Raw genomic sequence first — 115,343 nt, forward strand, 5'->3', positions numbered from 1 at the left:
AGCAACTGCTGGATGTCCTTGAATTATGCAAGGAAAATACTTCCGTAGGAAATGTTGAAAAAGCCTATGTGATGGGCTTTTTGGATGCCGTGATGGAGTTTAGTCAGGGTGAGTTTGATGACCTGACCGCCTTTTTGGAGTGGTGGGATGAGCGCGGTGTTACCAAGGCAATCCGTATTCCTGATACCCTCGATGCGATGCAAATCATGACGGTTCACAAATCCAAGGGGCTGGAATTTCGCGTGGTGGTGGTGCCTTTCTGCGATTGGGAAATGGATCATTCACCTTACAAGGCGCCAACACTTTGGGCACAATCGGAACTTGCTCCGCTGAATGCCCTGACCCGTGTGCCGATAAAATACTCTTCGAGTCTGCAATTATCGCCTTTCAGTCAGGAATATTTTGCCGAAAAGATGAAAATCAATTTTGATAATCTCAACATTCTTTATGTGGCCACCACGCGTGCAGAAGAAGGCTTGCTGACTTTTAGTCCGCTGGATGGTCTGGATAAGAAGCCCAAGAAAGGAGAAATTCCAAGAACAGAAAAGGTCGTTCATGCGGGAGATTTACTGAGACTTTCTCTTCAGGCACAAAATGATGCGCAGGCCTGGGAAGTGATTGAAAAAGATAGTGTGATTTACCGTAGTGGTGAACCTCAGTTCGAAAAACATGATGAAGCAGTTGGCAAAGATGAGGCCGATATTGAACGGATGAAATTTTTCGATTGGCGACAAAATCGCTTGAAAATTAGCCGTCAGTCAGAAATATTGAATTTGGACTTTTTAGAGACGGAAGAGAAGGTCAATTATGGGGTGCTTGTGCATGATATTCTGTCGAGAATAAAAACGACTGATCAGGTGGATAAGGCGCTTTCGATGGCACGGGTTGAAGGGGAGATTGATCAGCAGGAAGAAATAATGCTGAAAACACAGATTGACAATTTGCTCAAAGATCCTTTGGTCGCTTCTTGGTTTACAGAGCATGTTATCGTGAAAACAGAGGTGCCTGTTTTACCCAAAGATGGCAAAATGATTCGCCTTGACCGTGTAGTGCTTGATGGCGATCAAGCGACGATTATTGATTATAAAACGGGCATTCAAAAAGGACAGGATGTTAGGCAAGTGCAAAATTATATGCAGATGATGGTCGATATGGGATACCAGCAGGTAAAAGGATATTTACTTTATTTGCATGATGGAAAAACGAAAGAGGTATTCATTAAGAGCGCATCAGATTCCAAGCAATTGCCGCTATTTTGATCCAAAAGGTCCGGATATTTCTTGTTTTGACCTGTTTTTGATTGATGACCTTCAAATAATGTACGCTTTTTAATACATTATTTGAAGGTCATGGTTTTTTAGGGGTAGGGATAATAATTTGATTGGGACAAATAATTTGATCCAAAGGCTCATCGAATGGGTTTATATCTTCAATATTTTCCACAGGAAGGAAAAGGGATAATCCTATTTTCATGATGTTGGGGTTGCACTCGTTAAGGAAGCGATCATAAAAGCCTTTTCCATATCCCACACGGTAACCCTGTTGGTCAAAAGCAAGCAGTGGAACAATCACGATATCCAGTTCCTTCGGCTGAATTTCCCGTGCCTCTTCAGTAGGCTCCAATATTCCCCATTCATTTTCCTTAAGCTGCTCTTGCTTCAGTAGGAAGTGCCGCATACTGCAATTGCTAAAATCACTTTTCGGGATGACCACCGCTATCCCTTGCGCTTGCAGGTATTCAATAATTGGCCAGGTATCAATTTCCCGATGGCGAATGATGGGAAGGTAACAGTGTGCCTTTTTTACTTTTTCAAGATTGATCGTCGCTTTAAACTGCGCCGTTAAACGGGTGTTGGCAATAGTGAACTCTTCTTCTGTCAGTGCTTTCCGCTTGTTTTTATAGACCGCACGCAAATTTTTTTTCAACATTTTTTTGAAGCTTTAAAAGCATTCAAAAAGCCTATTTTTGGGCTTTTTTCCTACTTTTTTTGCCGGATTCCCCCCATTTTTTTTTTTAGTGACTCAATCATTAAACTAAATAATTAGTTGTAAAACTAATTATTTAGTTATATGTTTGTGTTGTTCATTAATGATTAATTATGAAAGAGTTAACGAAAGCCGAAGAGCAAATAATGCAGGTGCTTTGGGAGAAGAAGGAAGCCTTTATCAAAGATATCGTTGCAGAACTTCCTGAACCGAAGCCCGCTTACAACACCGTTTCAACCATTGTTCGAATCCTGGAAAAAAAGGAAGTGGTAGGGCACCGTTCGTTTGGTCGCTCACATCAGTATTTCCCATTGTTCAGCAAAGATGAATACCGTAAGTACAGCCTGAAAAACCTGTTGAATGGGTATTTCGGAGGTTCACTGAAAGGCTTGGTGTCGTTTTTTGCTAAGGAAAAGGATGTTGATATCAGTGAATATGAAGCCCTGCTAAAGGAGCTTGATGATGAACGCAAAGATTAATCGACCAAAAACTTAACCGTTATGCACACCTTGTTATCCATACATTTAACCTCCCAGTTGTTTTTATTTCTGGGTTTTACAGTCTTTTATTTTTTCATGAAAGGCCGAAAGGCAGGCCAATGGAATCGGTTGTTTTTGTTAGGTACGGCACTCGGCGCTTTGCTTTTACCATGGCTTTCCCAATTGAATTTATTCCCGAGCTCTTCGGCGCTCGAGGGCGCCTCCGCCATTATGCTTTCCCCTATCGAAATCAATACTTCCTACACGAAGGTTGTTCATCAATTTAATTTTTTGGAAAGTGCTTATATGATCGGCGCTTTGGTGCTGATGATGTTTTTTGCTTTTCGACTGGTGTATTTCATCGTGAAGCTCTCCAAAGCCAAATGGGAAAAGCGTCAGGGCATTATTTGGGTAGAAGGCGTTCGTAACCTGTCGGTTTGCTCTTATTTTAATCTTTTGATCTGGTCTGATGACCTGAAACTTTCGGATCAGGATCGGGCAAGAATTATAGAACACGAATACGGCCATATTCGGCAATGGCATTCACTCGATCGGCTGTTGATGGATGTTTTGTGCGTATTGTGGTGGTTTAACCCCGCTGTTTGGCTGATAAAAAATGCCCTCGAAGAGGAGCATGAATACCTCGCCGACGCTTATAGCTTAAGAAATTTTCCGGATCATACCGCCTATGCACAATTGTTAGCGCGCAAAACATTGGAGCAATTGGGTTGGAGCATAGGGCACTCTTTTTTCAATTCAAAAACATTAAAAAGAATTTCAATGATGAAAAATCCTAAAAAATTATCCCGCCTTGGACTGATGTTTTCCCTGTCCCTTGTGGCGATGTTCAGCCTTTGGGCTTGTCAGTCCAATGAAGAGGCACAACTACCAAACACTGTTACCGATGCGAAAGGAATTACTCAAAACCCTGATTTATCGGGGGAAATCTACACGATTGTAGAAGAGCAGCCGATGTTTAACGGGGGAATGCCCGCTTTTTATAATTACATTGGAGAACACTTGAAGTACCCTGAAGAAGCCCAAAAAGTAGGCTTGGAAGGAAGGGTTTTCGTTCAGTTTGTGGTAACGAAATCAGGTGAAGTCACAGGCGTGAAGATTATCAAAGGCGTTGATCCAAAGAAGGCACTTTCAGTTAAAACGGAATTAAGCAAGATTGACCCTAATGATATTGCCTCGATGTCGGTAAATAAAACCGATGGGAAGTCGGTGGTTCACTTGACCATGAAAGACGGATCAACGAAAACAGTTGAGGGTTCTTCTTTAAAAGCGGGCAACTGGACTGATACCGACCTGCAAAAAGCGAGTGACGCTTTGAGTCTGGAGGCTAAAAAGGTCATTCAATCATCGCCAAACTGGTCGCCTGGCGTGGATAAAGGAGAGCCACAAAATGTACGGATGATCTTACCGATTAGTTTTAAGTTGGGAGAGGAAACGAAATAAGCTTGTTTATTTTTCCATGGAATGAATTCCATGTCTTTTACAAAAAGCCCTTTCAGGACTTGTGTGCCGAAGGTACATATTGCAATAGCTTCGGGTTTTAACCCGATGTAAGTATTGCAAAATTAACAGAAACCAAAAAGAACCACAAACTGACCTTTTAGTCAATATGTGGTTCTTTATTTATAAGCACCCAATAAAGTATTCAAGAGGGTTTTGTTGCCCGCAGATTACAGATTATTTTTTTGATGTAACAGATGCTCTTCAATAAAGGCGGTTCTGAGAAAAATAAAAATCATGGTAATCCTTTTAATCAAGGTAATCATGGTCTAAAACACCTCTATCATAAAGTGATTACTCCTCAATCATCGCCTCTTCAAACTCCAACACCACGCGCTCAATGATGTCGCAACACTCATTAATTTGCTCTTCGGTGATAACCAACGGAGGCGTAAAACGAATGATATTACCGTGGGTTGGCTTGGCAATCAATCCGTTTTCTTTCAGTGCCACACAAATATCCCAAGCCGTAGAACTGTCTTCGGTATCGTTGATCACCAAAGCGTTCATCAATCCACGACCGCGCACTAATTTCGCCAATTTCGATTTGCCTACCAGTTCGTTCATGCGCTGACGGAAGACCTCACCCATCGCACGGGAATTCTCTACAAGATTTTCGTCCTTGATTACCTGAAGTGCCTCAACCGTTACCACACAGGCCATCGGGTTACCGCCATAAGTTGAACCATGTTCACCTGGGTGAATCACATCCATAATGTCATCATTACAAAGCACCAAGGAAACAGGGATCGTTCCGCCCGAGATCGCTTTACCTAAAATCAACATGTCAGGATGAACGCCTTCGTGATCGGAAGCCAGCATCGCTCCTGTACGCGCCACGCCCGTCTGGATTTCATCCATCATCAAAATCACATTGTGCTTCTTACACAAAGCCTGCGCTTCTTTCAAATAACCTTCCTGCGGTAAATAAACCCCCGCTTCTCCCTGAATCGGCTCAATCCAAAGCCCTGCAACATTCGGATTTGACAAAGCTTCTTCCAGGGCTTTAAGGTCATCGTAAGCAATCACCTGGAAACCTGGCATGAAAGGACCAAAGTTCTTGGTAGCCACCTCATCCGTCGAAGCAGAAATAATGGTGGTCGTTCGGCCGTGGAAGTTGCGCTCAACAGCCACAATTACGGCTTCGTTGTCTGGAATATTCTTTTTCAAATAACCCCATTTTCTGACGATCTTGATCGCCGATTCATTGGCTTCGGCACCCGAATTCATGAACAAGGCTTTATCATAGCCGAAAAATTCACATACATATTTCTCCGCAACGCCAAGCTGGTCGTTATAGAATGCTCGGGAGGTTAGGGTCAGCTTCTGCGCCTGGTCTGTCATTGCCTTGACAATCCTTGGGTGGCAGTGCCCCTGGTTTACTGCAGAATACGCAGAAAGAAAATCATAGTAGCGCTCCCCTTCGCAATCATATACAAAGACACCTTCACCACGTGAAAGAACCACTGGCAGTGGGTGGTAGTTATGGCATCCATATTTATTTTCAAGCTCCATCGCCGCTTGGCTACTGATCTGGTGGCTCATATTGTTATCGTTTTAAGTTGTAAAAATTGTTGGGACGGTTTGATGGTTTTTGAGCAAAATGTCCCTTCTTTCCTCAAAAACGATATAATATAGTGATTTATTTAATGGAATGGAAAAAACAATTTTCCGCAGACCGTTAAATTCATAACAAGACGGCGGCTAACTGAATGGCCTTATATAAGGGGGGTGATCGTCGATTGACTTCCCCAACTTTTTTCTGCCAACCGTGCTGAACAATAGGGTATAATTAAAATCATTACAGCGGACCTAAAATGGTCAGCATCTATTGGTTGGTGCTTTCTTTGAGTCTTCATTTTTTTAGCCGATGCGCAAATTACCGCAGTTTTATGGCTGATATTACAACGATGCGTTTAGCTTGATCCTCTGAAACATGGCTCAAATTGGGGATTTGAAGTGTTTTTTGCTCAAATGTCAGCAAATTTGAAAAAAAAGTGAACAATATAGGGCTTCGCTAAAAGGAAAATTGTAATTTTGCGCATCAATCAAAAGTGCCTCCTAAAATTATTGTCCCTGAAATAGGTATTCAGGCATAATTATCGTTAGGGGTATTATGTTGATTGTCAGCAAATAAAAAATGGGTGTAATACCGATGAATTGTGTTCAACGCGTTTTCATCACTTACAACTATTTTGTAACTTTGCGGTCCTGCAAAATCGGATCAAGGGTTTAGGCGCCAAGCTTCCTGGTGCTTTGAGAAAAAATATCCATGCCTTTTCTCCTCTAAATTTTTGATCTTTTGGAAATTAATTCCGAATTTTGCCAACCGTTTGGTAATTAGAAATAAATTTTCGAGAGAGAATAAAATTATATCATGGCCAGAGTTTGTCAAATCACAGGTAAAAGACCTCAAGTAGGAAATAACGTTTCCCACTCAAACAGAAAGACGAAACGTAAGTTTCTTCCTAACCTAATGAAGAAGAGATTTTTCATTCCAGAAACAGGAGAATGGATCACGTTGAAAGTGTCTGCATCTGCAATCCGTACTATTAATAAAAATGGTATCACTGCAGTATTGAAAAAAGCAAGAGCTAACGGTAACGTGCTCGTATAATCAACACTCTATCTTCATAGAAGAGTAATTATTAACAATTAAAAATTATTAGAACATGGCTAAGAAAGGCAATAGAGTTCAAGTAATTTTGGAGTGTACTGAGCACAAAGAATCAGGCATGCCTGGCACTTCAAGATATATTACAACTAAGAATCGTAAGAACACTCCAGAGCGTATCGAGTTGAAAAAATACAACCCGATTCTTAAGAAATACACTGTCCACAAAGAAATTAAATAATCATGGCTAAGAAAGTAGTAGCAACTTTGAAGCAAAAAGGTGGTGTAAAATACGCTAAAGTCGTTAAAACTGTAAAATCAGAAAAGACTGGAGCTTACACATTCCGTGAAGAAATCGTTACTGAGGACCTCGTTAAAGAGCGTTTGAAGTAATTGATTTATCAAAATATTTCAATACAATGAAAGTCCCGTATTTAATATGGGACTTTTTTGTTTTATATTGCAGTAAAATACCTAAATGGGATACCGTGGGTGCATAGGGCATTGGCGTAAACCATTTGGTGTACCTCGGTAATTTAGATAATACTATTTTTATGGGAATCTTCGGTTTCTTCTCAAAAGACAAAAAAGAAAAGCTCGATAAAGGGCTTGAGAAAAGTAAGGACAGCTTACTGGACAAAATCTCTAAAGCAGTTGTGGGTAAATCCACCGTGGATGAGGATGTCCTGGATGAGCTTGAAGAGATCTTGATCACTTCTGATGTAGGCGTAGGAACGACGATTAAGGTCATTCGCCGTATTGAAGAACGAGTTGCTCGTGATAAATACGTGGGCACAGATGAATTGGACAAAATCTTGAGAGAGGAAGTTGCAGGCTTATTGGCTGAAAACCAGACGGAAGAGATGTCTGATTTTGAGATTCCTAAAGGGGCAAGTAAGCCTTATGTGATGCTGATTGTTGGGGTGAATGGCGTTGGAAAGACGACCACGATCGGTAAACTTTCGGCACAGTTCAAGAAAAAAGGATATAAAGTACTGTTAGGTGCGGCGGATACCTTCCGTGCAGCAGCAGTAGACCAGATTAAACTTTGGGGCGAGCGAACAGGCGTGCCAGTGGTTTCTCATGGGATGAATACCGACCCTTCGGCAGTGGCCTTTGATGCGGCGAAAAAAGCGGCAGAAGAGGGGTACGATATCGTGATGATTGATACCGCAGGACGTTTGCACAACAAGGTGAATTTGATGAATGAGCTGACAAAAATCAAGCGCGTGATTCAGAAGTTTATTCCTGAAGCACCACATGATATTATGTTGGTACTCGATGGCTCGACAGGTCAGAATGCGGTAATGCAGGCCAGAGAGTTCACCAAAGCTACACAGGTAAGTTCGTTGGCGATCACCAAATTGGATGGTACAGCCAAAGGCGGTGTGGTAGTTGGTATTTCCGATGAATTCAAAATCCCTGTGCGCTACATTGGAGTAGGCGAGCAGGTAGATGATTTACAGGTGTTCAATAAAGAGGAATTTGTAGATTCTTTATTTAAGAAATAACAATCCTTCAGAAGATATTCAAGCCCTTTGAGCGATTATGCTGAAAGGGCTTTTTTTCTGCGAAAACTTGCCGTGCGTGGGCGCAAACCATAAAAACAAATGTTCGAAAGCAAGGCACAGCCGAACATCATCTCGTAAGTGGAATTGAGTACGCCTTGCCCCATCCAGTGAATCAACGAACCGATGATGCCTGCAATAGAAAAGCGCACCAGCCCATAGGATGCATTGGCGGTGCCCGTCGCGCCAGGGTAACAACTCAGGATACAACCGTTGATGTGGCCGAAGATAAAACCAAGGGCACTGACAAAAATAACATTGAAGCTCAGCAGCAGCCATAAGTTCGGCCGCTTGTATTCCACCATTGCAAACAGGATGAAGCCACTCAGCAGGCAAATGGTAATCCCCCACTGAACCATTTGTTTGGATTCAAAATTCTTTAACAGATACTGACTCCATCGGCTGATGATGATCATCCCCAGAACACATACTGTAAACAGCCAAGGGAACAGCTGAGCAGAAACATGGTAGGTATCCACAAAGATAGATGTCGCCTTGGACATAAAAGCGTAAAGTCCGCACAGGGCGAAGGTGCCTGTCAGAATGTAGCAAATCCCCCATTGGTTGGCGACAATTTTTTTGTATCGTCCAAAGGACGACCAGACTGATTTGTTGGTTTCTTTGGGCATAGAGCGAAGGGGGATTTTTCGATAAACTCCCGTTAGAATGGAGATGCAGTAAATCAGCAGGAACAGAAATACCGCCTGCCAATGGCCCGTTTTAGCAAAGATGCTCCCGAGCAGGGGAGCGATCATTGGGGCGCACATTCGAACACTTGCGATCTTGGACAGCATTCGGGCGCTTTCTTTTTCATTGTATAAATCCTTGACAAAAGCGGCGACATTAACAGAGGTGAATCCGCCACCGAAACCCTGCATTACCCTCAGCATGTCAAGAAAATGAAGATTGGTAGTGAGAATAATACAGCTTGTGGCAAAAACATAAATGCTCAGCCCCAGCAGCATCACCTTCTTTCTCCCAAAATGATCTGACAGTGGTCCACCGCAAAACTGTCCCAGGGCAAAGCCTATAAAAAAGAGGGAAATGGTCAGTTCAACAGTTGAAATATTGGAGGTGAAACTTTGTGCCATTTCAGGAATAGAGGGCAAGTACATATCTATTGAAAAGGCAGTCATGGCAACTACGGCCCCCAAAAGGAGGATGAGTTGCCGCTTTTTGAGCGCAGGCGCTTGATTTATCATAAAGGAGTCGTTATGATGAATGGACATCACAAATTAAGCCAAGAAAAGTGAAATTTTAGCAAGCGATAATAATTGTTATCAACTCCTGTCATTTGTTATTGATAATTGAAAGGCAATCCACCAATTTCATAATTAAAGATTAGCTTGCCGCAGGCTGGGGTTGCTGAAATGCGAGCAGATAATAAAAGCCATTGGATAATATTGCGCAAAGAAACATCATCTGATAGGTTGGCAGCAGGATGTCTGAACTGATGAAATGAATCAGCCCTCCGATGGTGCCTGCCATGGAAAAACGGATCAGTCCGTAGGTGGCATTGGCCGTGGCAGTGCGTCCAGGGTAGCATTGCAGGAAGCAGGCGTTTACGTGGCCAAACACAAAACCCAGTGCACCGATAAACAGGAAACCCAGCAACATCAGCACCCATAAGCTTGGCTGTGGTGTAAACTGAACATAGAGCCAAAGTAAAGCGCCAGCAGAAAAATTCATCAGGTAGCCTATGCGCACAATGCTTTCGGGCGACCGTTTTCTGAGCAGGCGTTTACTGTACCTACTGAGTCCGAGCATCAGGATGGTATTCAGTGCAAAAAGCCAGGGGAAAATGGTTTCAGCAATATGAAAATGACTGACATATATGGAGGTGGCACGGGAAATAAAGGCGTAGAGCCCGCAAAGCGTAAAGGCACCACTGAGGATAAAGCCCATGCCCTGTCGGTTTGAAAATATATGGCCATAATTTTGAAGCATCGGCTTGATGCGGATTCCCCCCTGCTTATTGCTCGGCAACTGTTCAATTTTTTTGCTGACCATCAGCAGGGCGCCCAATGCATACAGGAATAAAACAACAAAGGAGGTTTGCCAATAACCGAGTTTGGCGAGCAGCCCTCCGATAATTGGCGCAATAATCGGTACCGCCATCCGGACCCCCGCAATGGTGGAGAGAATTTTGGCGCTTTCCTGATGATTGAACCGGTCTTTGACCAATGGGGCGCAGTTTACTGTTGTGAATCCGCCACCGAAACCCTGTAAAATTCGGAACCCATAAAGAACGGGCAAGCTGGGGGAAAATACCATCCCGATAGATGCCACGGTAAAGATGCTCAGGCCGATCATCATCATAGGTTTTCTTCCATAATGGTCACTGAATGGCCCTCCCGTGAACTGCCCAAAAGCAAAACCGACCAAAAACATGGAGATGGTCAGTTCTATTTTGGGGATGCTCGTGGCAAAATGTGTAGCCACCTCAGGGATGGATGGCAGGTACATGTCGATCGCCAAAGCCCCCATCGCAACCAGTGTCGCCAGCATGTAGATCAGTGATGAATATTGATTTTTTGAGGGGGAATGATTCATGTTTTTGTACTTGTTGTATTCACTTTGTGCTGCACGGAATTTACCGTACATTTTTTGTGTCTGCTGCTATTAGTGCACCGACGAAAGTGGGGCATAAAAATGCAATCGTACAAAGCTAAACAATCAATAGCATGAGCAATATAGGTTGGAAGAAAAAGATGATCATTCCCATGTATATTTTTTTATTTCTTATGGCGGTAATGGCCTTGAATGTTGGTATGGGAAGGCAGGGATTTCAGCATTGGTTTGCCAGTGGCAGCTGCTTCCTGCTATTTTTTGGCGGTTGGTGGGCCCTCGTTGGTCGGACTGATGTTCGTCGTTGGCTGTTGGGACTTACTTATGTGGTGACGTTTGGCTTGGCGAACCAGTCCGCTATTGTGCACCAACCATGGCTGATGGGCCTTTTTACGTTGCTATTTTTAGGGATGTCGGTTTGGCTCAGGTATAAAAAAGCGGCTAAAGTTGATGTTAACCTTAGCCGCTTGGCAAATATCATTTTTATGATGTTTTGGTTGGGAGCGTTGATCTGAACTTTTGGTAATGCTATCGCGAGCGCCTTTCTCCTGACAGCCCTCTTCTTCCTGTTACGAGAGGGGTTATTTGGCCCAAGCGGGACGCTTGAAACAAATCATTACCCAGCATATTCACTCAACTCCAGCCAGCGCATCTCTTTTTCTTCGAGGGTATCGTTGATCTCCTCAATCTCTTTTGCCCAGTTGGCCAAATCTTCATGGCTTCCTGTACCAGCATTCATCAGGGCTACAATTTCCTCTTTCTGAGTTTCAAGTTGCTCAATGTCGGTTTCAAGTTGCTCGTATTCTTTTTGCTCCTTAAAAGAGAGTTTCTTTTTCGGCTGATCATTTTTTTGCTCAGTTTTCCAGTCGGTTTTCTCTTTCTCTACTGATTTAGCGGCTTCTACACGTGCTTTTTCCTTCTCCTCCACCTCTACACGGTAGTCGGAATAATTACCAGGGAAATCACGGATCACGCCCTGCCCTTCAAACACAAAAGTATGGTCCACCAGTCGATCCATAAAGTAACGGTCGTGAGAAACAAGCATCAAACAGCCCCCAAATTTCGATAGAAAATCTTCGAGGACATTCAGCGTGATCAAGTCCAAATCGTTGGTGGGCTCATCAAGAATCAAGAAGTTGGGATTCTTAATCAATACCCTCAGCAACTGCAATCGGCGACGTTCACCACCAGACAGCTTGGCCACCACATTGTATTGCATTTTTGGAGGAAACAGGAACAGGTTCAAGAAGGCCGAAGCACTCAAAGTCGAACCGTCGGCGAGTTCTACCACCTCAGCTACATCCTTCACCACGTCAATCACACGAGCGTTTTCATCGAAAATAGCCTCTTCCTGATGGTAATACCCCACATGCGTATTTACACCTAAATCAATCTCGCCACTATCGGCTTCCAGTGTGCCCGTCAGGATGTTCAGGAAAGTAGATTTCCCCACTCCGTTTGGTCCAATAATTCCGATACGGTCTTTTTTCTGAAAGATATAAGAGAAATCTTTAACAAAAGGCTGACCATCGAAAGATTTATTGATCTTGTCAAGTTCCAGCACTTTTCCGCCGAGGCGTCTTTGCTGAACACTCAGGGCAAGCTCATCTTTTTTCAGGTTTTTATGTGCCGCTTTCTTTACATCGTCAAAGGCATCTACACGGTATTTGGCTTTTGTTCCTCGTGCTTTTGGCTGTCGGCGGATCCAGTCGAGCTCCTTTTTATACAGGTTTTTCGCCTTTTCCACTTCACTTGCTTCAATGGCTTCGCGTTCCGCTTTTTTCTCCAAAAAGTAGCCGTAGTTACCGTAATACTGAAAGATTTGCCCCCCATCCAGCTCAATGATGTGGTTGGTAACTTTCTCCAGAAAATAACGGTCGTGCGTTACCAAAAGCAAAGCCATATTGGCGGAGGACAAGTACTGTTCCAGCCACTCAATGGTTTCCAGATCGAGGTGGTTGGTAGGCTCATCGAGAATCAAAAAGTCAGGCTTTTCGATCAATGCCCTTGCCAAAGAGATGCGCTTTCGTTGTCCACCCGATAACTGCCCAACTTTCTGCTCCAAATCATGTAAGCCCAACTGGCCCAGAATGGTCTTTACCTGTGACTCATAATCCCAGGCATTCGCACTGTCGATGTCAGCAATCAATTCCTGAAGTTTTTCTGCAGATTTTTCATCTGTCGCCGAACGCTCCAAATGGTATTCGTAATCGCGGATCAACGAAAGTGTACTGTTGTCGGCATCAAATACAGAGGTGCGGATGCTGTCTTCAGGGTTAAAGCTTGGCGACTGCGGAACAAAAGCCATGCGTATTCCTTCACGGAAGGCCACATGTCCCTTGTCAGCTTCTTCGCGTCCAGCAATAATTTTCATCAGCGTGGATTTCCCACAGCCGTTCACACCCACCAGCGCAATTTTCTGCCCCTGGGCAATGCCAAAATTCACGCCATCCAGCAGGCTGCGCTCATCAAAGCTTTTATGTAGTTCTTCTATCGAGAGGTAATTCACAAGCTATATTTTATAATGCGCCACAAAACCAGCGCACGGTAGATCATTCAATTTTAGCGAAGATACAAAAAGCAGTGGAATTTTTTGGGGGACAAACCGATACCTTTCGGGTATATGACTGATATACCTCCTTTGTGCCCTGCGTGAGCGACTCAATAGGCAATTCCTTTGGCTTGAACCAAATTGGCACGCAATCAATTACGCATATATAGCATGTGCAACCCAGCTAATGAATTATTCCAACAAAACGCGAACTGAATTAATCTACTATGTTGTTTGTGTTTGTTGGATTGATAATGCTAAATATTGATGAAATAACGATGTTATTTGCGTCTTGTAGCTAACTGATAATCAGTGTGTTTCCTTTTTGGATTTTGATTGTGTTTCGGTTGGTTATCGGGATACTTCAACCTTTTTAAATCAAAATATATAAGGTCTTGATAAGGCTTTGCCGAATGCCGAAAACACTTGATTTTAGTGGATACTTTGGCTTATGAGTTCAAGCCGATGGAAGGATCTCCTGTTTTGGATCAAGGGGTTGATTTAGCTTTTAAAATCAAGAAGGATTTTCTGAGAAAGGCACGTGTCAAAGGTTCGGCGATAGATATTGGAGCAATTGAGGGTGAGGAGTATATTACGGCTTTCAATGATCTGAGCAATAGCAATACACAATGGTTTATTTCTCCTCAAAGTGAAATTTCATGGCTGAGCACTGCGGGCAGTTTTTCGGTAATGATCTTTGATCAGCAGGGAAATGAGGTGTTTGCTTCTTCGGCTTTGGAGGGTCAGACCCATGCGTCTGGCCTAAACAATTTTTTGTAGGGTGATTACGGTCGAACACGTGGGTTTGTCCGCAATGTCATTAAGTTAAGGATTTTGGGCTGACTCAGGTGTAAATTTGAAATGCATGTAAAGGCATAATTCATTATGTCTCACGTAACCATTTGAATTAATCCAAGAGAAATCAGCGTTGTGTTAGACGTTAAAAATAACGTCTCTACGGGGTAAGGCGCTTAACTTAATGACTTTGGGTTGGCCCGTACCTAACAGATTAGAATTTCGCATATCATTATTTAACTGGGGGTTGTTCAACATCCGTACAGCATTGCTTAATGCTAAAATCCTATCACGAGAGACGCTCGCGATAGGATTTTTTTATGGAATTATTAAAACTGCTCCTTACCAAACTGTCCTTTGGTATTCTTAACTTTTTTGGATTTTCCTGATTGGAAGCGGTAGGTTACGCCCAACTCAAGGATAGGACCGTAGCGGAAATATTCGGTATCCTGAAAGAAGATTTGAGTACCTTCGGCATTGTATCCTGCAGTGTTGAGCCCTTTGATGTTGGAGGCGAAAACGTCCTCTACACGGAAGGCGAACTGGAATTGATCCAATTTATTAGGAGTGTAGTTTAGCGCTACATTCGATAGATAGAATAACTCATTCTCCCCCTGAGCGGTAACGGTGGCTGACTTTACTTGCATGTCCCAAGCGAATTTCAGCCCTTTATAAATGGTGGCATTCAGGTTGGTATTCACCGTCCAGTTGGTGGATTTGGTATCCACGGTATAATCGAAAATATCCCCTTTGATTGCATATGAATACAATGAACCACCCAAGAAGAACTTGACATTTTTACCCAATCTCCAATTGGTATTCAGCTCCAAACCAAGCGCCTGATCGTTTCCTGCATTGGTGTAGGAACGCAACAAAACATTCTGATCGGTATCGACGGTATTGACTCTAAAGATAGCATTTTCTGTACCACGGTAGAAGGTGGTTACGGTGAAATCCATCCATGAAGTATGCTGAGTGAAAGAGGCTTCAACATTGTTAATGTACTCTGGCTGAAGGGTAGGGTCTCCGATTTCAAATACCTCAAAATGACGTCTCCAAAGGAATGGGGCCATGTTTTTTGTCGGTGGTCGGTTGATTCTTCTTGATCCCGAAAGGATCAGCTTTTGCTCTTCCGACAGCTGGTAATCCAAATGCAAGGAAGGGAAGAGATTCGGTTGCTTGACATTGTACTGCGACTGATTCTCACGTTCAGGGTCGAAGATATTCTGATATTCAGGGTTCTCAATCGTCAGTTCTTGATCGGTATATTCAAAACGCAAACCTGCCATCATGCTCAGCTTGTCAAACTTCGCACTGTAGTTCACATAACCTGCATAAATGCCACGGTTCAAGCGAACAAAATTCTGGTAGGCACTGCCGAACTTTTGAGTGTTCAGGTCAAGGGTGTCATAATTGAAGTCGCCCGACTGTACCAACCATTGAGGCTGGAATCCTGTTTCCAATTTCTGATTTTCAGCCAAAGGAATGGTCAAGTCGATATTCAGGCGGTAACCTTCTAACGGGTTGTTGTCATCCTGCATATAATGCAATTGCAGTTCCCCGACTTCACCATCAGTATTTGAGGCGTAGTTCTTGTTGTCCAAATCTCCCCAAAGACGAGAGTTTTCATACAAACCAGCAACACTCAAAGCCGTACCATTGTCCCACGACTTCTGGTAATCCAAAGCATAGGATTGGAATTTTCCTTGTTTCTCGTGGGTGTTTGGGTTGAAAATATAAGCATTACGAGGATCATCAGTACGGTTAGCGTTGATGTCTCCGTAGAAGTTGTCATAGAAATAATCGGCGGTACGCTTTTGGTTTTTGTAACCATAATAATAGGAGGCGTTGATCTTTCCTGCCGATCCAAAATCATAGGATAATCCTGCGTTAGCCGTCGCATTGATGTGCCATTCAGGTCGGTCGCCCGAAGCCTGCATGTGATAATAGCTACCGTCTTGTTGCAACAGGCGGGCATTTCCCGTTCGGCTACCACGCACATCACGGTCATTATAGCTCAGTCCTCCATAAAGCGACAGCTTGTCTTTGCTATGGGTGATGTTCATTGATCCCGAATAACGTCGTGGATCCATGCCTTCATGCCAAGGCGTTCCCCCGCCCATCAGGTCAGCGGTGATGCTGGTGCCCTGCATCACATTGCCCAAAGTGGTAATGTTGATGATCCCCGCATTTCCCTGCGCTTCATATCGTGCCGAAGGAACGGTGATGATTTCAATGTTTTTGATGGATGAAGCAGGGATTTGTTGCAACAAAACCGACGGTTCAATCTGCGTAGGCTTGCCGTCAATATAAACCAAAAATCCTGAGGTTCCCCTCAAACTCACATCGCCATCGGGGCTGATGCTTACCGAAGGAATGTTGCGCAAAAGGTCGGTGGCATTCCCCGAACGGGCGGTGGCAAAGTCCTCGGCGCTGAAACTCTGGCGGTCAATCTTACGGACGGTGGTTGCTTTTTGGGCTTTTACTTCTACCGCTTCCAATTCGGTGGCGTCAATACCCAAACCAATGTTCCCCAACTTGAGGTGTTGTCCATTGCTCAGACTGATCGCTTGTTTTTGACTCTGATAGCCCACAAAACTGAGCTGAAGCGTGTAGTCCCCCGCTTTGATTTTCTTGATTTCAAACCGACCATCTTGTTCGGTCATCGCTCCAGTGATGAGTTTGTCGTCTTGAAACAAGGCAACCTGTGCAAATGACAGCGGGCTGTTGGCTTGTTGGTCAATAGCGGTTCCAGAAATGCGTGCTTGTGCCCATAGCATTTGGGGCAACAGCAATAAGGTGATGATTAATAGTCTTTTCATTGATTATGTTGATGTTTTTTGTTTAGCCACAGATGACACAGATTACCGCAGATTTTTTTGTTTTGATCTGTATTGTACTGTAAGAAAAATAGACATTCTGAATATTTTTTGAAGATTTCAGTGGTTGAAAAAATAAAGACAAAGATAGGAGATCTTAAAGGGATAAGAGAAGGAGTCAGACCGTTATCTTTTTAAGGGAATGTGATTTTTTTGTTATGGCTATTTGGGGCTGTTTTACGAAATTCTATTTCGCCACTGTATGGGCCGATCTATTTGTCTGCCCGATTCATTAGAGAAATTGTTTGGTTTGGAAACAGACAGGGGTGCATTCTTACAGCTGATAAAATAATCTATGGACAATACGCCCAACAGTTTCAGGATTTTTGACTCTCCATTAAAAACCCTTTGGCCTAATCCGTTAAATCTTATTTGTTTTCAATACTTTTGCAGGATGTGGATTTATTGGGGGTTGTTGGCGGCTGTATTCTTGGGCCTCCACAACATTACGAAGAAGATCAGTGTGCGGGAAAATGCAGTTTTTCCCGTTTTGTTTTTTACCACACTGAGTAGTTTGGGCGTTTTAGTTCCTTTGTTTATTGGTTCAGTTTGTTTTCCGGAGGTTTTGCAATCGTGGGGGATATTTATCCCTTCATTACCGTGGGAACAGCATTTTTACATTTTCATCAAGTCGGCGATCATGTGTGGTTCGTGGATCTTGGGCTATTCAGCGATGAAGCACTTGCCGATCACGATTGTGAGTCCGATTCGTTCGGCGGGACCATTCTTCACCCTTTTGGGGGCTTTGAGTATTTATGGTGAACGCCCGAATACCTGGCAGTGGTTGGGTTTTGCGCTGATCATCGGCGGGATGCTTTGGTATTCGAGAGTGGGCAAAAAGGAGGGTATCGACTTCAAAAGGGATAAGTGGATCTTTGCCATTATCGGGGCGACTTTCCTCGGCTCAGGCAGTGGATTGTACGATAAGTTTTTGGTGCATTATCAGCATTTGAATGCACAGACGGTGCAGTTTTGGTTTTGCTTTTATATCGTTGCTCTGATGGCCCTCGTATGCTTATTTTATCGATGGAAAAGCCCGGAAAAGGTTACGGGCTTCGACTGGCGATGGAGTATTTTGGCTACAGGCATTGGGATTGTTATTGCTGATTTTTGCTATTTCCGTGGCTTGGAGGATCCTTCAGCGATGATCATGCTATTGTCAGCCATTAAGCGCAGTCAGATTTTTATCAGCGTGTTTGTTGGTGGATGGATCTTCAAAGAGCGAAACAAGCGCAAGAAGATGTTGCCCTTGTTTGCAGTGCTGTTGGGTGTTGGGTTGATTTTGTATGCTTCTTGATGGTGTGGTGGATAAATTCCCGCCACGTAGGATTTGATGAACATCGGACTTTATATTATCTTTGATAAGGCTAATTTCCTCCGATCATGAAAGAAGTATATATCAATCCGTTCACCGATTTTGGTTTCAAAAAACTCTTTGGCGAAGAGCAAAACAAGGAGATGCTGATTGATTTTTTGAATCAGTTATTGCCTCCCGAAGATCAGATCCAATCGCTGACTTTTCATAAGAATGAGCATTATGCCCGAACAGATGCTGAACGAAAGGCGATTTTTGACTTGTTTTGTGAGAATGAAAAAGGGGAAAAGTTCATTATTGAGCTTCAGAGAGCAAAGCAGAAGAACTTCATGGAGCGCACAATTTACTATGCGACTTTTCCTTTGCAGGAACAAGCGGAACCTGGCAAAGAGTGGGCATTCGACCTGAAAGGGGTGTACTCGATCGGTATCCTTAATTTTGAGTTGGATACGGGACTTTTTCCAAAGGAGGATTTACTGCATACGGCGAAGCTGATGAATGTGAAGACGGGTGATGTGCTCTATGATAAACTGACCTTTATTTATTTGGAGACGCCCAAATTCACCAAGACTTTGGATCAGCTGGAAAGTCGTTTTGACAAGTGGTTGTTCTTATTAAGGAACCTTCATTTGTTGGAAAACCGCCCACAACAATTACAGGAACGTGTATTTGAAAACTTTTTTGAAATCGCTCAAATCTCAAAATTAGATAAAATGGAAGCAGATCAGTATCAGGAATCATTGAAAAGCATGCGGGATTATTATAATACGATCAAGTATAGTCGGGAGCAGGGGGAAGAAGAAGGGGTGCTTAAGGTTGCAATGAATATGTTAAAATTGGGTGTTGATATTGATATTATAGTCAAAAGCACTAATCTATCTTTTCATGAAATAGAGGAACTGAAGAACAATAATGATAAAGCGAATTGATCCGATGTGTGATTATTATAACACGATCAAGTATAGTCGGGAGCAGGGGATTGAGGAAGGAGTCGAGATTGGTGTTGAGATGGGAGTCGAGAAACATCAAATTGAAGTAGTGAAAAACATGCATGATCTTGGGTTTGGTGTTGAATTGATCGCAAAGAGTGTGAAGATTTCGGTGGAGGCTGTTCGAGAGATTTTGAAATCAAAGTAGGGACGTTGCATGCAACGTCCGTACGGATAGGTACAAAATAATAGACAGTCTAACCGTCAAAAACCAAAAAATCCCCACAGTAAGCACTGCGGGGATTTTACAAATTTTCATCATGGCGATGATTAACTAAGTATGGTAAATCGGAAGTCGAAAGCGGTAAATGCCTCTTTGACCTCTTCGATAAATTGATCGTTGTTCAGGTAGAAATTCAGGAAGTTCTCGTGGCGTTCCTGCAATCCACCATTAGGGAAGAGCTTGTCCAAAACCGCCTCAATTTGCTTGAGTCCCGTTTCATGCTTGCGCTCTTCGGATTTTTTCAATCGCTTTTCAATATTGCCGATGCTCTTGAGCGTCTTGGCTTCCTCCGCACCGATAAATCCTTGCAGACTTTGATCAATGCTTTCGGCTTGTACAGCGATTTGAGCAAATGTAGCTTTAATTGCCTCCATTTCCTTTTCGAGCGACACTTCATTTTCAGAATTTCGCTGAATATAATTGGCTTTTAATGTTTGCAGGTCTTCGAAGATGTTTTCGGTCTTTGCGCCGGTCTTTTCCCACTTGTTTTGCAGGTTTTTATTGAAGACCATTCCAAAATGGCGAGGCAACAATATCGGGAAAGGTACCTTGAAATGCTCAAACATATCCTTCAGCTGTAGCCAATAGGCCAACTCACCAGGTCCTCCACAATACGCCAAATTCGGCAAAATCCACTCTTGATACAGCGGGCGCATGGCCACATTCGGACTGAAACGCTCAGGGTTACGCTCAATAAGTCGGTCGAGCTCCTCTTTGGTCATCGTCCAATTTCTGTTCAGTACATCGTAGTCGCCATTGTCGTTGCGGACCAGTCGCTCGCGGGTGTTTTCAAAAAGATAAAAGAAATTGATCTCCCGAGGGTGAACCTGTGCTTTGTAGCCAGCATTCACCAGTCGCTCGGAAGTCGCTTCGATGATCGGAGCCGACTCATTGTCGAAAATCTCCCGACGGATAACAGGCCTGAAAAGGGCTTTCAGGTTTTTATCGTCGGCATCAATCACCACCAAACCGTCCTTGCCAAAAAGGGTATTCACATAATGCGCCACCGCTTCGGCCAAGGTTTTTTTCTGCAAATAAGCCTCCTCAAACAATGGCACCGCCTCAGGCAACTGCTCAATAATCGCCTTCAGCTCCTGCGGATTCATGCGCCCCACAGCACCCGTTTGCTCCGTTTCCCACTCGTATTTCTTTCCGAACAAATGGAAATAGGCAATCTCGGCAAAATCATGATCCTCCGACGCCATCCAATACACCGGCACAAAGGTACAGTCCGGATAAGCCTCCTTCAATGCCTTGCAGGTATTAATCACCGATACAATCTTAAAAATAAAATATAGCGGCCCAGTGAAGATGTTCAGTTGATGTCCCGTGGTTACTGTGAAAGTCTTGCGGTCTTTCATCAACAGGCGGATGTTCTCCTTTGTCTCCGGAAAACGTTCCAATTTAGCGTACTGATTTCTCAACACCTGCGACATGATCATGCGATGAGCAGGCACATAAGCTTTGGACTTTTCCTCGATCTGAGCTTTAAAGTTCTCAATGTTCGGAAAACGATGATAGAAAGGCTTGAGTGCCTCGTGCTGATCGAGGTAATCCATGAATATCGAAGAAAAACGGTGCGTATCTTTCAGTGCAATCTTGGTTGTCGTCATACTGCTAAATTATGCTTTATATCTTTAGGGCAAATATGGGCATATTGTTTTAGGAATGAAATAGAGGGAGTGGGTTTTGGGAGGGAGTGGAGGTCGGGTGGGGTACATTTGGGAGGGTTTGAATGTTGGTGGAGCTTCTCTTTTATAGGACTTTAAGTTTAATTATTTGATAATATCAAGCTATCTTGTCGAGGTCAGATTTATTCAACCGAATTTTTTACAGAGCAATGAGTATTCTTATGCGTGTTTACATTTTTATTCTATTGTCGTTATGCGTTACTTCTTGTTCATATAGGGGTTTAGAGTACGATAAATGGCGAGCAAGTTTGCCTGAGGTAGTACAAGATGTTTACCCTGAACTATTGGATTCAAGAGGTTATTCTAGGGGGACAAACTACTTTCCCGACAGCCCTTATAAGCCCAAAACGAAATATAGATATACTTACTGGGAGGTTACTTTCCCGCAAGTAAATGATGAAGAGTTTTATCGTTTGAAAAAGGATTTTAAACTCAAAGCTAAATCAATAAAGAAACCTACTGATGGGATTTTTTGTCCTTTTGGATTTTATGATTCTTCAAGTACAATTGAGTTTAAGCCGTGGGACAGATATGTTGATAAATTTGTGACTGATTATGAAAATACGGACGAGCTACCTATTCCTAAGGCAGTAGACATGTATCGCGAAAGGGCAGGTACAAAAAATGGCTACCCAGAATCGTCAACCATTTATGTTATTGATGCTAAGCCAGGGAAATATATGCGAGAGGAAGATCTACAGGATGGAGATTTTATGCCTGATGGTTGGAAGCATGGATTTAGCAAAGGAGCTATATTCAATGATGCTGATCGAGAAATTACCTTTTATGGTATGATTTGGTAGTTTAAATTGAAAAGAAAAGTCATCAACTGACTAACATTACCTCTTATTTTTTCACCTACTCCAAGGCATCATCCTTCGGAGAATATTTTTAGAGCACTAACGATATGAACAAAAAAATATGCTTCATCACAGGGGCGAATTCGGGTATAGGAAAGGCGACTGCTGTTCAGTTGGCTGAGCGTGGTTATGTAGTTTTGATTGGGGCAAGGAACGAAAGCCGAGGATTGCAAGCGGTCGCTGATGTGAAGGAAATGTCTAGTTCGGAGACGGTCGAGTTGGTTCAGATTGATTTGTCTTTGAAGGCTTCGATCAGCCATGCAGTCAAGGAGATCAAGAGTAAGTTCGATCATTTGGATGTGTTGATTCATAATGCGGCTGATTTTGATGTTTCTCGAAAAGCGCCTGTTTTGACGGCTGAAGGTGTAGAGTCGATTTGGGCGACAAATCATATTGGACCTGTATTGCTGACTAATGGACTGTTGGATTTGCTTAAAAACAGCAAGCAAGGGCGTATCATTATGGTGGCATCACAGGGGCTGATGTTACATCCGAGGATGAAGGTTGATTTGAATGATCCCGAATATCAGCATCGAAAATTCAGCGTAGCAAAGGCTTATTATCAGTCCAAACTGGCGCAGGTGATGTATACTTATTGGTTGGCGAAAAAGCTGTCGGATACGGCGGTAACGGTGAACTGTATTCGGGTAACAAATGTAAAAATTGACCTGAACAGATACCCCGATTTATCGGCACTGATGAAGTTTCTTTATTCCATAAAAAGTAAATTCTCGATCTCTCCCGAGCAAATGGCGGAGACTTACACTTACCTTGCCGATGATCCCGCAGTAAGCAAGACCACTGGGAAATATTTCAATGAGAAAAATGAGATGGTGGATTCTTCAGCTTACAGTAAGGAGGAAAAGCACTGGGAGGAGTTGATGGAATTGACGAAAGGGTATGTTGCGGAAGGGTTTTCGGTAAAGCCATCACGAGAGGGACTCTCGCGATAGCTTGTATAGCCTTTTGATTATTTCCACTCAAATATGATTTCTACTGACGTAGGGACGTTGCATGCAACGTCCGTACCGTGAGGTACAAAATATTCAACAGACTACGCTTGAACTAAAAGAAGAAAAGCCAATGTCCTTCCCGAACATTGGCTTTTTTAATATATCAAAAACGGATTCCTTAAACCGGCTTACCGAACAAATCAAATTCTGAGGCGTCTTCGATTTCGATATTGGCGAAATCACCCAAACGCAACAAATGCTTGTCCGCAGGGATCAACACTTCATTGTCTACTTCTGGAGAGTCGAATTCTGTACGTCCGATCCAGTAACCACCTTCTTTGCGGTCGATCATGGTTTTGAAAGTACGTCCAACTTTGGCTTGATTCAACTCGAAAGAAATACCTTCCTGCAATTGCATCACCTCGTCGGCACGGCGTTGTTTTTCTTCCTGAGAAAGTAAATCTTCCATTCCGAAGGCATGGGTGTTGTCTTCGTGAGAGTAGGTGAAAATTCCCAAACGCTCAAAACGCATTTTCTCAACAAAACGCAACATTTCCTGATGGTCGGCTTCGGTTTCTCCAGGGTGTCCAGCGATCATGGTGGTACGGATAGCGATATCTGGCACACGCTCACGGATGTCGGTGATCAGGCGCTCCGTTTTCTCGCGGTCAATACCACGACGCATTGCTTTCAGGACATTTGAAGAACCGTGCTGAAGTGGAATATCCAGATAATTACAGATATTATCACGCTCAGCCATTACGTCGATTACGTCCATTGGGAAACCTGCAGGGTAGGCATAATGAAGGCGAATCCAATCGATGCCATTGACATCCGACAGGCGTTTCAGTAAATCTGAAAGGTTACGTTTTTTATAAATATCCAGGCCGTAATACGTCAGGTCCTGGGCAATCAATAACAATTCTTTGGTGCCGTTTTTGGCCAGATTTTCCGCTTCAGTAACCAGCTTTTCAATGGGCTGCGAGACGTGTTTTCCACGGATCAATGGGATGGCACAGAAAGAACATGGGCGGTCACAACCTTCAGCAATTTTCAAATAAGAATAATGATTTGAAGTCGTGGTGATACGGTCGCCTAATAGGTCAGACTTGTAATCCGCCTTGAAGCGTTGCAAAAGTGCAGGCACTTCGTTGGTTCCGAAGAAGGCATCCACCTGTGGGATTTCCGCAGTAAGTTCTTCTTTATAGCGCTGAGACAGGCAACCTGTCACAAAAAGCTTATCGATATTACCTGCTTCTTTCTCTTCTCCAAAACGAAGGATCATATCGATGGACTCCTGTTTGGCATTGGCGATGAATCCGCAAGTATTGATAATCACGATGTTAGCGTCGTTTTTCTGCGACTCATGCTCCACATCAATATCGTTTCCTTTTAGTTGGGTGATCATCACTTCGGTATCGACCAAGTTTTTGGAGCAACCCAAAGTGATCACGTTTACCTTATCTTTTTTTAGACCTTTGGCTTTCAAATTATTATCGTATTTATTTGACTTGCAAAGGTAAACAAAGTCCTTGGGATCAAAAAAGATGTCTATGATTAAGTTCAAAAGCTAATGGAATAATGAAACAATTCATCAAATAATCAACGGTATGGTGGAATTTCAAGCCCAAAGGTTGAACGAAGGCGGTGGTTGAAGAACCCAAACAATTTTATTGGGGTTGATCTAAGAGTGAATCAAGCAAATAACAACATCATGACCTACCTGAAATCTATTGCCAAACATGCCATGGACGCCCGCTTCTTCTGGAAGTCTGTACCCAAACGCCTATTATTTGAGCATGTACCCAAGTGTGGTGGAACAACGGTGGTAAAGTACCTGAGTGATCAGTACCCTTTCAGTAAGACATACCAACTGGATAATCACCAGCCGATGGTCTCTATTCAGCGCTTCAAAAATATGCCCCAGAAGGAACGTTACAGTTATCATTTTGTGGTCGGGCATATGGCACATTTACTGAAAGATGATGTTCATCCTGAAATGCTCAAGGCGACAATATTGCGTGACCCGATCGATCGGATGGTTTCCCATTATTACTATGTGTTGCGTCGGCCGACCCATTATTTATATGAACAGGTGAAAAGGGAGGGCGTGAGCCTGAAGGATTATGTTACCCTTGAACTGAGTCGGGAATTGCGTAATAATTATGTGCATAGGTTCAGTCAGATTGAAGAAAAACAAATGCTATCGCATCCGAGGGAAGCCCTGGAAAAGGCGATTGAAGTACTGACGGAGGAATATCAGTTTGTAGGCTTTTTGGAATCGCTGGAGGCAGATTTACTGCGCCTGAAGCACCTGATGGGCTTTTCGGAAAGTTATGTTCCCATGAAGGCGAACGCTACCGCAGGCAGAAAGAAGGTGGAGGAGCTTGATCCGCAGACCCTCAAAGAGGTGGAGGCGATGAACTTGCTGGATGTTGCTTTATATCAGAAAATCTGCGATCAGCGGGTGATTGGCGGATAGGCTTTGGGTTCAAGTGCAGCGCTTGACTTGAAAGGTATGATAAGCTATCACGAGAGGGATTCTCGCGATAGCATTATTATGGACCATGACTACCTTGATTTAAAGGATTACCATGATTTTTTATTTTAAATATTGATTTGTGAGTAACATCTGTATTGACCTCATCAAAAAAATCTGTGGACAAATTAATATCCTCTTAAATTATTTATTCGGTGCTTAAAGGTTAGACATACTCTGTTACATGCTTCACCTTTACAAAACCCGTCGGAGCCTGATCGGTGGTGATGCGCAAGCGGATGCCATCGGCTTCAATCTCATATTGATCAGTAGGACCTAAAAACTGCGAACTGACCACTTCCACAGGGATACCCTCTTGACTCCATTGCAGGTCTTCAAAGCGGATGCAGCACGCCTGCCCATCATTGATGTCGAGCTTTTGTGCATCCTGGGCAGAGAGTAAATTGGCATTTCCGAAAAACCGTGCAACATACGGGCAGTTGGGCTGTCGGTAAAGTTCCTCAGCACTTCCAGACTGAATGATTTTCCCATCACGCATCACAGCGATTCTATCAGAAAGGCGGAGGGCTTCTTCCATCCAGTGGGTTACCATAATGGCCGTAATATTCGCCTTTCGGAGCATTACTTTCATGTCGGCAATCAGCTGAATTTTTGTGGGTGTATCGAGGTTGCTGAAGGGTTCATCCATCAGCAGAATTTCAGGTTCTTTGGCCAAAGCCTGCGCAATAGCAACACGTTGTTGTTGTCCGCCAGAAAGTTCTCGTGGCAATTTTTTGTCCATTCCATTGAGCCCCACCAAATCAATCAGGTAGGTGAGTCTCTTCGCTCTTTCTTCAGGAACATAACCCCGAATATGCTCGCCAATGTTCCCTGCCACATCATAGAAAGGTTTCAGGTCAAGCCCCTGCTGAATGTAACGCACATTGGCATGTCCACGGATCAGCTTCAGCTTTACGGCTTCGGTTTCTTTGCCGTGGAAATACGTTTTTCCAAGTTCAGGGTCTTCAAATCCTCCAATAATTTTCAGCAGAGTGGTTTTTCCACAGCCACTCTCACCAACTAATGAAAGGATTTCTCCTTGAGCGACATCAAGGTTGATGCAGTCAAGGGCGGGTTTTTTTTCATTCTCGTAGGTCATAGAGACCTCTTCTACCAAAATGTGGCGCATCTGAATCAGGTTTGATTGTTCGGACAAATAAGGGGAAAAATGAAGTAGTTCGCAAATAGAGATTTTTAATATGTATATAATTAGGCGGATGAAGTGAGCGTTCCTGTCTTTTTGGAAAGGGAAGATGTAGGTGCTCAGGTGCGGTCAGATTTAGGCGCAATACTGACAGGGTGGGCAAGGAATTTATTGATAAAATCATGGTACAGGTCGTGAAAATTGAATTGATAATGTACCTTTGAAAGAATTATAAGTTTAATGAAGCATTGGCTTAACGATACGATGAATAATTGCTTTAGAAAAATAAAAAATATTCAGTGGCTTCCTGTGGTACTCATGCTGTTTGTGATCAGTGTACTGAGTGCCTGCAAGGATAATCAGGAGTGTTTTGATGAAAATAATGATTACGTTGTCGGGAATTTTTTTGCCAGGAATGAAGATGGAACATTGCAGGAACAACCCGTTGCTGTACCGATAGATTCCATGATTGCCATTACTGAAAGCGGACAACAGAAGGTTATTACACAGGATGATGAAGGAAACAGTCAACCTATTACTTTAGGTACTGAATTTCGATTGAATCTGAGTCCCCATGATCGTACGATTACTTATTATCTCGAACAGGCGGGTTTTGGCGATACTATTCAGTTTACTTACAGTGTTCTTCCGAGGTTTATTTCTGAAGCCTGTGGGGTGGGTTTCGTTTATAAAGACCTGACGATGGCCATCTCGGATCAGGGAAAGCAAGTTTTTCCTGAAGGGGAAGTGTTACAGACCGATCTGAAGAGCGGACTACCCAATATTCAGTTTGTTTTGGAGTGCCACCCAGAATACAATGATTATGTGAAGGTGGATTTTCAGAATTTGGCAGGCGAACCAGAGCTTTATCAGTTTGATTCCATTTATACCGTATTCCCTGATAATACTTATATCAATATTCTGAAGGGATTACAGCGAACAAGCGTGGACTTACCGATTGCCCTGGGGCTGACTTCGCAAGACTACTACCTGGTACGCGAAGGCATCACAAGCAAACTGAACGTACAGGTGAATGCTCGGCGATACCTGACAGGCAGCGGTTGTGGGCCAGGTGTGGTTTATACGCAGCTGAAAGTACAAGGCGCTCCAGATGCGAGCATCAACAAAATAGAAACTGTTCAAACAGAAATTTTATCTGATGATAATACGAATGTTAAAATACTTTTTAACCCTCTTACTGGTAATTAATGGCCTGTCTGCCTTTGCGCAGTATGTTGACCCTGCCACAAGGAACGACGGGATTATGGATAAGGACATCTCGCTGGATTCTGCTGATATGGCCAATATGTCTGAGCGGCCGCCCCGAGAAAAATTGGGGAAAGAATATAAATACCGTGCCGTGGAGGGGTGGTTTATTCCTTCAACATTGCGGGTAGGCGTGGATTTATGGTCTTTGGGAGAAACAGCCTTTACCAAAGGGAATTCAGACCTGAGGATTCATGCTGATACCGATATTGGGCGATGGCATTTATCTGCCGAGTTTGGCCGTCAGGTTTATACTGCTCGGCGGGATTCTATTTTTGCTGCTGATAATTCGTGGATTAAGAGCTCCCCTATTTATAATTATGAGTCCAAAGGGCAGTATATCAAGTATGGCGTGGATTTGAACTTATCGCCTCGTAGTTGGGATCGTTCAATGGTTTTCTTCGGAGTGCGTCGGGCAGATTCTTTTTACAGTGAGCGCTTCAGTTATTTGCTTACCAATGATTTTGGAGATTCAAATCAATCACTGAGCCTGTCGGGTTCGCATACAAGTTGGTATGAATTGCTGTTTGGCTACCGGGCGAATATCGGAGAAGGCTTTGGCGTTGGCTGGACTGGCGGGCTGCAATTTGGAACCTCAACAGCCGATCAGGGAACTGCTGTAGCTATGATGCCGTCATTTGCTCCGGGCTATGGTTTATTACGACGAAAATCAAGGTATTTCTTTGAGCTGAACCTTTATTATACCATTCGATTCTGGGATAAGGGTATTCCGAAAGCAAAGCCGAAATAGAAGGAGTAGAAAATGAAAAAGCCTGTATAGATCATGTATCGATACAGGCTTTTTTTATGGCTTATTTTTCGCCTTCATCAATCTTAAGTTGAAGCGCCTTAACCTCTTCAATGGTGAGGTTGGAGCTTTTTGCAACAAATTCAATATCCGCACCTAATCTTAGCATGTTTATAGCAACGGCGGTAACACCTTCTTCTCGGCCTACCTCCCTGCCTTCTTCTCTACCTTCCTCCCTGCTATACTTAATGGTATTATAGTAATCTCTCATGCTTTTGAGTGATTCTTGATATTGATGAGCTTCCATTTTGTCTAATTTTGAGATCTGAGCAATTTCAAAAAAGTTTTCAAATACACGTTCCTGCAGTTGTTGAGGACGATTTTCCAACATGTGCAGGTTCCTGAGCAAAAATAACCATTTATCAAATCGATTTTCAAGTTGATCCAAGGTTTTTGTGAATTTGGGTGTTTCCAAATAAATGAAAGTTAATTTATCGTAAAGGACTTCACCCGTTTTTACATTCATTAATTTGGCGGTATGTAAAAGATCTTCTTTTGGAAATAATGCTGAGCCCAAAATGAAGTTCAGGATGCCGATGGAATAAACCCCTTTCAGGTCAAAATCCCATTCCTTTCCTGGTTCAGCTTGTTCTTGCAAGGGAAAAGTGGCATAATAAATCGTTCGTTCCATGAAGTTTTTCTGCTTGGCGCGCTGCAGTTCAATGATAAACTTCTCTCCCTTTTCATTCTCACAAAATAAATCAAAAATGGCCTTGCGTTCAGCTTCGGTGCGTGCGTAATGCTCATTTTTATGAAACGTAAGGGTTTTGATCTGGTCTTCGGGCGGCAAAAGTTGATTCAGAAAATCAATCAACATCTCTTTGCTTTGCTCTTCACCAAAAAGTTTTTTGAAACCAAAATCAGTAAATGGATTTATATATACTTCCTTCATTCGCTAAGGGCTTAGTATTTAACCTAATATAATCTAAATCTTTCCGACCTACAAATGAATGTTAAGCCAACCCAAAGATGCAAGGGCGTGCCCCTGCACCTGCGATCATCACTTTACCCACTTCAGGCAGACTGGCGTAGGGATTTCGAACACCTCCGAAGAAACCTTGAGCCCATTTTCCCCCAACTGAACCACAGTTACATTGCTGCTGTCCTGATTGGCGATCAAAAGGAATTTCCCATCAGGGGATAAAAGCATGTCCCGAGGGGTTGTGCCCTGTGCAGAAATATATCCCTTTTTAGTTAGTAAGCCACTTACCGGGTCAATGCTGAATACAGCGACATCATTATGCGGAATGCGATTGGAGGCATATAAATGTTTGCCATCAGCACTGATGATGATCGCCCCGCCTGTGGCAGGAAGCGACGGATCTTTGCGTGTTTCGGCTAATTGCATGATTTGATCATTGCCATCCAAGACAGCCACTTTACCGCTTAATTCTGTGATTACATATTTATAATCGGAAACAGGGCTAAATGCCATATGCCGAGGGCCACTGCCTGCAGGCAATTGAATGACCTTCGGTTCGCTTAGTTGCTCCCCTTCGATTTTATATTTATACAAAGCATCTGTTCCCAAATCGACAGCGTAAAGATTCCCTGTCTTGGGATTGAAGGTGGACATATGCGCATGAGGCCCTTCTTGTCGGTTGGTGTCGGGACCTACGCCTTCGTGTCGATCCGTATTGACTTTTCCTGAGAAATGACCTTCTTTATCCAAAGCCAAAACGGCAATATTTCCTGTGCCATAATTCGCCACGGCTACATTTTTCCCGTCAGGCGCAACTTCAACATAACAAGGGTAAGCCCCATACGTACCATTTTTACTGATTTCTTTCAATGATTTTTTTGCTACATCAAAAGCATAAGCAACGAACGGCGCACCTTTGTCGGTGGTGTTTTCAGGTACCTCGCTGCAGGCGTAAAGCACTTTTCCGTTGGGGTGGATATTCAGGTAGGAGGGATTGGTAATTCCTTTGGCAGTGAATTGGTGACTCAGTTGCCCGTTTTCGGAATTAAAATCATACAAATACAGTCCTTCAGCTTTGCCGTCTACATGCCCCTCTTTTTGGGTGTAAGTACCAATGGCTAAGGTGAAATGTGCTGTTGTTTTGGTGTCGTCATTCATATTTTCTACCTCTTTAGTTTCGTTTGTGCAGGCCAAAGCTCCGAGGAACATTGCTGTGAATAAAAGTCGGTGGATGTTGTGGTATATCATTAGTGTGAGTAATTGGGTAAGTGTCGTTCATGATACCCGTGTGCAGGGCTCTAAAAACGGGAAGTTAGCAGGATTTGCTTCTTTAAGGAAAAAAGAGGAGAAATTTTATTGTCAATATCGCCGAATGGAACACCATGCAGGCTGCAGTTGCCACAGAATTAGATTGTTTGAATTATTGGCACTTGCTTTGCAAAATATCTATTATCTTTGTAAAGGTGAGCGATTGCTCGTCGGCAAAACAGAATGTTAGATGATGGATAAGGTTTCTGAAAAGCAGGACATAAGAAGACTGAGCCTGGCGCAGTTGAAAGAAAAATTCACGGAAATGGGCGAGAAGGCGTTCCGTGCGAAGCAAGTTTATGAATGGTTGTGGAAAAAGTCTGCAACAAGCTTCGAAGAGATGACAAATTTGAGCAAATCACTTCGTGAGAACCTGAATGCTAATTTTGTAATTAACAGTATTGCTGTCGATGAGGCACAAATCTCGGCAGACCGCACGATAAAATCGGCTTTTCAGCTATACGATCGACATTTGGTGGAGGGCGTGCTGATCCCTGCCGATGATCGAATGACCGCCTGTGTGTCATCACAAGTAGGGTGTTCGCTCTCGTGTTCGTTTTGTGCAACAGGGTATATGGATCGTAAGCGAAACCTTGACGCGGGTGAGATTTACGATCAGGTGGTAACCATTGCCAAACAGGCGGAGGAGAATTACGGGCAGCCATTGACCAACATTGTGTATATGGGCATGGGGGAACCGTTGCTGAATTATAAAAACGTGTGGGAGTCGATAGAGAAAATCACTTCTGAAGAAGGTTTGAATATGTCGCCTCGCCGTATCACGGTATCAACCGCTGGTGTTGCTAAAATGATCACCAAGCTTGCCGACGACGGTGCTAAGTTCCGTTTGGCGCTCTCTTTGCATGCGCCAACTGATGAAAAGCGAAATCGTATTATGCCGATCAATGAAACCAATAATTTGGCAGTATTGATCGATGCCATGAAATACTGGTATAAGGTTACTAAAAGCAGAATCACTTTTGAGTACATTGTTTTCAATGACTTCAATGATACTATAGAAGATGCGCGGAACTTGCTGAAAATTTGCCGTAAAGTACCGAGCAAAGTGAATATCATCGAGTATAACCCAATTAAAGAGGCTGACTTTATTAATGCCGATGGGGATAAGATTGACAAGTTTGCCAACTTTCTGGAGAAAAATGATATTACTGTAATGGTTCGCCGAAGCCGAGGAAAAGATATAGATGCTGCCTGTGGGCAATTAGCGAATAGAAAAAATTAAAATCATCGCTCCTGTAATCAGCTAAAAAAAGCTATCAGACTTAATTCTGATAGCTTTTTTTTATTTCATAATTTTCTGTTTCCCAGCTTTTGGTATAGATGTCAATGGTTTTATCTACGCCGAAGGTATAGATGATGTCCTTGAAGCGCATGATTTCTTCAATTTCGCACATGGACATCGGCCTTTCATATTCACGATTCAACAGGGACAATAACGGGTACAGTCCTTTTTCTGATAAACAGAGGACTTTCTCGCGAAAATTGTGTCTGAAAAGTTCTTGTATTGTTCTCATCGTAAACGTTTGAAATCAAGGTACAATAAAAATGACTTTAATTAAAATATCAAGTGATTTTATTGAATTATTTTAGTTATTATGGCGGGTGCTCCCGTTTTCCTGATGTGCTTTTTGATCTGAATTAAATCATCGAAAAGAGGCTTAAGTAGCACAGCTGATCTGGTTTTAATTCAACAAAAGCGGTCTTTGAAATCAATATAATAGGTCTGATATAACTATTTGGGTTAATTAAATGAATTTAACTGTTATGTGAATGTTGCGTGTGGCCTATTTTACGTTTAAATATGATTATTGAGTGTAAAATAACGAAGGTAGTTCGGATTATACAAATAGTTACGTGTGATAAATTCGACTAAAAATCAGCTTAATCTAAATGCTGAAAGGTAATATATTGACAGATAATAAATTAGATCTTCGATTTAATGTTTTTTTAATATAAATATAATTACCATAAACGGTTGATAGTTATTGTCTTGTCGAAATTGTCAAATCCGAAACTTGTAATAAGATGTTGAGTTTCTAAATGCTTTCCGCTTCGTTGAGATTTTTAAGGTGGGCAGCTGGTTTTGCAACACGGACATTGGTGTATGAATAGGTAAATCCTTTAGATATAATTGAATGAGTGAATTATTTGAGGGTTTTTACTTGATTTTTGTACGACATTTTATTTGCTATTTTTTTATGATCGATATATATAATCGTGATTTTTAATTTGCATTTTATTTGCGTTAAATTTTCGTGAATAAATTATTGTAAAAATTTTGTTTAAACCTCACCTTCTTTATGTATTTGCAATATTTTTTAGCCTTGTCATATATAATAATTCAAGTATTTAGATAAGTATAAATATCGATTCGGTAATTATTAAGAATTGCTCTATTGTTAATGAAAGTGGTGTTTGATGACGTTAAATGCAATTTTTTAGTAGTTTTTATATCGATGTGATAAAATGTTGGAACTTGATCTAAAGTTTGTTATCCGTATTTTGTACTGCGGTAGGTCTTTTGAATAGAATATTCTATTGTGTAGTTTTGTTTATCAGAAATAAAAAATATACTCAATCTATATTTAATCATTGACTGCTGTTTTTATGAAAAAATTAATGCTTTTTGTATTGGTGTTTGTTGCTTCCTTGAACGTTTTTGCTCAAGAGAGGATCATCACTGGTACGGTAACCTCGGAGGATGGGAATGAAGCTATTCCTGGTGTAAATGTCCTGCTAAAAGGAAAGGCTACAGGAACAATTACTGATATTAATGGTCAGTATTCCATTAATGCCGCCTCACCAAAAGACGTACTGGTGTTTTCTTTTATCGGTTTAGCGACTGAAGAAGTGAAAGTGGGTTCACAAACGACCATCAATATGACCATGACTGCCGATATTCAGCAGCTGGAAGAGGTGATGGTAGTGGCTTACGGTACGGCGAAGAAAAGCCAGTTTACTGGTTCAGCCAAAGCGATCAAAGCGGAGGCTATTATCGCTCGTCAGTCTTCGGATGTAACAAACTCCCTTGCTGGTCAGTTGTCTGGTGTTCAGATTCAGAGCAGTAACGGGCAGCCAGGTGAGTCTGCGAAAATTCGTATTCGTGGGGTAGGATCCATGGCCTCCAGTAACGAGCCTTTAATTGTATTGGATGGTATTCCTTATGATGGAGATTTGTCGAGTATTAACCCGCAGGATATTGCCTCTTTAACGGTGTTGAAAGATGCAGCATCCAATGCATTGTACGGTGCGCGTGGTGCCAATGGAGTGATCATGATCACGACTAAAAAAGGGAAGAATGGCAAGGCGCAAATTATGGTGGACGCAAAAATAGGGGTGAACAACCGTGCGGTTCCAAATTACGATGTCATGACTGATCCGGCGCAGTACTACGAGACTTTTTATAAAACACTATATAATGCACAAATTAGTGGTGGGGCAACGCCAGCCGAGGCGCACCAGAGCGCAAGTGCAAATTTGTTTGATGATACCGATGGTGGTTTGGGTTATCAGGTGTATACCGTACCCAACGGCGAAGATTTCATCGGAATGGATGGGAAACTGAACCCACATGCGACTTTGGGGTATTCAGACGGAAATAATTACTTCCAGCCAGACAGTTGGGAAAAAGAGGGTTTCAGATCCAATGCTGTACGTCGCGAGTACAATATGAGTATTGCTGGTGCTGCCAAAGATCAGATGAACTTTTATTTGTCTTTGGGATATTTGAATGATGAAGGGATTGCTCCCGGTTCAGGATTTGAGCGTTATACTGGTCGTATCAAAGCGGATTACCAAGCCAAAAAATGGGTGAAGTTTAGTGCCAATATTGGCTTGACACACTACGATAAAGCATCTCCAAGCTCGCAAACAGACAATAGCAGTTCGGGTAACTTGTTTTATGTGGCCAATATGATGGCACCGATTTATCCATTATATGTGAGAAACACCGACCAGTCGATTGCTAAAGATAAATACGGTTATACGGTTTATGATTTCGGTGATGGAAGTGCGGTGAATGCCAAACGTCCATTCATGAGTATGTCGAATCCAGCTTCTATGATGGAGCTTGATGACAGGCGCTTTGTCGGAGACGGAATTAACGCCCGTGGTTCTGCGCAGTTCACCATTACTGAAGACTTGAATTTCTCTGCCAATTTTGGTGCGGATGTCAATAATGAGCGCAGCCACTACCTATATAATGCTTTTTATGGCCAGTATGCAGAGCAAGGTGGCTTGGTAACGGTATCGAACCGTCGCCGATTTGGGGTTACTCAGCAATACCTATTGAATTACTCAAAATCTTTCGGTTTGCACAACCTGGAGTTTTTGGCAGGTTATGAGCAGTACGCTTATAAATACCAATACTTGAATGGTTCTAAAACGCGTCTTTTTGATCCTCATGTTCCTGAATTGGATAATGGAATTTTGGAGCCACAATCTTATTCGAATACCGATACTTATGCTACCGCAGGTTACCTGTCGCGTATACAGTACGATTACGATGGTAAATATTTTGCCTCAGTTTCCTACCGCCGTGATGCTTCCTCTCGTTTTGCTCCTAAAAATAGATGGGGTAATTTTTACAGCGCAGGTATGGGTTGGTTGTTGACCAAAGAGGATTTTATGGCCAACCTTCCTTGGGTGGATATGCTGAAATTCAAAGCCAGCTATGGGCAGCAGGGGAATGATAAACTTTTGGATCGACAAGGGTACAACAACTACTATCCGTTCGAGGATCAGTATCAGGTGATTGACAACGGTGGTGATTTTGCTACCACATTGACCTATAAAGGAAATCCAGATATTACCTGGGAGACTTCGCACAGTTTCAATACAGGTTTTGATTTTGACCTTTTCGATGGCAAGCTTGGTGGTACATTTGAGTACTTCTCGCGGATTACTTCTGATATGCTGTATTATCAGCCTGTTTCTCCTTCTTTGGGTTATTCTTTCTATCCCGTTAACATTGGGTCGATGCAAAATCACGGTTTGGAACTTGACCTGACGGCATCAATTTTGAAAACCAGTAAAGTTGACTGGGATTTCAACTTCAACGCAACACACCTTCAGAACAAAATCCTGAAGCTGGAAGAAAGCCTTGGCGGCTCTTATATCGATGGAAGTTATATTTACGAAGAGGGCAGGTCGCAGTACAGAATGTACATTCGTGAATATGCTGGTGTTGATCACGAAACGGGAAAAGCACTTTGGTACAAAGATGAGCAAGCCGCTGATGGGAGTATAGCACGTACAACTACTGATGTTTGGTCTTCTGCAACGCAATACGGAACGGAAGACATGTTGCCAAAAGTATATGGTGGTTTCGGAACAACCGTTCGCGCCTTTAACTTCGACTTCACGGCTGGTTTTGCTTATCAGTTAGGAGGTAAAATTTACGACTCGAGTTACCGTGCTTTAATGCATGTTGGGCGTTCAAACAATGCTGGAACAAACTTCCATAAAGATATCCTTAATGCATGGACACCAGAAAATAAATCCTCGAATATCCCGCGTCTGAATAATTCAGATTTGGATGTCAATAGTAGTTCTACACGATTCCTTGTAAGCTCAGATTACCTGAGTGTCGCCAACCTTTCGTTGGGTTACACTTTCCCTAAAAAAATCACGGATAAGATGGGCTTGACTTTCTTGCGCGCCTATGTGGTGGCGGATAATGTAGCGATGTGGACAGCTCGCAAAGGGCTTGATCCCCGTCAGAGCTTTACTTCTTCAGGGTCATTTAGATATTCTCCGATCCGTTCTGTATCAGGTGGTGTAACCGTTAAATTTTAATTGAAAATGAAAAAATCTGTTTTAATAGCATTACTGGGATTGGCCACCGCTTCTTGTGTGGATTTGGATGTAAAACCTCAGGGAGGAATTGTAACGGCTGAAAGAAAAGAGGAGCTTATTCAGGCGAACCCAGAACTGCTAAAGTCAAGTATTGCGGGTTTGGCAGCGAACCTGATTAACTATAACACGCTTGACCTTTCAAGCAGCCGACATTACGATTATGGGTATGCGGCCATTTGCCAGATGTCCGATCAGTCAGGGCAGGATATGGTAACAGACAATAACGGTTACAACTGGTTTAGTGGAAATGCCGATTTTACCAACAGAGAGTTTACCTCTTATGAGAATGAGTTGATCTGGAAGCTGTTTTATAACCATATTAAAATGGCCAATGATATCATTGAACTGATTGATCCCGCCACCGAGGATGAAGTATTCAAAGGGTATTTGGGGCAAGCCAAGTCGGCAAGAGCTTTTGCTTACCTGAATTTGGTGCAATTTTTCCAGTTGAGCTATGACGGTCACCAGGATGCGCCAGCAGTGCCAATTGTAAGCGAGCAAACCACCTTTGAAGAAGCGAAGAATAATCCTCGGGCAACGGTTAAAGAAGTGTATGAGTTCATTAAAAGTGATCTGGATCAGGCGATCGTGTTGTTGGAGGATTTTACAACTGAGGATAAATCTGCCATGAGCCTCAATGCCACCTATGGCTTGCGCGCCCGTACCAACCTGCTGATGCATAATTACCCGCAGGCGGCTACTGATGCCGAAAAAGCGATGGAGGGAACGAGCCCATATACCCGTGAGGATTTATTGGTGGCTGCAGCTAATTTTGTTGATGCAGCGGATAAAAATGTTATTTTGGCCAACGTGATTACGCTTACAAACCGTGTGGTAACCAGTGGGATTATCAACTGGCCATCTCACCTGAGTTCCATGACAGGCTATGGTTATACCACGGCGGTGCAGAACTTCAGAAGGGTCAATAAGGCGTTTTTTGATCAAATACCGACGACTGATGTCCGTAAAGGGTGGTGGGTTGATGAAAACCTGCAATCGCCGATTACCGACGGTGTAATGGTGGGCGGAGAGCCGATCGCTGAGGCTTTTGCTTATGTGCCTTATACTAATGTAAAGTTTGGAGCATATACTAAAGTGCCAGGAAATAAAACCAATGCATCGGACTGGATTGTGATGCGGACAGAAGAGATGATCTTGATTCGTGCGGAAGCATTGGCCATGGAAGGTAAGGTGAGTGTTGCAAAGCAGGTTTTGGAAGATTTTATACAGACTTACCGCGATAGCACTTTCACTTCCAAAGCAACGGATGCCACTCAGTTGGTAGATGAAATTTATTTTCAGCGCCGTTTAGAATTGTGGGGTGAAGGTTTTGGGCTGAAGGATATTCTTCGATTGAAAAAGCCAGTAGTACGTGTAGATGAGGCGACCAAGGAGAGTAGCTACCCTACCGCATTTAGAATTAACCTGGAAAAAGAAGATCCGATATTGTTGTTCCGTGTTCCTCAGGCTGAGATTAACGCGAATAATGGTATTTCTGAGTCAGAGAATAACACACCTGTTCCAGCACCTTCGCCAATGTTGGCGGAATAAAAGTAAAATTACAAATACAATATTTGCGTAATATCAAACAATATTTCAGTAGTTAAGAATATTTTATTTTTAGCGATTGAATTGATTGACTGATATAACTGTATGGCTACCTGCAATAAAGCGGGTAGCCATTTTTTTGGGCTGATTATTTTCGTGGATTTATATGTTTTTTTGGTTTGGTAATAAACAGTGGTGCTCTTGAATTTTTGTCTTTAAAGTAATTTTGGTCATCAAAATGTTATAACTGACCAAATGATCGAATTGTATTTTAGTTGCTTTATTTATGCTTTTTGTAATTTTGGCCAATAATGGAAAGTGTTCAATATTGACATCTTCTTTAATTGGTTTTTAATGTAGACGGCGTATTTGGTCGCGTTTTTAAAAGCTATTTAATGATATTCGATTAGAGGTATGTTGGCTTTTGTGTCTTTTTTTTACATCTATCTTGTGTTATTTTAATTTTTGTGGAAAAAGTTTAAACTTTTATTTATTGTGATTTTTCTAATAAAACATGGGAGTCAGTGCCATAATTTAATTCACTCATTTGATTTGATATTTTCATTCTGCCCCTTTTTGAGCCGCTTAAATTTTACAAATATTCAAAAATTGGTAGTAAATTCTGTTTTTTCGACTGAAATCAGAATGATTTGGAGGTAATTTTCATCTTTTTGTTTATCCAATAATATGTCGATCTGATGGTCGGGTTATAATTTGTTAAGTCTAATTGATCAATTGCGTAAGAATAAAATATTGTATTTATTTGTGTGGTATTCGGATATTTAATGCACTATAAAAAATACATTCTTTAATCTTATATTAATCAATCTATGAAGAGAGCAATACTTCTCTCCTTGATGCTACTTTTTACAGCCTTTACTGTATTTGCACAAGGGAAAGTGGTTTCTGGAACAGTAACCGCTGAAGAGTCAGGGGAGCCAATCCCTGGCGTAAACGTTTTGATCAAGGGTACCGCTTCTGGTACGATCACGGACATCGACGGAAATTACAGCATCAATGCATCCGGCAATGATGTGATCATTTTTACCTTTATCGGTTTAGCGACTGAAGAAGTAAAAGTTGGAACACAAACCAATATCAATATGACCATGACTGCTGATATTAAGCAGTTGGAGGATGTAGTGATCGTTGGTTATACCAAAGTCGATCAGGCAACAACAGTACCTGTAATCGCAAATGTGAAAGAAATTGTAACACCTAACGTCGCACAAGCCTTAACAGGTAAGTCAACTGGTGTCGCTATTCAGGCTTCAACAGGTCAGCCAGGTGCGAAAACCAACGTTCGTATCCGTGGTATTGGATCGATCACGGGTAATTCTAACCCATTGTATGTTATCGATGGTATCATCATGGACTCTGACGAGGTAATCACAGCAAATCAGCAAGCTGAGCGTGATCCATTGGCGAACATCAACCCTACTGATATTGAGGATATCCGTATCCTGAAAGATGCCGCAGCTACAGCACTTTATGGTGCGCGTGCATCAAATGGTGTAATTGTAATTACAACTAAAAAAGGTAAAGCAGGAAAAACAAACTTCACTGCTTCGATTTCTGAAGGTGCGACTTCTCGCTACCAGGGGAATTTCAAAATGATGGATAGCCCAACATTCTCTAAGTTCCACGGTGAGGATTTTGACCCAGCAACAGGTGTAAACACTAACTGGGGTGACTTGGCTTTCCAAACAGGTCGTACTTCAGATTACCAAGTTTCTGCTTCAGGTGGAAATGAAAAAACACGCTACTATGCTTCTGGTGGTTACTTCAACCAGGAAGGTATTTTGGTAGGTTCAAACTTTGAGCGTTATTCAGGTCGTTTGTCTGTAGACAACCAGGTTTCTGATCGCATGAAAGTTTCTTTCGGTGTTGATTTGTCGAAATCTATTCAGTCAGATGCATCAGATGGTAACTTGTATTCTTCTCCACTATTAGGATCTTACCTTCAGGCGCCATTAATCGATCCTTATGATGCAGATGGTAACGCTTACGATGTATTGCCTACAGGTCCTTGGACAGCAATCCGTGCCAACTTCATCAGTGATGTTGATAAAAACTACCGTAAAACAGAGTCTTTGTGGGGTGGTGTTTCTGGTAAATTGGATTACCAACTGATGGAAGGATTGTCTTTCCGTTCAACAAACGCTTATCGTTTTGAGAACATGAGAAAAGATAATTTCTCTTCTCCTACTTCTTATGACGGAGCGGATGCAGTTGCACCAGGTAATTTGGCAATCTATCAAGGTTACAGTGGAACATTCACAACAACTAACCTTTTCAACTACGAAACAACCATCGACAAACATAACATTACTGCTTTGGCAGGTACAGAGTACCAGCAATCAAATCAGGACTGGAATTATATGTATGGTGCTGGTTTTCCTGAGCCTATTAACAATATCGGTTCTGCAACACAGCAGTTCTCTTTGGATGGCCGTGGAACAGCTTACCGTTTCTTCTCTTTCCTTTCTCAGGTAACTTATAACTTCGATGATCGCTATTTTGCTTCGGTATCTTACCGTCGTGATGGTTCATCTCGTTTCGGTTCTTCAAATCAGTTTGGTGATTTCTACTCTATTGGTGGTAGCTGGAAAGTGTCTAACGAATCATTCTGGAATTCAAATGTTTTTGAAGACTTGAAACTACGTGCTTCTTATGGTACAACAGGTAACGCCGGTATCGGTAACTTCAACTCAATCGGTATGTACCGATATGCAATTTACAATGGTCGCCCTGCGGCTTACCACTCACAAATCGCAAACCCAGATTTGACTTGGGAGGTAAAACATAAATCCAATATTGGTTTTGATGTTCGTGTAGCAAAACGTGTAACGGTGAACTTCGATGCTTACCATGAAAACTCTACAGACCTATTGTTGGATGTGCCATTGGCAGGTGAGACAGGTTTCAACTCTGTAACCATGAACGCTGGTTCGATGGTCAACAAAGGGGTTGAATTGAATATCTCTTCGGATAATATCGATCAGGGAGACTTCACTTGGTCTACTGACTTTAACATCTCTTTCAACCACAACGAAGTAACATCAATGAATGGTATTGAGCCAATCCGTTCTTCATTTAACACGATCGAAGAAGGAAAAGCGATGTACACTTTCTATATGCCAGAGTGGATGGGTGCAGAGCCTAATTCTGGTGCAGCAGCTTGGTATGTAAACAAAGATGTTGCAGATGCTGACAGAACAGAGAATATGTTCGAAGCTGCTAACGGTAAGTTGGCAACAACAAATTACAGTGAAGCTGCTCGTATAGATGGCGGAAGCGCATTGCCAGTATGGGTAGGTGGTTTGACTAACCGCTTTACTTACAGAGGATTTGATGCTTCATTCTTGTTCACCTTCTCTGGAGGAAACTACATCTACAACGGTACACGCCGATTCATCGATTCTGATGGTATTTATCCTTACAACCAAATGGCTGCAGCGACGGAAGATCGTTGGGAAGCTCCTGGCGACAACGCAAGCCGTCCAGCTTACGGATCATTGGGTAACCAGCACTCTACACGTTATGTGGAGAAAGGTGATTACATCCAATTGAGAAACATCACTTTGGGGTACACACTTCCAAACGAATTTGTATCACAAATCGGTCTTTCAAAAGTTCGTGTATTTGTTTCTGGTCAGAACTTGTGGATGGGAACAAATTACTCAGGCTACACTCCTACAACAGTTGATTACGACGGTTACAACTTCTTCGAATATCCAGAAGGCCGTGTGTTCACTGGAGGTTTGACAGTTAGCTTTTAATTCTGCTTGATTAAATTTAGGAAACAATGAATTTTAATAAATTAATGATCGGAGGCCTTTTAGTGGCTTCCGTATTCGGAACAGGATGTAGTTTGGAGGTAAAGCCAGATTACGCTTTAGGAATCGAGGATGCAAACGCTTTTCCTCAGGATCAGCTTAATGGTGCGATGAACCGTATGTACCGGGTTGCATACTACGGTCGTAACGCTTATATCTTCGGAGATATCGGTACTGACAACATCGTGGAGGGAGCCAACAACTCAGGGCGATTTATCTTTGAGTCGCAGATGGCAAAGTTTGAAGCTATGAGTAACTCAGTAGGTTCAGATGAAACAAACCTTTACGATCACATCTACGAGGTGGTTAATAACGCCAACCGTGTAATTATCAATGACAAGGCGACAGCAGATCAGATCGGTCAAGCTTACTTCTTGCGTGCATTGGCGACTTTTGATGCCGTGAAGTTCTTTGATAAAGTGCCATTGGTTTTGAGCCCAGTAATGAGTATCACCGATGCGGTAAACTTCAAGCCAGAGAATGATGAGGTAACTAAAATCTATGCTCAGGTATTGATGGACCTTAAAATGGCGCAGGAGTCAATCACTAATACGAGTGTGAATGCACCAACAGCAAATGCCGCTTATGCGTTGGCATCTCGTGTGTTGTTGTATATCGCTACTGAGGTAGATGATTTTTCTAAAATTGAAGGCGTAAGCTCACAAAAAGAAGCATATGAAATGGCGATTGCTGCCGCTGATGCAGTATCTGGCGTTGAGTTATTGACTGCAAAAGATTATGCTGATTACTTCTACACACAAGGAAAATCTTCTTTGGAGACTATTTTCGAGATTGCTGTAGTAGAATCTCAGAGCCGTGGGTCTGATAACTTCGGTAACATTTACTACTTGGATAAAACAGGAGCCGGTTATGGTGCTTACACTGCAAACCCTGAGTTTGTAAAAATGCATTCCGATGAGGATGTTCGTAAATCGATGTTCGTAACGGTAGAAGAAGAAAAGCCAGGCTTTCAGTATGTGTACAAGTTTGCACAGAGTGACGGTGTAACAGGTTTGCATGCTCCGAAAATTTTGCGTTACTCAGAAGTGTTATTGAACAAGGCGGAAGCCTTGGCCGCTTTGGGACGTGGAAACGATGCAGCGAGCATTATCGACCAGATTCGTGCAGCTCGTTATACTTCTAATGCACCAGCAGTAGATGTAGCCAACATCGTTGAAGAAGTATTCATGGAGCGTCGTAAGGAATTGGCTTACGAAGGACATTATATGTTCGACTTGCGTCGTCATAATAAAGGTGTACAGTTGGTGCGCTTAGCAGACAACAAGGGAGGAAGCGATGAGGTCGAAGACTTCAATGAGTTTGTTCCAGCGGGAGATATCCAGTTCTGGTTCCCAATCCCTCAGCGTTCAATGCAAGCCAATACTTCTTTGCTTCAGCCAAAATACCCTAATCAATAATTAGGATTCAATATCAAGAATTTAAAGCCACTCCATTCCGGAGTGGCTTTTTTGCGTTCTATCCGTTTTGTTCGCTGCCGGCCAAAATGGACGGTTAATACCGACATGTACCTAATCTGATTTGTTTAAAAGAATAGGCACAGGGGAAGAAAAAGCAGAATGACTGTAATGTGGTGGAAATAACCATCAATTGATCATTGCGATATTTTTAAAAAATAGGGGGTTTTAGGTGTGAGTATTGCATCTGTTTTAATGCGGTTTGGCATATATTGATCCTATTTCGTCATTTTTTTGAAGTGTTTAATTTTTTTTAAATCTGCTTTAAATTAGAATAGTACAAAATCAAATCATGATTATTACTGATAATTGTCATAAGGCTTATTTTGTTAATGTAGTGTTAATGTGGGAAATAGTGAAAATCAGTAATATTTTTATCTATTTGATTTTCAGTCTATTGTGGTTGGGTTGTTGGGGGCGTGAACCATATTTTTACTGTTGGTAGAGGTGAGTTTGTAATTTGATTGTTTGTGCTTAAATCAAGTGAAATGCTGAAAAAAAGTCAATTTATGTAATGAAAACGGGTTAAGGTATAATAAAATTTTGTTTAAGGTAGTTGTGGTAAAATAAAATATTGTCTTAAATTTGAATGAAACAAAATTTAAAATCTACTCAGAAACTCACTGAGTAGAGAAGTAATTTTACCCAATCTTAACCATTATTATGAAAAGAGCTTTACTGATGGCTTTTGCTCTTCTGTTGACAGTTTCAACAGTTTTTGCACAAGGCCGAGTAGTAACCGGAACGGTTACTGCTGAAGAGAATGGAGATCCAGTACCAGGTGTAAACGTCCTGATCAAAGGGCAAGGTACAGGTACCGTAACTGATATTGACGGTAAGTATTCCATTAATGTAGATCAACCAAAGGCAGTACTTGTATTTACTTTTATTGGTTTGGCTACAGAAGAAATTGTCGTAGGAAGCCAATCTACGATTAACATGACCATGACGGCGGATATCAAGCAGTTGACTGAAGTTGTTGTAACAGCACTTGGTATTACCAGAGAGAAAGCATCTCTTGGTTATGCAGTTCAGGAAGTAGGGTCAAAAGATTTGACTGCAGGACAATCAGTAAACGCTATGGCAGGTTTGTCTGGTAAGGTTGCTGGTGTTCAGATTTCTGGCGGTACAGGTAACATGGGTGGTTCGCAGCGTGTATTGATTCGTGGTGCTAACTCCGTTACAGGTAACAACCAACCATTGTATGTGATTGATGGTGTGCCGATTGATAACTCTGACTTTAACTCTACGAATGCAGCGCGTGGTGCAGGTGGATATGACTACGGTGGGATGGCGAATGATATCAACCCTGAGGATATCGAGTCGATGAACGTATTGAAAGGCCCATCGGCAGCGGCACTTTACGGTTCTCGTGCAGCCAATGGTGTAATCATGATTACAACTAAAAAAGGAACAAGAAAGCAAGGTATCGGTGTATCGGTAAATTCTTCTGTAACTTTTGAGAAAGTAAACAGAATCCAAAAATTACAGCGTTCATACGGTGGTGGTCTTGGAGACTTTACAGAGCAGGACGGTAACTTGATTCCTCTTTATAGAATGGATGAGTCTTGGGGACCAAAATACGATGGCCAAATGAATGTTGTTCATTGGGATGGTATTGATGATGCAAATGGTTATAAAGTCATTGAAACTCGTGAGTGGAAAGCTCCAGACAATGATGTAGTTGACTTCTTTGAAACAGGTGTGGCATTGTCTAACAGTGTAGCATTGAACGGTGCGAATGATAAAGGTCGTTTCCGTTTGTCGTACACCAACTTGACATCTAACGGTTATATGCCAAATTCTGAATTGAAGAAAAATTCATTCAACTTTTCAGGAGATTACAAATTGCATAAGCGATTGACTGCTAATTCAAATGTTTCTTTCGTTCGTACTGAAGCTTTGGGACGTCCAGGTACAGGTTACGATGGCGGAAACGTAATGCAGCAGTTCGGTCAGTGGGGTCAGCGTCAGTTGGATATGAAGCGTTTGTCAAACTATAAAAATGCTGATGGTAGCCAAAGAACTTGGAACCGTATTGCATTTGATAACCCTAACCCTCAGTATTCTGATAACCCTTACTGGACTCGTTACGAGAACTACCAGAATGATGAGCGTGACCGTTTGTTCGGTAACTTCGGATTGAACTATGAAGTAATTGACGGATTGAACGTAAGTGGTAAAGTTTATTATGACGGTTATACTTTCCGTGCATATGAGCGTACTGCAGTAGGTTCACAAGCGCAATCATACTTTGGTGAAACTGTTCGTGTTCGTTCAGAAATGAACTTTGAAGGTATGGCGAACTACACGAAGCAAATCAACGATGATTTCAACCTTAGCGCAATGTTAGGTGTAAATAAGCGTGTTGAGAATTACCGTCGTAATACAATGGAGACTTCAGGTGGTTTGGTATTGCCAGGCTTGTATTCTGTAGATAACTCTGTAGACGCTCCTGTTGTATCTGCTTTCTCTTCTAACAAGATTGTTACTTCCGTATTTGGTAATGTTTCTTTGGGCTACAAAAGCATGTTGTATTTGGATGCAACGGCTCGTAACGACTGGTCTTCAACACTTCCTGAAGCGAATAACTCTTACTTCTACCCATCTGTAACGGGGTCGTTTGTTGTTTCTGAATTGCCATCAATCCAAGATATCTCAGGAATCAACTTCTTGAAAGCACGTGTTGGTTGGGCGAAAGTAGGTAACGATACTGATCCTTACCAATTGAGAGAAGTTTATACCAACATCGATAACTCTGGTCCTGACTACTCTATCCCTAATACTTACCTTGAGCCAAACTTGAAGCCTGAGTCTACTTACTCTTGGGAAGTTGGTTTGGAAGGTAGCTTCCTTGATAATCGCTTGACTTTCGATGTTACTTATTATGACATGAAAACAGTTGATCAGATTGTATCAGCAGCAGTATCAGGTTCAACAGGTTACTACTACCAAAAGATGAATGCTGGTGAGATGACCAACAAAGGTATTGAGTTTGTTTTAGGTGGTGATATCGTTCGTTCTGATAATGGATTTAACTGGAATGCTTCTGTAAACTTCGCAAGAAACAGAAACAAATTGGTGAAATTGGATGACGAAGAAAAGTTGAAAAACTACCGTATTGCAAATGCACCATTCTTGGTATCTGTAAACGCAAAAGTAGGTGAGGCTTACGGAGCAATCATGGGTACTGATTTCATCTATGACGATCAAGGACGTAAAGTAGTAGATGCTACAGGTCGTTACTTGCAAACTCGCGAAGCTCAAGTTTTGGGTACTGTTATGCCAGATTTCAACTTAGGTTTCAGAAATGCTTTCTCTTACAAAGGATTTGATGCTTCGGTATTGATCGATGTTCAGCAAGGTGGTAGCTACTGGTCAACTTCAAACATGTGGGGTATGTACTCAGGTATGATTGAAGCAACTACTGTTAACGGTATGCGTGAGGATGGCCTTGTATTGCCTAACACCGTAACGGGTACAGTAACTTATGATGAAGAAGGTAACTACACTGTTACTGACGTGAAAGAAAATGAGACGAACATCTCAGCTTACAGATATGGTACTGACCATTACTCAAGAGCAGATGCACAAAACATCTTTGACGCTTCTTACATGAAGTTGAGAGAGGTAACCATCGGTTACTCTTTGCCAAAATCATTGATCGGTCCTTTCCAGAAAGTTCGTGTAGGTGCATTCGGTCGTAACCTTGCGATCTGGGGATTGGATAATGAAAACTTCGATCCAGAAACTGCAGTAACTTCTTCTGGTAATATTCAAGGTATTGAAGGTGGTGCTTTGCCATCAACTGCAACCTTCGGATTCAATGTTTCTGCAAACTTCTAATTCTTAAAGTGACTCCAAATGAAATTATTTAATAAAATAGTATTAGGCGTAGGTGTCTTAGGCACCTTGGCCACAGGTTGTACTCAAGGATTTGAGGAAGCCAACACTAATAATAACGCCCCTGAGGTTGTACCAACTTATTCATTGATGTACGGTGGAACACGTGCGATTGTAGATGAGTTGCGTGATGAGTGGATGTTCTCTGGTAGAGGTGTAAACTCTTGGGTACAATATTGGGCACAGCGTAACTATACGGAAGAAGATCGTTTCCAGTACAGAGAGAACAATAACAACAGTTCATGGAAGCGTATTTATACTTCTTTGAATGACATTCAGCGTGTGATTGAGATTGCTCAAGATCCAGAATTGTCAGGAAGTTATGCGCTTGCTTATGGTGATCCTGATAACCAGGCAGCTGCAGCCATGATCCTTAAAGCTTGGACTTTCCAAATTTTGGCGGATTCTTACGGTGCGGTTCCTTACCATACTACAGGTGCTGAAAATGCCGATTTTCAGGCGTTGAACATTGCAATGTACCCTGCTCCAAAATATGTTTCAGCTGAAGAAATCTACCCAGATTTACTGAATGAGTTGAAAGCGGCAGCAGAGATGATCGATACTTCTAAGCCAGTATTTACTGAAAGAGATTACATCTTCGGTGGTAATGCAGAAGCTTGGAAACGTTTCGCAAACTCTTTGCGTGTTCGTGTAGCTGTTCGTATGAGAGCGAAAGATCAAACATTAGCTGATAAGCATATTACAGAAGCGGTTGCTTCTGGTGTGATGGAAAGTAATGATCACACTGCTGCTTATACTTATGACGCTTTTGCGTTGAAAGGTGCTCCAAAATACGGTGCCTTCTTCGTATCTAACCGTACTGACTTTGCGGTAGCAAATTCATTTGTTGATTTGTTGAAAGGATTGGATGTTAAGCCTGATGGCACAACACCAATGAACAACCCATTTGCAGGTCTTGTAGATCCTCGCCTTCAGAAATTTGCTTCTCCTGTAGGAACAACTACTGAAGCGATCAAAGCAGGTATCGTTCCTGAGCTTGACGATTTGTCTAAGTATGTAGGTCAGCCTTACGGTTTGGATAACGGTATCGCATCAGAAGTAAGCCCATTTACCTCTTTGCCAAGCCAAGGAGTATTGAAAGTTGATTTTTCTGAGGTGCTTATGGAGTATGCTGAACTTTGTTTCTTACTTTCTGAAGTAAACAACTGGGATCAGATGTACTACGAAAAAGGTGTACGCGCTTCGATGGAACGTTGGGGTGTTGAGGAAACTAAAATTGATGCATATGTGGCAGCATTGCCTGCAGCAAGCATGGAAACAGTATTGACTCAAAAGTATATCGCATTGTACCTTCAGCCAGCAGAAGCTTGGGCTGAATACCGCAGAACAGGTTACCCAATGACAATCATTATGCCTGGTGATGTAACATACGTAAATGAGGATGGCGAATCATTTGAGTTTGAGCCTCTTGTGCCAGATTTAACTGAAATGCCTGCACGTTTGAACTTCTCTCAAGAAGAATTCTTGTTGAACGAAGACGGATACAAAGCGGGTGTTAGTGTATTGGGTGGTAACAGCCTTGATACTAAAGTTTGGTGGATGCCTTGATAATCAAAGTGCATATTACCATTAAATAAATCATTGAAAGCCATCGCATAAATTGCGATGGCTTTTCTTTTTGGTGCACGTCCGTAGTGGGGAGGAGTAGTGCCAACCACATAATAGAAAGCAATACTGTAGATGGTGCAGGTAGGTGGGGAAGTTAATCGTCTTACCGAGGAAGGTGCACTTGTGAAGGAGATTCTCTTTCACTAGCCATCAACTCGATTGCTTTCAATTGATACATGTGCATTGTATGAATTCAAATATACACTTAGGTTAAAATGGGTTTATTGAAAATAATTTAAATCTTATTTTTATATTCAATTATCACTCAACCTTAACCACTATGAATAAAGTTTTATGCCTTGCCGTGGCGATATTTTTTGCGGTGTCTACTGTTTTTGCTCAAAAGCAAGAGGTATCAGGAATAGTTACCTCTAAAGAAAATGGTGATCCGTTGGCAGGTGTGAATGTCTTGCTCAAAAACCAATCGCTTTCTACCATTACAGATATCGATGGCCGTTTTTCAATGCATATTTCTGAGCCAAATGCTATTCTTGTCTTTTCTTTCGAGGGCTTCTTTACTGAGGAAGTGACTGTAGGAAGTCAATCTGAGGTTAATGTAAATATGACTGCTGATCTTATACAGTTAAAAAGTGAGGTAAGCACTGCTTTAGATATTACAAGGGAAAAATCCTCTTTGGGGTATGCGACTCAGGAAATCTCATCGAGTGATTTAACCATTGCTCAATCAACGAATGTATTGGCCGCTGTTTCTGGGAAAGTTGCAGGAGTACAGGTCTCAGGCTCGACGGGAAATATGGCAGGTTCTTATCGACTTTTGGTACGTGGGGTCAACTCCATTTTGGGTAATAATCAGCCACTATTTGTAGTGGATGGCGTGCCGCTAAACAATAATTCCTATAATGCGGAGGATATCAGCCGTGGAGGCGGTGGTTATGATTATGGAAATATGGCACAGGACATTAATCCCGAGGATGTTGAGTCGCTGAATGTGTTGAAAGGACCAGCTGCAACCGCCCTTTATGGGGTTCGAGGAGCAAATGGGGTGATAATCATTTCAACAAAATCAGGCAAGAGAGATAAAAAAGGTATCGGTGTTTCGGTCAATTCTTCAGTGATATTTGAAAAGGTGAATATGATGCCCAAGCTTCAACGACTGTATGGTGGAGGGAATGGATTCACGGCTACAAATATTGGAGGAACTGATTACTTGATGCCTGATTATGACTATGGTTGGTCTTGGGGACCTGCTTATGATGGGCAACAGGTTGTTTTGTGGAACAATATTGAGGACTCACCCATCAGGGGTTCCAAGATTACGGGGACGTCAGAATGGAAAGCTCCTGAGAATGATGTCTCCTCTTTTTTTGAAACAGGGGTAACGTTCAACAATACAGTGGCTTTCTTTTGGTTATACTTTACCCAACTCAGTCATTGGGCCTTTTGAGCGTATCCGATTAGGCTTTTTTGGTCGTAACCTCGGCATTTGGGGGGTGGATAAAGATGGTTTTGACCCTGAGACGGTAGTTACTGACATTGGAAATATTCAGGGATTGGGAGGTGGTGCACTGCCTTCTGTGGCTACTTTCGGATTCAATGTGAAGGCTAACCTGTAGCAGGTGGTCTTAATCCCCAAACCTATCCCTCCTCTTCATTTCTTACATTCATAATTTTCAGCCTGTTGCTTAGGGGTAAACTAAAGCTTGAATACACCTCATCAATAGCGTGGTTTAAACTACTTATTTTGAAAGGTAACCCCCTTGGCAATCTAATTTTTGATAAAAAAAACTCAAAACTTCACATCTGATATTCCGTAAAATCATCCATACGTAAAAAGTATGAATTGGCTGTGTAAAGGAAAGGTGTTGAAGAGCCAAAACCAATTGAGTGGCCTGCCACTCAAAATAATTGCCCAACACTTAACCTATATACATGAAGCGAATTCTTCTCTTTCTTTTCCTGTGCAGTATTTTTTCCCTGAATGCACAAGCGCAACAGCTTGTCAAAGGTAAAATTACGGCCTCCGACAATGGCGAACCCCTCCCAGGGGTGAATGTGGTCATCAAAGGAACCTCGGTGGGTTCTGTAACTGATGCCAACGGTAACTACAGCCTTTCAGTGCCCAATTTAGATGCCACGCTGGTATTTTCATTTATAGGGCTGATCGCCCAGGAGATTCCTTTGGCTGGTCGGTCTGAGCTTGATCTTGAGATGGAGGCGGACTTCAAAGAGCTCGAGGAAGTGGTTGTTACGGGCTATACGGAGATCAATAAAAAACGCCTTTCAGGTTCTATTTCCACCATGGAGGCCTCCGATATTGAAGGGGTTCCTGTTCCTTCTTTTGATCAGGTATTGCAGGGGAAAGCCGCCGGTTTGTATGTCAATGCGAGTTCCGGGCAGCCGGGGTCCTCGGCGACGGTGCGTATCCGTGGTAATGGTTCGATTCTGGGTGGAAACACCCCGCTTTTTATCCTCGATGGGGTACCGATCGAGGCGAACGAGTTTGCAGCCCTGAATGCCAATGATTTTGAGTCGGTGAGTGTTTTGAAAGACGCTTCCTCCACCTCCCTTTATGGTTCTCGTGGGGCCAATGGGGTGATTGTCATTACTTCCAAGAAAGGTAAAGTAGGCAAGACGAAGTTCAATTATTCTGGTCAGTTTGGGGTGTCCCGAATTGGAGACTGGAAATATGAAATGATGAATACAGATCAGCGGCTTGAATATGAGCGGTTGATTCAGAATGGCCCTGGCTGGGATTATGCCGCAGAAAACCCAGAGCGTCCTGCTGGGGCACAGGCTTCCCTCGACAGCCTTCGTCAGTATAATACCAACTGGCTGGATGTGGTAACGCGTCAGGGATTTACCCAACAGCATCAGTTGAGTGCGCAGGGCGGAAAAGGGCAGACAAGGTTTTTTATCTCTGGTGGTTATCTCGAGCAGCAAGGGGTCGGTATTGGCTCTTCTCTGGAGCGGATTACCGGACGGATGAACCTTTCGCATGAGGCTTCGGAAAAGCTGCGTTTCAATGTGGTTACTTCAGTGGGGTATGGGATGTCGAACACCCTGCCTTCGGAGTCTTTGAGCGTGGCCAACCCCTTTGCCTCTACCCTGAATATGCCTTATCAGCCACCATTGGATGCGGACGGCAACTATACTTATGGTCCACTGGATGCCAACCCGCTGGAGTGGCAGGAAAAAGCCAACTTTGAAGATGGACAGCTGAAGACCAACCTGACCTTCGATGTCGCTTATGATTTTTATCCGGGTTTTTCTTTTCAATCCAAAATTGGTATTGACTACCGCACCACAAAATCAACATCTTTTATAGATCCCAATTCCCGCCCTGGTGAGAGTTCCCGAGGTGGTGAGGGGTCTTATGGGGTATCGGAAAGCAAATATTTCAAATACATCTGGGGAAATAATGTGACTTATGCCAAGACGATAGACCGTCATGATTTTTCCGTAGGGCTTTATTCTGAATTTATTTCCAAGAAACAAAATTCATTCGGTTATACGGGCTATGGGCTGAATCCCAACTTACCCAACACTCCCGCTGCCATTACTCCCGGCAATGGCGGAAACGGCTTCATCCCTTCCGTAGGTGGGGGGATGACAGAAAATGCTTTGCTGTCCTATTTTATGATCGGAAATTATACCTATAATAACCGTTACAATTTCATTGCAAGTATCCGTCGGGATGGTTCCTCCAAATTTGGGGAAAATAACCGCTGGGCAACCTTGTGGTCGGTCGGCTCCTCATGGAATATTTCCGAAGAGGCGTTTTATGGCCTGACGGTGATCAATGACCTGAAGTTAAAAGCCTCCTACGGCTCATCGGGTAACCAGGATGATACCGATGCTTCCGTGGGGGATTTTCAGCGGGCACAGACCTTCTCGGCGGCAAGTTCCTATGGGGGCGTCAGTGGTATTTACCCTTCGGCCATCGGAAACCGCGATTTAAAATGGGAAATTTCAAGGCAGCTGAATGTGGGTTTTGATTTTGGGATGTTTAAAGACCGACTGAGTGGCTCTCTGGAATTTTACAACAACGTAACCTCAGACCTTTTCCTGGATCAAAAACTCTCAGCGACCTCAGGCTTTACCAATGTTCGGAAGAATGCCGGAAAGATGCGTAACCGAGGATTTGAAATCACGCTGAACACGACCAGCGTTGTGGCAGGAGATTTTCAGTGGTTCACGAGCCTGAATTATGCCTATAACGACAATGAAATTTTGGACCTGGGGCAGGTGTCGGAATTTGAAAACGGAACATCCCTCGTTCGGGTAGGCTATCCACTCGGCTCGCATTATGTGGTCGGCTGGGCAGGGGTGAACCCCGCCAATGGGCAGCCGTTGTACCTCGACAGCTTCGGGCAGCCCACACCAGTTTACAATTCAAATAATGCCACTTCCGACTGGGGTACTTCCAACCCGCCACACGTAGGGGGAATCACCAATAATCTCAGTTTTAAGGGCATCGAACTATCGTTTTTCTTCAATTATCAACTGGGCCACTCTTTATATAATAACCAGTCTTTCTTCATCGAAAACCACAATGTGCCTTACAACCAGTCCACGGTAATGCTCGAGATGTGGCAGGAACCAGGCGATCTGACCAATATCCCTTCTCCCCGCTACCAACGGCAGTTCAACTCTGTGGATGTGGAGGATGCTTCCTTCCTCCGCTTGCGTAATGTAACGCTGGGTTATCGCTTTCCGCAGGAATTGGTATCGAAAGCAAAGCTGTCGAGTGTCCGCATGTTTATTCAGGGGCAGAACTTGGCCACCTGGACCCGCTTCACAGGATTTGATCCAGAGATCGGAAACAATATCGCACAGTTTCAGTACCCGACACCGCAGATTTACACCCTCGGTATTGATGTAGGATTTTAAGGCTTTAACCGCTCATGAAGATGAAAAATATAATGAATAATAAAGGGTTGTTTTTACTGCTGATGTGGTTTTCGGCCTGTACTGGTAAGTTGGATATTACCCCAACAGATGTGATCGACCGCTCGGTGGCTTATAAAAATGTGGAGGACCTGGAGTCTGGTCTGGCAGCGATTTACGGCCTGTTTCCCAAAAGTCCGACCCTCCGTACAAGCACCTATCAGACCAACCTCTGTAAAATGGCCAGCAAAGGAAGAAATATCGGTTCCTCTGGTTATACCTGGCAGTACACCCCTGACACCCCAAGCCTGATGAGCGATTATGGCTGGAGTGGGTATTACAGTGCCATTAATGCCGTGAATATTCTGCTTGCCGAGGCCGATCTTATCCCTGCGCCTGATGACGAAAGCGTGAAGCAGGTCAATCAGATTAAGGGAGAGGCTTATGGTTTGCGTGCTTATGCGCATTTTGAGTTGTTCCGTATTTTTGCGGAAAGCTACACCCAACAGGAGGCTTTGGCGGTTCCTTACATGACCACCTCGGAAGTGGGCATGCCATCGAGAAATACCGTGGGGGAGGTTTACGCCGCCCTCCAGCAAGACCTCGAAGAAAGTAAAAAGTGGCAGGCAGATGGCCTGAGTCGCGAGGACCTCGACTATATTTATTTCAATACCCTGGCAGTTACGGCTATGGAGGCACGCATTGCCTTGTATCAGCAGGATTACAAAACAGCGATCACCAAAGCGACGGAAGCTTTGTCAGCAAAAAATATCGTGACCTCGAGCAGCTATCAGGCAATGTTTGATTTTGACTCTCCCAACAATGAGGAGGTCTATTTTAAATTCAACATCCCAGCTGAAACAAGTCGCCTTGGAAATTTGTGGCGCGATAATTCTGGCCTGGTGAACTTCTTCCCAACGCAGGATTTCATCAATGCCTTTGCCAAAAATGACGATGGCGACCCTGAGAAGGATATCCGCTATGGGGTACAGGTAGCCAACGACCCCAACCAGATTGAGCAGTCAGCCATTGTCGGGAAGTATATCGGGGGAAATTCGGCGATTAATGCTGGAGATTTTATTGTGTTCAGGGCTTCGGAAATGTTGCTGACCCGTGCGGAGGCTTACTTCAGGGATGGGCAGGCAGCCAAAGCACTTGAAGACCTTGATGCGCTGAGAAAAGAACGTATTGAGGGCTTTACTGACGGAGGTGAAAATGGCAATTCCATTTTTACGGCCATCAAGCATCAGCGATTGCTGGAGCTCAGTTTTGAAGGGCACCTGTGGTTCGATCTGCGGCGCTGGGGCGACCCGATTGTTCGGGTAGACACCACCACACCAACCACCCCAAAAGTACTGGTGGCGAACGATTTCCGATTTGTAATGCCTATCCCGCAACATGAAATTTTGGCCAACGACAATATGAGTCAAAACGATGGCTATTAATATCAACCTTACCGCTATGACCATGAAATACCCCAAGATATACCTATTGCTGATCGTTTCAGTGTTGCTGCTGTCAAGTTGTACTGACTCTGAAAGTGAACTTTATGAAGGTCAAAATTACGTTACTTTTGACCTGACAGACTCCGAGGTGTTTGATCTGCCCGAAGGAATTGCCATTCCTGTGGATGTGAATATCGCCCTGCCACGGGATGAAGACACGAAGGTGTACTTTCAGCTCGAAGAATTTAATGCCGTGGAAGGTAAAGATTATATCCTGACCACCAAAGAGGTGATCATTCCCAAAGGGAAGCAGGTCGGACAGATGATTTTACAGGCCATTGATGATAATGAAGAAAACTTCCTCGAGCGTTCCGTTACGGTGCGGATCATTGATGTATCGGCTCCTTCAGATTTGGTGATCGGTTATGAAAACGGAACGGTATACTCTTCGCTGCGGATCAATATTAAAGATGATGATTGCCCGATTGCGCTCTCGGAACGCTACCGAGGCGAGGTCTACTCCTCAACCTTCGGTTCTGTGGGCGGAGAAAACCACATCTTCCCGAGCAGGCTTGAGGAAATCGGCGACGAAGTTTACAGGTTCAGTAATATATGGGGGGATTATGTGGCCTACCTGACCGAAAACCCAGCATTTACAGGAGGTTTTCCCGTAACGATGGATTTCACTTTCGATGAGCTCGGCAATGTTGTGATCCTTGAGGCCTCGATGGTCGGGGCCGATGATGTTGAAATTCTGATCGATAAAATGGAAGCCATATACGACCCCTGCGAGGACTCTTTCAATATTCATATGGTGCAAAAAGGGCTTTTCAGTGAGGATGAATATGATATTTACACCCGTTTCACTCCTTAGCGCATGTTCTAAAAATGCCGATCCTGCTGCAAATTCAGCAGAGGGATCGCTGCATGTTTGCCACAACCACCCAACACCCTAACCCTACCTACCAATGAAAAAATTAATATTATCGATAAGCTTGTATTTTGCTGTGCTAACGGTCGCTTTAGCACAGGGGAACTTGCGACAAATGCAGTCGGACTTTGGTACTGCCTATCAGCAAAATTTTGAAGCGGCCAAAGAGATTGCCAGCCAAAGAGGCCTTCCTACAAAGATCACCCTGCGCGATGGTCGTCCTGCGTTTCTGAACGGAATAGAAAACGGGCAGCTGATCTATATTACCAACTACAACAAAGAAGCCGCCATAACCACTGGAGCCGTTAAGATTGGCGCAGGCGGAACAATGAAGCTTGAGCTGGAAGGTGAAGGGATGAAAGTGGGCGTTGTCGAGATCGGTGACCCGCAATACACCCACATCGAGCTTGCTGGAAGGATCAGTCGGTATGGTAATTCTTCTTCAAGCAATGACCGCTCAACCCGCGATCACGCTACGCATGTGGCGGGAACCGTTGCGGCAGAAGGAATCAACAGCTCGGCAAAAGGCATGGCCCCCAAAGCCGAGGTGGTCAGTATGACTGCCGCAGGAGACCTTAAAAAAATGGCCGAACAGGCAGAACTCGGTTTATTGCTTTCGAACCACAGCTACGGCTCGGTGCGGGGCTGGTCGGGCGATACCTGGTATGGTGATGAGTCCGTAAGCCTGGAGGCCGATTACCTTTTTGGGTTCTACAACTCAAGGGCAAGGGATATTGATAAACTGGCATTCAGCGCGCCGAACTACCTGATCGTATGGGCGGCAGGAAACGACCGAGGCGAAGGCCCGTCAAGTGGAAGTGTGCGCCCTGAGGTACAAACACGTGCCGATGGCCCTTATGATTGTCTTCCTCCAGAAACCACTGCAAAAAATACCCTGACCGTAGGAGCGGTAAAAGAAGTGTTGAACTACAATGATTTCAACAGTGTGGAGATGAGTGATTTTTCTTCCTGGGGACCAACAGACGATGGGCGAATTAAGCCCGATGTTGTTGCCAATGGGGTGAATGTGCTCTCGCCTGTGGCCGTGAATTCCTCTTTTGAACTGAGCGATTCCACCTATGCCACGCAACAGGGAACATCTATGGCTGCTCCCAATGCTACGGGCTCCCTGTTATTGATTCAGGAGCTTTATGCACTCGAAAATAAAGGGGCGTATATGAGGGCTGCTACCCTCAAGGGGCTGGCAATTCACACCACCCGACAGGCAGGAGCGGCGGAAGGGCCAACTTACAGTCACGGTTATGGTTTGCTGGCCGTGGATCGTGCGGCACATTTGGTGCAAAACACCCACTTGAGCAGCTATCAGATTAAGGAAGGCCGACTTGAGCAGGGAGCCACGGTAACGTATCAGCTTGAAAGCGATGGAAACAACCCTGTACTTGCCACGCTCGCATGGACAGACCCAGCGGGTACTTCCCCCGAAAAAATGCTGAATCCGAGAACGCCTGTTTTAGTGAACAACCTTGATGTTACCGTGAAATCGCCAAGCGGAAGCACCGTTTTTGCGTGGTCCCTGGACCCTGAGACCCCTTCACGAAAGGCGAGCAGAACAGCAAAGAACAATGTAGATAATAATGAGAAAATCGAAATCCTGAATCCTGAAGCGGGAACATACACCGTGGAGGTGAGCCATCAGGGCGACTTGCTTGATGGTGCTGGTCAGGATTACAGCCTGATCATGTCTTCGGGCGCACTGGAAGAACAGCGGACTGTATTGTACTGGGTGAAAGGCGATGGCGAATGGTCGGATGGCGACCACTGGTCGGACCGATCGGGAGGAGATGCAATCAATACAATTCCCGATGAAAACACCGATGTGGTGATCGATCAGAAATCAGGGACACCGACGGTGCTGCTCAACGGTTCCCCGACCGCCCGATCGCTGACCATTGAAGCGGGTACACTGAACATGGATACCGACCTGTTGTTGACGGGTGCGCTGATTCTGAAAGGCGACGGTGCGATTACCAATTCGGGGACGATCGACCTGACCGCCTCCGCAGGAACGCTGATCAACCTGAATGTGGAAAACGAGATTGAGGAAGCGAGCCTCAATTTGCGGGGATTTGATCAGTCGGTATGGAATATTAAAGGAAAACTGACCGCCAAAAGCCTTTTGCTTGGCGGGGGCCGATTCAATATGAATGATATAGAAGCACAAACCCTGGAGGTGACATCGCAAAGTACCGAAACGGAAATGCGGGCTGAAGGAAGCTGGTCGATAAGCAACCGCCTTGCCCTGGGTGGGGTGGAAGATGCCGATTTGTCTGGTGTGGAGGTGAATTTTTCCAATGCCAGTGATCAGTCAGCAAGTCTTGCCCTCGGTGGTGCGCAGCTGGGAACAGTGAGCTCGTCGGTGCCACTGACCCTGATCGGGACCGCCTCGGGCAATGGGCAGATTGGTGTTTTTGATGCGCAGGATGACCTGACCATCGAAGGGGAAGTCAGTATTGATGATTTACAACTGACCGCGGGTACTATGCTTGCCATTGGTGCTTCATCCACGCTGACAGTCACGGAGAATATGACCGCCACTGGTGCGTCAGATCAGCTGATCAGCCTTGTGGGCGAAGGCAATGATGCACTCATTTACAGTGATGCCCGACGTTTTTGTATGGATTATCTGCAAATTGATGACCTTGATGTGGCGGGGAATGCCGTTTTTGCCATTGGGAAAAACAGCCAACTGAACAGCGGTAGCGGCTGGATTGAAAAAGATTGCGATGAGCTTATTTTTGCTGAAATGGATGTTGACTATGCCTGTGCCGAAGGAGTTGCCAAACTGACTTCGATGAGCTCGGGAGCAGTAAGTAAAACCGTTTGGACCATCAGCAAAGATGATTATTCCGAAACCGTTGAAGGGCAGTCGGTGGATTTTGTATTCCCTGAAATGGGGGAATATGATGTTACGCTGAGTATTTCCAATGAAAATGGTGAACGCGACACTTTCACGGAAAAGGTGTGGGTGGTAGAAAATGATATTGTGGAAAAACCGCTGATCAGAACTTCAGGCTATTACATTACCCAGACGGTGGGTTCGCAATACGACTGGTTTATTGATGGGCAGCTGATTCCAGATTACAATGAGGGATTCTTTCAGCCTGAAGGGGATATTAACGATATACAGCTTTATGTGGTGGATGATGGCTGTCGGGTGAAACTCGGTTACGAGGTTGCCCTGAGCGCCGATGATCTTTCTGAGGTGAAGCTTTATCCTAATCCTGCCCATTCAACAGCTACGGTGGCGCTGCCTGCCAATGCCACGGGCGTAAGTATTATCCTTTCTGATATCAGTGGTCGAAAAATTCAGGAGATCAACGGGCTTGCGGAACGGTATCATCAGATTAATCTCGCTGGTTTTCCCGCAGGCGTTTACCTTGTGGAGGTGAAAACAGCCAATGCTTCCAAAGTCATCAGGTTATTGAAGAACTAAATCAGTTTAGAACTTTTGACCAGGGTGCTGAATACACTTAATTAACCTGGCTGAAGTAACAATAGATCATTTGGATTTGAAGCCCTGTGAAAAAGCCCGCATTTTGATGCGGGCTTTTTTTGTCTTTATAAACTGAAGTCGGTCACGGAAATTTGGCGAATTGTAACAGCGCTGAAAAAGAAGATCCCTTGAGCCGATAGCCATCCGATAGCCAATCCAGTTGGTAATAGGCTTTGCGTCCTCATTAGGTTCATTACATGGTTTACCAAATTCATATATTAATGGAACAATACAATTAAATTTCATAAAAGTCATTTAATCGGTTTGAGATATTTGATTAGCATTAAACAGTCATGAGGATTTAAGCTTTTTCATTAAATGATATAGATAATGGTGATTGTCAGTGATTTACCGTAAACGATTGCGGAAGTATTGGGTGGCTATCATTAGTTTTTGTAGCTTTTTTTTGGTTGAAAATTTGAAATTGAACAAAAGTGAAGTAGATAACGCGGGGGAAATTGTCAATTTATCAATCACCTACCATCGTGCTTATCGGCTGTCATTTTTATTTAGATACTTAACCAAAGTAAGCAATGACTAATTTTTACACGATCCGTAAGTCGCTTCCAATGGTGGTCATGTTGATGGTTTTTTCACTGTCAGCATTTGCACAGGCAATGGTCAAGGGAACCGTTGTTTCGGGAGATGATGGGGAGCCAATCCCTGGGGTAAACGTGTTGATCAAAGGATCAGCATCTGGTACAATCACAGATTTTAATGGAGCCTATCAGCTTCAGGCCAAAAAGAGCGATGTACTCGTTTTTTCTTTTGTAGGTTATAAGCCTAAAGAAGTTTTGGTGGGAGATCAACAGCAAATCGACGTCAAGTTGGGTGCTGATGTCAAAAGCCTTAACGAAGTAGTGGTTATCGGTTACGGTTCTGCCAAGAAATCAGATTTAACAGGCTCGGTTACTGCCATTACCGCTTCAGACTTCAACCAAGGCGCTATTTCTTCTCCACAAGAATTATTGAATGGTAAAGTACCTGGTGTACAGATAACCAATGGCGGTGGTGCTCCTGGCGCTGGCGCAACGATCCGTATCCGTGGTGGTGCTTCTTTGAACGCCTCTAACGACCCATTGATCATTATCGATGGCGTACCAATGGACAACGGTGGCGTAGCAGGTATGCGTAACCCACTGAACACCATTAACCCTTCAGATATTGAAACCTTCACCGTATTGAAAGATGCTTCAGCAACAGCCATTTACGGTTCTCGTGCCTCTAACGGTGTGATCATCATCACCACGAAAAAAGGAACGAAAGGAAAAATGACGGTGGATTACACAGGAACTGTTTCTGTTGGTCAGATCACGGGTAAATTGGACATGCTGAATGCGAACCAATACCGCGAATTGACGAATGCTAAAACACCTGAAAACGCTCACCTTTTGGGCGATGCCAATACAGACTGGCAAGATGCCATTTTCCGCACTGCCATCTCTACAGATCACAATATCGCCGTTTCTGGTTCACTGAAAGATATTCCTTACCGTGTGTCTTTGGGCTATAACAACAGCCAGGGGGTATTGAAAAAATCAGACATGCAACGTACGACTTTAGCGTTGAATTTGAACCCGAAATTCTTTAACGACAATTTGAAAACAAATATGAGCGTTAAGGTAATGGGAGTGAAAAACAACTTCTCTAACGAAGGTGCTATTGGTGCTGCGGGTGCTTTTGATCCTACGCAACCAATTTATTCTGACAACAAAGAATTTGATCAGTTCGGTGGTTACTTCACCTGGTTGAATGACAAAGGTGTTCCTCAGTATTCTATTGCGCCAGGTAACCCAATGGCATTGATCAACCAACGCCATGACGAAGCGGATGTATTCCGTTCAGTAGGTAACTTGTCTTTGGATTACAGCATGCCATTCCTGAAAGGTTTGTCGGCTAACTTGAATGTAGGTTACGATTACTCAAAATCAAACGGTGATACTAACGTTGATGCAAACGCTGGTTTCGATCAGGGAGCAGTAACCAACCAAGGTACTTTCAGATCTTACGAGCAAACGAAAAATAATAACCTGTTGGATTTCTACATGAAATATGCTTCAGACCTTCCATCTATCGATGGTAAGTTCGATGTAATGGGTGGTTATTCTTATCAGTACTTCAAGAAAGAGGACATTAACCACAACAGTTACGGTTCTGGACAAGAGCATCCAATGGCTTTGGAACACTACAAAAATCACAACAATTTGCAGTCGTTCTTCGCCCGTGCCAACTTCTCATTGAGCGAAAAATACATGTTCACCGCAACCGTACGTGCCGATGGTTCTTCAAGATTCTCTGAGGACAATCGTTGGGGTATTTTCCCTGCCGCAGCTTTTGCATGGAACATGGACAAAGAATCATTCCTGGCAAGCTCCAATACCATTTCTACCATGAAATTGCGTTTGGGTTACGGTATCACTGGTCAGCAGGACATCGGTTCTGAATTCGGTTACATGCCTGTTTACGCGACTTCAGTAGCCACAAGCCGCTACACTTACTATGACCGCAAAACAGGGGAGGCCAAAACATTCAACACCATCCGTCCTTCAGGTTACGACCAGGATTTGAAATGGGAGCAAACAACGACTTACAATGCAGGCGTTGATTTCGGTTTCTTGGATGATCGTTTCTCTGGTGCTTTGGAAGTGTATTACAGAAATACAGCTGACTTGTTGAACTACATTCCTGTTCCTGCAGGTTCCAACTTGACCAACATGTTGACGACCAACGTTGGGGCAATGGAAAACAAAGGGGTTGAATTCAACTTGAACTCTAAATTGGTGCAGAGCAAAGACTTCAACTTCGACTTGGGTGTGAACTTCACTTATAATGACAACAAGATCACCTCTTTGACCATGAACGACGATCCTGATTACGACGGTGTACGTACAGGTGGTGTTGAAGGTGGACAAGGTGTATATGCACAACGTCACCGCGTAGGATACCCTGCAAGTGCCTTCTTCATGTATGAGCAAGTATATGACAAAGATGGCCACCCAGTAGAAGGGATGTACAAAGATCAGGATGGTGATGGTAAAATCACGGAGAATGATTTGAAATACTTGGGTAACCCTGCTCCTAAATTCTTGTTGGGACTGACTACCCGCATGACGTACAAAAACTGGGATTTCTCAGCAGCAGCACGTGCTTCTTTGGGTAACAAAGTGTACAACAATGTGGCCTCAAACAAAGGTAACTACAACACTTTACACACTTCTGGTCAGGTGTTGAACAACGTTCACGCTTCGGTATTTGATACCAAATTCCAGCACCCACAATTGTTGTCTAACTACTACTTGGAGAATGGTTCATTCCTGAGAATTGACAACGTAATGATTGGTTACAACTTCTTTAATGTTTTCGGATCTAAAATGAACGCCCGCGTTTACGGTACTGTAAACAATGTGGCCGTGATTACAGGCTACGACGGTCTGGATCCAGAGGTATTCGGTGGTATTGACAACAATGCTTACCCACGTCCAAGAACTTACATGTTGGGTGTTAACTTAAGCTTCTAAATTCCTGAAAGATATGAAATCTTTATTTTTCAATAAAAAAATGATGGTGGTAGCAATTTTTGCTGCCACTACCTTGACTTCCTGTTTGAATAAACTGGACATCAAGCCAATCGATCCAAGTCAAAAGACTTCGATCAACTCTGAAGGAGAATACTTCTCTTACCTTACTAAAATGTATGCTGGTTTGGCCAATACAGGTCAGGGCGGTTCTGCTGGTGGCGACCTTGGTGGTGGCGACGAAGGAGGAACGCAGTACTGGCGGGTGTTCTGGAATGCGGAAGAATTCCCTACCGATGAGGTGAAAAACACCTGGACGGACGAAGGAGCTCCTCAGATGACTTACGGTACATGGACCAAAGACAATCCATTCGTGGCAGGTCTGTACAACCGTATTTATTATCAGATCACCGCAACCAATGAGTTCTTGCGTCAGGCAGAAAAATTGGACGGCAGTACTTATCAGGATTTGGCGGAGTGGAAAGCAGAGGCCCGCTTCTTGCGCGCATACTCTTACTGGCACGCCTTGGACTTCTTCGGTAACCGCGTACCATTCGTAACGGAAAAAGATCCTATCGGTAAATTCATGCCGAAGCCAGCAGGGGAAAACGTTCGTGGTCCTGAGTTGTTCAATTACATCCATTCGGAATTGAAAGCCATTGTAGGTGAAGGCGACAATAAAGATGAAGTATTGAAAGATGCGGGTACTGCCTGGTTGGGCCGTGCCGACAAAGGCGCTGCTTACATGTTGTTGGCCAAATTGGACTTGAACAGTGAAGTTTACTTGGGTCATAAAGATGTGGAGCTTTTCAAAGAAGGTCGTGCCTATTTGGAAAAAATGATGCAAGAAGGTGGCTATTCACTTTATACTGATGGCGGAAAAGTAGGCAACTACGAGTCGAACGCTTACAGCCGCTTGTTCATGGCAGACAACGAAAAGACTGCAAAAGAGCAAATCTTCACCATCTCCTCTGATGGTATCAACATGACCCACTGGGGTGGTACGACTTACTTGATTGCTGCCGCAACGGGTGGTAAAATGGATGCCAAAAAATTGGTAGGTATTGGTTCTGGCTGGGCTGGTAACCGTACGACCAAAACAATGGTAGAAAACTTGCAAAAAGACGGTAATGATGATCGTGGTAAAATGTTCTTCACCGAAGGGCAAAACCTTGAGATCGAAAATAACACGCAGTTTACCGATGGTTATGCGGTCATTAAGTGGAAAAATATTCAACAGGATGGTTCTGAAGGTAAAAATAACGATGGTGTATTTGCTTCAACAAAAATTCCTGTATTCCGCTTGGCAGATGCTTACTTGATGTTGGCGGAATTTGATTTGCGCATCGATGGTGCGGTATCGGCAGCACACCAGGCTTTGGTAAACAACTTGCGCACCCGTGCACATGCAGCGCCATATACAGGTACCATGGATTTGAACTTCATCCTGAATGAACGTCAGCGTGAATTGTTCTGGGAAGGTCACCGCCGTACCGATTTGATCCGTTTCCACAAATTTGTAAAAGGATTGGACTGGGCATTTAAAGGTGGTGTGGCTGAAGGCAAAGACTTGCCTGCACGCTCGGTATTGTACCCAATCCCATCTGCGGATACTGGTGCGAACACCAACTTGGTTCAAAACACGGGTTACTAATTTATTTTAGCCCTCTGCTTGCAGGGGGCTTCCATTATCGATTTAATGATCATGAAAAAATATTTAGCCTATGTGCTGGTAGCCGCTGGTTTGATGGCCACCGCATGTAATAATGAAGATCAATTGACCCTTAACGGGGAGCCTACGCATCCGGAAATTACTTCTGATATCGCGCCTTCCTCTGTATTGGAGTTGAAAGACATCAATAATGTTTGGGGAAAAGTAGAATGGACTCCTGCTGATTATGGTTTGGCCGTAGCTGCCAATTATAAGATCGAGGTAGCACTGAAGAAAAACGAAACGGATTCAGCAGAAACCGTTGTGAAGGTGGAGGACCCTCATGCCGCTTCCGAAGATGTTACCGTTGGTGAATTGAACGCCGCTTTGATTGAGTTGGGCGTAGTACCTGAGCAGGAAGCTGAAGTGAATATCTTCGTGGTTTCTGAAGTCTTGGACATCAAAGGAACTGCCATTGATGGCCAGACGTTAGTTTCTAAAGTAAAAACCATCAAGGTAACGCCATTTAAACCTTTGAGTACTGTTCCTGACCATATGTTCAAAGTAGGGGATGCGCTTAAAAACAGCTCATGGAAAAATGATGATGACAAAAGTTTCCCTCTTTATGAATTGAAGAAAGGTGTGTTCACTGGTAACTTCTATTTGAAAAAAGACGAACAGTTTAAAATTCTTTCAACTCCTGGTAGTTGGGATGGTTATGGTTTTAATGAATTGTCTGGTGGTGCTCCAAATTCATGTAAAGAAAATGGTGGTAACATTCAATTCACTGGTGAAACAGGAATGTATCAAGTAACCATTGACACCAATGCAAAAACTTTAAAAATCAACGCTGACGATGTTGTAGCACTTTATAAAGTTGGTTCTGAAAATGATTGGAACGATTCAAACAAGCCAGGCTTTAAAACGGTATTCCCTGTGTTTAACTTGTATGGCGCAGTATTCTCTGCTGTGGTAGAGTTGAAGAAAGGCGAAGATTTCAAATTTGTAAGCAAGTTGGGTGACTGGGGAGATCAGGTTAATGGTGGTAACTTCGCAACCAAACCTAAAGGATTCTCTGGTGATGATAATATCCACTTTGATGGCACTTCTGGTCAATACCGCTTGACAATTGATAGAGATAAAGGAACCTTCGAGGCGGAAGCGTTGTAATTCTTTCAAAATACCATTATAACCTATTCGACTTCGGTCATTAGAAAAGGCAGTCTGTTTCAGGCTGCCTTTTTTGCTTTTACCTCTCTTAAATGAGTGATAATGTTTAAAGGGTATTGTATTTAGCTCGAATTAAGCGCGTAGCGTCAGGATTATATTCAGGTTAAAAAATGTCTATGTAAAGTACGCCTATTGACTTGTATCATGTAAAATAGCCTTTAGTGGTGATATTAAGGGATATTTTGCCGATTGTGTTTTTTTGATGCATTGGTTTAGGCTTAAACTTTTCTTAGAGAATGTTCCGAAATCGTTTGCATTGATTTTTAGGCATTAGTGATAGATGAAAAAAGGATAAGCGAGGAATTCTATTTAAAATTGAATAAATAATCAGATCGAAAGCTGCCCGCTTTTAAGATATTCGTAAAAACAGGCGCTATTGGTGATGATTTTACAAATAAGTTCAATACTTATTTTTTTAATGAATTTTTATTTTTCCAAATTTTTAATTTTCAACCAACAGCTATGACAAAATACTACCAATTGCGTAGAGTGTTTTCGCTGGCAGTGCTTTTCACATTTTTTTCAGTGATGGCATTCGCACAAAAGGTAATTACCGGAACGGTAGTTTCCGCAGAAGACAACGAACCAATTCCAGGAGCCAATGTCTTGATCAAAGGCACAGCCACAGGAACAATCACTGATTTTGAAGGAACCTTCCAACTGGAGGCCTCTAATGAATCAACTCTTTTGGTTTCTTTTGTTGGTTACCAACCACAGGAAATCAAAGTGGGTAGCCAAACGAACATCGATGTGAAATTGGCCACAGATGTTACAAGCCTTAACGAAGTAGTTGTTATCGGTTACGGTTCTGCAAAGAAAGAAGATTTAACAGGTTCTGTTCAATCTATCAATGCTTCCGACTTTAACCAGGGAGCCATTACTTCTCCTCAGGAATTGTTGAATGGTAAAGTAGCCGGTGTACAGATTACTACTGGCGGTGGTGCTCCAGGTGCTGGTGCAACGATCCGTGTTCGTGGTGGTTCATCTTTGACGGCATCGAATGATCCATTGATTGTTATTGATGGTGTGCCGATCGATAATGGTGAAACTGCGGGTATGCCTAACCCACTTTCTACGATTAACCCAAATGATATTGAGACATTCACCGTACTGAAAGATGCTTCGGCAACAGCAATTTACGGTTCTCGTGCTTCGAATGGTGTAATCTTGATCACGACCAAGAAAGGTACAAAAGACTTCTCTGTATCATATACAGGAAATGTGTCGGTTTCTACTCCATTGAAAAAATTGGATGTATTGAACGCACAACAATACCAAGATGCTGTGAATGCAAAATACGGTGAGGAAAACCGATTCAATGCATTTATGGGTGTAACAGGTCCTGATGGTGAGCGTCAGATGTTTGACACTAACTGGCAAGATCAAATTTTCCAAACAGCAGTTTCTACTGAGCATAACGTAGCAGTAGGTGGAACTGTAGGTGAAGTGTTGCCATACCGTGTTTCTGTGGGATATAACCATAACGAAGGTATCTTGAAAACTTCCTCAATGGATCGTACAACTGTAGGTTTGAACTTGTCTCCTAAGTTCTTTGACGATCACTTGAAAGTGAATTTGAATGCAAAATACTCTAATGTACAAAATCAGTTTGCTGATGATGGTGCAATTGGCGCAGCAGTTTCTTTTGATCCTACTAAGCCAGTAATGATCGACGATCAAAAATATGGTGGTTACTTTGCATGGGAAGACAGTGATGGCAACCCTAACGTACTTTCTCCTAAAAACCCATTGGCTTTATTGGAGCAAAAAGACAACAGATCTAATGTTAACCGCTTGATTGGTAACTTGTCAATGGATTATAAATTCCATTTCTTGCCAGACTTGAAAGCGAATTTGAACTTAGGTTACGATCACTCAAAAAGTAATGGTGATGTAATCATTGATCCGCTGGGTGTGTTTGATGTAGAGTCATTCAACAAAGGTGGTTTCCACTCAACTTACGAGCAAGAGAAGAAAAACGAACTATTGGATTTCTACTTGCAATACAATAAAGATATCACTGCCATTGATTCTCGTATTGAGGTAATGGGTGGTTATTCTTGGCAGCACTTCTGGTGGGAAACTTTCGACACCAACGAATTTGCTGATGGTACGCACCGTGATGACAAGGAAATCCTTCGTCGTTCTGAAAACTACTTGGTGTCTTTCTTCGGTCGTGCCAACCTGACTTTCAAAGAGCGTTTAAATTTAACAGCTACTTTGCGTAATGATGGTTCTTCTCGATTCAGTGGTGATAACCAATGGGGATTGTTCCCATCATTTGCAGCAGCATATAACTTCAAAAAAGACGGTTGGTTGAAAAATTCAAACCTTATCTCTAATTTGAAATTGCGTGCAGGTTGGGGGGTAACTGGTCAGCAAGATGTAGGTTCTGATTACCCATCTTTCGGTACATACTCAAGAGGATTATCTTCTGCTCAATATGTTTTCTATAAAAAAGACGGCGTTGGAACAATGGTGCCAATCAATACATTGCGACCAAATGCTTACGATGCTAACCTGAAATGGGAAACAACAAAGACGACCAACGTGGGTATTGACTATGGCTTCATGGATGAGAAATTCTCAGGTTCATTGGATGTCTACCATAGAAATACAACAGATCTATTAAATCAGATTCCAGTAGCGGCAGGTACAAACTTCCGTAATCAGGTAATCACCAACGTTGGGTCTATGGTTAATAAAGGTTTCGAATTGTCATTGAACTACAAAGCGATCCAGACTTCAGACTTGAACTGGAACTTGTCTTTCAACGCTACACGTAACTATAACGAAATTACTAAGCTGACTGCTGTTGATGATCCTTCTTACAAAGGTGTTTTAGTAGGTGGTATTGATGGCGCAACAGGGCAAACTGCTCAAATTCACGCAACAGGTTCATCTGCTTTCTCTTACTATGTTTATGAGCAGGTATACGATGCTAACGGTCGCCCAATTGAGGATGCATTCGTTGATCGTAACGGTGATGGTCAAATTAATGAGGATGACAAGTACATTTCTGACAAGAACTTCCAGCCAGATTGGATGTTAGGATTCTCGACTAACTTAACGTACAAAAACTGGGATTTCTCTATGGCTTTGCGTGCTAACTTGGGAATCTACAACTACAACAACGTTGTTGCCAAAAATGCTAAATTCACGAACGTTCAAACAGGTAACACTTTTGTAAACAACCTTCACAGTGATATTTACAACACAGGGTTTATTGGTAACATCAACGAAGACCGCTTCTTCCAGTCAGATTACTTCATTCAGAAAGCAGATTTCTTGAGAATGGATAACATCATGATTGGTTACAACTTCTTCAATGTAATGGGCTCAAGTACTAACGCTCGTGTTTACGCAACAGTGAACAATGCATTTGTGATCTCTCCTTATGATGGTATCGACCCTGAAGTATTTGGTGGAATGGATAACAACTTCTATCCTCGTCCTCGCACATACATGTTGGGTGTAAATCTTACTTTCTAATTTTTTAAAGTAATACCGCAATGAAATTGAACAGATTCAATAATATCTTAACGGCAATCACTTTGTTGATTGCCTTGACCTTCACTTCTTGTGTTGGCGACCTGAATGTAAAACCGATTGATCCTAACTTGGATACCGCTGATAAAGTCTATCAAAATGAAGCAGACTTGCAGCAAGGTTTGGCCAAAATTTATGCCGGTCTGGCAGTAACAGGGCAGCGTGGCCCTGCCGGAGATGGTGATATTGATGGTATCGATGAGGGAGCTTCCTCTTACTGGCGTGGCTATTGGATGTTGCAGGAATTGCCAACAGACGAAGCCGTGAACGGATGGGGTGACCCAGGAATCCCTTCATTGAACAGATCCAACTGGACAGCTTCAAACTCAATGGTAACAGCCATGTATTACCGTATCATGTTTCAGGTGACTTTGTCTAACGAGTTCATTCGTCAGTCGAAAGCCTTGATGCAACCAGATTGGAAAGAAGCACCTAAATATATAGCACAAGCGCGCGCTTTACGGGCTTTTGCTTACTACAATGGTTTGGAACTTTACGGAAACATCATTCCTAAAGTAACAGAAGAAGATGGTGTTGGTGCATTCTTGCCACCATCATGGGGTCAGCTTGGCGGAGATGAGCTTTTCAACTACTTGAAAGGTGAATTGGAAGACATTATTGCTGGAAATGATTTGGCTGAAACTGGAATGATCGGCGAGGTTACTAAAGATGTAGCCCGTACACTATTGGCTAAAATGCTATTGAACCACGAAGTAATTTTAGGTTCAAAAAATAACGCCTACTATGCAGAAGCAGAAACGCTTTTGGAGAAAGTAGCTGCAAATCACGCTTTGAATACCGAAAAAGGAATCAATGCAAATGATTTGAAAGATGAAGACGGTAATCCGATTAAAGTAAACAACGGTCAGGATTTCACCCCTTATCAAGTATTGTTTATGTCTGATAACTGGATGAGAGATCAGGAAATTATTTTCTCGATTAACTATGCAGCAAACAGTACGCAAACTTTTGGTGGAAGTACTTTCTTGGTTTGTGGTTCTGTATTGGGTGGTAATAACACAATGAGTGCGCAAGAGTTTGGAGTAACAGGTGGTTGGTCTGGTAACAGAACGACAACTGCACTGATGAGCAAATTTGACATGACAAACGATCAGCGTGTAGCTAAAGAGCAATTGCTTTTCACGAATAACAGAGGTGATGGTACTATTACTGAACTTTCAGATTCTGACCAAGGATATGGTATCGGTAAATTCAGAAACATGACAAGCACTGGGCATTATGCATCTAATGATGGTAAAACGGACCGTGTAGAGAATAACATTCCTGTATACCGTGTTTCTGACGTGTACTTGATGTTGGCTGAGCTTGATCTTCGTCAGGGTAAGGCAGTATCTGCTGCTCACTTGGAAAATCTTAATAAAATTCAGGAAAGAGCAGGCTTGTCGCCAACACTTACGGCAGGGAATGTAACCTTGGATTGGTTATTGGACGAGCGCGCTCGTGAATTATACTGGGAAGGTCACCGTCGTACTGACTTGATCCGTTTCGGTAAATTTACAGGAGGCGCTTACATCTGGCCATTTAAAGGCGGAACAGCGCAAGGGGCTTCAATTGAGGCAAAATATAAATTGTTCCCTATTCCTTCTGCTGACCAGGTAGCTAACCCTAACTTGGAGCGTAACCCAAATTATTAATTTTTTAAGAATGGGGTGTTAAGTCACCCCTTCGCAAAATTTTTTAAAGATATTATCATGAAATACGGATATAAATTAATGATGCTATTGCTTGGGAGCGTTTTGATGTTCTCGGCCTGTAGCGAAGACCTGTCTTACCCTCGTCTTGATTCAAACGATTATGTAGCTCCGAAGATGGATCATTCTTTTGATCAGGAAGCTTATCAAATCAAAAAAAGCCAGTTTGATGAAGAATGGTCTTCATTTGAATGGACAAAAGCAGAGTACGGTTTAGCGGTTATCCCTCACTATTCAGTACAATTAATTAATGGCAATAAATCAGTAAATGTAGTTACTGTTTCTGGCCTTACTGCTTCAGTAAAATACGAAGCACTTAACAATGCATGTTTGGCCGCTGGTATGGAGCCAGGTGTTCCTACTAAGGTGAAGGTTTGCGTAACCTCAAACTTTACAGGTCGTGAGTCTATTCAATCTAATACCTCAGAAGTAACGATCACGCCAATTTTGGTAGGTGTTACTCCTCAGCACATCTTTAAGGTAGGTAGTGCACAAGATTGGAACGAAAATGATGACCAAACATTCCAATTGTATGAAACAGACCCAGGTGTTTTTGTTGGTAATTTCTATTTGGAAAAAGATGAAGAGTTCAAAATTCTTCCAACAAAAGGATGGGGTGATGATAAAGGGGGAGACTTCTTTACAACAAAAAGTGATGACATTACAGGTGACGGTAATATGAAGTTTGAAGGAGCTTCAGGTAACTATCAGTTGATTGTAGACATGAATAAGCAGTCGATTCAAACAGGTGCTGTTAAAATGTTTATCAAAACAGGTACTGAAGTAGGTTGGGATAATGCATCAGAAAATTTCCCATTGTACAATCTATATGATAACATTTATAGAGGTCGTTTCCAATTAGTGACTGATGAGCAATTTAAAATTATCACAAAAATTGGTAGTTGGGATGATGCTTTAGGTTATAATGAAGTTACTTTGTCGGGTGCAACATTTGCAGAAGATGGTGGCAATATCGTTTTCAAAGATGCTACAACGGACTTTGAAATGATTGTGGACTTAGATGATAGCTCATTGACGGTTAAAGAAATGGAATAAGCAAGCTGCTTATAATCAATAAAAACCCACCCATAGCGGTGGGTTTTTTTATGCCCAAAAATTTTAAAATTGTTCGATACTGATACAATACTGTTCGATAAGCGAACACCACTTTTATCATGGGGAAGTTCGAAAATGCTCAATGGGAGCCATATGGGGAGTTTTGGATTTCTGGCACTGCTTTGGGATAGTGAAGGCTGAACCAAAACTTTTATCAGCTATGTTAAGAATGAATCAAATTTTCGCCCTTGTAATGTTGCTCTTTGCTTTTGCCTGTAACGATGCAACCCATGACCCTTTTCCGCACTCTTCGCCTCAGCAGCCTCGCCAGAATGACGATATCCGTGGCTCGATGTCTGACCTCAAAATGGCGCAAGGTATCAACGGTGAATGGATGGTCGTTGAGGAACGCCATACCCAAAGCCCCTTTAAAGATATGATCCTGCGCTTTGACCTCGAGCCAGAGTTTGATGGTTTTGGAGGCCGATTAGGTACCAACGCTTTGCCTCAGGGGGTGGAACTGGGAAGCTCGTGGAGTGTAAACGGAGGGCGCGTTGCCTTTCAGGATGCTGGCATAAATATTCTTTTTCCTTTGGTGGAGTTTGTCTACGAAGGCGGAACGGTATCGCTTGATCAGCCCACACAGATTATTCGCCTGACCTTTAAAATTGAGGATGCAGTGGCAGATGAGCATTTCGGCTTTCATGAGCTTTACCTTCATAAGCGCTAAGGAAAGACATGGTGTATTTATTTGTCCGCAGATTGCACAGATTTCCACAGATTTTTTAGGAGGTCTATCAACACGTCTCTCAGCTGTCGCATAATTCATTGCTATAAATTTAGCACAAAAGATTATTCCGTAAGCTGTACGGATGCACCCAATGTCATTAAGTTAAAGGGTATATTGCTTGGCAGTTTGTATTAATTTGAGTCAATATTTACTAAAGTAAAGAAAATCCCGAAGGGGTGTAATAACTTAGCCCGGGGTGCTAACCCCGGGAAAATGGCTCACGAAATACTGAGCCTTGAAAGGGCGTAATATAAATTTCTATACAAATAAAGAATTGCACCCTTTCAGGGTTATTGATTGTAGAGGCGATATTTCGAGGGGTTTTACCCCTCGCTGTGTTATGTAATCCCTTCGGGATATAAAAACGAATAGTTTAAATGCATATAAAATGATCTTGCTAATCATACACCTTCCCATTCCCTAAGATTAGACATTCAATAGCGCTATAACTACGCTTAAGTTATCGATTATTTCCTAACTTAATGACATTGCGGATGCGCCTGCGTGTGTATCCTAACCACCCAAATTTTGTAATGATTCGGGCAGACACATCGGTCAGCGCTTTCATGAGCTATACCTGCGTAAGCGCTGAGGAAACACATAGTGTATTTATTTGTCCGCAGATTGCACAGATTTTTTGAAAGGATCTCACTCAGCTATCGCGAGAGTCCCTCTCGTGATAACCTTAGTCTGATACAAAATCATGTTAATCCTTTAAATCAAGTTAATCATGGTCTTTTGACTCCTCTCAAACCAAAACTTACAAAAAAAAGCGCCTCACTTTCGCGAGGCGCTTCTAATCAAAAACAGGTGTTATTATATTTTATAGCCCTACCAAGTAAAGACCCATACCAGCAAAGTAGCCGATCAATACCCATAGAGAGATTTTTTTCATATACCATCCGAAAGGAATTTTTTCCATACCCATCGCAGCAACACCAGCAGCTGAACCAATGATCAGGATCGATCCACCAGTACCCGCACAGTAAGCCAATAATTCCCAGAACTGACCGTCTTGTACAAAATGAGCAAGCTCACCAGTAGCACCAGCAGCAGAAATATGGTACATACCCATTGCGGCAGCAACCAACGGCACATTATCAACAATAGAAGAAAGTACCCCAATAGCACCATCCATTACAGGAACAGACAAATCTTTAGATTGCATCCATTTGGCCAGTACTTCCAAGTGGCCGGCAGATTGCAAAGAAGCAACGGCCAACAGGATACCGAGGAAGAATAAAATGGTAGGAATATCGATGGTTTTTACCAAATCAGAAACCTTCATGTGTGCGTTGAAAGCGTGATCTTCTGGGTGTTTCTTACGGATTTGATCAGAGATGATCCACAGAATACCCAAGCCTAACAACATTCCCATAAATGGAGGAAGACCGGTCAATGTTTTGAAGATTGGCACAAATACCAAAGCGGCAACACCACAAATCAACATGGTCAATTTGATAGATTGAGGGATTTCCACTTTGTCGTGTTGCAGTTCAGCGACCATAGGAGGCATTTTCTTCAGCATGTAGCTGATACCGACCGTAGGGATGATAGAACTTACAAATGAAGGCAAGAAGATACCCGTGATGATCTTGGCAGCAGTGATTTGGCCACCGATCCAAAGCATAATCGTTGTAACGTCTCCGATAGGAGAGAAGGCCCCTCCGGCATTGGCAGCAACCACTACAATAGCGGCCAGCAACCATTTGGTTTCCTGGTGTTTTGTGAATTTTCTGATCAAGGCAATCATCACGATTGTAGTGGTCAGGTTATCCAAAAGAGCAGACAAGAAGAAAGAAAGGAAGAAAATAATCCATGCCAACACGAACGGTTTGGTTGTTTCAATGGCATCGGTAATGATTTCAAAACCCTGGTAGCGATCGACCACCTCAACAATCGACATGGCGCCGATCAGGAATACAAGAATCTCACAGACTTCCGAAAGGTGTTCCATCAGGGAGTTGTGAGCAATAAAGTTGATCAGCCCACCATGGTGAGGTAAGTGCTGAAAATGTTCAAACTCCGAGGAGAAGTTCAAACCAATAATTTCTTTGCCAAAAACCACGTAGAGCGTCCACATGACCATAGCCATTACCAAGGCAGTTGCCGCCTTGTCAAGTCCGTTGGAGTGTTCTGTTGCAATCAGGATGTACCCGATCACAAACACCACCACCATTAAGTAAAATGCCGTCATAAAAGTAAGCGTTAACTTCAGCTCAGCAAGTTTCCCCTCTCAAAGGCTTAATTTTCAGGATTGCACGAGCGGTTGATAAGCTGAAGAAATCTAAATTGTAGTACGTAAATAATGAAATTTTAAGATCAAGGGTCAAATACTATTCCATATTACATCCTTATTCGTCATAGTAATGTTTTTGGATATAAAAGAAATAGATTTGTTTGAAGTTAAATTTTACTACCTTTTTTGACGAAAAAAAAGCATCCAATAGATCATTTTGGATGCTGATTCTTATCATTAAATTTATCTTTTTCCTCGGTTTTTCATTCCTCCTTTTTTGCTCGAGGAAGAACTTCCGCCCCGGCTTTTACTGCGGCTTTTGTTCGGATTGGCCTTGCCTCTTGAGGGGGCAAAGTTTTGCGGGCCTCCTGCGGCACGTTTTTTCTTTTTCTCCTCGCGGGCTTTTATCACATATTTTTTTTCGTGGAAAGCACCTTTAAAATTGGGGTCCTCTTTCTTTTTCTGTTCATCAATGGTTCGGAGGTATTCCTGTTGTTCCGGCTTTGGAGTGGGGTGAATGGTCACCTCCGCAGGAATTTCAGCAAGGGGTACCTCCATGCGGATCAGTGCTTCAATTTTTTTGAAGTGGTACGCTTCTGCAGGGTTTATGAAGGTGATGGAATTACCTACGGCCTTAGCACGGCCTGTCCGGCCAATGCGGTGAACATAGTCTTCGTAAATTGGTGGAATGTCAAAGTTAAATACATGACTGACCATCGAAACATCAATGCCGCGGGAGGATACATCCGTAGTTACCAGCAGGCGAACCTCTCCTGCCTTGAACTCCTCCATGGCATTGGTTCGGCTGTTTTGTCCTTTATTGGCATGAATCACCCGAACGGTACCTTTAACCTTGCGCTCAATAAATTTGAAAATATTGTCGGCAGTGGCGCGGGTGTTAGCGAAAACAATGACCCGCTTAAAAGTTTCCTCATCTTTCAGAAAGTGCCCCAGCAATTCGATTTTTGTACGGAAATTCGGCACGTTATAGGCAATCTGTTCAACAGTATCCACCGTGGTGGCCTGAGGTGCGATTTCCACTCGCTCAGGGAACTCCAAAAAGTCGTGGGTCAGTTCTTCTACCTTATCTGGGAAAGTGGCGGAGAAGAGTAGATTTTGGCGTTTTCGGGGGATGATCTCCAGGATTTTCCGGATCTGAGGCATAAAGCCCATGTCCATCATTTTATCCGCTTCATCCATAATCATGGTCTTGATCTGCTTGGTGATAAAGGCCCCGGAAAGATAGATGTCCATAAAGCGGCCTGGGGTGGCGACGATAATGTCAACACCAGCTTCACAGGCTTCTTTTTGTTTCTTCGGCCCGGTACCCCCATAAAGTGCCACATGGCGGATGTCGGTATATTTTGCCAGCAGGGAGATGTTTTCATCAATCTGCATGGCGAGCTCTCTTGTGGGTGCCAAGATAACCGCGCGGGGGTCGTCGCCCTGTGCATATTTGATTTTCATCAAAAGCGGTAAAACAAAGGCAGCAGTTTTTCCGGTACCGGTCTGAGCAATGCCCAACACATCATGACCTGCGGTGGTCAGGGGGATTGCCGCCTGCTGAATCTCCGTGGGTGCGGTATATCCAGCCTCGTCAATGGCATTTAAAAGCTGACGGTTGAGTTTAAATTCCTCGAAACTATTTATTTCTGTTGCCATGTGTATCTTTGTGCAGTATTTTAGTCTTGGAACAAAAAGCAGGGCCTTTTGTCTAAGCCTGTGATTTATTTAATATCAATATAAAACCGATGAAGCTTCCTTCAATTCTCATTCAAAACGCAAATATAGTCAATGAAGACAAGATCTTTCAGGCTGATGTTTTAATCCGTGATGGAAAAATCGCTAAAGTAGGCGAAAACCTTTCTGAAGAATCCTATGACGAGCACCTCGATGCTACGGGTTTACATCTTTTCCCTGGAATGATCGACGATCAGGTACACTTTCGTGAGCCAGGACTTACCCATAAGGCAGAGATCGGCTCGGAGGCTCGTGCTGCGGTAGCAGGAGGCATTACCTCTTATATGGAGATGCCGAATACCAATCCACAGACGACCAATCAGGAGGAACTTCAAAAGAAATATGACCGCGCTGAGCAGGTTTCTTTGGCAAATTACTCTTTTTATATTGGAGCGACCAACGACAACCTCGAAGAAGTTTTGAAAACGGACCCGAAAAAAGTTTGTGGGGTGAAGGCTTTCATGGGTTCATCGACGGGCAATATGCTGGTGGATAATGAAGTTACCCTGGAGGGGCTGTTCTCCAAGGTGCCCATGCTGATCGCTACCCACTGCGAGGACGAAGGGACGATTCGTGCCAATACCGCTGCATATAAAGAAAAGTATGGGGAAGAAGTGCCGATCTCCTGCCACCCGGAGATTCGTTCAGCAGAGGCCTGCTATAAGTCTTCGTCGATGGCGGTGCGTTTGGCCAAGAAGCACAACACCAGATTGCATATTTTACATATTTCCACGGCCAAGGAGCTTGAGCTTTTCAGTAACGATAAGCCTTTGGCGGAAAAACGAATTACGGCGGAGGTATGTGCCCATCATATCTGGTTCAGCAAGGAAGATTACGATAAAAAGGGAACGCTGATCAAATGGAACCCTGCGGTGAAAGATGCTTCGGACAGAGCGGCGCTTTTGGAGGCGGTAAACAATAATACCATCGATGTGCTGGCCACAGACCACGCTCCGCATACTTTAGAGGAAAAAAGCAATACCTACTTTAAAGCGCCATCAGGTGGGCCATTGGTGCAGCATGCGCTGGTTACCTTCCTTGAACTGTACCATCAGGGGAAAATGTCCTTGGAGAAAATTGCCGAAAAAACCGCGCACCACCCGTCTATTCTCTTCCAAATAGAGAAAAGAGGCTATATTCGCGAAAATTATTTTGCGGATTTGGTTTTGGTAGATTTACAAGATCCATGGACGGTAGATCGCTCAAATGTCCTTTCTAAATGTAAATGGTCGCCTTTTGAGGGTCAAACTTTTAAGTCAAAGGTTAAACATACATTCGTTTCTGGCCACTGGGCTTTTAAAGATGGAACATTTGATGAATCCGTGAAAGGAAAGCGCATGAGTTTCGAAAGATAATTTGATTTTTTTTTCGGGAGATCTTTGTGTTTTCAAAAAAAGATACCACCTTTGCAATCCCAAAAGACAACAACGCTTGTCAGCAGGGATTCGAAAGATGAAAGGTCTCTCGGAAAAATTTAATTTCTTGTTTTTGATTTTTGTATTTAAATTAGATCATTCAAGCATAGGCTGTTTATTTTAAACTTTGGTTTGGTAGTTCAGTTGGTTAGAATGCCTGCCTGTCACGCAGGAGGTCGCGAGTTCGAGTCTCGTCCAGACCGCAAGCTAAACGTCGATGTTTATTGATCTTTTTTATTCAGCACATCCATCTGGTTTGGTAGTTCAGTTGGTTAGAATGCCTGCCTGTCACGCAGGAGGTCGCGAGTTCGAGTCTCGTCCAGACCGCAAAACTTGTTCGCAAGTTTAGATGTCGCTGAATAATATTTAATGGTTTGGTAGTTCAGTTGGTTAGAATGCCTGCCTGTCACGCAGGAGGTCGCGAGTTCGAGTCTCGTCCAGACCGCAAATTTCAATAAACAAGGCTTCAGCTTAATGGTTTGGTAGTTCAGTTGGTTAGAATGCCTGCCTGTCACGCAGGAGGTCGCGAGTTCGAGTCTCGTCCAGACCGCACTTTAAGTGAAGTAAAATGGTGGTTGTAGCTCAGTTGGTTAGAGCGCTGGTTTGTGGTTCCAGAGGTCGTCGGTTCGAGACCGATCTTCCACCCGAATATTCAGGAATAGCCTGAGTAGTTTCAAAGATTTTGGTTTGGTAGTTCAGTTGGTTAGAATGCCTGCCTGTCACGCAGGAGGTCGCGAGTTCGAGTCTCGTCCAGACCGCAAAATCATACATATTTATTGTATAAATCCGAATATTGGTTTGGTAGTTCAGTTGGTTAGAATGCCTGCCTGTCACGCAGGAGGTCGCGAGTTCGAGTCTCGTCCAGACCGCACAATATTTAGGTGTCATGCTTTATGCGTCGTGACGGGCACCTATAAGGATATGGCTGATTAACCTTCAGTCAAAGATTAAATGGTGGTTGTAGCTCAGTTGGTTAGAGCGCTGGTTTGTGGTTCCAGAGGTCGTCGGTTCGAGACCGATCTTCCACCCAAGAGTGAAGGCTCTCAAAATACTGGTTTGGTAGTTCAGTTGGTTAGAATGCCTGCCTGTCACGCAGGAGGTCGCGAGTTCGAGTCTCGTCCAGACCGCAAAGGTGTTTCGCCTTTCAAAAAACGAAACAACATGGTGGTTGTAGCTCAGTTGGTTAGAGCGCTGGTTTGTGGTTCCAGAGGTCGTCGGTTCGAGACCGATCTTCCACCCAAGAGTGAAGACTCTCAAAATACTGGTTTGGTAGTTCAGTTGGTTAGAATGCCTGCCTGTCACGCAGGAGGTCGCGAGTTCGAGTCTCGTCCAGACCGCAGAAAGCTCAGAAGAAATTCTGGGCTTTTTTTGGGTCTATACTTTTTTATATTTGTCCACAGATTTTTTCGAGGAGGTCTATCCAAACCTCGCTCACAAATCAATATTCTAAGTAAAATGAAGAATCATGGTCATCCTTAAAATTAAGGTCGTCATGGTCATCATGGTTTATTAGCTTCTCCTGCTATTGGGTGCTTATCCACCCACATGACATCAATCATGAATTTAGATTATTATAATTCATCAAATTTTTCTTAGCTTTACACCATGGTGCTGATCGTGATATCCTCACGGTCGGATAATAGGGAATCTGGTGAAAATCCAGAACTGTACCCGCAACTGTAAAATGCCAATCGTGTGGTTGTTATAACCTCTTGCCACTGTCTGAAAAGATGGGAAGGCGGACAATCACGGCATAAGTCAGGAGACCTGCCATCATTTGTAAACTTTTAAGCTTCGGGAGTTAAGCATAAAAAATATGGTGGTCTTTTCGCTCTTTTTCATTAGGGTAGGAGCGCGCTGTTCATTCTTGCTGAAAGGTTTACATATGTTTTTTGAATTTTTGCCAAGCGAATGTTTGGCTTTTCATATTTACATAAACCATTATAATGAAGAGGTTACCTTACTTTTTACTGGTCTTTGTTTTTCTGTTTACAGCATGTACTTCGGAAGAACAGATGGCCACCTATCAAATTACTTTTGACACCCAAACCAACAACCCGATTGCGCCACAGCTAATTTCCGATGGCGGAAGGGTGGAGCAACCTGCCGATCCTGCAAAGGAAGGAGCTACTTTTTCCCATTGGGCGGTGGGAACAAAAATTTTTGATTTCTCAACACCCATTCATCAGGATTTAAAACTGATCGCCCAATATGCTGGTAATCAGTATGAAATCAGTTTCGATGCACAAGGAGGCACGGCGGTAGAAGATCAGCTGATTGCTCACGGAAATACCCTTAGCCCTCCTGAAGAACCCGTGAAGGAAAATTACTTTTTTGACGGCTGGTATGTCGATGGTCAGTTGTTTGATTTTTCAGCAACAATCACCGATCACCTTCAGCTTGAGGCACATTGGGCGCAAGCGCTTACGGTGGTGTTCAATACCAATGGAGGAAGCGAACTTGCCCCGCAAACGATAAAAGCAGGTGATCAACTGGAAGCACCTGAGGCTCCTGTAAAGGAAAATGAAGTGTTTGAAGGCTGGTTCTGTGATGGTAAAAGCTATGACTTTTCAGCATCAGTTACTGAAAATATTCAGCTTGATGCGCAGTGGAGTATTCCTGACGGTGAAACGGCGGTTACTTATGACGACATTGCCAAAGCCAGCTTTGAGGGGATGGTGCAAAATCAGCATATTTTAGTGAAAGCGAGCATTCATAAAATGATGAATGGCTGGGCGTGGGGCACAGAAACTTACTTGGTCGATGATCAGGGCAACAGTTCCAAAGACCTGTACAGCCATTCCAATTTCGGGATGTTTACCTTTCCCCTTCGGGAAAGTGATGGCTTTACTTTCGATCAAACTTATGTGTTCGATTTGGTGAAAGACACCTACATGAGCAGTCCTCAGCTGGGCTTTGGGCAGAACAGTGCCGATGGCTATAATGGCAGCCGATGGACGGGCGATACCCGCTATGGTATCGAGTATTTTGATGCCGTTCTTCGTGGAAATCTTCAGCAGGTGGAATCGTCGGCAGGGCATACCACCATTACGGTGGCTTCTCAGCAAATCAGCCTTCCTGAATTAACAGGAGCCGCTTTACAACAACTGACCGATAAAGTGGGCACCAATGTATTTGTACATGTCATTCAGCAAAATGGCCATTACGAGTCCCTGCTTAAAGATGGCAACCCTCAAGTCTATCAAACCTTCAACAACCTATAATTTTTAATTACTTACTGATGATGAAAATTTGTAATGTATTCGTCGCTTTATTTTTGGCGACCCTCTTTTGGGGCTGTACCCCTTCGGAAATCAATGAAGAGCCCGTTTTTCATACGATTACTTTTGACGCCAACGGAGGCACGGAAATCGCCCCTCAAATGGTAGAGGATGGCGATTTGGCTGCCCGACCTGAAGATCCCGAGCAGGAAGGAAGTACCTTTATTAACTGGTTTGAGGGGAACAAGCTGTACGACTTTTCCGCGCCTGTGCACCAATCGCTTACCCTTTCGGCACAATGGACAGGCAATACTTATACGGTCAGTTTCGATACTGATGGGGCGGCGGAAATTGAAGCGCAGGTTATTGACGCAGGGGATTTTGTGACGGAGCCGCCCGTACCTGCAAAATATGGATATACCTTTGAAGGGTGGAAAAGCGACGATGAGCTTTTTGATTTTTCTACGCCTGTTATTGCCGACCTTCAGCTTGTGGCAGACTGGGCACGTGAGCAAATCGATTTGACGGGCAAGTCTCCATGGATTTCTGAAGTGCTGGACTTCAGACCAGCACCAGGGCAGTTTATCAATAAAGTCGACGATGAACTTGCGGCAGCCAAAGAGAACCTTGTGGGGGATAGCCATCAGTTTGTGAGTCTGGGAACTTTCGGCGGAAATGTATCTTTTAAGTTTGACCACCCAATTGTGAACCGTGAGGGGAATGATTTGGCGATTTATGGTAATTCTTTTGAAGGGAACAGTGAGCCAGGAATCGTGATGGTCTGTCAGGATTTGAATGGTAACGGGCAGCCTGATGCCGATGAGCCGTGGTATGAACTGGCAGGAAGTGATTACGATCTGCCAGAAACGACACACAACTATGAAATTACCTATTACCGTCCGGAGGCGGGGCAAGACACTCATATCATTCCTTATAAAGAAATTATTGATGGGCAGGAAAAAGTAGGCACAAGGGATTTTACGGACATTAAACCGTTCCACGATCAGCCGATGTTCCCTGCCATGTATACCGAAGGATCTGTTACTTTTAAAGGCACTTTGCTGAAATCCAAAACCTATGATCAGAATGAGGGCACAGGCAGTGAATATCCTTTTTATGTGAGTCCAAAATTTGACTGGGGTTATGCTGACAATGCTGGCTATGAGCAGGAGCGAGGCTCTGTGCTTGCAGGTGCCGATGTTTTTGACCTTTCGAATGCCGTAGATGCCATGGGTAATAAGGTTACCCTCATTCAGGTAGATTTTGTGAAAGTGTACACCGCCACCACCGAGATTGCGGGCTGGCTTGGGGAACTGTCACCAGAGATCACAAAAGCCGCAGATTTATCGATGCTTGAGCAGGAGTAATTTTACCATTCCACCAATAGAAAAGCCCTTGAGTGATGATTATACTCAAGGGCTTTGTTGTTGTTGTTGTTGTTGTTCGGCGGAAATTAGATCGCAGCGGCAGGGTTGCCGAATACTGTTTGTCCTGCTTTTACATCAGCAATTACTACAGATCCAGCACCAACACGGGCACCTTTTCCAATGGTTACCCCCGCAACAATGGTTACGCCTGAGCCAATGAAGACCTCTTCTTCAATGGTTACCCCGGCATTGATGTTACTGCCTGTGCCAATTTGGGCGAAATCACCTACCTTGCAGTCAGCATCTATATTTACACCCGTATGTAGAATGGTATGGCTGCCAACCTCAACATGAGCACCCAGGAAAACTTTGGCATTGACCATGTTTCCATAACCAATCGATGCGCTTTCTGAAAGTAGCGCCGAGCGGTGAACGGCATTGGCTGGTTGTACTTTGCGGCTTTCATTCAGCATTTCCACCTGGCTTTTGCGTAGCTGATTTTCATCCGTAGCCACAAAAGCACTGCAGCTTTCTCCCACCATCTGTGTCATGGCTTCATCATCTGTAAATCCCAAAACCGACACCAAGCCAATCTGGGTGTTGTGTAGCTCCTCGTTTTCATCCAAGAAACCATAAACTTCCACCCCATTGCTGTTGAAAATTTCAAGGGCGGCTTTGCCAATTGCGTTTGCGCCGAATATTAATACTGGATTTTCCATCGTTTATTTAAATTTTGCCCACCACCAAGGCGGGATTGCTTTCAGGTCGCAAATTAAGATTTTGTCCTCAAAATTGAAAGTCAATTGTTTGGGCTTAATTTTTTGTCATCTTCAGTGCATATACCATCGGCAGTATTCCCTGGTGTTTTTCAAACTGATAGCCTTTGTCGGTTTTTATCAGTCCCTGAAAACAATTGTAAGGTGAATAGTCATATTCCCGGCAGAAATCGAGGCGCATTCCAGCATCAAGCAATGCCTGAAGTACTTCTGTAAGGCCGTAATTCCAGCAAAAAGATTGCGCATGGATCTGGGCATTGGTATCGGCATAAGTTCCCTCTTCCTGCTCAATGATCACCTCAGCATTCAAATAAGGGTAAGTGAGCTTTTCGATGGCGTCGTCGAACATCCATACTGCAGGGTGAAATTCCACAAAAATGAGCTGCCCACCAGGCTTCAGTGCATAACTCATCTGTTTTGCCCATAGGCGGATATCATCAAGCCAGCCAACCGTTCCGTAAGAGGTAAAGACCATATCGAAATGATTTTGGGGAATATGTGCCTCCAGCTCCAGTACATTGGCCTGAATGAATTGTGCCTCCAGTTTCAATAGATCATTCATTTTCCGGGCCTGGGCAATGGCTTCCTGTGAGAAATCGACGCCTGTTACTTCGGCGCCCATGCGTGCCATGCTCAGGCTGTCCTGCCCAAAGTGGCATTGGCTGTGTAATACTTTCAGCCCTTCCATGGCAGGGAAAAGTGCCAGTTCAATATCGTTCAGGGTGTTTTTTCCCGCAAGGAATGCTTCATTGTCATAAAAATCAGAAGCGATATGCGCAGGGGTTTTCTTGTTCCACAGGTTTTGGTTTATTTTGATATAATCCTTCATTGTAGCGCTTTTCGGTAAGGTTAAGTCAGTTATTCCTTCTAATGTACCATTTTTTGAAATAGATTTTAAGCGCTTTTCCGTGCAGTTGATACTTTTTTGAAGTTAAAAGATTAAAGGTTGAGCTTCGATTGCTTATCTTTGCATGTTAAAAATTATTGCTTTGGTTCAGTTCAGGGCGAAGGATAGCAAGAAAAATGGGTAGAAAAAAAATTAAAGATATTAAGGGGCTTCGCATTGAGAAGTTTGCCGCTGAGGGGAATTGTTTGGGCTATGCAGAAGATGGCAAAGTGATCTTTGTATCGCATTCGGCACCAGGCGATTTAATGGATGTTCGCGTGGTAAAACAACGCCGTAAATTTATTCAGGCAGCACCCGAGCAGGTTTATGAGTTCTCGGATATGCGTCAGGAGCCACATTGTGAGCATTTCGGTTTGTGTGGTGGCTGTAAGTGGCAACACCTGAAATATGAGCATCAGTTGGAGTTTAAAACGCAGGTGGTTCGTGAAACCATGGAGCATTTGGCGAAGATTGAAATTCCTGAGATTCCTCAGGCGGTGGGCTCTGAGAAAACAGAATTTTACCGCAACAAGATGGAATATTCCTTCACGAATTTCCGTTGGCTGACAAAAGAAGAAATTTCGCAGGAGGAAGCCCACAACCGTAATGGTTTGGGATTGCATGTTCCTGGTGGTTTCGACAAGATTATTCATGTCAATAAATGCTGGTTGCAGCCAGACCCTTCAAATCAGATTCGTACTGCAATTCATGAGTTTGCACTTGCAAATGAAATTCCGTTTTACAATGTGAAATTTGCGGAAGGGCACCTGAGGAACGTAACGATCCGTACGGCCAATACTACTGGGCAGGTGATGGTGATTTTACAGGTGTTCACCGATGAACAAAAGTGGACTTTACCATTGGTGCAGCATCTTCAGGATACTTTCCCACAGATCACTTCTTTGTTTTATGTGGTGAATAAAAAAGGCAACGAAACGATCTTCGATCAGGAATTGGTGCTTCATCATGGTAAGCCATATATTGAAGAAACCATGGAAGACCTGACTTACCGTGTAGGGCCAAAGTCTTTCTATCAAACCAACTCAGAGCAGGCCTTTACGCTGTATTCTATCACGCGTGATTTTGCTGACCTTAAAGGGGACGAAGTGGTTTATGACCTTTACACAGGGACAGGAACTATTGCCAACTTTATTGCTAAAAAAGCCAAACAGGTTATTGGTATTGAGTATGTGGATGCGGCAATTGAGGATGCCAAGATCAATGCAGAGATCAATAATATAGAGAATACCCTGTTCTATGCTGGCGATATGAAAAAAGTGCTTAACGACAAGTTTATTGCCAAGCATGCTGCGCCAGATGTTATTGTAACTGATCCGCCTCGTGCAGGAATGGATAAGGAGGTTATTGATATGTTGTTGAAACTTGAAGCCAAACGCATAGTGTATGTAAGCTGTAACCCGGCAACGCAGGCACGCGATTTGGACCTGTTGGATGTGAAGTATAAAGTGACTAAAATTCAACCAGTGGACATGTTCCCTCACACACATCACATCGAGAATGTGGTGGCTTTGGAGTTGAAATAAATCAGTAGGGACGTTGTATGCAACGTCCTTTAAATAGGTTGTAGGATCTTGACTATGACCCCAAAAAGACATTGATTTAATCTTGTCGCATATTCAATATTTCTGCAAAAATAATCTGTGGAATCTGTGGACAAAAAAACAAAATAGATCATGCAAAACGATCCAGAATTAGACGGTAAATACTTAGGAGAGATCACCAAGGACTTTGTAAAAGTGGCAGATACGCTCAAAGAGGCGGCTTATGCGATTAAATCTAAGGGGTTTTCTGATTATCCCATCTTCCCAGTATCAAAAATGGGGATGCCCATTGGTCAGCAGTTCCTGAAAATGGGCGAGCTGTCGCTGGCGTGGAATTACAACATCACTTATCTTGATGAGTTTGTTCAGCGTGGGATGATTGAGGCAGGAGAGAAGGAAAAGGCTTTCAAGGCGACTTTCAAAGACCCTGACGAGTTCTGTTGTCTGTTCGTAATGGATGGTGCCTTTACCAATTTCGTTTTTATCCCTTATCCAGAGGATGGAAAAGAGGTGATTTAAAACGTATTTAAAGAGATGAAAAAAAGTCCACATTCTTTGCTGAGTGTGGACTTTTTTTATGGACAATTAATGCGTAAGTGCTCTTGCGGAAATGATTGCCTTGGCCAATTGTTTATCGTTGTAGCTTTTGATGATGGAGCTCATTCTGAAAATATCAATCAACCCCCAGATCCCAAAGCCCGCAAAGGTGATCCAATAAATAATCTGTACTCCCCACTTTCCATTGTATGCGTAGTGCGCCCCAAAAATCAGGAGCAAGAAAAGGTAGCCCATCACAACAGAATTTTTAGTCTGATTAAAGATCGTCAATACCTGAGTGGCTTGCTCGTCGGATAAATGTTGGCAGTGTGCCAGTGCCCCGGGGGATACTTCTCCTGCGATGGTCGCTAATAATGCTTTTGACATATCGGTAGTAAGTTAAATTAAATGTTCTTCGATTTAGTATAAGCATGAATCATACCGATAATATCCATTATCATGTGTAAATAGTTCTTAAAATAATAATCCCACGTTGATTACTGAGTGTGGGATTTTTCATGACCGAAATTTAATGGCTATATGCCTTTACCGATATAATGGCATTTGCCAGTTGCTTGTCATTATATTTTTTGATGATGGAGCTCATTCTGAAAATATCAATCAGCCACCAAACACCGAGACCACCTGCAGTAAGCCAAAATAGAATCTGCATTCCCCATTTTCCATTATAAGCATAATGCGCACTAAAAATAATAAGCAAGAAAAGGTAGCCCATCACAACAGAATTTTTGTTTTGATTATAATTTCCCCCAATCTTCAGACAGCCATCTCTGCTATTTAAATTATTTTCCCTTGAACTCAAAACATCTGAGCGAGTTATCAAGTGCTTCAGTGAATCTTGTCAAGGGTGCTCCTGTGTTGCGCCTGCGGCAGGAGCATTTACCCGCCCTTGACTGATTCTAAGGAAGCGCTTACTTTTGCTTCTGATGTTGTTGAGTGCGGCTTGGATTGGTAAAGATCGCAGGGCCTTTTCTCATCGATTGAGCTATGCCTTCTTTCGTTATTGTAAAAGTTCATATATTCGATAAGTCCTATCTGCAGCTTTAATCCATCGCGATACTCATTCAAATAAATATCTTCATATTTGACCGTTCGCCAAAATCGTTCAATGTAAATATTGTCGGTTGCTCGACCTTTTCCATCCATGCTAATAGTTACTCCTTGGCCTAAGAGATAGCCCGTAAAGAGATCACTCGTAAATTGACTCCCTTGGTCTGTATTGACAATTTCAGGAGCGCCATGGTTGTTAATACATTCTTGAATTGTATTGCGGCACCACTCTGCTGACATGGTGTTTGAGAGTGACCAGCCTACAATATATCGAGAGTGGACATCAATCACAGCCATCAGATACATGAACCCTTTTGCAATAGGAACATAGCTGATATCCGTCTCCCAAACTTGATTTGAATGGGTTATTTCAAGGTTTCTAAGTAAATAGGGGTATATTTTATTTTCAGGTGAAGGTTTTGAAGTGTGCGGACCAGGAAGAAGAGAACGAAGCCCCATGACTTTGTACAGACGTTCAATTCGCTTCTTATTGATCGGATAACCGCAATCATTAATCAAAAACGAAGTCATAGAAGGTACCCCTCGAAAAGGATGCTCAAGGTATTCTTTGTCAATTACACGCATCAATTCAAGATTCAATTCACTTTCCCCTTTTGGCTTGTAATACCAGCCCGAACGAGAAATTTGGAGAAGCTCACATTGACGTCTAATGCTTAAATCAGCATGTTCCTCATCGACCATCACCTGTCTTTCGGTAACGCTCTTTACTTCGATGAGGCCTTTTTTAAAAAATCATTCTCAACTTGAAGTTGTCCTATTTTAGAGTATAATTTATTTAACGCTCCTTCATGATCAGATTCCTGCTTGATAGCCTTACTCCCTTTTTCAAAAACACTCGATGCATTCTCCAAAAAAAGTTGTTTCCATTGGCCAATCTGTGCAGGACTGATTTCATATTTCTGACAAAGTTCCGCTGTGCTTTGTTGTTCTTTGATCGCTTCAAGTGCTACCTTGGCTTTAAACTTGGGGCTAAATTTTCTTCTGCTTTTCATTGATTTACAAGTTAGTATATTATTTTAACTTGCTGTCTGAATTGTTGGGGTAATTATAGATTGAACACGGTTAAAACCTGTGCTGCTTCGTCATCGGATAAATGTTGGCATTGAACTAATGCTTCAGGGCTAACATCTCCTGCAATGGTCGCTAATAATGCTTTTGACATAAAGGTAGATTTACTATTAAAAAAAGAATAAGGTTAAAAGTAATTTATTTCACTCAAATGTCAATACGAATGGGGGGTGTTGAAACAAAAAAATCCAAAACAGCGGACTGTTTTGGATTTTAAGTGGGTATTCAAAAAGAAGTTTATTCTGCTTTTCGAGGGCGTTTGTTGTAGTTTCCTCTTGGCTTACGGCTGCCTCCTTTGTTGCCACCACCATTGCGGTTGCCTCCTCGGTGGCCGCCACCGTTTCCTCTTCTTTCAGTAGAGTAGGAAGGTTGTTCACCGTAAGTTTCTGGCAATGGAACTTTCACGACTTCCTTCTCGATCAGTTCCTCGATACGACGGAATTTGCCGCAATCACGTGGGTTGATCAAAGTAACGGCATATCCTTTACGTTCAGCACGGGCTGTACGTCCAACACGGTGGACGTAATCTTCTGGGTCGTTAGGCACATCATAATTGATCACCATCGATACATCATCAATATCAATACCCCGTGAAACAATATCGGTCGCTACCAAAACCTGGAACTGCTTGTTCTTGAAGTCCTGCATGATTTGCTCACGCTCACGTTGTTCAAGGTCAGACTGAAACGGTTCGGCCTTAAGCCCCCATTTTTTCATGTCTTTGGCCAGTTCTTTTACCTTAATTTTGGTGCCACAGAAAACAAATACCGTAGGTAATTTCTCTTCATTACCCACCAAAATACCTTTAAGGATATTGGCCTTCTGATTGTCAAAAGCCATATACGCGCCCTGTAAAACACCTTCGGCAGTCGTTGAAACTTTAAAAGTGATTTCCTCAGGATCCTGAAGGATTTTCTTCGCTAATCCACGAATTTTTGGTGGCATGGTCGCCGAGAACATCAAGGTTTGGCGTTCTTTAGGTAGCTTACTGACAATATTGCTAATGTCTTCCTGAAAGCCCATATCGAGCATACGGTCAGCTTCGTCAAGCACCAAAAATTTCAGGTCATCTGTTTTTAGATAGCCTTGGTTAAAGTGCTGAATCAAACGGCCTGGTGTCGCAACAATGATGTCGGCACCATTTTTAATGGCATTACGCTGTTTTTCCCAGTTGCCCACATCGCTTCCGCCATAAATGGCCACAGTACTAAGTGGAGCAAAATAGCTCATCCCCTCCAGTTGCTGGTCAATTTGTATTGCCAATTCGCGGGTAGGGGCAATAATGATACAGCTCACAGAATTACTTTTGGGTGCATCGCCTTCTAAAAGTAGGTGCATCACAGGCAATAAATAGGCGGCAGTTTTTCCTGTTCCTGTTTGTGCACAGGCAATAAGGTCTTTTCCTTCGATGGCCAAAGGAATGGCCGCTTCCTGGATCGGTGTGGCATCTTGATATCCCATTGCCTGAATGGCGTCTTCAATGTTGGGATTCAGATTAAAGTCTGTAAATTTCAAATCCTATTGGTTAATAAGTTCTTATTGGTCCATAGGGATAAATCTCAAGACCCCCTGGACGGTTCTGGTGTTTTGTACCAGAACACTGTCAAATCATCAGTTTTTTAATAGCTAAGGGTTGTCCTTGCTATGTTGTCTTTGTTTTTCATCTTAAACGAAAGAACAATACTTGCAATGTAGTGATTTAGAATTAAATTATAGAATGCTTTTGAATACGAAATGTAATTGGTGTGGTATTCGATGGATTAAAAATGGTCATCAGTTTGAATAAAAAGAGTGCCTGAGTGATTTTTAGGTGCTTTTTGTCGGTGTTTCAAACAATTTTTGGCTTTGAGCCCTTTATTAATTAGAGTAAAATAAAGGGAAAAAGAAGGTCAGGGGTGATATGCCAAGGGCCTTTTTTTGTGGCGCTGGCTTAAAAAATACAAAGCCTGACTGGTCGGATTGCAGTCAGGCTTCATTGAGTTATTTGCCTTCTAATTGTAATGAATTACGCAATTGATTTTCAAGAGTTTTTAAATCCTTGATTCTTCTTACAGATTACCACCTGCTGGGGTCATTTTCATCATTCTTTCGATGGTCTTCTGCGGAAGCGTCCCTGTAAATCTCAAACTCCACCCGACGGTTCAGTACGCGGTCGGCTTCGGTTTTTTCTTCAACGAGTGGCTTTTGTGCGCCGTAGCCTATCGCTTCGATACGGTCGCTTTTAATGCCGCCAAAGTATTCAATATAGTCTTTGATAGCATCGGCACGTTTTTGTGACAGCTCGATGTTGGCCTGTTTGTTTCCTTTGGTATCGGTATGTCCTGCAATTTTTAGTTTGAAGGAAGGGTTGTCGAGCAGGAAGTTGCCAATTTTATCCAAATCATAATACATGGCAGATTTCAGCTCAAAGGAATTATTATCGAACACCACCGACTCAAACTGCATTCTTGAGGAGATTGGCCGTGTAGCATCGGTAAAATTGGTATCACCTTGCAGGGTGAAAATCTTCTCTATCCTGAAAAATTCATCGCCCTGAATGACCATCAGGTATTTTCGTTCGTTGATCAGGTCAAATTCATAGGTACCGTCATCCCTGAGGTATTTTGGTGCAATTTCAACGCCTTTGTCGAGGTCTATAATGGATACAATACCATCGTTAAATGGCGTGTTGCTTAGCGAATCCAATAACTGGCCTTTCAGTTTGGTTGTGGCCAGGGGCTGTGCTTCCATGGGCAGCGGAAAGGAATAGAGGTCGAGATTTTTCATGTTGTTCTCGATGGATTTCGCATAGTACAGGTTTTTGGCTTCTTTATCTATGGTGAAGTAGAACTCTGAACCACGGCCATTGACGAGTGGCCCAATATTCTGGGGCTCGGTCCATTGTTTGTTTTTCAGGTGGTATGCCTTATAAATATCGAATTCCCCAAAATTAATCAGTTGCCCACTTGAACTATAATAAAGAACATTGTATTCAGGATGGATAAATGGGCTGACTTCACTGCCCCTTGTGTTGATGTTCGGGCCGAGGTTTTTGGCTTTACTCCACTGGCCGTTTTTATTTTTGGTGGTATAATATAAATCGGACATTCCGAATCCGCCTATACGATCCGAGGCAAAATAGAGCGTATCTTCCGTAGGGCTTAGGCTTGGGTGAGATTCCCAGGCGACAGAATTGACATTCTGCCCCAAATTACTGATTTCCCCCCACGTGCTGTCTGCCTGCAAATGTGCTACAAACAAATCGCAGTTGCCATAGCTTTGAGGCGTATTACATCTTGAAAAATATATTTTTGAACCATCTCGGGTCAGGAAGGGGGAGCCTTCATTGGCGGGTGTATTCAGGCTTTTGACGGGCACAGCTTCATCCCAGTAACCATCTCCAAGGGAGCGGATCATGAATAAATCTTCATTAGGCTCAGGGTCAAAAGATCGGCGTACGGCATTACGTTGTGAAGTGAAAATCATGGTCTGGTTATCCCACGACATACTTGGCCCATAATCTGACTTATTGGAATTTACATAGAATCCCATGTTCAGGTCAATGCCTTGCGGCGGACGGAGGGTGTCTAATTTTTCGCGGAAGGAAATCAGGTCATAATAGTAGTCCAGTGGCACATAATCCTTCGGCGATCGCCCTGCCATTTTGTAATATTTTGATTGCACCTTCTGGAAATCCACCCCACCATGATGGTGCTTGAGGACCAACTTGTAAAGGCGCTGGGCATCGTGAAAAGCCCCTTTTTCTTCGGTCAGGTTAGCGAGCCTCCAAAGCCAGTAAGTATCTTTCCTGAAATTGTCAATGCCAAATTTACTGACATACTTCCATAACAATGGGTACAATTGCTCAGTTTTACCTGTCTTATCCAACTTTCTTAATCGATTAAGTTGGGACTTATCGGAATAATATCTTACTTTATTCACATTCGGGAAGGAGAATAATTGATTTATATCAAAATTTTGAGGTTGTTCGCTAACAATCGCAGATTTCTTTTGTCGCTTTTGTGCCACGCCTTCCGAAAAAGGGTGCAAAATTGACATAAAAAATAGTGCCCAACGAAGGACAGAAGGGGAAAGGCTGACAGTTTGTTGATTATTTGCGTTCATATAGTGCATATTGGCACGTGAAAAATACAATTAACATCTCTACTTTGCAAGATAATGCTTTTGGCACATCCCTTGTCTAATTATTTAAACATCTTTATAAATTTTGCATCTTTTGCAATAACTGTCAATATGACATATTAATATATCTATGGATTCACAGAACGACATGTTTCAAAACGCAGTTCTTGTGGGAATGGAAGAAACCGAGAATGGTGAGTTTATCTCGATCAACGACGAGATGGATGAGGCTGAGGTGGAAGCAACGACAATTCCTGACGAACTGCCAATCCTGCCAATAAAAAATACAGTACTTTTCCCAGGTGTGGTAATACCGATCACCGTTGGGCGTGCCAAATCCATTAAATTGGTGAAGGACGCTTACAAAGGAGACCGTACCATTGGGGTGGTAGCTCAAAAAAATAAAGACGTTGAAGACCCTAAGGTTCATGATTTTTACAATATCGGAACCGTAGCGCGAATCGTAAAAATGCTGGTATTGCCTGATGGTAACACCACCATCATTATTCAGGGGATGCGTCGCTTTATGCTTCAGGATATTATTTCTGAAGATCCTTATTTCCAGGCGAAAGTCATCAGCCTGGAGGAGAGCTTCCCTGCAAAAGAAACAGAAGAAGCGGCCGCTTTGGTGGAAACACTCAAAGATGCTGCGGCAAAAATATTACGCCTGAACCCTGAGATGCCTCAGGAGGCACAGTCGGCGATTGAGAATATCGACTCTCCGGCATTCCTTACGCACTTTTTGTCGTCCAACCTTTCAGTGGCAGCAAAAGAGAAGCAGCGTATTTTGGAGACCGACCAAGGTCGTGAGCGTTCCACATTGCTGTTGGAGTTCATGTCCAAGGATATCCACATGCTGGAGCTGAAAAATGAAATTCAGTCCAAAGTTCACTCTGACCTTGATGCGCAGCAGCGGGATTATTTTCTGCGCCAGCAAATGAAAGTTCTTCAGGATGAACTGGGGCAAGGTGGCCCGGAATCTGATGTGAAGAACCTCCGCAAAAAAGGAGAAGCTAAAAAGTGGCCCAAAGAGGTGAAGGAACACTTCATGAAGGAGCTTGATAAGCTGAGCCGGGTAAACCCTCAGGCACCAGAATACGCGGTGAATCTGGGTTATGCTGAGTTTATGATCGATTTGCCTTGGGGAGAATTTACCGAAGACAACTTCGACCTTAAGCGTGCCCGTAAAATTTTGGATAAAGAGCACTATGGCCTTAATAAAGTAAAGGAGCGCATCATTGAGTACCTTGCCGTGCTGAAGTTGAAGCGTGACCTGAAAGGGCCGATTTTGTGTCTTTATGGCCCTCCTGGTGTGGGAAAAACCTCATTGGGGCGCTCTATAGCGAATGCCTTGGGCCGTGAGTATGTCCGCATGTCGTTGGGTGGTTTGCATGATGAGTCGGAGGTGCGCGGTCACCGTAAGACTTATATTGGAGCCATGCCAGGGAAAATTTTGCAAAACCTTAAACGTGCCAAAACAGCCAACCCTGTTTTTGTATTGGATGAAATTGATAAGGTCAGTGCTGATTTCCGTGGCGATCCTTCGTCCGCTTTATTGGAGGTACTGGACCCAGAGCAGAACAACGCTTTTGTGGATAACTACCTGGAAATTGGTTTCGACCTTTCCAAGGTATTGTTTATTGCCACCTCAAATTCACTGGAGACCATTCAGCCTGCATTGCGCGACCGTATGGAGATTATTGAATTGACAGGCTATACACAGGAAGAGAAAGTTGAAATCTCGAAAAAACACCTGATTCCTAAACAGCGTGAAGAGCACGGCCTGAAGGCTGCTGATATTGCGATTAATAAAGGCGCAATCAAAACAGTGATTGACGGTTACACCCGTGAGTCTGGTGTGCGTAGCCTTGAACGCAAGTTGGGTGCGCTTTGCCGTAATGTTGCCAAATCGGTAGCAATGGAAGAAGAGTATTCAAAAACGATCAATAACGCCCGTGTGGAGGAAATCCTTGGAGCGCAATTGTTTGATAAAGAATTATATGAAAATAACCGCACTGCTGGCGTAGTAACAGGATTGGCATGGACGCAGGCAGGTGGTGAGATTTTGTTTATTGAGTCGGCGCTTAGTCGAGGAAATGGCAAATTGACCCTTTCTGGTCAGTTGGGCGATGTCATGAAAGAATCGGCCATGGCGGCCCTGACTTATCTGAAATCCAATGCAGAGCGTATGGGCATTGATTATCGTATTTTCAATAATTACGATTTGCATATTCACGTACCTGCAGGTGCGGTGCCTAAGGATGGCCCGTCGGCAGGTATCACTATGCTGACCTCCCTTGCTTCGGTATTTACCCAGCGAAAAGTGCGTTCCAAACTGGCCATGACTGGCGAGATCACCCTTCGGGGGCAAGTGTTGCCTGTAGGTGGAATTAAGGAGAAGCTTTTGGCGGCACGTCGGGCGGGGATCAAAGAAATAGTCCTTTGTGAGAAAAACCGTAAAGATGTCGAGGAAATCGAGGTGGAATACATCAGCGACCTGAACATCAATTATGTGAAGGAAGCCCGTGAGGTGTTTGATTATGCCTTGCTGGAGGAGAAAGTCAGTGAGCCTATTGATTTCATTCTTGAACAGAAAAAAGAGAAGTAAAATAAATATAAAATAACGAGGGGCTTCTCCTCGTTATTTTTTTGCCTTTGAAGAATTCTTTGCAAATTGTTCTTCATTGGTCATATTAACCTTACCGATTTGAACACCCGTTTTACCCTCTTTTTTTCAGGACTACTTTTGTTGGTTCAGTATTCCTATGGGCAGTCCCTGAAAGGTGGGGCATATGCATTGCTGAATGCGCCATATTCTGCCAAATCTGCGGCGATGGGCACCGTCATGCCCTCCAATTATTTTGATGATGGCGCCGCTTTTGTCAGTAATCCTGCGGCGGCATTACCCTCCTTCGATCAGCATTTGGGCATACACTACACCAGCCGATTTGCAGGCATACAGCAGGGGTTGGTCACTTATCAGTTCTCGATGCCCAAAACAGGTTCGTGGGCAGTGTCGGCACAATATTTACATTTTGGCACAATGCAGGGTTATGACCCGTCGGGAAACCCTGAAGGGACTTTCACCGCAGGCGATTATCTGATCGCCATAACCAAGCAGCATCAGGTGGGCAACTTCAGTGTGGGGCTCTCTGCCAAATTTATCAACAGTAAAATCGAAAGCTATGCCGCAAGTGCCATGCTTTTTGATGCGGGGATTTTGTTTATTCACCCTGAACATGAATTTTCCGCAGGATTGGTGTTGAAGAATTTCGGTTTCAACTTACGGAATTTCGATACCGAGCCCGTGAATCTCCCATTCGATGTTCAGCTTGGCGCTACTTTCAAGCCCGATCATATGCCTGTGCGTTTTTCTGTGGCGGCGTCTTATTTACCTCATGATGCCCCCTATCTTGGGCAAAATGAGCAGGAAAATACCACGCTGAAGGATGCTTTCCGCTACTTTAATATCGGTACGGAATTCCTGATTCATAAAAATGTGCACCTGATGGCGGGTTATAATCAAGATATTAGAGCATCGCTCGGTTTACAGGACAAAAAAGGTTTGTCAGGTTTCGCCTTCGGAGGGAGAATTCTCGTTAAAAAATGGACGATCGATTACACTTATGCGGCCTATCATGCTGCTGGTGGAGCACACTTCGTCAGCCTCAGCACCAACCTCTCTCATTTTAAATTTAGAAATTGATTGATCAGTACAAACTGATTAAATAGAAAATATAGATCATGTTAGAAGATAAAAGCTATTTGACCCCAAGAGAGATTGTCTCTGAATTGGATAAGTATATTATCGGACAGGCGGATGCAAAGCGCAACGTTGCTATTGCACTCAGAAATAGATGGCGAAGAATGAGCGTTCGCTCGGAGCTTCAAAAAGAAATTGTTCCCAATAATATTTTGATGATTGGTGCCACTGGTGTTGGTAAAACCGAAATTGCCCGCCGTCTGGCTAAAATTGCCCGTGCACCTTTTACCAAAGTGGAAGCCTCGAAATTTACAGAGGTGGGCTATGTCGGTCGTGATGTAGAAAGCATGGTTCGTGACCTGGTAGAACAGGCCGTGAATTTGGTGAAAAAAGAAAAGGAAGTAGGCGTAAAAGAACGTGCTACTGAAGCGGTAGAAAACATCATTCTTGATGCTTTGATTCCCCCAGTTTCTGGTGCAAAAAATGTAACGGTAGCTACTACGGAAGAAGCACCAAAAAATGATGCAGAGCTGAATCAGCAGACCCGTGAGCATTTCCGTCAGAAAATAAAAAATGGAGAGATGGATGATCGCAAGATTGAAATCTCTGTAGCGCAGGCTTCGAGTGGTGGCATGGGCATGGTTGGCGGTGGAATGATGGACGAAACCTCCATGATTAACCTCCAGGAAATGCTGGGCAACATGATGCCGAAAAAGACCAAGAAGCGTAAAGTAACGATTGGTGAAGCGAAAAAATTGCTTTTCGATGAAGAAGCAAGCAAGCTGATCGATATGGATGAGGTTAAAGAGGAAGCGATCAGCCGTGCGGAGAATACAGGAATGATCTTCATTGATGAGATTGATAAAATCGCCAAAGCCTCGGGTCAAAATGGTGGTGCGGATGTTAGCCGTGAGGGGGTTCAGCGTGACCTTCTTCCTATTGTGGAGGGCTCAAGCGTGACGACAAAATACGGGGTGGTGAATACCGAGCACGTATTGTTCATTGCAGCAGGGGCTTTTCATGTTGCGAAACCTTCTGATTTAATTGCGGAGCTTCAGGGACGTTTCCCGATTCGTGTTGAATTGAAGGATTTGACAAAAGACGATTTCTATCAGATCATCAAAGAGCCTAAGAATGCTTTGACCAAGCAGTATGAGGCGCTTTTTGATGCCGAGAAAGTGAAGCTGACGTTCAATGATGAGGCTTTGCATGAATTGGCACAAATCGCTTTTGATATTAATGCGGAAGTAGAGAACATTGGCGCACGTCGTTTACACACAGTGATGAGTCATTTACTGAACGATTTCCTTTTTGATATTCCCGATGTAATTGGTGAGAACGCCCATGTGGTTGTTACCAAAGAATTGGTGCTGGAGAAGCTATCGGGTGCGGTAAAAAACAAAGACCTCTCTCATTTTATACTTTAAGAGCAGGTAAAATTATAATATTTAAAGGAGGGTTTTTCCCTCCTTTTTTATTTGCCTACAGTTGAGTATATTTTATCATTCAAAGAAATTACAAACTTTAAAGCAACCACAATGAACTATTATATTATTACGGGAAGTAGCAGAGGAATTGGTCGTGCTTTGGTGGATCAGCTTACGAATGATCCTGAAAATGAAGTGATAGGTATTGCAAGAAGTTATCAGCAGGCAAAGAAAAATTATCACCATATTGAGTTTGATCTCGGTAATATTGAGGAGCTGAAATCACAGGTCAGTCATTTTTTTGAAACCGTAAAAGCTCCCAAGCGCGTGGTACTGATTAATAATGCAGGAACATTGGGGGAAATAGGACATGTAGGGAGCCTTTCGGCGGATGGGCTGGAGCAAGTGATGAACCTTAACGTGACCACGCCCACCATACTGATGAATGAATTTGTGCGACAGTTTTCTGGGGTTCAGGCCGAGAAAGTAATCCTGAACATCAGTTCTGGTGCAGGAAAATACCCTGTGGATGGCTGGTCGGCATATTGCGCTTCCAAGTCGGCACTTGACCTGTTCTCCAAAGTGGTGGCGGAAGAATGTATTTTGAATGAAAATGACATCAAGGTCTTTTCCGTAGCGCCAGGGGTGGTTGATACTGAAATGCAATCGCAGATCAGGGAGGCGGCTCCAGAGCAATTCAGGACCAAAGGCAAGTTCGTGAAGCTGAAAGAAGAACAGATGCTCAGTGCTCCTGCGTCGGTAGCGCAAAAGCTGTTGGAGGTCATCAATTTTCCCGATCGCTTTTCGGAGGTGCTACTCGACGTCAGGAAGTTCTAAACCAGGCGCCATCTCTTCAGTTGATTTCCTCGGGGCTTTCAGGTGTGTTATACGACCTTTAATTTGCCCATCGCTCAGTTCTTTCCAGCTGTTTACAGGGAATTCAATCTGGCAGTAGGCCGCTGTTGGGAAATGCTCAATATCGACATCCGTCAGGTGGCTGATTAATGCTGAGAGGTCAGGCTCATGCCCGATAAACATCAGCCGATTGTGCTGCGGATCAGTTTGTTCAATGGATTTGAAATAATCTTTAATACGGCCATGAAACAGGTGCTCGTCCACCGAGATGTTTTTTTGTGACAGGTGCCATAAATCAACCATAATTGCACCCGTAGCGACGGTTCGTGTTGCAGGGCTGCAAATCACCTTATCAGGGATCATTTTCAGCCTTTTGATTTCCAACCCTTGACTCATGGCATTTTTTTCTCCTCTTGAATTAAGTGGTCGGTCGATATCGTCAAGTTCAGGGAAATCCCAGCTTGATTTTGCATGTCTTGTGATCAGGATATATTTCATATTGTATGGAAGGGCTTATTAACAATGTTGTTTCATAAATCGTCTATTGAGTATAAGCGCAGTTGATCAGATTAGTTTATTTAATTTTGTCCAGGCATTTACAGGAATCATGGAAATGACAATTCAGGCTTTAAAAAAATTAGTGAGGCAAGGAGAAGGTCAAGAGCTGGAGTTTAAGAAAAAAGCCAACCATCCAGAGAAGATCGTCAAGGAAGTCGTCGCTTTTGCCAATGCAAAAGGGGGGCGGTTACTGATTGGTGTGGATGATTTTGGCGGCCTTGCGGGTTGCCGTTACCCTGAAGAGGAAGCCTTTGTTTTGGAGCGTGCTTTCGATCAGATGATCTTTCCTGCCCTGCCGATGTACAAATCATACATTACGCTTGATAATGGGTTTACAGTGATTATTTACGATATCCCCGAAGGGGTGCAGAAACCTTACAAGGTTAAAACGGCAGAACATGCCAAGGTGTATATTCGGCAGCAAGACCGAAGTATTCAGGCGTCTGGGCCACTGAAAGAAATCCTCAGGCGACGTGCCTATCCGAAGAATATTCAGTTTGAAGTCGGGCCGATCGAAAAGCAATTGTTGGTTGCCGTGGAGGAAAATAACAGCATTACTGTGGCGGAGCTTTCGGAATTGGCTTCCATTTCCAAAAAAATGGCCGCCAAACGTTTGATCACCCTCGTGTTGGCCAATGTGCTGGAGATTATCCCACAGGAAACAGGCGACCTTTATGTGCTCAGCAATAAAGCGCACTCGGCATAAAAAAACCGTTGAGCTTGAAAAACGCAACGGTTAAATATAAAAGAACTTTACAATGGCTATTTCCACGAAGTGTGTTTCACTAAAAGAGCCGCTTTTAAAATATCCCTTCTACTGACCAACCCCAATAATTTCCCATTTTCAACGACAGGAAACCGCTTATAAGGCGAACGCAGGAACATCTGTGCAACATCTAAAAGGTCCATGTCAGGTGAAACAGTCGTGATCTCGGTGGTCATGTAATCCTTAACCATCGTGCCGCGAACAGGGTGATTGTTATAAGCACGGTCGAGGATCATTTTCAGAAAATCTTTTTCTGTAATTATGCCAATCATATGGCCACGGTCGTCTAACACAGGTGCACCACTGATTCTTTTTTCCAGCAAAAAGTCCATAGCGTCAAAAGCGTTTTCAATAGGGCTCAAGCTGACCAGTTGCTTGTTCATAAAGCGCGTTACTTTCTCGTACTGATAACGGTTGTCAACTGGTTCCTTCCGTGCGGGTGTGAAGTTCATAAGCTTTGAGTTTTAGTTTGATAATATAGAATATACAAAAAATAAAGCTCATTATCAATGAGTTAGCGTTTGCGCAGGCGTGCTTTTACTGATAATTCAACCAAAAAGGCTAATCAATCACGCATTCGTATATTTTTTTATGGAATTTTTTTTCCAAACGTAAGGAAACCGCCATGATTATCAGACAAATTATATCAACATCATTGAGATTATCAATAAATTAATTACCTTTGCACGACTAAATCATTAAGTCATTCTTTGGATGACTTTTTTGGTGAAAGACAAATTATCACCCTCGCATGCAATTTGTTGTCATTCGGGGGTTTTTCAGTTAATTGGCAACTCAATTAAAAGTATACTACTTTGGATATTACATTAGACAAAAGCTCGAACACGGAAGCCTCTATTTCCATCAAGTTGACAGAGGCGGACTACAGTGAGAAGGTTGATAAAAAAATCAAGCAGTACGCAAAGCAAGCTGACATCAAAGGTTTCCGTAAAGGAAAAGTGCCTGCAGGCGTAGTGCGTAGAATGTACGGAACTTCAATTCTTGTTGACGAGGTGAATCACCTTTTGTCGCACGCAGTAGAAGATTACATTCGTGACAACAAATTGCAAATCATTGGTCAGCCATTGCCTAACGTTGAGAACAACGCTAACATTGACTGGGAGACGCAGAAAGAATTTGAATTCTCGTACTCAATTGGTTTGGTGAACGATATCACTTATAGCACTGACTTGACAATTGATACTTACTCAATCAATGTTGGTGAAGAGCAATTGAACGAAACAATCGAGAACTTGTTGAAAAACGGTGGCGAGCAGACTTCTCCTGAAGTAGCTGAAGAAACTGATAAAGTAACAGGTGACTTGGCAATCGAAGGCGAAGAAGAAGCAGTTCACGTAATGGTGGATATCGCTGAATTGGCAACAAAAACAGGTAAAGAAATCTTTATCGGTGCTAAAGCTGAAGATACAATTACTTTCGACATCCGTAAAGCTTACCGTTCAAACGAGAAAGTAGCGACTTTCTTGAACCGCGAGGAAGAAGAAGTAAAAGAAATTAAAGGCGACGTTACATTGACTGTTAAATCGATCTCTCGTATCGAAGAAGCAGAAATGAACCAAGCATTTTTCGACAAAATCTTGGGTCCAGACAAAGTAACTTCTGAGGAGGAATTCCGTGCAGAGGTAGCTAAAGTGATGGGCGAAAACTACGATCAGCAAGTAGAAAACTACACTGCGCGCCAAATCCAAGACCAATTGGTAGAGAAAGCGGAGATGGAACTTCCTGAGACTTTCCTGAAACGTTGGTTGGTAGAAACGCAAGAAGGTTTGACTGCTGAGAAAGTAGAAGAAGATTTCGAGAACTACAAAAAAGAATTCAAATGGATGTTGTTGGCAGATAAAATCGCTGCTGATAACGAAATCCGTGTAGAAGACGCAGACGTTAAAAAACGTGCTGGTGATATGTTCAAAGCGCAGTTCGGTGCTATGGGCGGCGGCGTTGATAACGAGCAGTTGGAAGAGATGTTGAAAGGTATCGTTGACAACTACTTGAAAGAAAACAACGGCCAAAACTACATGAACATCTACAACCAAGTTCGTTTCGATCAGATCATCAAATTGGCGACTGAAAAAGCGACTTTGAATGAGCAAGATGTTACTTTCGAGGAGTTTACAAAAGCAGTTTCTGAAGCTTAATTCTCTTTGAATAATTATATTTAAGTCGGCACTTCTTCGGTGCCGACTTTTTTTATACTTTGGCAAACGAATAGATAATTATATTCGTATTCAATGAAGTAATAATTATAAGTCAGCGTAAATAGCAAGCAGAGCTTCGGAAATTATAAGGTCCTTCTTTGTGATGGGGTCTTTTTTTTTATCTTTGTTATTTACAACCTGAATTAACCTCCAACAACATGATGTTTGACAAAGACGAATTCAGAAAATTTGCCACTAAGCACCAAGGCATCTCGAGTAGTCTGTATGACAGCTACGCCACTCACGTAGAAGGTATGACGCGCTCAGTAATTGAGGAACGCCCTACGAATTTCCGTGAAATTGATGTATTTAGCCGCTTGATGATGGACCGTATTATCTTCTTGGGAACCCAAGTGGATGACCATATCGGAAACATCATTACTGCACAGTTGCTATTCTTGGAATCAGTGGATCCAGGTAAAGATATTTTACTTTATGTAAACTCTCCTGGTGGTAGTGTTTATGCAGGTCTTGGAATCTACGATACCATGCAGTATGTACGCCCTGATGTGGCGACAATCTGTACTGGTTTGGCAGCTTCTATGGGCGCTGTTTTGTTAGCAGGTGGAGCCGCAGGCAAGCGCTCAGCACTTCCACATGCACGCATAATGATTCACCAGCCACTCGGTGGAGCTCAAGGACAGGCTTCCGATATTGAAATCACAGCCCGTCAGATTTTAACGTTGAAAAAAGAACTATACGACATTCTGGTACATCACTCAGGCAAATCCTTTGAAGAGGTGGAGCGTGATTCTGATCGTGATTACTGGATGAAAGCAGATGCTGCCAAGGAGTATGGTCTTATCGACGAAGTGTTAACGCGATAAGCGACCAATGGCATTCCGCATCTGGGATGCGGGATGCTTTTTAAAAAATGTAGTTATATATGGCTCAGATTACTTGTTCGTTTTGTGGGAGACCCAAAAAAGATGTCGATTTAATGGTTTCGGGCATCAATGCTCACATTTGCAACTATTGTATCGATCAGGCATCGCAGATCCTTCAGGAGGACTCGAAGCTGAAAAAAGATAAGAAATCTCCAAAATTCCAATTGAGCAAACCCGCTGAAATCAAGGAATATCTCGACCAGTATGTTGTTGGTCAGGATGATGCCAAGAAGGTACTTTCAGTAGCGGTTTACAATCACTATAAACGTCTGATGCAAGAGAAAGACGTGAATGAAGAAGTGAAGATTGAGAAGTCCAATATTATTCTTGTAGGGGAGACGGGTACGGGTAAAACCTATTTGGCCAGAACCTTGGCAGAGATGCTTGAGGTCCCTTTCTGTATTGCCGATGCGACAGTACTTACAGAAGCAGGTTATGTTGGTGAAGATGTAGAGAGTATTTTGACCCGTTTGTTGCAGGCATCGAATTACGATGTGGAGGCAGCAGAACGTGGTATTGTTTTTATTGATGAGCTGGATAAAATTGCCCGCAAGTCTGATAACCCATCAATCACCCGTGATGTAAGTGGTGAAGGTGTACAGCAGGCTTTGTTGAAGCTTTTGGAAGGAACATCAGTAAATGTTCCGCCGCAAGGTGGGCGTAAGCACCCAGATCAAAAGATGATTGCTGTAAACACAGAAAACATCCTTTTTGTATGTGGTGGTGCTTTTGATGGAATTAAAAAAGACATTGCCCGTCGTATGGATACCCGCCCTTTGGGCTTTGCTTCCAATGACGAAAGCCTTGAAAAAGGAGAGGTGGATAAGGAAAACTTGTTGCAGTACATTACTGCACAGGATTTGAAAAGCTTTGGATTGATCCCGGAGTTGATTGGTCGTTTGCCTGTATTGGCACATTTGAACCCATTGACGGAGGATATCCTGAAGATGATCCTTACCAAGCCTAAAAATGCTTTGACCAAACAATATTCCAAGCTTTTCAAAATGGAAGACATTAAGTTGACTTTCGAACCTGAGGCTTTGGATTATGTAGTTGCTAAAGCCCTTGAATTTAAATTGGGTGCACGTGGTTTACGCTCAATATGTGAGGCCATCTTAACGGATGCCATGTTTGAGTTGCCAGGCAAAGAGGTCGAGAAATTTGTGGTTACAAAGGAATATGCACAACAACAATTTGAGAAGTCTAAATTTTCAAAGTTGCGTGTAGCCTAAGCAGATAAAAGATACTAAAAAGCCCTCAGCGATTGATTTCGCTGAGGGCTTTTTACGTTTTGGTATTTATTGGTTCAGGCAAGATGCTTGAATCAGTGTAAGGTGTTATAGACCATGATTACCTTGTTGATAAAGATTGCCATGCTTATTTATTAATGAGCGTAAAAAATCTGGGGAAATCGGTGTAATCTGTGGACAAATAAACGCTAATACTTATCACGAGATTCCCTGTCGCGAGAGCCCCTCTTGTGATAGCGAACCATGATGGAAAAGACAACTGCTTCAAATCCCCCACATTTTATTATCGGCGCGTTTCGAAGCTTATGTTTTGGTATTTATTGGTTCAAGCGAGATGCTTGAATCAGTGTAAGGTGTTATAGACCATGATTACCCTGATGATAAAGATTGCCATGCTTATTTATTAATGAGTATAAAAAATCTGAGGAAATCGGTGTAATCTGTGGGTAAATAAACGCTAATCCCCCAATCCCTATCACGAGAGGGACTCTCGCGATAGAGGGAGGCTCATAATGGAAAAGACTACTCTTCAAATCCCCCACATTTTATTATTGGCGCGTTTCGAAGCTTATGTTTTGGTATTTATTGGTTCAAGCGAGAGGCTTGAATCGGTATAAGGTGTTATAGACCATGATTACCCTGATGATAAAGATTGCCATGCTTATTTATTAATGAGCGTAAAAAATCTGTGGAAATCGGTGTAATCTGTGGGTAAATAAACGCTAATCCCCCAATCCCTATCACGAGAGGGACTCTCGCGATAGAGGGAGGGTTATAATGGAAAAGACTATTGATTCAAATAGCCCCACATTTTGTTTGCGGCGCGTTCCGAAGCACTTTCCGTTCCTAAAAGTTCAATGTTCCGCTGATAATCTGCCATGATTTCTTGACGGCGGTCGCTGTTTTCATCCAATAGCTGGTCCAGTTCTGCGGTAATATTCTCCACCGTCATTTCGTCTTGAATCAGTTCCTTGATTGCCATTTTATCTAAAATCAAATTCATCAATGCAATGTATTTGATCGTGGATGAAATTTTAATGGCGAACTTCATGATATGGTAGGAGATCGCGTTGATGCGATAACAAACCACCTGAGGTACTTTCCATAGGGCTGTTTCAAGGGTAGCTGTTCCAGAGGTAACCAAGGCAGCTTTGGCATTGGCGTATAAATCGTAGGTTTGGCCAGTGACCAATTTTACATTCGGTAAATCGGCAATTGGGGCGTAAAGCTGACGGTCGAGGTTCGCTACTGCTGCCACCACAAACTGATGTTTGGGGTATTTTTTTACCACCTCGGCAAAGGTAGGCAACATATTGGTCAGCTCCATTTTTCGGCTGCCAGGAAGTAAAGCGATAATATCTTCGTCGGGAGAAAGGTTGTTTTTTGATCGGAAATCAGTATTTACCTGATGGTTCAATACGGCATCTACCACTGGGTTACCGACGTAATCAACCTTCCAGTCAAATTTGGCATAAAAATTCTCCTCGAAAGGCATGATACAGAACATTCTGTCCACGTACTTTTTAAGCTTCCAGGCACGTTTGGTATTCCATGCCCATACTTTCGGGGAGATGTAATAAAATACCTTCAGCCCTTTCTTTTTTGCAAATTCAGCAATTTTCAGATTAAACCCTGCATAGTCGATCAGAATCAATACATCAGGCTGATAGTCCATGACGTCCTTTTTGCATTTCTTCAGAAAGCCCTGAATCGTGCGTAGGTTAGCCAATACCTCAACTACCCCCATAAAGGCCGTTTCTTTATAGTGAGTAACTGGCGCCACACCCGAGGCCGCCTGCATTTCATCACCGCCCCAATAGCGGAAAGTGGCTTCGGCATCCTGTTCTTTGATAGCCTTGATTAAATTGCCTCCGTGTAAGTCTCCAGAGCGTTCTCCTGCGATTAAATAATACTTCATAGCATTTGTTGCGGTCCGCTTTCAAGCGGCCAATTTTGGGTATAAAAAAAGCACCATGATATTGGTGCTTGAATTTATTGTTAAATTCAGTAGTAAAAAATCTTACCGCTGAAATTATTCGCCGTAATATTCTGCGTAGCTGGTACGGGTTTCGTACAGTTTAAGCTTGTGCAGTTCAGCATGACCTTCACTGGCTTCGGCGACCTTAGGGGCTAAAACCTCCCAGATGGCTTTAATAAACACCTCGGCAGTAGTCATTTTTCCTTCCAGAAAATCAACATCTACATTAAGGTTTTTATGATCCACCTTGGCCAATAATTCCTGTTTAATGATTCTTTTGAGGTCACGGAAGTTCATTACCATACCAGTTTCTGGATGCGGTTCTCCCTTCACGGTCACTGTAAGGTCATAATTGTGTCCGTGGAAATGTTCGTTTGCACATTTACCAAAGATCTCTTCATTGACCTCTTTAGACCATTTGTCGTTGTAAAGTTTGTGTGCAGAACAAAAGCTTACGTCTTTGCTTAAATATACCATGTCTCTTTTGAAAATAGCGTGCAAATATAATCCATAAAGATGGTAATCAAAAATTGTGTCAAAAAAGCTGATGCTCAAAAAAATATTTCAAGTAATTGAGTGGTTCATCTGCTACAACTAATTAGAATAATACAATTATTCACTGTTCAATTTCAAGTTGTAGGAAATAAGCCAGTGGAAGTTTTCTATTTCTGTTTTCAAATAAGATATTTGTGTTCATTGCAAGGCCTGTTGGCCTTGGTTTATAGCCATTGATAAATCAAAAATATATGATAGTCGTTACTGGAGCAGCGGGTTTTATCGCCAGCGCCTTAATTGCCAAATTGAATGAATTAGGATTTAATGCCATTATTGCGGTGGATGATTTTGTGAATCTTACACCAGAAAAAGAGCGCAACTTTACAGGAAAGACGATCCAGCGACGGGTAGACCTGGAGGTCTTCCACGGTTGGCTTGATGAGCATCAGGCAGAGGTAGAGTTCATTTTCCACAATGGGGCATGTTCGGCAACGACCATCTTTGACAAGGCCGTTTTTGATAAGTTAAACTACAATTATACGATCAAGCTTTGGCAGCAGTGCGTGGAATATCAATTACCGATCGTGTACGCTTCTTCAGCAGCCACTTATGGCAATGGGGAGTTGGGTTATGACGATGACCATTCGTTTCCTGAAAAGCTCAAGCCTCTAAACTTGTACGGGGAGTCGAAAAACAATTTTGATATCTGGGCTTTGGCTCAGGAAGAAAAGCCATTCTTTTGGGCGGGTTTGAAATACTTCAATGTTTACGGGCCTAATGAATATCACAAACAGCGCATGGCTTCTGTGGTGCATCACGCCTTTAACCAGATCAATGAAAATGGTGCAATGAAGCTTTTCCAAAGCCATAACCCCAATTTTGAGGATGGTGGACAGATGCGGGATTTCGTTTATGTGAAGGATGTCGTTGATGTGCAGATTTTCTTGATGAACAGCCGTAAGCACAGCGGGCTATACAATGTAGGTACAGGCAAAGCGAGAACTTTCAAGTCGTTGGTACAGGCAACTTTCAAGGCGATGGGCAAAACAGAACAGATCTCATATATTCCAACGCCAGAGGATATTCGAGATAAATACCAGTATTTCACGGAAGCAAAAATGGACAAGCTGAGCGCGGCAGGTTACCACAAGCCCTTTCATACTTTAGAAGAGGGGGTAACGGACTATGTCCAAAATTACCTGATGAAAGAAAAAGCCATCTACTAAACAGCAGATGGCTCACAATATGTACTACTTATTATGAAAAGATTATTCGTAAGGATGTTCTTTTCTAATGTAACGTGTCAATACCTATTGGGTTAAGTAGCCCGAAATAATGGGAAGTACTATTTTTGTACTTCCCACTCGTAATTACCCAATCTTTTGCCATTTTCAAAACGTAAGTCCATGACCATGGCAACAGTTTTGTCGTGCAGCTTGATCTTCAGCCGCTCAATATTTTCTATCGTGCTGTGATGTCTTTTTTCCAGTTTAGCGCGTAATTTTTCCCATTGCTCGCAGGAGCCTTCCGATTTGGCCTGATCGCAAAACTCATCAGGGGCAAGATTTTTTATCTCAATATTCATTCTGCCCAGGGCTTCCCCAAGCTCACTCATCGACATCCCAAAGCCTGAAAAAATTTCCGCAAAACCTTTTTCATCTGCATGCTCCATGCGGTTTCCGAAAGTTTCTGCCCACTGTTCAAAAAAAGCCTCGCCTTCAATTTCTTTCCCTTCTTCGTTGGTCACCGTAAATTTACTTAGTTCGCTTTCTTTACATGTTTCGATTTTGATGTTTTGAGCGATAGATTGCCCTGTAACAAAGAGCAGGACAAAAAGCACTGAGGGTATGATGATGTTTTTCATAGGTAGTTATTTTCTATTTGCCTGTTTTAATGAGAAAGTTGTGCCAAACTTATAATGCTTGAATACGGACGCTGAGGCATGATTTTTACTTTTAAGGGTGTTCGGTATCGGACATTGTTGTCCGGATTCGGTCAAAAAAAAACCTTGCGGTCAGGCAAGGTTTGATAAATCTTAGTAGTATCGTTTTCGAGTGAAACAGGCACTGAGCAGCAATAAGAAGACCGCGAGTGTGCCGATCAGCAGCATACCAGCACTTGGGATGGCGAGCCATTCAAGCGCCTCCTTGGCTTCATGCGTCCCTCCAATAGCTGGTGCGGAAAACCCTGCCAATAGCCAGAACAATGAATAACCTAAAGTTCCAAGTCCGAGCATCCAGCTGATGATCAATTTAAAAACCGCGTTGGTGGGTAAGAATGCCAGTAACAGCAATAAACCAACAACAGCCGCTCCGATTGCTCCTGCATGAAGGTGGGCTCTTTTAAGGTATGACCATGATTTACTGATGGTCTTGTCCATTTTTTTCTGATCGCCTTTGTACACGCTCGAAAGAACAGCTTGACCATCTGACTTTAATTGACCTTTCAGAGCTGCTTCATTAGCTCCGAAAACACCTCCTAAGGCAAAGCCACAAAAAATAGTGAATACGGCCAATAGTAATCCCCAGCGGCATGAGCGGATGTTTCTTTCGAAAAATTCCATTTGAGTAAAAGTATTTGTTGATTGATGAAATAAAAGTATATAATAATAAGAACAAAAATGTACTTTATGAAGCTGAATTGCATTTTTAGTCTCTTAAATGCTTAAAGAGTAAGAACATTTCTGTACTGATGCGCTGATTGGCAAGCGTTAGGTTCTCCACCTGCCGATCTTCATAGGGAAGGTGAATCACACGGTCAGCCCCTTTGAGGTAGGGTGAGCTGTTGTCAAGAATGACAGTACAAAAATCCTGATGGGGTACGCCTTTTTCGTTGGGCCTCAGGGAAGTAATTTTTAAAGGAGCTTGCTGATAACCATAGTGCAATTGGTAAATTGGCCTTCCATACTCATCTTTATAGGCGATGAATCCCATTTTTTCAAGGACCTTAATCGTTTCATGGTCAATGCTTCCACCTGTTTCGCTGGCGGCATAAAATGATACCTGCTTGATTTTGAAATAGTGCGCTGCCACGGTCGCCCATGCGAGTGCTAATTGGGTGAGCTGTGGGTCTTGATCAGTGTAAAATAGGAATCGGGCAGGTAAGTTATTGGCCTGTTTTGTGCGGAAATATTGCGCCATTTGTTTAAGCGAAGTGCGTCGGTAGCCTTCCACTTGGTCGTAGGCAGGGATGATATCTTTGTAATGATTGTAAATAATCGGGTAAATGCGCTTTCCTTTAATGTCTTCCACTGTCATGTGTTGGTTCGCCTGTGCCATCAGTTTGGAGGGAATCAAGGAAATCAGCAAGAGGAAAAAAAGCGGTTGATAAATGTTCCTGTTAAAGTGAGCAGTCATCGTGTTGGGAATTTAATAGCGGCACAAAAGTGTGAACTGAGTGGTCAGCGAACAAATATAAGGATAAGATTTAATCTTGAAGGATTTATTTTCGATACGAATGCTTGTAATTTTTGAAGCGCATGCCAATTTATGCGCGCTGTAAGAAGCAAGGGCAAAAAATATTATTTCTGTGGCGGATAGATTAATGGGTATATGTAGAACTTTATGCGGTTTTGAAAGTATAAAATTAAGGAAATCGATCATTAAAAAATATAATCAATATGGATAATACAGGAAAAGGCTTACTTGCATTTTTAGCAGGTGTTTCATTAGGGGTGATTGCGGGCTTGTTGATTGCGCCAGAGTCGGGTGCAGATACACAAGGGCGAATTTCACGCAAAGCGCGGGAATTTGGCGATGATTTAGGCCATCAGGCAGATCAGGGGCGACAAAAAATCAATGATGTTGCAGATCGGATCAGTAAAAAAGCTTCAGGGATGATGTCATAAAAATCAGCCCAGAAAATATTCAAGCGTTACTGCAAAGGTGGTAGCGCTATTTTTTTGTTCTTTTTGATGCTTGGTTTTCGATATTCAAATTAGTTAATTTTTTGTCGATTGCTTAATTTGGGAGTGTTATATCACTAACTATACCAAGTTTGAAAACCTCCAACTTCAAATATGTAACTTTTGAGCAATTTAACAAAGGGTTATTACTGAGCCTTCTGTTGATGTTTTTTCTCTGTGTTTCAGCCTTTTCACAAAGTGGGAAGAAGCAGTCTTTTTCTACTAAAACACCACAAGCCACGATCTCTTCCCACCTTTATTTTTTGGGTAAAGATCATTATCAGCCATCGGTGGCCGCTTATACTATTGCAGGAGATGATATGCAAGTGCAGACTAAGGTTGGCATTGCTATTCAGTTAAAGCAAATTATTGGCAGGTTGGGAGGAATTGACCTGAAGGAGGTTCCTGACAAAAGAAATTATAAAGACGCCTTTTTGGGTGGGGAAAAGAAGTACCAGCCCTTCGAACGGTTTCCTGAAATTTATCTTGAGAAAATAGGGAGCAAATGGCTCTACTCAAAGCAAACCGCACTGAGTGTACCGATGCTCTACGACCGTTTGTTTCCATCGCAAAGCTATCAGGAAGATGAGTCCAGGCTGATAGACTCCCTTGCGGTGCTCGATTCGCTGATTCGTGTGGCAGATTACCGTAATGATTCTATTCAGAAGGCCAAAACGCCAATCGTTAAAACAGTTCCACAGAAAAAAGTTTATACCCTCCCCAAGCAGTTCAACCTGAAAACACCCCGCGGGGCGCTGTCCACGATTTTTTATTTCTTGGATGCCGACCATTACCGTCCTGAGCTTTCTGCTCGGGTGCTTGAGGGGGATTATTCAGCGGAGGAAAAGATTGACCTGGCAATAAAATTTAAGGAGATTATTGATGGTATGGGTTTGATGATCAATTTTAAGGAGATCTCAAATGATGTAAATTATACTGATACCACCACCAACGATCACCGATATTTGGTGCACAAACGATTGCCAGAGCTGTATCTTGAAAAAGAGGGAACGCAGTGGGTGCTTTCTGATGTTTCCGTTGCGATGATTGATGATCTGCACGCAGGGGTTTATGTTTTTGGGAAAGAGCGTATTGATGGGGTCGCCCAAAAAGTACAGCGTTATGTGGGGGAAACAGCTAAAGACAAACTCTGGGGATTGGAGCGATGGCAGGTTGCCTTACTGATATTGGTGATGACTTTCGGCGTGCTCATTTACATTGTGCCCGTTGCGATCTTCACGTTTTTGGTGAAAACCTTCCTCAAACAAGAGGAAGACCATAAATACCCTTTGGAGATTTTCGCGCCAGTTTTAGGGGCCATCATCTTTATTCTGTTTTTCCATTTTTTACCAGCAATAGAATTGCCCCTGGGAATGTACAGTTACCTGCGCTTTTTTGTACGGGTGTTTTACATGATTTTGATCTCTACGGCGATATTCAGAATTCTGGACTGGTGGAGTTCGAGGAGTCATAAGAAACAGGCGCAAAAGCGAGGGTTGTACCCTTTCTTAGCGATGGTGATGAAGATTGTAACGGTGATTTTTGTGGTGCTGATCTTGCTTTCCGAAGCGGGAGTAAACATGACAAGGCTTCTCACGGGACTTTCTATTGGGGGTATTGCCCTGGCTTTGGCTGCACAGGAAACGATCAAGAACTTCTTTGGCTCGGTCATGATTCTTCTCGACCAGCCTTTCACGGTAGGGCAGTGGATCAGTGTCGATACTTATGCTGGCTCAGTAGAAGAAATAGGCTTGCGCTCGACCCGCATCCGTACCTCCGACAATTCAGTGGTTTCCATTCCAAACAGTAAAATGGCTGATCTGACCATCAATAACCTGGGGCGCAGGGAGTATCGAAAGTTTCGAACGGTATTGAAAGTGTCGCAGAATGCCCCTTTGCCACAGATTAACGCCTATATCAGTAGTTTGCGAAGCTATTTTGAGAATCATGACGGCCTTCGGGAGAACCCTCGTGTGTATTTGTATGATGTGACGGCCTATTCTTACGACGTGCTGATTTATATTTATCTGAATGTGGACGACTATAATGAGGAGTTGGCGCTTCGACATGAACTGGTGCATGAAGTGATTCGCCTATCGGTAGAAAACAACCTGAAATTAGCTTCAGCGCCACAGGTAAGTCTGCCACTGGAGCCACCGCAGTAGGCTTTAAAACGCCTCCCCAAATGAAATATAGATTCCGCCGCCTTCTTCCGTCATCCCATAATCAATCCTGAGGTTGGCGGGATCCTGTCGATTGATGTTGAAACGAAAGCCGACTCCTGCGGCAGTTTTGATGTTATTCAGCCTGACCAGATTGCTGGGCTGCGGAGCGACGGTCCCTGCGCCAGCAAAGGCCGTTAAGCCAATTCGCCAGACCAGGTGCTGTCGAAATTCAATTTGTGACTGAAAGGAGTTGCGATCTCGGTACCTGCCAAGCATATACCCCCGCATACTCATTTCTCCTCCCAGCTGGCTCAGTTCCGTCAGTGGGACATCGCCGAGGTTTAATTCCGTCTTGAATTGCAGGGCAAGCACACTTTTTCCTGCGGTTTGAAAATCGAAAAACTTCCGACCGTCGAAGGTTAATTTGACAAAATTAAAGTCGCTCCCCCACAAAGGTTGATGAAAGGTTACCGTTCCTGCAATGTAATAACCGTGGCTCGGTGTCATGATCAAATCACGGTGATCACATAAAATACCCAAGCCCAGGCCAATATTGTTTTGGTTGGCGGTTCCGTAAAAGTCTGTTAAATGATAGCCCGCTGAAGCATCTGTAAGGGAGAGATCATAATACCTGAAGAAGCGTAACTGTGGACCGATAAACAGGCGGTTGGCTATTTTAAAATAAATTTGTTCCTCCAGCTGAAAAGCCTTCGAGCTGAGGGTCATTTTATTCTCTGGGGTTGTCGATGCGCCTACACCGAAAAAATATTCTGGAAATTGGCGATAGTTAAATTGCCCATGCAGGTAAATTTTTTCGCCAGTGGTTAGAATTTCGTGCCTCGATCCAATGGTAAATTGCCCCATCAGTGAGGCCCACCCACTGCCAATAATATTCGACGGGCGGGTAAGGTGCCCTGCCTTTTTTGGCTTGAACTGATACAGTGTGAAAAGCCCAAAAGTAGCACTCGTTTCTTTGGCATAACTGAAAGTGGGAGAGAGCAAAATGGCATTTTTATAATGGTCGTCGGGTGTGTTGGTGCGAGGTACCTTCACGAGCCCGTTAAGGTGAAAAGGGCGTGAAGTTGCCGCAGCAAAATTGGGCAGAACCCCAACAATTATATTTATCACAAGTAAGAAAACTTTCCGAAATGCGCTCATTTTATCCTCAATTAATGTGTTGGATATAAGCAGCGTTCAAAAATCAGCCCAAATGTTTAAGAATCGGCCGGCACAAGATGAATTCCCGTGAGGAGGAAATTTTAGACGGTATTTTTCATTTTCAGTGAAGATGTATAAATAATATAGGCTTGAATTCTTGTTTCGCGCTTAGTGGCTGTCTGCTTGGCAAAAAATAACGCCATATTCATCAATACTTATAAGCGAAAGGGCAAAAGAGAACGAAATTTTTGATAAATTCGGCACTTGTACACAAAACTTCTTTTTGCAGATTGTTTTTTTGCGGGTAGAAATAGATGTTTTTGGAGAATGCGCCAAAGTCCTTTATTTCTTTGCAGATAGGAAGTTTAGCATTGTGTTGAAATTAAACAATAACAGGATAATTTTTAAAATTTAGAGATGAAACAAGACACGAGCTTTTTTGGGCACCCAATGGGGTTGTCTACGCTG

84 protein-coding genes, 11 tRNA genes and 1 riboswitch (2 of these 96 running past the window's edge) are annotated in these 115,343 nt (G+C 43.1%); of the genes, 65 read left to right on the plus strand and 30 right to left on the minus strand.

The annotated features are described in order from the left end of the window. Window positions 1-1,259 carry the final stretch of a UvrD-helicase domain-containing protein gene (locus AABK40_RS02540; protein ID WP_338397553.1) on the plus strand. 2,140 nt of this gene lie to the left of the window's left edge, so 1,259 of the gene's 3,399 nt are visible here — the last part of the coding sequence; the start codon falls outside the window, past its left edge; it ends in the stop codon at window positions 1,257-1,259. A gap of 88 nt (window positions 1,260-1,347) precedes the next feature. Here the strand turns inward: AABK40_RS02540 and AABK40_RS02545 are convergent, their stop codons facing one another. Then, a complete protein-coding gene (locus AABK40_RS02545) occupies window positions 1,348-1,929 on the minus strand; it encodes a 5-formyltetrahydrofolate cyclo-ligase (RefSeq protein WP_338397554.1) in 582 nt (193 codons plus the stop codon). 170 nt (window positions 1,930-2,099) lie between these two features. Here AABK40_RS02545 and AABK40_RS02550 point away from each other — a divergent pair, with 170 nt between their 5' ends. After that, the gene (locus AABK40_RS02550; protein ID WP_332920826.1) at window positions 2,100-2,465 is read left to right on the plus strand and encodes a BlaI/MecI/CopY family transcriptional regulator; all 366 of its coding nucleotides are present in this window, start codon (window positions 2,100-2,102) and stop codon (window positions 2,463-2,465) included. 96 nt (window positions 2,466-2,561) lie between these two features. Then, window positions 2,562-3,926 (plus strand): M56 family metallopeptidase, encoded by a 1,365-nt coding sequence (locus AABK40_RS02555; RefSeq protein WP_338397555.1) that lies wholly within the window; start codon window positions 2,562-2,564, stop codon window positions 3,924-3,926. A gap of 351 nt (window positions 3,927-4,277) precedes the next feature. On the opposite strand, the gene rocD is transcribed toward AABK40_RS02555, so the two are convergent. Continuing rightward, window positions 4,278-5,528, minus strand: a complete 1,251-nt coding sequence (gene rocD / locus AABK40_RS02560) for an ornithine--oxo-acid transaminase (protein WP_338397556.1) — start codon at window positions 5,526-5,528, stop codon at window positions 4,278-4,280. An 832-nt stretch (window positions 5,529-6,360) separates the two neighbouring features. Between rocD and rpmB the strand changes: the two genes are divergently transcribed. The 4 genes from rpmB (at window position 6,361) to ftsY (ending at window position 8,108) form a co-directional block, all read left to right on the plus strand. Further along, a complete protein-coding gene (gene rpmB, locus AABK40_RS02565) occupies window positions 6,361-6,600 on the plus strand; it encodes a 50S ribosomal protein L28 (RefSeq protein ID WP_053405962.1) in 240 nt (79 codons plus the stop codon). A 55-nt stretch (window positions 6,601-6,655) separates the two neighbouring features. After that, window positions 6,656-6,838 carry a 50S ribosomal protein L33 gene (gene rpmG, locus AABK40_RS02570; RefSeq protein WP_332920820.1) on the plus strand — a complete coding sequence of 61 codons (183 nt, stop codon included), beginning with the start codon at window positions 6,656-6,658 and terminating at the stop codon, window positions 6,836-6,838. A gap of 2 nt (window positions 6,839-6,840) precedes the next feature. Next, a complete protein-coding gene (locus AABK40_RS02575) occupies window positions 6,841-6,990 on the plus strand; it encodes a DUF4295 domain-containing protein (protein WP_332920819.1) in 150 nt (49 codons plus the stop codon). Between the two features lie 161 nt (window positions 6,991-7,151). After that, window positions 7,152-8,108: a signal recognition particle-docking protein FtsY gene (ftsY, locus tag AABK40_RS02580; RefSeq protein WP_332920818.1), complete on the plus strand. Its 957-nt coding sequence runs from the start codon at window positions 7,152-7,154 to the stop codon at window positions 8,106-8,108. 35 nt (window positions 8,109-8,143) lie between these two features. On the opposite strand, the gene AABK40_RS02585 is transcribed toward ftsY, so the two are convergent. Beyond that, complete coding sequence (locus AABK40_RS02585; RefSeq protein ID WP_338397557.1) at window positions 8,144-9,367, minus strand: multidrug effflux MFS transporter; 1,224 nt, start codon at window positions 9,365-9,367, stop codon at window positions 8,144-8,146. Between the two features lie 139 nt (window positions 9,368-9,506). Next, window positions 9,507-10,769: a multidrug effflux MFS transporter gene (locus AABK40_RS02590; protein ID WP_338397558.1), complete on the minus strand. Its 1,263-nt coding sequence runs from the start codon at window positions 10,767-10,769 to the stop codon at window positions 9,507-9,509. An 80-nt stretch (window positions 10,770-10,849) separates the two neighbouring features. Here AABK40_RS02590 and AABK40_RS02595 point away from each other — a divergent pair, with 80 nt between their 5' ends. Then, on the plus strand, window positions 10,850-11,248 hold the full coding sequence (locus tag AABK40_RS02595) for a hypothetical protein (protein WP_338397559.1): 399 nt from the start codon (window positions 10,850-10,852) through the stop codon (window positions 11,246-11,248). 101 nt (window positions 11,249-11,349) lie between these two features. On the opposite strand, the gene AABK40_RS02600 is transcribed toward AABK40_RS02595, so the two are convergent. Beyond that, on the minus strand, window positions 11,350-13,242 hold the full coding sequence (locus AABK40_RS02600; RefSeq protein ID WP_338397560.1) for an ABC-F family ATP-binding cassette domain-containing protein: 1,893 nt from the start codon (window positions 13,240-13,242) through the stop codon (window positions 11,350-11,352). A 477-nt stretch (window positions 13,243-13,719) separates the two neighbouring features. Between AABK40_RS02600 and AABK40_RS02605 the strand changes: the two genes are divergently transcribed. Beyond that, on the plus strand, window positions 13,720-14,064 hold the full coding sequence (locus AABK40_RS02605; RefSeq protein ID WP_338398057.1) for a choice-of-anchor Q domain-containing protein: 345 nt from the start codon (window positions 13,720-13,722) through the stop codon (window positions 14,062-14,064). Window positions 14,065-14,408: 344 nt separating this feature from the next. Here AABK40_RS02605 and AABK40_RS02610 read toward each other — a convergent pair whose 3' ends face one another. Continuing rightward, on the minus strand, window positions 14,409-16,901 hold the full coding sequence (locus AABK40_RS02610) for a TonB-dependent receptor (protein WP_338397561.1): 2,493 nt from the start codon (window positions 16,899-16,901) through the stop codon (window positions 14,409-14,411). Between the two features lie 451 nt (window positions 16,902-17,352). Between AABK40_RS02610 and AABK40_RS02615 the strand changes: the two genes are divergently transcribed. The 3 genes from AABK40_RS02615 to AABK40_RS02625 all read left to right on the plus strand — a co-directional run bounded on the left by AABK40_RS02615 (window position 17,353) and on the right by AABK40_RS02625 (window position 19,410). After that, complete coding sequence (locus AABK40_RS02615; protein ID WP_338397562.1) at window positions 17,353-18,255, plus strand: EamA family transporter; 903 nt, start codon at window positions 17,353-17,355, stop codon at window positions 18,253-18,255. Window positions 18,256-18,341: 86 nt separating this feature from the next. Beyond that, complete coding sequence (locus AABK40_RS02620; RefSeq protein ID WP_338397563.1) at window positions 18,342-19,202, plus strand: Rpn family recombination-promoting nuclease/putative transposase; 861 nt, start codon at window positions 18,342-18,344, stop codon at window positions 19,200-19,202. Then, on the plus strand, window positions 19,186-19,410 hold the full coding sequence (locus AABK40_RS02625; RefSeq protein ID WP_338397564.1) for a hypothetical protein: 225 nt from the start codon (window positions 19,186-19,188) through the stop codon (window positions 19,408-19,410). The genes AABK40_RS02620 and AABK40_RS02625 overlap by 17 nt, the downstream gene beginning before the upstream one ends. Window positions 19,411-19,532: 122 nt before the next feature. Here the strand turns inward: AABK40_RS02625 and bshC are convergent, their stop codons facing one another. After that, window positions 19,533-21,098 carry a bacillithiol biosynthesis cysteine-adding enzyme BshC gene (bshC, locus tag AABK40_RS02630; RefSeq protein ID WP_338397565.1) on the minus strand — a complete coding sequence of 522 codons (1,566 nt, stop codon included), beginning with the start codon at window positions 21,096-21,098 and terminating at the stop codon, window positions 19,533-19,535. A gap of 326 nt (window positions 21,099-21,424) precedes the next feature. On the opposite strand from bshC, the gene AABK40_RS02635 reads away from it, so the two are divergent. Further along, complete coding sequence (locus AABK40_RS02635; protein WP_338397566.1) at window positions 21,425-21,979, plus strand: hypothetical protein; 555 nt, start codon at window positions 21,425-21,427, stop codon at window positions 21,977-21,979. A 104-nt stretch (window positions 21,980-22,083) separates the two neighbouring features. After that, window positions 22,084-22,989, plus strand: coding sequence for an SDR family NAD(P)-dependent oxidoreductase (locus AABK40_RS02640; RefSeq protein ID WP_338397567.1), 906 nt, complete (start codon window positions 22,084-22,086; stop codon window positions 22,987-22,989). A 178-nt stretch (window positions 22,990-23,167) separates the two neighbouring features. Here AABK40_RS02640 and rimO read toward each other — a convergent pair whose 3' ends face one another. Beyond that, entirely contained in the window at window positions 23,168-24,478 is a 1,311-nt protein-coding gene (gene rimO / locus AABK40_RS02645) for a 30S ribosomal protein S12 methylthiotransferase RimO (RefSeq protein ID WP_332920875.1), read from the minus strand. A 225-nt stretch (window positions 24,479-24,703) separates the two neighbouring features. Here rimO and AABK40_RS02650 point away from each other — a divergent pair, with 225 nt between their 5' ends. After that, on the plus strand, window positions 24,704-25,471 hold the full coding sequence (locus AABK40_RS02650; RefSeq protein WP_332920804.1) for a sulfotransferase family 2 domain-containing protein: 768 nt from the start codon (window positions 24,704-24,706) through the stop codon (window positions 25,469-25,471). A 223-nt stretch (window positions 25,472-25,694) separates the two neighbouring features. Here AABK40_RS02650 and AABK40_RS02655 read toward each other — a convergent pair whose 3' ends face one another. Further along, a complete protein-coding gene (locus tag AABK40_RS02655; RefSeq protein WP_338397568.1) occupies window positions 25,695-26,657 on the minus strand; it encodes an ABC transporter ATP-binding protein in 963 nt (320 codons plus the stop codon). Between the two features lie 255 nt (window positions 26,658-26,912). On the opposite strand from AABK40_RS02655, the gene AABK40_RS02660 reads away from it, so the two are divergent. Together AABK40_RS02660 and AABK40_RS02665 are read left to right on the plus strand one after the other, a co-directional pair. Then, entirely contained in the window at window positions 26,913-27,881 is a 969-nt protein-coding gene (locus AABK40_RS02660) for a DUF6452 family protein (protein ID WP_338397569.1), read from the plus strand. After that, window positions 27,844-28,689: a DUF6048 family protein gene (locus AABK40_RS02665; RefSeq protein WP_338397570.1), complete on the plus strand. Its 846-nt coding sequence runs from the start codon at window positions 27,844-27,846 to the stop codon at window positions 28,687-28,689. Before AABK40_RS02660 ends, AABK40_RS02665 begins: the two co-directional genes overlap by 38 nt. A 61-nt stretch (window positions 28,690-28,750) precedes the next feature. On the opposite strand, the gene AABK40_RS02670 is transcribed toward AABK40_RS02665, so the two are convergent. Beyond that, window positions 28,751-29,638: an Rpn family recombination-promoting nuclease/putative transposase gene (locus AABK40_RS02670; protein ID WP_338397571.1), complete on the minus strand. Its 888-nt coding sequence runs from the start codon at window positions 29,636-29,638 to the stop codon at window positions 28,751-28,753. A gap of 108 nt (window positions 29,639-29,746) precedes the next feature. Then, entirely contained in the window at window positions 29,747-30,916 is a 1,170-nt protein-coding gene (locus AABK40_RS02675; RefSeq protein WP_338397572.1) for a lactonase family protein, read from the minus strand. A 250-nt stretch (window positions 30,917-31,166) separates the two neighbouring features. Between AABK40_RS02675 and rlmN the strand changes: the two genes are divergently transcribed. Continuing rightward, entirely contained in the window at window positions 31,167-32,219 is a 1,053-nt protein-coding gene (rlmN, locus tag AABK40_RS02680) for a dual-specificity RNA methyltransferase RlmN (RefSeq protein ID WP_421953295.1), read from the plus strand. Between the two features lie 40 nt (window positions 32,220-32,259). On the opposite strand, the gene AABK40_RS02685 is transcribed toward rlmN, so the two are convergent. After that, the gene (locus AABK40_RS02685; RefSeq protein WP_332920798.1) at window positions 32,260-32,511 is read right to left on the minus strand and encodes a hypothetical protein; all 252 of its coding nucleotides are present in this window, start codon (window positions 32,509-32,511) and stop codon (window positions 32,260-32,262) included. Between the two features lie 1,093 nt (window positions 32,512-33,604). Between AABK40_RS02685 and AABK40_RS02690 the strand changes: the two genes are divergently transcribed. From AABK40_RS02690 to AABK40_RS02780, 19 genes are all read left to right on the plus strand, one after another. Next, window positions 33,605-36,793 carry a SusC/RagA family TonB-linked outer membrane protein gene (locus tag AABK40_RS02690; RefSeq protein ID WP_338397573.1) on the plus strand — a complete coding sequence of 1,063 codons (3,189 nt, stop codon included), beginning with the start codon at window positions 33,605-33,607 and terminating at the stop codon, window positions 36,791-36,793. 6 nt (window positions 36,794-36,799) lie between these two features. Beyond that, the gene (locus AABK40_RS02695) at window positions 36,800-38,404 is read left to right on the plus strand and encodes a RagB/SusD family nutrient uptake outer membrane protein (RefSeq protein ID WP_338397574.1); all 1,605 of its coding nucleotides are present in this window, start codon (window positions 36,800-36,802) and stop codon (window positions 38,402-38,404) included. An 827-nt stretch (window positions 38,405-39,231) separates the two neighbouring features. Beyond that, complete coding sequence (locus AABK40_RS02700) at window positions 39,232-42,183, plus strand: SusC/RagA family TonB-linked outer membrane protein (protein WP_338397575.1); 2,952 nt, start codon at window positions 39,232-39,234, stop codon at window positions 42,181-42,183. 26 nt (window positions 42,184-42,209) lie between these two features. Further along, window positions 42,210-43,658, plus strand: coding sequence for a RagB/SusD family nutrient uptake outer membrane protein (locus tag AABK40_RS02705; protein ID WP_338397576.1), 1,449 nt, complete (start codon window positions 42,210-42,212; stop codon window positions 43,656-43,658). A gap of 720 nt (window positions 43,659-44,378) precedes the next feature. Beyond that, window positions 44,379-47,561 (plus strand): SusC/RagA family TonB-linked outer membrane protein, encoded by a 3,183-nt coding sequence (locus AABK40_RS02710; RefSeq protein WP_332920793.1) that lies wholly within the window; start codon window positions 44,379-44,381, stop codon window positions 47,559-47,561. 18 nt (window positions 47,562-47,579) lie between these two features. After that, window positions 47,580-49,187 (plus strand): SusD/RagB family nutrient-binding outer membrane lipoprotein, encoded by a 1,608-nt coding sequence (locus AABK40_RS02715; protein WP_332920792.1) that lies wholly within the window; start codon window positions 47,580-47,582, stop codon window positions 49,185-49,187. A gap of 340 nt (window positions 49,188-49,527) precedes the next feature. After that, window positions 49,528-50,652: a TonB-dependent receptor plug domain-containing protein gene (locus tag AABK40_RS02720; RefSeq protein ID WP_338397577.1), complete on the plus strand. Its 1,125-nt coding sequence runs from the start codon at window positions 49,528-49,530 to the stop codon at window positions 50,650-50,652. A 46-nt stretch (window positions 50,653-50,698) separates the two neighbouring features. Continuing rightward, window positions 50,699-50,821, plus strand: coding sequence for a hypothetical protein (locus AABK40_RS02725; RefSeq protein WP_338397578.1), 123 nt, complete (start codon window positions 50,699-50,701; stop codon window positions 50,819-50,821). A gap of 316 nt (window positions 50,822-51,137) precedes the next feature. Next, window positions 51,138-54,098: a SusC/RagA family TonB-linked outer membrane protein gene (locus AABK40_RS02730; RefSeq protein WP_338397579.1), complete on the plus strand. Its 2,961-nt coding sequence runs from the start codon at window positions 51,138-51,140 to the stop codon at window positions 54,096-54,098. A gap of 20 nt (window positions 54,099-54,118) precedes the next feature. Next, window positions 54,119-55,540 carry a RagB/SusD family nutrient uptake outer membrane protein gene (locus tag AABK40_RS02735; protein WP_338397580.1) on the plus strand — a complete coding sequence of 474 codons (1,422 nt, stop codon included), beginning with the start codon at window positions 54,119-54,121 and terminating at the stop codon, window positions 55,538-55,540. Beyond that, the gene (locus tag AABK40_RS02740) at window positions 55,530-56,414 is read left to right on the plus strand and encodes a hypothetical protein (RefSeq protein ID WP_332920788.1); all 885 of its coding nucleotides are present in this window, start codon (window positions 55,530-55,532) and stop codon (window positions 56,412-56,414) included. Before AABK40_RS02735 ends, AABK40_RS02740 begins: the two co-directional genes overlap by 11 nt. 94 nt (window positions 56,415-56,508) lie before the next feature. Next, window positions 56,509-59,925, plus strand: a complete 3,417-nt coding sequence (locus tag AABK40_RS02745; RefSeq protein WP_338397581.1) for a S8 family serine peptidase — start codon at window positions 56,509-56,511, stop codon at window positions 59,923-59,925. A gap of 593 nt (window positions 59,926-60,518) precedes the next feature. Next, window positions 60,519-63,503 (plus strand): SusC/RagA family TonB-linked outer membrane protein, encoded by a 2,985-nt coding sequence (locus AABK40_RS02750; RefSeq protein WP_338397582.1) that lies wholly within the window; start codon window positions 60,519-60,521, stop codon window positions 63,501-63,503. Window positions 63,504-63,516: 13 nt separating this feature from the next. Beyond that, window positions 63,517-65,154, plus strand: a complete 1,638-nt coding sequence (locus AABK40_RS02755; RefSeq protein ID WP_338397583.1) for a RagB/SusD family nutrient uptake outer membrane protein — start codon at window positions 63,517-63,519, stop codon at window positions 65,152-65,154. 51 nt (window positions 65,155-65,205) lie between these two features. Next, a complete protein-coding gene (locus tag AABK40_RS02760; RefSeq protein ID WP_338397584.1) occupies window positions 65,206-66,321 on the plus strand; it encodes a SusE domain-containing protein in 1,116 nt (371 codons plus the stop codon). Between the two features lie 522 nt (window positions 66,322-66,843). Further along, a complete protein-coding gene (locus tag AABK40_RS02765) occupies window positions 66,844-69,873 on the plus strand; it encodes a SusC/RagA family TonB-linked outer membrane protein (protein ID WP_338397585.1) in 3,030 nt (1,009 codons plus the stop codon). Between the two features lie 20 nt (window positions 69,874-69,893). After that, window positions 69,894-71,585 (plus strand): RagB/SusD family nutrient uptake outer membrane protein, encoded by a 1,692-nt coding sequence (locus tag AABK40_RS02770; RefSeq protein ID WP_338397586.1) that lies wholly within the window; start codon window positions 69,894-69,896, stop codon window positions 71,583-71,585. Between the two features lie 57 nt (window positions 71,586-71,642). Further along, a complete protein-coding gene (locus AABK40_RS02775; RefSeq protein WP_338397587.1) occupies window positions 71,643-72,698 on the plus strand; it encodes a SusE domain-containing protein in 1,056 nt (351 codons plus the stop codon). 229 nt (window positions 72,699-72,927) lie between these two features. After that, the gene (locus AABK40_RS02780) at window positions 72,928-73,428 is read left to right on the plus strand and encodes a hypothetical protein (RefSeq protein ID WP_338397588.1); all 501 of its coding nucleotides are present in this window, start codon (window positions 72,928-72,930) and stop codon (window positions 73,426-73,428) included. A gap of 883 nt (window positions 73,429-74,311) precedes the next feature. Here AABK40_RS02780 and nhaD read toward each other — a convergent pair. Further along, window positions 74,312-75,685: a sodium:proton antiporter NhaD gene (nhaD, locus tag AABK40_RS02785; protein ID WP_338397589.1), complete on the minus strand. Its 1,374-nt coding sequence runs from the start codon at window positions 75,683-75,685 to the stop codon at window positions 74,312-74,314. A 285-nt stretch (window positions 75,686-75,970) separates the two neighbouring features. Further along, window positions 75,971-77,389, minus strand: coding sequence for a DEAD/DEAH box helicase (locus AABK40_RS02790; RefSeq protein ID WP_332920778.1), 1,419 nt, complete (start codon window positions 77,387-77,389; stop codon window positions 75,971-75,973). Window positions 77,390-77,478: 89 nt separating this feature from the next. Between AABK40_RS02790 and AABK40_RS02795 the strand changes: the two genes are divergently transcribed. The 14 genes from AABK40_RS02795 to AABK40_RS02860 all read left to right on the plus strand — a co-directional run bounded on the left by AABK40_RS02795 (window position 77,479) and on the right by AABK40_RS02860 (window position 83,470). Beyond that, the gene (locus tag AABK40_RS02795) at window positions 77,479-78,822 is read left to right on the plus strand and encodes a dihydroorotase (protein WP_338397590.1); all 1,344 of its coding nucleotides are present in this window, start codon (window positions 77,479-77,481) and stop codon (window positions 78,820-78,822) included. Window positions 78,823-79,011: 189 nt separating this feature from the next. Next, window positions 79,012-79,085: transfer RNA gene (locus tag AABK40_RS02800), tRNA-Asp, on the plus strand. A 50-nt stretch (window positions 79,086-79,135) separates the two neighbouring features. After that, window positions 79,136-79,209: transfer RNA gene (locus AABK40_RS02805), tRNA-Asp, on the plus strand. 44 nt (window positions 79,210-79,253) lie between these two features. Further along, window positions 79,254-79,327, plus strand: a tRNA-Asp gene (locus AABK40_RS02810). A gap of 31 nt (window positions 79,328-79,358) precedes the next feature. Then, window positions 79,359-79,432 (plus strand) — tRNA-Asp (locus AABK40_RS02815). Window positions 79,433-79,452: 20 nt separating this feature from the next. Next, a tRNA-His gene (locus AABK40_RS02820) sits at window positions 79,453-79,528 on the plus strand. 38 nt (window positions 79,529-79,566) lie between these two features. Then, window positions 79,567-79,640, plus strand: a tRNA-Asp gene (locus tag AABK40_RS02825). A 37-nt stretch (window positions 79,641-79,677) separates the two neighbouring features. Then, window positions 79,678-79,751: transfer RNA gene (locus tag AABK40_RS02830), tRNA-Asp, on the plus strand. Window positions 79,752-79,835: 84 nt separating this feature from the next. Further along, window positions 79,836-79,911: transfer RNA gene (locus AABK40_RS02835), tRNA-His, on the plus strand. Window positions 79,912-79,935: 24 nt separating this feature from the next. Further along, window positions 79,936-80,009 (plus strand) — tRNA-Asp (locus AABK40_RS02840). A 36-nt stretch (window positions 80,010-80,045) separates the two neighbouring features. After that, window positions 80,046-80,121, plus strand: a tRNA-His gene (locus AABK40_RS02845). A 24-nt stretch (window positions 80,122-80,145) separates the two neighbouring features. Beyond that, window positions 80,146-80,219, plus strand: a tRNA-Asp gene (locus AABK40_RS02850). A 252-nt stretch (window positions 80,220-80,471) separates the two neighbouring features. Next, window positions 80,472-80,671, plus strand: a riboswitch (cobalamin riboswitch). A gap of 157 nt (window positions 80,672-80,828) precedes the next feature. Next, window positions 80,829-82,106, plus strand: a complete 1,278-nt coding sequence (locus AABK40_RS02855; protein WP_338397591.1) for an InlB B-repeat-containing protein — start codon at window positions 80,829-80,831, stop codon at window positions 82,104-82,106. Between the two features lie 17 nt (window positions 82,107-82,123). Then, window positions 82,124-83,470, plus strand: a complete 1,347-nt coding sequence (locus AABK40_RS02860; RefSeq protein ID WP_338397592.1) for an InlB B-repeat-containing protein — start codon at window positions 82,124-82,126, stop codon at window positions 83,468-83,470. 86 nt (window positions 83,471-83,556) lie between these two features. Here the strand turns inward: AABK40_RS02860 and AABK40_RS02865 are convergent, their stop codons facing one another. Both AABK40_RS02865 and AABK40_RS02870 read right to left on the minus strand, forming a co-directional pair. Then, window positions 83,557-84,189: an acetyltransferase gene (locus AABK40_RS02865; RefSeq protein ID WP_338397593.1), complete on the minus strand. Its 633-nt coding sequence runs from the start codon at window positions 84,187-84,189 to the stop codon at window positions 83,557-83,559. 94 nt (window positions 84,190-84,283) lie between these two features. Beyond that, the gene (locus AABK40_RS02870; RefSeq protein WP_338397594.1) at window positions 84,284-85,075 is read right to left on the minus strand and encodes a class I SAM-dependent methyltransferase; all 792 of its coding nucleotides are present in this window, start codon (window positions 85,073-85,075) and stop codon (window positions 84,284-84,286) included. A gap of 194 nt (window positions 85,076-85,269) precedes the next feature. Here AABK40_RS02870 and rlmD point away from each other — a divergent pair, with 194 nt between their 5' ends. Both rlmD and AABK40_RS02880 read left to right on the plus strand, forming a co-directional pair. Beyond that, complete coding sequence (gene rlmD, locus AABK40_RS02875) at window positions 85,270-86,676, plus strand: 23S rRNA (uracil(1939)-C(5))-methyltransferase RlmD (protein ID WP_332922535.1); 1,407 nt, start codon at window positions 85,270-85,272, stop codon at window positions 86,674-86,676. 150 nt (window positions 86,677-86,826) lie between these two features. Then, window positions 86,827-87,213 carry a hypothetical protein gene (locus AABK40_RS02880; RefSeq protein ID WP_332922534.1) on the plus strand — a complete coding sequence of 129 codons (387 nt, stop codon included), beginning with the start codon at window positions 86,827-86,829 and terminating at the stop codon, window positions 87,211-87,213. Between the two features lie 66 nt (window positions 87,214-87,279). On the opposite strand, the gene AABK40_RS02885 is transcribed toward AABK40_RS02880, so the two are convergent. From AABK40_RS02885 to AABK40_RS02910, 6 genes are all read right to left on the minus strand, one after another. Further along, window positions 87,280-87,618 (minus strand): TM2 domain-containing protein, encoded by a 339-nt coding sequence (locus AABK40_RS02885; RefSeq protein WP_332922533.1) that lies wholly within the window; start codon window positions 87,616-87,618, stop codon window positions 87,280-87,282. Window positions 87,619-87,760: 142 nt separating this feature from the next. Continuing rightward, complete coding sequence (locus tag AABK40_RS02890) at window positions 87,761-88,075, minus strand: TM2 domain-containing protein (RefSeq protein WP_338397595.1); 315 nt, start codon at window positions 88,073-88,075, stop codon at window positions 87,761-87,763. A 56-nt stretch (window positions 88,076-88,131) separates the two neighbouring features. Further along, window positions 88,132-89,037, minus strand: coding sequence for an IS3 family transposase (locus AABK40_RS02895; RefSeq protein ID WP_338398059.1), 906 nt, complete (start codon window positions 89,035-89,037; stop codon window positions 88,132-88,134). Further along, the gene (locus AABK40_RS02900) at window positions 89,028-89,315 is read right to left on the minus strand and encodes a transposase (protein WP_338396827.1); all 288 of its coding nucleotides are present in this window, start codon (window positions 89,313-89,315) and stop codon (window positions 89,028-89,030) included. Before AABK40_RS02900 ends, AABK40_RS02895 begins: the two co-directional genes overlap by 10 nt. Window positions 89,316-89,628: 313 nt before the next feature. Then, window positions 89,629-90,906: a DEAD/DEAH box helicase gene (locus tag AABK40_RS02905; protein WP_332922531.1), complete on the minus strand. Its 1,278-nt coding sequence runs from the start codon at window positions 90,904-90,906 to the stop codon at window positions 89,629-89,631. A 540-nt stretch (window positions 90,907-91,446) separates the two neighbouring features. Then, a complete protein-coding gene (locus AABK40_RS02910; RefSeq protein WP_332922530.1) occupies window positions 91,447-93,495 on the minus strand; it encodes an OmpA family protein in 2,049 nt (682 codons plus the stop codon). Between the two features lie 148 nt (window positions 93,496-93,643). Between AABK40_RS02910 and lon the strand changes: the two genes are divergently transcribed. From lon to AABK40_RS02930, 4 genes are all read left to right on the plus strand, one after another. Then, on the plus strand, window positions 93,644-96,121 hold the full coding sequence (gene lon, locus AABK40_RS02915) for an endopeptidase La (protein ID WP_332922529.1): 2,478 nt from the start codon (window positions 93,644-93,646) through the stop codon (window positions 96,119-96,121). Between the two features lie 99 nt (window positions 96,122-96,220). Further along, window positions 96,221-97,219: a type IX secretion system protein PorQ gene (gene porQ, locus AABK40_RS02920; RefSeq protein ID WP_338397596.1), complete on the plus strand. Its 999-nt coding sequence runs from the start codon at window positions 96,221-96,223 to the stop codon at window positions 97,217-97,219. Between the two features lie 38 nt (window positions 97,220-97,257). Further along, window positions 97,258-98,643: an ATP-dependent protease ATPase subunit HslU gene (hslU, locus tag AABK40_RS02925; RefSeq protein WP_338397597.1), complete on the plus strand. Its 1,386-nt coding sequence runs from the start codon at window positions 97,258-97,260 to the stop codon at window positions 98,641-98,643. Between the two features lie 111 nt (window positions 98,644-98,754). Further along, window positions 98,755-99,480, plus strand: a complete 726-nt coding sequence (locus AABK40_RS02930; protein WP_332922526.1) for an SDR family NAD(P)-dependent oxidoreductase — start codon at window positions 98,755-98,757, stop codon at window positions 99,478-99,480. On the opposite strand, the gene AABK40_RS02935 is transcribed toward AABK40_RS02930, so the two are convergent. Continuing rightward, on the minus strand, window positions 99,457-99,996 hold the full coding sequence (locus AABK40_RS02935) for a SixA phosphatase family protein (protein ID WP_332922525.1): 540 nt from the start codon (window positions 99,994-99,996) through the stop codon (window positions 99,457-99,459). The genes AABK40_RS02930 and AABK40_RS02935 overlap by 24 nt on opposite strands. Window positions 99,997-100,105: 109 nt before the next feature. On the opposite strand from AABK40_RS02935, the gene AABK40_RS02940 reads away from it, so the two are divergent. Beyond that, window positions 100,106-100,762: an AlbA family DNA-binding domain-containing protein gene (locus AABK40_RS02940; RefSeq protein WP_338397598.1), complete on the plus strand. Its 657-nt coding sequence runs from the start codon at window positions 100,106-100,108 to the stop codon at window positions 100,760-100,762. Between the two features lie 56 nt (window positions 100,763-100,818). Here AABK40_RS02940 and AABK40_RS02945 read toward each other — a convergent pair whose 3' ends face one another. Beyond that, window positions 100,819-101,274, minus strand: a complete 456-nt coding sequence (locus tag AABK40_RS02945) for a CBS domain-containing protein (protein ID WP_338397599.1) — start codon at window positions 101,272-101,274, stop codon at window positions 100,819-100,821. Between the two features lie 363 nt (window positions 101,275-101,637). Between AABK40_RS02945 and tig the strand changes: the two genes are divergently transcribed. From tig to clpX, 3 genes are all read left to right on the plus strand, one after another. Further along, the gene (gene tig, locus AABK40_RS02950) at window positions 101,638-102,978 is read left to right on the plus strand and encodes a trigger factor (RefSeq protein ID WP_332922522.1); all 1,341 of its coding nucleotides are present in this window, start codon (window positions 101,638-101,640) and stop codon (window positions 102,976-102,978) included. 221 nt (window positions 102,979-103,199) lie between these two features. Beyond that, entirely contained in the window at window positions 103,200-103,865 is a 666-nt protein-coding gene (locus AABK40_RS02955) for a ClpP family protease (protein WP_332922540.1), read from the plus strand. A gap of 59 nt (window positions 103,866-103,924) precedes the next feature. After that, on the plus strand, window positions 103,925-105,157 hold the full coding sequence (gene clpX, locus AABK40_RS02960; RefSeq protein ID WP_332922521.1) for an ATP-dependent Clp protease ATP-binding subunit ClpX: 1,233 nt from the start codon (window positions 103,925-103,927) through the stop codon (window positions 105,155-105,157). Between the two features lie 805 nt (window positions 105,158-105,962). Here the strand turns inward: clpX and lpxB are convergent. Continuing rightward, window positions 105,963-107,093 carry a lipid-A-disaccharide synthase gene (lpxB, locus tag AABK40_RS02965; protein WP_338397600.1) on the minus strand — a complete coding sequence of 377 codons (1,131 nt, stop codon included), beginning with the start codon at window positions 107,091-107,093 and terminating at the stop codon, window positions 105,963-105,965. 114 nt (window positions 107,094-107,207) lie between these two features. Continuing rightward, window positions 107,208-107,630, minus strand: coding sequence for a 6-pyruvoyl trahydropterin synthase family protein (locus tag AABK40_RS02970; protein WP_332922519.1), 423 nt, complete (start codon window positions 107,628-107,630; stop codon window positions 107,208-107,210). A 269-nt stretch (window positions 107,631-107,899) separates the two neighbouring features. Between AABK40_RS02970 and rfaD the strand changes: the two genes are divergently transcribed. Further along, a complete protein-coding gene (rfaD, locus tag AABK40_RS02975) occupies window positions 107,900-108,874 on the plus strand; it encodes an ADP-glyceromanno-heptose 6-epimerase (protein ID WP_338397601.1) in 975 nt (324 codons plus the stop codon). Window positions 108,875-108,993: 119 nt separating this feature from the next. On the opposite strand, the gene AABK40_RS02980 is transcribed toward rfaD, so the two are convergent. From AABK40_RS02980 to AABK40_RS02990, 3 genes are all read right to left on the minus strand, one after another. Next, window positions 108,994-109,512 (minus strand): hypothetical protein, encoded by a 519-nt coding sequence (locus tag AABK40_RS02980; RefSeq protein ID WP_332922517.1) that lies wholly within the window; start codon window positions 109,510-109,512, stop codon window positions 108,994-108,996. A 171-nt stretch (window positions 109,513-109,683) separates the two neighbouring features. Next, window positions 109,684-110,211, minus strand: coding sequence for a hypothetical protein (locus AABK40_RS02985; RefSeq protein WP_338397602.1), 528 nt, complete (start codon window positions 110,209-110,211; stop codon window positions 109,684-109,686). An 85-nt stretch (window positions 110,212-110,296) separates the two neighbouring features. After that, entirely contained in the window at window positions 110,297-111,004 is a 708-nt protein-coding gene (locus AABK40_RS02990) for a hypothetical protein (protein ID WP_332922515.1), read from the minus strand. A gap of 263 nt (window positions 111,005-111,267) precedes the next feature. Between AABK40_RS02990 and AABK40_RS02995 the strand changes: the two genes are divergently transcribed. Beyond that, window positions 111,268-111,495 (plus strand): YtxH domain-containing protein, encoded by a 228-nt coding sequence (locus AABK40_RS02995; protein ID WP_332922514.1) that lies wholly within the window; start codon window positions 111,268-111,270, stop codon window positions 111,493-111,495. 149 nt (window positions 111,496-111,644) lie between these two features. Beyond that, window positions 111,645-113,717 (plus strand): mechanosensitive ion channel family protein, encoded by a 2,073-nt coding sequence (locus AABK40_RS03000; protein WP_338397603.1) that lies wholly within the window; start codon window positions 111,645-111,647, stop codon window positions 113,715-113,717. A gap of 3 nt (window positions 113,718-113,720) precedes the next feature. On the opposite strand, the gene AABK40_RS03005 is transcribed toward AABK40_RS03000, so the two are convergent. Further along, on the minus strand, window positions 113,721-114,845 hold the full coding sequence (locus AABK40_RS03005; protein WP_338397604.1) for a BamA/TamA family outer membrane protein: 1,125 nt from the start codon (window positions 114,843-114,845) through the stop codon (window positions 113,721-113,723). Window positions 114,846-115,292: 447 nt separating this feature from the next. On the opposite strand from AABK40_RS03005, the gene AABK40_RS03010 reads away from it, so the two are divergent. Then, window positions 115,293-115,343 carry the 5' end (the start) of a peptide MFS transporter gene (locus AABK40_RS03010; RefSeq protein WP_338397605.1) on the plus strand. The gene runs 1,443 nt beyond the window's last position, so 51 of the gene's 1,494 nt are visible here — the first part of the coding sequence; the start codon lies at window positions 115,293-115,295; its stop codon lies beyond the right edge, outside the window.

Source organism: Persicobacter psychrovividus (assembly GCF_036492425.1).
GTDB lineage: Bacteria > Bacteroidota > Bacteroidia > Cytophagales > Cyclobacteriaceae > Persicobacter > Persicobacter psychrovividus.

What these genes read in the sequence shown, in the direction of transcription:
- AABK40_RS02545 (WP_338397554.1), bottom strand. Translation starts at nt 1,929, where the DNA reads ATGTTGAAAAAAAATTTGCGTGCGGTCTATAAAAACAAGCGGAAAGCA.
- AABK40_RS02550 (WP_332920826.1), top strand. Translation starts at nt 2,100, where the DNA reads ATGAAAGAGTTAACGAAAGCCGAAGAGCAAATAATGCAGGTGCTTTGG.
- AABK40_RS02555 (WP_338397555.1), top strand. Translation starts at nt 2,562, where the DNA reads ATGAAAGGCCGAAAGGCAGGCCAATGGAATCGGTTGTTTTTGTTAGGT.
- rocD (WP_338397556.1), bottom strand. Translation starts at nt 5,528, where the DNA reads ATGAGCCACCAGATCAGTAGCCAAGCGGCGATGGAGCTTGAAAATAAA.
- rpmB (WP_053405962.1), top strand. Translation starts at nt 6,361, where the DNA reads ATGGCCAGAGTTTGTCAAATCACAGGTAAAAGACCTCAAGTAGGAAAT.
- rpmG (WP_332920820.1), top strand. Translation starts at nt 6,656, where the DNA reads ATGGCTAAGAAAGGCAATAGAGTTCAAGTAATTTTGGAGTGTACTGAG.
- AABK40_RS02575 (WP_332920819.1), top strand. Translation starts at nt 6,841, where the DNA reads ATGGCTAAGAAAGTAGTAGCAACTTTGAAGCAAAAAGGTGGTGTAAAA.
- ftsY (WP_332920818.1), top strand. Translation starts at nt 7,152, where the DNA reads ATGGGAATCTTCGGTTTCTTCTCAAAAGACAAAAAAGAAAAGCTCGAT.
- AABK40_RS02585 (WP_338397557.1), bottom strand. Translation starts at nt 9,367, where the DNA reads ATGATAAATCAAGCGCCTGCGCTCAAAAAGCGGCAACTCATCCTCCTT.
- AABK40_RS02590 (WP_338397558.1), bottom strand. Translation starts at nt 10,769, where the DNA reads ATGTACGGTAAATTCCGTGCAGCACAAAGTGAATACAACAAGTACAAA.
- AABK40_RS02595 (WP_338397559.1), top strand. Translation starts at nt 10,850, where the DNA reads ATGAGCAATATAGGTTGGAAGAAAAAGATGATCATTCCCATGTATATT.
- AABK40_RS02610 (WP_338397561.1), bottom strand. Translation starts at nt 16,901, where the DNA reads ATGAAAAGACTATTAATCATCACCTTATTGCTGTTGCCCCAAATGCTA.
- AABK40_RS02615 (WP_338397562.1), top strand. Translation starts at nt 17,353, where the DNA reads ATGTGGATTTATTGGGGGTTGTTGGCGGCTGTATTCTTGGGCCTCCAC.
- AABK40_RS02620 (WP_338397563.1), top strand. Translation starts at nt 18,342, where the DNA reads ATGAAAGAAGTATATATCAATCCGTTCACCGATTTTGGTTTCAAAAAA.
- AABK40_RS02625 (WP_338397564.1), top strand. Translation starts at nt 19,186, where the DNA reads ATGATAAAGCGAATTGATCCGATGTGTGATTATTATAACACGATCAAG.
- bshC (WP_338397565.1), bottom strand. Translation starts at nt 21,098, where the DNA reads ATGACGACAACCAAGATTGCACTGAAAGATACGCACCGTTTTTCTTCG.
- AABK40_RS02640 (WP_338397567.1), top strand. Translation starts at nt 22,084, where the DNA reads ATGAACAAAAAAATATGCTTCATCACAGGGGCGAATTCGGGTATAGGA.
- AABK40_RS02650 (WP_332920804.1), top strand. Translation starts at nt 24,704, where the DNA reads ATGACCTACCTGAAATCTATTGCCAAACATGCCATGGACGCCCGCTTC.
- AABK40_RS02655 (WP_338397568.1), bottom strand. Translation starts at nt 26,657, where the DNA reads ATGCGCCACATTTTGGTAGAAGAGGTCTCTATGACCTACGAGAATGAA.
- AABK40_RS02660 (WP_338397569.1), top strand. Translation starts at nt 26,913, where the DNA reads ATGAAGCATTGGCTTAACGATACGATGAATAATTGCTTTAGAAAAATA.
- AABK40_RS02665 (WP_338397570.1), top strand. Translation starts at nt 27,844, where the DNA reads ATGTTAAAATACTTTTTAACCCTCTTACTGGTAATTAATGGCCTGTCT.
- AABK40_RS02670 (WP_338397571.1), bottom strand. Translation starts at nt 29,638, where the DNA reads ATGAAGGAAGTATATATAAATCCATTTACTGATTTTGGTTTCAAAAAA.
- AABK40_RS02675 (WP_338397572.1), bottom strand. Translation starts at nt 30,916, where the DNA reads ATGATATACCACAACATCCACCGACTTTTATTCACAGCAATGTTCCTC.
- rlmN (WP_421953295.1), top strand. Translation starts at nt 31,167, where the DNA reads ATGATGGATAAGGTTTCTGAAAAGCAGGACATAAGAAGACTGAGCCTG.
- AABK40_RS02685 (WP_332920798.1), bottom strand. Translation starts at nt 32,511, where the DNA reads ATGAGAACAATACAAGAACTTTTCAGACACAATTTTCGCGAGAAAGTC.
- AABK40_RS02690 (WP_338397573.1), top strand. Translation starts at nt 33,605, where the DNA reads ATGAAAAAATTAATGCTTTTTGTATTGGTGTTTGTTGCTTCCTTGAAC.
- AABK40_RS02695 (WP_338397574.1), top strand. Translation starts at nt 36,800, where the DNA reads ATGAAAAAATCTGTTTTAATAGCATTACTGGGATTGGCCACCGCTTCT.
- AABK40_RS02700 (WP_338397575.1), top strand. Translation starts at nt 39,232, where the DNA reads ATGAAGAGAGCAATACTTCTCTCCTTGATGCTACTTTTTACAGCCTTT.
- AABK40_RS02705 (WP_338397576.1), top strand. Translation starts at nt 42,210, where the DNA reads ATGAATTTTAATAAATTAATGATCGGAGGCCTTTTAGTGGCTTCCGTA.
- AABK40_RS02710 (WP_332920793.1), top strand. Translation starts at nt 44,379, where the DNA reads ATGAAAAGAGCTTTACTGATGGCTTTTGCTCTTCTGTTGACAGTTTCA.
- AABK40_RS02715 (WP_332920792.1), top strand. Translation starts at nt 47,580, where the DNA reads ATGAAATTATTTAATAAAATAGTATTAGGCGTAGGTGTCTTAGGCACC.
- AABK40_RS02720 (WP_338397577.1), top strand. Translation starts at nt 49,528, where the DNA reads ATGAATAAAGTTTTATGCCTTGCCGTGGCGATATTTTTTGCGGTGTCT.
- AABK40_RS02730 (WP_338397579.1), top strand. Translation starts at nt 51,138, where the DNA reads ATGAAGCGAATTCTTCTCTTTCTTTTCCTGTGCAGTATTTTTTCCCTG.
- AABK40_RS02735 (WP_338397580.1), top strand. Translation starts at nt 54,119, where the DNA reads ATGAAAAATATAATGAATAATAAAGGGTTGTTTTTACTGCTGATGTGG.
- AABK40_RS02740 (WP_332920788.1), top strand. Translation starts at nt 55,530, where the DNA reads ATGGCTATTAATATCAACCTTACCGCTATGACCATGAAATACCCCAAG.
- AABK40_RS02745 (WP_338397581.1), top strand. Translation starts at nt 56,509, where the DNA reads ATGAAAAAATTAATATTATCGATAAGCTTGTATTTTGCTGTGCTAACG.
- AABK40_RS02750 (WP_338397582.1), top strand. Translation starts at nt 60,519, where the DNA reads ATGACTAATTTTTACACGATCCGTAAGTCGCTTCCAATGGTGGTCATG.
- AABK40_RS02755 (WP_338397583.1), top strand. Translation starts at nt 63,517, where the DNA reads ATGAAATCTTTATTTTTCAATAAAAAAATGATGGTGGTAGCAATTTTT.
- AABK40_RS02760 (WP_338397584.1), top strand. Translation starts at nt 65,206, where the DNA reads ATGAAAAAATATTTAGCCTATGTGCTGGTAGCCGCTGGTTTGATGGCC.
- AABK40_RS02765 (WP_338397585.1), top strand. Translation starts at nt 66,844, where the DNA reads ATGACAAAATACTACCAATTGCGTAGAGTGTTTTCGCTGGCAGTGCTT.
- AABK40_RS02770 (WP_338397586.1), top strand. Translation starts at nt 69,894, where the DNA reads ATGAAATTGAACAGATTCAATAATATCTTAACGGCAATCACTTTGTTG.
- AABK40_RS02775 (WP_338397587.1), top strand. Translation starts at nt 71,643, where the DNA reads ATGAAATACGGATATAAATTAATGATGCTATTGCTTGGGAGCGTTTTG.
- AABK40_RS02780 (WP_338397588.1), top strand. Translation starts at nt 72,928, where the DNA reads ATGAATCAAATTTTCGCCCTTGTAATGTTGCTCTTTGCTTTTGCCTGT.
- nhaD (WP_338397589.1), bottom strand. Translation starts at nt 75,685, where the DNA reads ATGACGGCATTTTACTTAATGGTGGTGGTGTTTGTGATCGGGTACATC.
- AABK40_RS02790 (WP_332920778.1), bottom strand. Translation starts at nt 77,389, where the DNA reads ATGGCAACAGAAATAAATAGTTTCGAGGAATTTAAACTCAACCGTCAG.
- AABK40_RS02795 (WP_338397590.1), top strand. Translation starts at nt 77,479, where the DNA reads ATGAAGCTTCCTTCAATTCTCATTCAAAACGCAAATATAGTCAATGAA.
- AABK40_RS02855 (WP_338397591.1), top strand. Translation starts at nt 80,829, where the DNA reads ATGAAGAGGTTACCTTACTTTTTACTGGTCTTTGTTTTTCTGTTTACA.
- AABK40_RS02860 (WP_338397592.1), top strand. Translation starts at nt 82,124, where the DNA reads ATGATGAAAATTTGTAATGTATTCGTCGCTTTATTTTTGGCGACCCTC.
- AABK40_RS02865 (WP_338397593.1), bottom strand. Translation starts at nt 84,189, where the DNA reads ATGGAAAATCCAGTATTAATATTCGGCGCAAACGCAATTGGCAAAGCC.
- AABK40_RS02870 (WP_338397594.1), bottom strand. Translation starts at nt 85,075, where the DNA reads ATGAAGGATTATATCAAAATAAACCAAAACCTGTGGAACAAGAAAACC.
- rlmD (WP_332922535.1), top strand. Translation starts at nt 85,270, where the DNA reads ATGGGTAGAAAAAAAATTAAAGATATTAAGGGGCTTCGCATTGAGAAG.
- AABK40_RS02880 (WP_332922534.1), top strand. Translation starts at nt 86,827, where the DNA reads ATGCAAAACGATCCAGAATTAGACGGTAAATACTTAGGAGAGATCACC.
- AABK40_RS02885 (WP_332922533.1), bottom strand. Translation starts at nt 87,618, where the DNA reads ATGTCAAAAGCATTATTAGCGACCATCGCAGGAGAAGTATCCCCCGGG.
- AABK40_RS02900 (WP_338396827.1), bottom strand. Translation starts at nt 89,315, where the DNA reads ATGAAAAGCAGAAGAAAATTTAGCCCCAAGTTTAAAGCCAAGGTAGCA.
- AABK40_RS02910 (WP_332922530.1), bottom strand. Translation starts at nt 93,495, where the DNA reads ATGAACGCAAATAATCAACAAACTGTCAGCCTTTCCCCTTCTGTCCTT.
- lon (WP_332922529.1), top strand. Translation starts at nt 93,644, where the DNA reads ATGGATTCACAGAACGACATGTTTCAAAACGCAGTTCTTGTGGGAATG.
- hslU (WP_338397597.1), top strand. Translation starts at nt 97,258, where the DNA reads ATGTTAGAAGATAAAAGCTATTTGACCCCAAGAGAGATTGTCTCTGAA.
- AABK40_RS02930 (WP_332922526.1), top strand. Translation starts at nt 98,755, where the DNA reads ATGAACTATTATATTATTACGGGAAGTAGCAGAGGAATTGGTCGTGCT.
- AABK40_RS02935 (WP_332922525.1), bottom strand. Translation starts at nt 99,996, where the DNA reads ATGAAATATATCCTGATCACAAGACATGCAAAATCAAGCTGGGATTTC.
- AABK40_RS02940 (WP_338397598.1), top strand. Translation starts at nt 100,106, where the DNA reads ATGGAAATGACAATTCAGGCTTTAAAAAAATTAGTGAGGCAAGGAGAA.
- AABK40_RS02945 (WP_338397599.1), bottom strand. Translation starts at nt 101,274, where the DNA reads ATGAACTTCACACCCGCACGGAAGGAACCAGTTGACAACCGTTATCAG.
- AABK40_RS02955 (WP_332922540.1), top strand. Translation starts at nt 103,200, where the DNA reads ATGTTTGACAAAGACGAATTCAGAAAATTTGCCACTAAGCACCAAGGC.
- clpX (WP_332922521.1), top strand. Translation starts at nt 103,925, where the DNA reads ATGGCTCAGATTACTTGTTCGTTTTGTGGGAGACCCAAAAAAGATGTC.
- lpxB (WP_338397600.1), bottom strand. Translation starts at nt 107,093, where the DNA reads ATGAAGTATTATTTAATCGCAGGAGAACGCTCTGGAGACTTACACGGA.
- AABK40_RS02970 (WP_332922519.1), bottom strand. Translation starts at nt 107,630, where the DNA reads ATGGTATATTTAAGCAAAGACGTAAGCTTTTGTTCTGCACACAAACTT.
- rfaD (WP_338397601.1), top strand. Translation starts at nt 107,900, where the DNA reads ATGATAGTCGTTACTGGAGCAGCGGGTTTTATCGCCAGCGCCTTAATT.
- AABK40_RS02980 (WP_332922517.1), bottom strand. Translation starts at nt 109,512, where the DNA reads ATGAAAAACATCATCATACCCTCAGTGCTTTTTGTCCTGCTCTTTGTT.
- AABK40_RS02985 (WP_338397602.1), bottom strand. Translation starts at nt 110,211, where the DNA reads ATGGAATTTTTCGAAAGAAACATCCGCTCATGCCGCTGGGGATTACTA.
- AABK40_RS02990 (WP_332922515.1), bottom strand. Translation starts at nt 111,004, where the DNA reads ATGACTGCTCACTTTAACAGGAACATTTATCAACCGCTTTTTTTCCTC.
- AABK40_RS02995 (WP_332922514.1), top strand. Translation starts at nt 111,268, where the DNA reads ATGGATAATACAGGAAAAGGCTTACTTGCATTTTTAGCAGGTGTTTCA.